A 113,755-nucleotide genomic window follows, 5' to 3' on the forward strand; every position below is an offset into this window, starting at 1 on the left:
GGGGGAGGGCAGTGGAAGAGGAAAAGAGGAAAACCGAGGGGAGGGCGGGACGCCCCCCCCCCCCCCCCCCCCCCCCCCCCCCCCCCCCCCGACGCAGGTCTCCAGGTGGTCGTCCACCAGCCCGCACGCCTGCATCAGCGCGTACGCCGTGGTCGGGCCGACGAAGCGCAGGCCCCGCTTCTTCAGCGCCTTCGACAGGGCCGTCGACTCGGGGGTGACCGCCGGGACGTCGGCGAGGGTCCGGGGCGCGGCGCGGTCGGCCGCGTCGGGGGCGTGGGACCAGATCAGCTCGTCCAGCTCGCCGGGCGTCCACCCGGCCAGTACGCGCGCGTTGGCGAGCGTGGCGTCGATCTTGGCGCGGTTGCGGATGATGCCGGCGTCGGCGAGGAGCCGTACCCGGTCCTCGTCGGTGAATTCGGCGACCGTGGCGATCTTGAAGTCGGCGAAGGCGGCGCGGAAGCCGGGGCGGCGGCGCAGGATCGTGATCCAGGACAGGCCGGACTGGAAGGCCTCCAGGCTGAGGCGTTCGAAGAGGGCGTCGTCGCCGTGGACGGGGCGGCCCCACTCCTCGTCGTGGTAGCTCACGTAGTCCGGTGTGGACAGGGCCCAGGGGCAGCGCAGCGCGCCGTCGGGGCCGGCGAGGGCCGTGCCGTCGCTCACTGCTGGTCCCCCTGGGCGGGCTTGTCCATGGAGACGTGCGGCTCGGGCATGCGGGCCACGGACAGCGCGGACTCCAGTTCGGCGATGCGCGCGTCGCGTTCGGCCAGTTCGGCCGCGACGCGGTTGAGGGCGTCGTCGACGTCGGCCATGCGGTAGCCGCGGGCGGCGAGCGGGAAGCGCAGGTCGTCGATGTCGGCCCGGTTCAGGGGGCGGTCCGGTGGCAGCGGGTCGTGCAGGCGCTGGGGGGTCACCTCCGGCAGCGGTCCGGTGCCCTCGCCGCCGCCCACCACGGCGAGTGTCACCGCGGCGACCACGACGGCGAGCGCGACGACCAGGAACAAGAACATAACCATCGGGGGTCCCCACGCTCGCTGTGCTCGGTGTCGGATGTGTCAGGCTCCGATCGTGCCATGCGGCGGTGACCGTTAGGGTCGCAGACGGCGGTTGTCCAGGTCGTACCGGGAGAGGTCTCAGGGAATGCTCAGGCTCGGCAGGCGTGAATTCGGCACCCACGAGCCGGTGATCATGGCGATCGTCAACCGGACCCCCGACTCCTTCTACGACCAGGGCGCCACCTTCCTCGACGAGCCGGCGCTCGCGCGGGTGGCGGAGGCCGTGGCGCAGGGTGCCGCGATCATCGACATCGGCGGCGTCAAGGCCGGTCCGGGCGAGGAGGTCACCGCCGAGGAGGAGGCGCGGCGCACGGTCGGTTTCGTGGCCGAGGTGCGGCGGCGCTTCCCGGACGTCGTCATCAGCGTGGACACCTGGCGGGCCGAGGTCGGCGAGGCCGTGTGCGAGGCGGGCGCGGACCTGCTCAACGACGCGTGGGGCGGTGTCGACCCCCGGCTGGCGGTGGTCGCCGCCCGGTACGGGGTGGGGCTGGTGTGCACGCACGCCGGGGGCGCGGAGCCGCGCACCCGCCCGCACCGGGTGACGTACGACGACGTCATGGCCGACATCCTGCGGGTGACCGTGGGGCTGGCGGAGCGGGCGGTGGCGCTGGGTGTGCCGAGGGAGTCGATCCTGATCGACCCCGGGCACGACTTCGGCAAGAACACCCGGCACAGCCTGGAGGCGACCCGCCGGCTCCCCGAGATGACCGCCACCGGGTGGCCGGTACTGGTGTCGCTGTCCAACAAGGACTTCGTCGGGGAGACGCTGGACCGGCCGGTGAGGGAACGGCTGGTCGGGACGCTGGCGACGACGGCCGTGTCGGCGTGGCTGGGTGCCCGGGTGTACCGGGTGCACGAGGTCGCGGAGACGCGTCAGGTCCTGGACATGGTGACGTCGATCGCCGGTCACCGGGCGCCGGCGGTGGCCAGGCGGGGGCTGGCCTGACCGTCCCGGGCACGGCCCCCGCCCCGGTGCGAGCGGCCGGCGGCTAGCGGCCGGCCTCCTTCGACACCAGCGCCACCGCCTCCTCCACGTCGTCCGTGACGTGGAAGAGGAGGAGGTCCTTCTCGGACGCCTTGCCCTGGGCGACCAGGGTGTTCTGCAGCCAGTCGACCAGGCCGCCCCAGTACTCCGTGCCGAAGAGGACGATGGGGAAGCGGGTGACCTTCTGGGTCTGGACGAGGGTGAGGGCCTCGAAGAGCTCGTCCAGGGTGCCGAGGCCGCCGGGCAGGACCACGAATCCCTGCGCGTACTTCACGAACATCATCTTGCGGACGAAGAAGTAGCGGAAGTTCAGGCCGATGTCGACGTAGGGGTTGAGGCCCTGCTCGAAGGGGAGCTCGATGCCGAGCCCCACCGAGATGCCGCCCGCCTCGCAGGCGCCCTTGTTGGCCGCCTCCATCGCGCCCGGACCGCCGCCCGTGATGACCGCCCAGCCGGCCTGGACCAGGGCGCGGCCCAGCCGTACGCCCGCCTCGTACTCCGGAGTGCCCTCCGGTGTCCGGGCCGAGCCGAACACGCTGATCGCGGGGGGCAGTTCGGCGAGGGTGCCGAAGCCCTCGATGAACTCCGACTGGATGCGCAGCACCCGCCAGGGGTCGGTGTGCACCCAGTCGGAGGGGGCACGCTCGTCCAGCAGCCGCTGGTCCGTGGTGCTCGCCTGGACCTGGTCGCGCCTCCGGAGGACCGGTCCCAGGCGCTGTTCCTCCGGTGGCTGCTTCTTGCCCTCGGGGTTGCCGGTAGCCATATGAGCTCCCTCCGCTTGCAGATGTTCCACCTCAGCGTAGATCTACGCGGGTTACGTACGGGGGACGTCGGCGTGTCCGCCGTGCAGCGCCCACCCGCCCGGGCGGGCTCACGCCGTGAGCCAGGCCCGCAGCCGCTCCTCCCCCGCCAGGATCTTCGCGGTCTCCACGCGCTCGTCCCGCTTGTGCGCCAGGTGCGGGTTGCCGGGGCCGTAGTTGACCGCGGGCACGCCGAGCGCCGAGAAGCGGGAGACGTCCGTCCAGCCGTACTTGGGCAGCGGGGTGCCGCCGACCGCCTCGATGAACGCCGCGGCGGCCGGGTGGGAGAGGCCGGGCAGGGCGCCGGGGCTGTGGTCGTCCACCACGAACTCGGCCACCCCGCAGTCCGCGAAGACCTCCTCGACGTGGGCGATCGCCTCCTCCGCCGTACGGTCCGGGGCGTACCGGAAGTTGACCGTCACCACGCACTCGTCGGGGATCACGTTCCCGGCGACCCCGCCGCTGATGCCCACCGCGTTCAGGCCCTCGCGGTACTGGAGTCCGTCGATCACCGGCCACCGCGGCTCGTACGCGGCGAGGCGGGCGAGGATCGGGGCGGCGGCGTGGATCGCGTTGGAGCCCATCCAGCCGCGCGCCGAGTGGGCCCGCTCGCCCTTGGTCCTCAGCAGGACCCGCAGGGTCCCCTGGCAGCCGCCCTCCACCTGGCCGTCGGAGGGCTCGAGGAGGACCGCGAAGTCGCCCTCCAGCCACTCGGGGCGCAGCTCGGCGACGTGCTTGAGGCCGTTGAGGTCGGCGGCGACCTCCTCGTTGTCGTAGAAGACGAAGGTGAGGTCGCGGTTGGGGGCCGGGACGGTCGCCGCGATGCGCAGCTGGACCGCGACGCCCGACTTCATGTCGCAGGTGCCGCAGCCCCACAGCACGCCGTCCTCGTCCAGCCGCGAGGGGACGTTGTCGGCGATCGGGACGGTGTCGATGTGACCGGCGAGGATCACCCGCTCGGGGCGGCCCAGGGTGGTGCGGGCGACCACGTTGTTGCCGTGGCGGTCCACCGTCAGGTGCGGCAGCGCGCGCAGGGCGGCCTCGATCGCGTCGGCGAGAGGCTTCTCGGTGCCGCTCTCGGAGGGGAAGTCGACGAGCCGCGCGGTCAGTGAAGCGGCGTCCAGCGTGAGGTCAAGCGGGGTCTCGGCCATGCCGTCGACCCTAACGCGCCCGGCGTGCGGTGTGCCGGGCCCCGGGTGTCGCACGGGCCTCCCCCGTATCCCTACTCTCCAGTACCTTGTACGCGTGCCAGAGCCGACACCTCCCTCCAAGCGTCGCGGCCGTCTCCTTCGTTTCGGAGCGGCCTGCGGGGTCCTGTCCGCCGTCGCGGGTTACGTGGTGGTCCAGTACGTCACGGGCGGTGCGGGGGACCCCGGGTGCAGAGTCGCCGCGAGCTCGGGGCAGGGGTCCGGGTACGAGTTCACGCCGGAGCAGGCGGTCAACGCGGCCACGATCGCGGCGGTCGGCACCAACCGCGGTCTGCCCGAGCGGGCCGTGACGATAGCGCTCGCGACGGCCCTGCAGGAGTCGGCGCTGCGCAACCTCGACCATGGCGACCGGGACTCGCTCGGCCTGTTCCAGCAGCGGCCCTCGCAGGGCTGGGGCACCCCGGAGGAGGTCCGGGACCCCGCTTACGCGGCGAACATCTTCTACGAGCACCTCGCCAAGGTGCGCGACTACACCGAGCTGCCCCTGACCGTCGCCGCGCAGCGCGTGCAGCGCAGCGGCTACCCGGAGGCGTACGCCAAGCACGAGCCGGACGCGACGCTGCTGGCCGCCGCCCTGACCGGGTCCTCGGCGGCCACGCTGACCTGCGAGGGACGGCCGGGCACCACGACGACCCGGGGGCCGGAGGCGGTCCGCGCGGCCCTGGTGCGTGACTTCGGGCGTGAGGCGCTCCGCCGGGCGGGGGACGAGGACGACGCCCGGCGGGACCCGGCGCCCGCCGCGGACGTGCCGGCCGCCGAGACCAGCGGACGGACGGTGACGCTGCCGGTGTCCGCCGGCGCGAGCGCCGGGCGCGGGGTCGGCGAACGGGGCTGGCAGCTCGCCCACTGGGCGGTGGCCAACGCCTCGGCGCTGCACATCGAGCGTGTCTCGTACGCCGACCGCGAGTGGGTCGCCGGCAACACCGACAGCCGGTGGCGGGCGACCGCCTCGGGCGGCACGGAGGCGGCCGGCGCTCCGGGCACGGCGTCCGGCGCCGGTCCCGGTGCCGACGCGGTGCGGATCGTCACCGCGCCCCGGTAGGGCCGCGCAGCCGTGCGGGGCGTCACCCGTGCGGGTCATGTGCGGGGGACGCGGACCGTCGGGTGGTCAGGTTTTCGCGCCGTCACCCCCGTGTCCGTCGAAACCCTTGGGAACACAGGCTTCCGAGGGTTTGACGGACTTTCACATCGGGTGGCTTTTGCCCGTTTTCATCCGCAGCCGATAATGCGACGCATTGCCAACTCTTTACGTCGGCGGTCCGCAACCTTCGCGCGCTTCGAGCGGTAGTCACTGCGTCCGGGCCCGGACGATCGACAGTCAGCGTCACTCACCGTTCTCTCCGTCGAAGGAGCATCATGTCCCTCCCCCTGACCCGCAGGATCGCCCGTGCCGCACTGCTCGTCGCTGCGGGAGCGGCCGCCGGGGTCGGTGCGGCCGGTTCCGCCGTCGCTGCCCCCGGTCTTCCGGCCGCCCCGGACCTCGGCGGCGTGACCGCCCTGGACGGTGCGAACGTCGGCGACACCGTCGACGGCGCGGCGCAGAACGTGACCGGGACCGCGGGTGCGACCGGCGGCAAGGCCGTCGAGCAGGCGGTGCCCGTCGCGGGCGCCACCGGCGGCAAGGCCGTGCAGCAGGCGACGCCGGCGGCGCAGAAGGCGGCCGGCGAGGCGGCGGGCTCGGCCGGGGACGTCATCGGCGGCACCGCGTCGACGGCCACGAAGGGCGGGCTGCCGACGGACTCCCTGACCCAGGGCGGTCTGCCGGGCGCGGGAACGCTGCCGGTCGGCTGAGCGCCGGTCCCGCACGGTGACGGGGCCCGGGGTCTTCCCCGGGCCCCGTCGCCGTGTGCGCCGCCTACAGGCGCGCCGCCGCGGCCCGGATCCGCTCGTCCGTCGCCGTCAGGGCCACGCGGACGAAGTGCTCGCCCGCCTCGCCGTAGAAGTCGCCGGGGGCGACCAGGATGCCCCGTTCGGCGAGGTGGGCGACCGTGTCCCAGCAGGACTCGTCCCTCGTCGCCCAGAGGTAGAGGCTGGCCTCGCTGTGCTCGATGCGGAAGCCGTGCCTCAGGAGGGCGTCGCGAAGCAGGGCGCGGCGGGCGGCATAGCGCTCGCGCTGGACGCGCACGTGCTCGTCGTCGCCCAGTGCGGCGACCACCGCCGCCTGCGTGGGGGCGGAGGTCATCATGCCGCCGTGCTTGCGGATCTCCAGCAGGGGCCCGAGGACCGCCGGGTCGCCGGCCAGGAAGGCGGCGCGGTAGCCGGCGAGGTTCGAGCGCTTGGAGAGGGAGTGGACCGAGACGATCCCGTCGTAGGAGCCACCGTTGACGTCCGGGTGCAGCACCGAGACCGGCTCGGCCTCCCAGCCCAGCTCGAGGTAGCACTCGTCGGAGAACAGCAGGACGCCGTGCTCGCGGGCCCAGGCCACGATCCGGGTCAGCTCCTGGCGGGAGAGGACCTTGCCCGTCGGGTTGGACGGGGAGTTCAGCCAGAGCAGCTTCAGGTTCGCCGGGTCGAGCGCGGTCGGGTCGTCGTAGACCTCGTGGTCGGCGCGTGCCAGCCGGGCGCCGACCTCGTACGTCGGGTAGGCCAGGCGCGGGTACGCCACCCGGTCGCCGGGGCCGAGGCCCAGCTGGGTCGGGAGCCAGGCGACGAGTTCCTTGGAGCCGACGATCGGCAGGACGTGGTGGTGGGTGACGTCCCGGGCGCCGAGCCGCCGCCGCACCCAGCCGGTGATCGCGTCGCGCAGTTCGGGCGTGCCCCACACCGTCGGGTAGCCCGGGGAGTCGGCCGCGGCGACCAGCGCCTTCTGGATCAGGTCGGGGACCGGGTCGACCGGGGTGCCGACGGAGAGGTCGACGATGCCGTCCGGGTGGGCGGCGGCCGTGGCCTTGTACGGCGTCAGCTTGTCCCAGGGGAAGGTGGGCAGACGGTCGGAGACGGGGGAGGTCACGGTTGTTGCTCGCTCTCTGACGGGTACGGCAAACGCCTCGGTCCCGTACGGCCGTGATCGCGGAATCAGGCCGTACGGGACCGAGGCGGCGCGAAGTGCGGGCCGCTGGTGCGGGTTACTCGGCCTGCGGCGGCAGTGCGGCGATGAACGGGTGGTCCCGCTCGATCAGCCCCAGCTTGCTGGCGCCGCCGGGCGAACCGAGCTCGTCGAAGAACTCGACGTTCGCCTTGTAGTAGTCCTTCCACTCCTCCGGAGTGTCGTCCTCGTAGAAGATCGCCTCGACCGGGCAGACCGGCTCACAGGCACCACAGTCGACGCATTCGTCCGGGTGGATGTACAAGGACCGCTGGCCCTCGTAGATGCAGTCGACCGGGCACTCCTCGATGCACGCCTTGTCCTTGACGTCGACACAAGGCTGCGCGATGACGTAGGTCACGCTGTCGTTCCTCCTCGATAGGGCGCTGGCGGGCCTCCCACAGGCTCCGCCGCCTGGCGCGCGGGAGCGCGGCGTCGTCGATGCCCGCCCCTAGTATCTCCGTTTCTGGGCATGATCCGAACAGGAGGGGTGAACCGACCTGTGGAATTCTCGGCCGCCGGACGACTCGAGGTCCGTATCACCGCTGCTGACGTGGGCAAACGCGTCTCCGTGCGGCGCTTGAGCAGCGCTGGAGTCACGGAGGGCACATTCACCGACACGGTGGGTGTTCTCACATCATGGGATGCGGGTGTGCTGGGCATCACACGGAAGAACGGGGAGGTCGTCCGGATTGCCGAGGGCTCCCTGGTGGCCGGAAAGGTGGTGCCGGCGGCCCCGGCCCGCCGCCGGGGACCGGCCGCCTCCTACGAGGAGCTGGCCCGGGTCTCCGCGCGGGCCTGGCGGCCGGTGGAGAGCGAGCGGCTCGGCGCGTGGGAGCTGCGGGCGGCCGCCGGGTTCACCCGCCGCGCCAACTCGGTCCTCCCGCTCGGCGACCCCGGCGTCCCGCTCGACGAGGCGCTGGACACCGTACGGCGCTGGTACGGCGGGCGCGGGCTGCCCGCGTACGTGCAGACGGCGACCGGGGCCGAGGGGACCCAGGAGCTGCTCTGCGCGGAGCTGGAGCGACGCGGGTGGGTGCGGGAGGTGACCGCCGAACTGTGGGTCGGGGGGCTCGCGGCCCTGGCCGACCGGGTGGACGCGGGCAGGCCGGAGGTGACGCTCGCGCGGCGGGCCGACGAGGCGTGGCTGGCCCGCTACCAGCGCAAGGGGGTCGGCGAGGTGGCCCTGAAGGTGCTGGGCAGCGGCCCCTCGGTGTGGTTCGCGTCCGTGCCGGGCGCCGAGGGCACGGTTCCGGCCGCAATCGGGCGGTGCGTCGTGGACGGGCGGTGGGCCGGCTTCGCGGCCGTCGAGGTCGATCCGGGGCAGCGCCGGCGGGGACTGGCGACGGTCGTGATGGCCGCCCTGGCGCGGCGCGCGCTGGAGGAGGGCGCCTCGGCCGCCTGGCTGCAGGTGGAGGAGGACAACGCGGGCGCGCGGGCGCTGTACGCGGGGTTGGGGTTCGCCGCGCACCACGCCTACCACCATTACCGCCGGCCGGAGGCGGGAGCGCCGTGAGCGGGATCGAGGGCGCCGAGCTGCGGCGGCGGTTCGCCGAGGAGGCGCGGGCCGAGCGGCCCGACCTGTCCGTGCTGTGCCTGCTGGTGGGGGCGGCCGGGGACGCCGCGCTCGACGAGGCCGGCCTGGACGCGGCGCAGGTCGAGCTGGACCGGCTGGCCGGACAGGTGCCGTACCGGCCCGGCGGGCCCCGCTCGTGGGCGCGGGCGCTGCGGGAGCTGCTGGGTGAGCGGTACGGCTTCCACGGCTCGGCCGCGGACTACGAGCGGCTGGAGTCCTCGCTGCTGCACGAGGTGCTGCGGCGGCGGCGCGGGCTGCCGATCCTGTTGTCCGTGGTGTGGATCGAGGTCGCGCGCAGGGCGGGGGCGCCGGTGTACGGGGTCGCCCTGCCGGGTCACTTCGTCGTGGGGTTCGGTCCGCGGGAGGAGCAGGTGCTCGTCGATCCCTTCGATGGGGGCCGGGTGCTGACCGGGCGGGACGCGGAGGTGCTGGTGGCGGGGGCGACAGGGGTTCCGCTGGAGGACTCGATGCTGGTGCCTGCGGAGACGCTGGACGTGGTGCAGCGGATCCTGAACAACATCCGGGCCTGGGCCTCGGCGCGTCCGGAGCGGTCGGACGTGGCGTTGTGGGCGGTGGAGCTGTCGTTGCTGGTGCCCCACCATCCGGCCCGGCTGCGCTACGAGCGGGGCCGGTTGATGGTCGGGCGGGGGGACTTCCTGGGCGGCGCGGCCGAGTTGGAGGAGTACGCGGGGCTGGTGGAGGTCGTCGACGCGGAACTGGCCGAGCGGGTGCGGGAGGAGGCCCGTTCGGCGCGGGCCATGCTGAACTGACGGTGCCGCACAGCGCCGGCGGCCGGCCCTTCTGCCCCGCACGAGTTGGCCTCCGCCCGGCCGCGGACCGCGCGTTTCCGAGCGGGCGTCGCGAGGTGGTGGCGCACGGTCCGCCCGGGACAGGTGGAGGGCCGCCGCGGGTTCCCGGTCGGTGGAGCCGTCGGCCCGCACGCGGGACGTCCCGCTCCCGCTCGGTCGGCGGGTTCGCGCCCCGGCCAGGGCCGTCGTGGCGGGGGCGGGGACGCGTTCGCCGGCCGGCACCCCGCGGATCGCCCCGGCGTGGGCGGGCGACGTCCCGTCGTGGGCCCGCCCCGCCGCCAGGACTTCGTCACCGCGTGGCACCGGGGCGGGCCGGGGCGGCGGTGCCGGCCGTCCTCGGGGCCGTATGACAGGCCGCGGGGGCCGGTGTCGCGGGGAAACGCGAGGAGGGCACCCGGTGGGTGCCCTCCTCGGTGCGGTCGACGGGTCAGCTGGGGTCGGTCTCGATGACCCCGACGCGGTCCGTCGTGCTCTTCAGGGCCGGCCGCAGGGCGCTGATCACGTCCTGGACGGTGACCGGCGTCTTCTGGCCGGTGCCGCGGGTGATGAGGACGCCGTCGAAGGCGCGGCCGTACAGCTCCTTCAGCGCCGTCTCGTCGTACGTCTCCACGAGCTTGCCGTCGACAGCCTTGACGCCGAGGAACTTCCACAGGGAGTTCTGCGGGCTCAGGGGCACCGAGTGCGCCGCGTCGGTCTGGACCGTGACCTTGCCGGACATCGCCGGTTCGGCGAACTCCCTCATCATCCGGTCGACCTCGGCGTTGGACACGGTCGGCTGCCTGGTGGTCGTGGGCACCTGCACCGGGGCGACCGAACCGGTCTCCACCAGGCTGCGGTACGCCGCGACGACGGCCGTCTCGGCCTTGGCCGCGTCGATGCCCTTGCCCGCCTTGCCGTAGACGGCGACGGCCTTGCCGGGCTCGAACTTGATCGTGCCGTCGCTGGCCGAGCCGGAGGCGCCGGCGGCGGCCTCCAGAGCGGCCTGGAGCTTCTCCTCGTCGACCGGCATGACGGGGTCGACCTCGCGGTGCTCGCCGAACAGCGAGGCGATCACGGAGACGGGGTTGTAGTCGCTCTTGGCGGCCGAGTCGACCGTGGCCTGCATGTCGAACTGCAACCCCGACTGGTCGGGCTTGAGGGTGAGCGTCTTGCCGTCGACGGCCAGCTTCAGAGCCTGGTTCACCCGGCCGTCGAAGGCGTCGTCGAGCTTCTTGACGGCGTCGTCGCGGGTGCCGCCGCCGATGTCCACGCCCAGCACGGTGGTGCCCTTGGGCACGTCGGAGTGGTTCATCAGCAGTCCGGCCCCGTAGGCACCGGCCGCGCCGACGACGAGCAGTCCGCCGAGCAGGACCAGCTTGCTGCGGCCCTTCTTCTTCGCCTTCTTCGCGGCGGCGGGCGGCGTGCTCCGCGGGGCGGGCTCGGTCCGCTGCGGCGCGGTGTGCGGCACCGGCCCGTCGGCGGTCGCGCCGGAGGCGAACGGACCACCCTGCCCGGTGTTCTGACCGGGTGTCGGCACGACCGGGATGCCGCTGGTGACGGTCTGTCCGGAGACGTTGTCGTGACGGCCGTAGCCGCCTCCCGGGCCGGGCTCGGGAACCGGCTTCTGCGGGGTGAGGATCGCGGTGTCGTCGCTGAGACCACCGCCGGGCAGCCGCCCGGTGCCGGGGCCGCCCTGGGGGCCGGGGCCGCCCGGGGCGCCGGGCGCGTACGGGGCGTTCGCCGTGCCGCCGACGGCGGCTGCTCCGGGAGCGCCGCCGTTGACCGGGGGCACGATCGGGCCGTCGCCGGTGACGGGACCGCCGGTGGGGCCCGCGGGGCCCTGCGGGCGGCCGGGGGCGGCCGGTGCGGTGAAGTCGTGGGGGCCGCCGAGGGCGCCGGGGCCGGCGGGCCGTCCCGCGCCGTTCGGACCGGCGAAGCCGTTCGGGTCGGCGAAGCCGTTCCGGCCGCCGGGGCCGTCGCCGTCGCCGTTCTGGACGGGACCGGTCCGGCCGTCGGGGGCGGCGCCGGGGCCGTCCTGGCCGTTGCCGGTGAAGTACGGCAGCTCGTCGCGGCGCGGCTCGGCGGTGCCGCCCTGCGGCGGGCGGGGGGCGGCGGTGCCGAGCGGGCCCGCGGCGAGCGCCTCGGTGACGTCGAAGGAGCCGGTGCCGCCGCCGTGCCCCGGAGCCACGGGACCGCCGGTGGCGCCGCCGGGCAGTCCGGCGCCGTTGGTCCCGCCGGAGCGGGGGCCGCCGGGCGCGCTCATGGTGCCGACGACGGAGCCGGGCCGGCCGGCCGACGGCCGCGCGCCGCCGGGGGCGCCGGAACCACCGGGACGGGGACCGCCCGCTCCGGCCGCCGGGCCCGCGGGGGCGCCCGGGCCGGCCGGCGAACCGGCCGCCGGTGCGGCGCCGTTGGCCGGGCCGCCGCCCTGAGTGCCCTTGGCCGGCGCGGACTTGCGGGGCGCGAACCAGTCGCTCGTCTTGTCCTCTCCCGCCGGTGCCTGTTCGGCGGGGGAGTCGACAGCGGGGGCGGAGGCGGTGGCCGGTGCGGAACTCGTGCCGCGGGCCGCACCGGGCGCGCTCGGCGTGTTCGCCGGGGCGGGACCCGTGGTCCGCGTGTCGGCGCCGCCGTCGCCCGTGGTCTCCCCGTCCGTGACGGGCTTGCGCATCACGACCGGCGGAATGGGCCGCGAGCCGGGGATGTTGATCCGGATCCGGGTCGTCAGCGTGGTCTCGGTCTTGCGTTCCTCCGGCCGCGCGGCCGAACGGTCCGCGTCCGCTGCGCCGTCGGACACCATCGGGGTGCCGTAGGGCGGCGTGCCCGAGGGGTATGCGGCTCCGCCGCGCCCGTTGGGCCCGGAGGACGGACTGTCAGTTTCACGACTCAAGGCAGGTTCTCCAGGTTGGCTCCGCCGCCCGCCACGACCTCACGGGCAGCTCGGCGGCGCGCACCACCATACTGGCCACTTCTGGCCCGTATCCCACGACCGCCGGGGAAACCCACACGGGACTCGCACGGGCGCCCCACGCAGAAGTGGTACGTCATTTCCCAAGTCGGGGTTCATCGCCGACCGGTTGCCGTCCCGGTGCAAGGGTGGCGCAGATCACAGCGAGGGCCATACCGCCGAGGAGGAAGAGGTAGGAGCCGCCTCCCGCGCCGAACAGGAAGTCGCCCTCGGGGCGGCCCGCGGTGAGCAGGACGACGGCGATCATCCAGCCGGCGGCCGGCGCGAGGGCCCCGCCGCGGCTGCCGAGGGCGCGTGCCCCGCCGAGGAAGAGCCCGGCGGCGCCGGCGAGCGCGAGGAGCAGTCCGCCGGGGAACCAGCCGGCCTGGACGAGGGCTCCGGCGAGGGCGGTGACCGCGCCGAGCACGAGCAGTCCGAGGCAGGCGGCGGCCCGGGCGAGGGAGGGCATCCGCAGGGGCTGGGCGAGCATCGAGCCGCGCTGGTCCGTCATCAGGCCACCTCTTCCACGCCGGCGAACAGGTCGCTCTCCCGTGCGCCCACCGCCCGCGGCCCGCGCACCAGCTCGTAGTACTCGGTGGTGAACAGGGGCTGGGCGAGTTCGTTGGACAGGGCGAAGGAGCGGCCGTCGGGGGCGACCTCGATCTGGGTGGCGTGGGCGCGCAGGGCGGCGGCCTTGGCGGCGGCGTGCGCGGTGCCGTCGATCTCGGTGGTGACGCGCTCGTCGTCGACGACACCAGGGACGTCGGTGAGGTCGGCGCTCCGGTCGAAGGGCAGGCCGGGCAGCTCCTCGCGGAGCCGGGCGAAGGCGGCTTCGGCGACGGAGCGCGGGACGCGGTTCCAGTACACCTTGGGGACGCTCCAGCCGGCGTCCGCGGCGAGTTCCACGGCCCGCATGGCGACGCGGTGGGCCTGGATGTGGTCGGGGTGGCCGTAGCCGCCGTGGTCGTCGTAGGTGACGAGGACCTGGGGGCGCAGGGCGAGGATCGTCTCGACGAGGGGTGCGGCGGCGGTGTCGACGTCGGCCTGCCAGAAGCAGGCGGGGTCGTCGTTGTCGGGGAGGCCCATCATCCCGGAGTCGGTGTGGCGGCCCGCGCCGCCGAGCAGCCGGAAGTCCGTGACGCCGAGTTCCGCCATGGCGGCCGTGAGTTCGCGCAGGCGGTGCTCGCCCAGGGCGGCGCCGCCGAGGTGCCGCAGCTCCGGCGGGATGACCTCGCCGCGTTCGCCGAGGGTGCAGGTGACCAGGGCCACATGGGCACCTTCGGCCGCGTACCTGGCCATGGTCGCGCCGTTGTTGATCGACTCGTCGTCCGGGTGCGCGTGCACCAGCAGCAGACGCCGGGCGGGCAGTTCCGTCATGGGGTCAACCCTACGAGGCGCCCCCTGCTGCCCGGCGCCCACCCGGCCGAGGCCCACTCGTCGCGACGGCGACGTCGGCGGATGCGGGAGTCCACGAGGCGGTTTCGTCGTTCGGTGCGGTCTTCAGACGGCCGCCGCGGCCGACCGTGCCCGGCAGTCGCGGCAGCGTCCCGGTTCCGGCCCCCGGAAGCCTCGGTCGCAGCCGTCGCAGTTCCGCAGCGGGTGCCGGACGGCCGGCGGCGGGGCGGCGGGCGCGGCACGGAACGGGGCCGCGGGTGGCAGCAGGGCGGTGAGGCGGTGGGCCAGGAGGGCGGCGGGACGGCGAAGTCCTTCGGGCGGGAGGTCGGCGGTGAGGGCTCGGCGCACGGCGGCGGGGCTGACGTCGCGCTCCAGCCAGGCGGCGACGCCGGGGGCGAGATGCGTGACGTCGCAGGCGGAGAGGAGGAGGCGGGGGTCGTGGCGGCGCAGGTCGGCGAGGAGGTCGGTGGCGGCCTGGAGGAGCTTGGAGTAGAGGTGCGACGGGCGCGGGACGGCGGGCAGGGGCTTGCGGGGTGCGCGCGGCTTCGGCCTGGCCGGGGCCTCGGGGGTGTGCGCGGTGGCCTCCACGGCCGCAGGGCGGTGATGGCCGGGCTGGTTGCAGGAAACCGTGCGGGTGATGATGCGGCCGCCCGGGACGCGTTCGCGCTCGCGGCGGAGGTAGCCGTGGGTCTCCAGTTCGCGCAGGGCGGCGGCGATACGTGTCGCACCCTCGGGGAATCGGGCGGCGAGGGTCTTGATGTCGACGGGGCGCCCTTGGGCAGCGACTGGATGTGCACGCCCAGGCCGATCGCCAGGAGGGACAGCTCCCGGTGCTGGGCGAGGTGGTTGCCGATCACGGTGAAGCGGGTGGTGTGACGGGCGTTGTCGTGAACGAGACCGCCGAAGTGCCGCCGGTTCGGGTGCTTGTCGGCGGCAGGGCGGGACCGGGCGTGCGCGTGCACGCTAGGGTTCTGCGTATCCATCAGGAAGGGGCTTTCTTCCTCGGTGGTCAGGCCCTCGCCCTGGGATTGCCGTCCCGGCGGGGGCCGTCGCATTTCTGCGGGTGTGTGGTGTCGTTGCGCTGAGAGTAGGGCAGGCAACGTCGCCCGATTCCAGCCCGGTTGGCGATGTTCACTCGCGCGGGTGAAGGCCCGTCCCGGGCGGGAGGGGTGGGGCTTGGTGAGGTTCTTTCACCGTCGGATTCCCTTTGGAAAGAGCGCCCCTCCCACCGGAGCACGGGTGGGCGAGTGCCGGTGGGGGCACGGCTTCCCGGATCACCTCACGCGAGGTGGCGACTCCCGCCTACCGTGAAAGTGACGACGCGATCACGCATGGTGACGACCCGGTGCATTGTCCAGTGCTGTCCGGGCCACGGGAGCGGCCTGTACGGGTAGGGCGTCGTTGCCAAGTCGCACGACGGGAGGGCGCGGAGTGAGCGTGGACAGTGACACGGGGCGGCTCAACGGCGGTACGGACGAGCCGGGTTGGGAGGTCGACCCGGACGATGAGTGGGGCGTCGCGGTCGTCACCACGGTGGGGCGGCAGTTGAAGCTGCGGCGAGAGGCGGTGGGGATGCGGGCGGGCCAGTTCGCGGAGGCCGTCGGGTACGGCGAGGACATGATCTACAAGATCGAGAGCGGAAAGCGGATCCCCCGGCCGGAGTTCCTGGACAGGGCGGACGAGGTGTTGGGGGCGGGTGGGCTGCTGTCCGCGATGAAGGAGGACGTGGAGAAGGTCCGGTACCCGAAGAAGGTGCGGGACCTTGCCCAGATGGAGGCCAGAGCGGTCGAGCTCGGGGTGTACGTGTGCCACAGCATCAGCGGGCTGCTGCAGACCGCGGCACACGCCAGAGTCGCCTTCGAATCACGCCAACCTCCTTACTCCGAAGACGAGGTGGATCGGATGGTGGCTGCCCGCATGGCCCGGCAGTCGATCTTTGAGAGAGTGCCCGCACCCTCCCTCAGCTTCGTCCTGGAAGAGGCGCCGCTGCGGCGGCCGCTGGGCGGCACAATGGTCTGGCGAGAGCAGCTCGAACACCTGATGGAGGTGGCGCGGTTGCGCCACGTGACGCTCCAGGTGATGCCGACGCACTGTGAGGTCCACCCGGGCCTGGACGGCAAGATCGAGTTGCTGAAGTTCGAGGACGGTTCAGCGGTGGGGCGGGCCGAGGGGGCATTCAACGGGCGGCCGACGTCCGATCCGAGGCAGCTCCGCCTTCTCGACCTGCGGTATGGCACCATCCGGGCGCAGGCTCTCCCGCCTCGGGAGTCACTGGCCTTCATCGAGCACCTACTGGGAGACACATGAACTGCAAGGCATCCCTCGGGGACGCCTCCGAACTGGCGTGGTTCAAGAGCAGCTACAGCGACGGCAACGAAGGCGACTCGTGCCTCGAGATCGCCACCGCCCCGGACGCCATCCACGTCCGCGACTCCAAGCACACCGCCGGTCCCCGCCTCCAGCTCTCGCCGGTGGCCTGGGCTGACTTCGTGTCGTACGCGTCCGAAGGCTGACGATCCACTCGACCTCGCCGCCCACGCCCACAGCCTCGCCGGACCGGCCGCCGGCTTCCGCGGCCGGTCGTCAGCGCCGTGTCCGTTCACGCGCCCCCGCGCCGGCACCGCACTCGTCCCGGATCCGTGAGGCTTACGGATCCGGATGCGGGGAAGACGCGACAGATGACGGCGAAGGCGCGGGCTCCGGTCGACCGCCCACCGGAGCCCGCAGCGTGACACGCGTCAGAACTTGATACTGCCGATCATGCTCGCCACGCTCGTCGTCAGATCGCTGATCGTGGGCGCCACCGTCGAGGAGGCGAGGTAGAAGCCGAGCAGGATGCAGATGACCGCGTGACCACCCTTCAGCCCTGACTTCTTGATCAGCAAGAAGACGATGATCGCCAGCAGCACCACCGCCGAAATCGAGAGTGCCACGGCGGCTCACCTCCAAGAACCCGGGTACGTGGGGGACAGAGCGAGGGAACTTGTACATCCATACAACTGCCAGCAGGTTCATACCCACTCAGCGCTAGTGATCATAACTATGAGTGCGTGCGCATCTCTCGGCGCACAGCCGCACAAGGGGGCGCATGGCCAATATGGTCGGGGGATGACGACCGAGTCCGACTCCTTCCCCCGCAGGCACGCCCGTACCCAGCGGTTCACGCTCGGCGCGCCGCGTTCGTTCACGGTGGCACCCGACGGCTCCCGTGTCGTGTTCCTGCGCTCGTCCTCCGGTACGGACCGGGCGAACGCCCTGTGGGTGCTCGATCCGGCGGACGGCACGGAGCGCCCCGCCGCCGACCCGCGCGCCCTGCTGGGCGGGGCCGTGGAAGACCTCTCGCCCGAGGAACGGGCGCGCCGGGAACGCAGCCGCGAGGACGGGGCCGGCATCGTCTCCTACGCCACCGACGAGGCGGTCGAGCTGGCGTCTTTCGCCCTGTCAGGGCGGCTTTTCACGGCGGAGCTGAGGGCCGGTACGGCCCGTGAGCTGCCCGTCCCCGGGCCGGTGATCGACCCCCGCCCCTCGCCCGACGGGCGGCTCGTGGCGTACGTCGCGCAGGGCGCGCTGCGGGTGGTGGGTGCCGAGGGGGAGCACGACCGGGCGCTGGTGGAGCCGGAGTCGGAGTCGGTTTCCTATGGATTGGCCGAGTTCATCGCGGCCGAGGAGATGGGGCGCTCGCGGGGGTTCTGGTGGGCTCCGGAGTCGGACCGGCTGCTGGTGGCGCGAGTGGACGACACGCCGGTGGAGCGGTGGTGGATCTCGGATCCGGCCCAGCCGAAACGTGACCCACAACACGTGCCGTATCCAGCTGCCGGGACGGCCAACGCGGACGTGAGGCTGTTCGTGTTCGGCCTGGACGGGGTGCGCACGGAGGTCGTCTGGGACCGGAAACGCTATCCGTATCTGGCGCGAGTGCACTGGTCAGCGGCGGGTGCGCCGCTGTTGCTCGTACAGGCGCGCGACCAGCGAAGTCAGCTGTTCCTGGCGGTGGACACCGACTCCGGGGCGACCCGGATGGTGCACGCGGACGAAGATCTGATTTGGCTGGATCTTTTCCCTGGGGTGCCGTGCTGGAGCCCCGCCGGGCGGCTGGTGCGGATCGCCGACGAGGGCGGCTCCCGGGTCCTGGCGGTGGGCGACCGTCCGCTGACGGGAGCGCAGTTGCACGTGCGGGCGGTGCTGGACGTCACCTCCGATGACGTGCTGGTCGCGGCGTCGGCCGGACGGGAGGCGGAGCGGCCGGAGACCGGCGAGGTGCATGTGTACCGCGTCAGCGAACTGGGCGTCGAGCGCCTTTCGGAGGAACCGGGAGTGCATTCCGCGGTGCGCGCCGGGGGCGTGACCGTGCTGGTGTCGGCGGTGCCGGACCGGCCGGGGAGCCGGGTGCGGGTGCTACGGGAGGGGAGACAGACGGCGGTTGTCCGGTCGTACGCGGAAGACCCCGGTCTGTCCCCTCGACTGCTGCTCACCCAGGGGGGCGCACGGCGAATCCCGTGCGCCCTGCTTATGCCATCGGACTACCCCGGGGACGCCCCGCTCCCGGTCCTCCTCGACCCCTACGGCGGTCCGCACGGGCCCCGGGTGCTCGCCGCGCACAACGCCCACCTGACCTCGCAGTGGTTCGCCGACCAGGGCTTCGCGGTGGTCGTCGCGGACGGCCGGGGCACGCCGGGCCGCTCCCCCGCCTGGGAGAAGGCGATCCACCAGGACTTCACTGTCGCCCTGGACGACCAGGTCGACGCGCTCCGGGACCTCGCGCGCACCCACCCGCTGGACCTGTCCCGGGTGGCGATCCGCGGCTGGTCCTTCGGCGGCTACCTGGCGGCCCTCGCGGTGCTGCGCCGCCCGGACGTCTTCCACGCGGGGATCGCCGGCGCCCCGGTGACCGACTGGCGGCTCTACGACACCCACTACACCGAGCGCTACCTCGGCGACCCGAACACGGCTGCGGAAACCTACGCACGCAACTCGCTCGTCACCGACGAGGGCCTCTCCTCCCCCGCCGAGCCGCACCGGCCGCTGATGGTGGTGCACGGCCTGGCCGACGACAACGTGGTGGTCGCGCACGCCCTGCGCCTGTCCTCGGCCCTGCTGTCCGCCGGGCGCCCGCACGAGGTGCTGCCGCTGTCCGGCGTCACCCACATGACCCCGCAGGAACAGGTCGCGGAGAACCTGCTGCTGCTCCAGGTGGACTTCCTCAGACGGGCCCTGGGACTGGGCTGAGCCGCAGGAGGGGGCAACGGGCCGGGGCGACATGGCGCGCCCCGGCCCGTTTACGGCACCCGCACGGCCGTACGCTGTTCAGCCTGACGCGTCCGTATATCGGAATCGGGTCCGCCAAGTTGCCTGCGTGTTAACGCGGTTGCCGTACAAATGTGCTGTTATGCGATGCCGTCCACACGATCCTCCCGGGTCGCCTCGGGCGGCACGACGTGTTTCTCCTCCGCGAAGTGGCAGGCCGAGTCGTGCGCCGCCGGGCCGGCCGTGCGGCGGAACTCCGCGGGGACCGCGAGGGCCGGGACCTCCACGGCGCAGCGGTCGCGAACCTTCCAGCAGCGGGTGCGGAAGCGGCAGCCGGAGGGGACGCCGGTCGGGGAGGGCACGTCGCCGACGAGGATGATCCGCTCGCGGTGTTCGCGGGCCTCGGGGTCGGGGACGGGGACCGCGGACAGCAGGGCCTGGGTGTAGGGGTGCGTCGGGTGGTCGTAGATCTCGGTGTCGGTGCCGGTCTCCACGATCCGTCCGAGGTACATCACCGCGACCCGGTCCGAGATGTGCCGCACGATCGACAGGTCGTGCGCGATGAAGAGGTAGGAGAGGTCGAACTCGCTCTGGAGGCGGTCCAGGAGGTTGATCACCTGGGCCTGCACGGAGACGTCCAGGGCGGACACCGGCTCGTCGGCGACGATCACCTCGGGGCGCAGGGCGAGGCCGCGGGCGATGCCGATGCGCTGGCGCTGGCCGCCGGAGAACTGGTGCGGATAACGGTTGACGAACTCCGGGTTGAGGCCGACGACGTCCAGCAGTTCCCGGACCCTCCTGCGCCGGTCGCCCTTGGGCGCCGCCTCGGGGTGGATCTCGTACGGCTCCCCGACGATGTCGCCCACGGTCATCCGCGGGTTGAGGGAGGTGTACGGGTCCTGGAAGACCATCTGGATGTTGCGGCGGACGGCCCTCAGGGCCCGGCCCGACAGCCGGGTGATGTCCTCGCCCTTGTAGCGGATCCGGCCGGCCGTCGGCCGCTCCAGGTGGACCAGCATCCTGGCGACCGTGGACTTGCCGCAGCCCGACTCCCCGACGATGCCCAGGGTCTCGCCGCGGCGGAGCGTGAAGTCGACGCCGTCGACGGCCCGGACCGCGCCGACCTGTTTGCGGAAGAGGATGCCCCGGGTGAGCGGGTAGTGCTTGACGAGGCCGTCGACTTCCAGGATCGGCTCAGCGGTCGTGGCCATTCAGGCACTCCCTCCAGGCGTGGCAGGCGCTGCCCCGGTCCTCGTCCACCACGTACAGGGGCGGTACGTCCGTGCGGCACACGTTCCGGACCGTCGGGCAGCGCGGATGGAAGGGGCAGCCGGACGGGATGTCCATGAGGTGGGGCGGCAGTCCCCGGATGGCGTAGAGCTGCCGCCCCTTGTGGTCCAGGCGCGGGACGGAGTCCAGCAGGCCGCGGGTGTACGGGTGGGCTGGGGCCTTGTAGAGGTCGTGGACGGGGGCCGACTCCACGATCCGGCCGGCGTACATCACGGCGATGCGGTCGGCGACGTCGGCGACCACGCCGAGGTCGTGGGTGATGAGGATCAGGCCCATGCGGTACTCGCGGCGCAACTCGGCGAGCAGGTCCATGACCTGGGCCTGGACGGTGACGTCGAGGGCGGTGGTGGGCTCGTCGGCGATGATCAGCGCCGGTTCGAGGGCCAGCGCCATCGCGATCATGACGCGCTGGCGCATGCCGCCGGAGAACTGGTGCGGGTACTGCCCGACGCGCTCCTTCGCGGCCGGGATGCGCACCCGGTCCATCAGCTCGACCGCCCTGGCCCGCGCGTCCTTCTTCGACATGCCCCGGTGGACGACGAACATCTCGGCGAGCTGGTCGCCCACGGAGAGCACCGGGTTGAGGGAGGACAGCGCGTCCTGGAAGATCATCGCCATCCGCGCGCCGCGGACCCTCCGCCGCTCCTCCTCGCCGAGCTTCAACAGGTCCCGGCCCTGGAAGAGGATCTCCCCGGCGGTGATCCGGCCGGGCGGCATGTCGAGGATGCCCATGATCGCCTGGGCGGTGACGGACTTGCCGGAGCCGGACTCCCCGAGCACGGCGAGCGTCTCCCCCGCGTCCACCCCGTACGTCACCCCGTTGACGGCCTTGGCGACGCCGTCCCGGGTACGGAACTCCACCCTCAGATCGCGCACTTCCAGCAGCACGGTCCGTCACCTCAGCTTCGGGTCCAGGGCGTCGCGGACCGCGTCGCCGAGCATGATGAACGCCAGGACGGTGACCGCGAGCGCGCCGGAGGGCCACAGCAGGGCGTGCGGGGCGTTGCGGATGTACGGGGAGGCGGCGGAGATGTCGATGCCCCAGGAGACCGTCGGCGGCTTCAGGCCGACGCCGAGGTAGGACAGGGTCGCCTCCAGCGCGATGTACGTGCCCAGCGCGATGGTCGCCACGACGATCACCGGGGCGACGGCGTTGGGTGCGATGTGCCGCAGCAGCATGCGGGTGTGGGAGGCGCCCAGGGCGCGGGCGGCCTGGACGTAGTCGTTCTGTCTGGCGGTGATGACGGAGCCGCGCGCGATGCGGGAGATCTGCGGCCAGCCGAGCAGCACCATGAAGCCGATGACCGGCCAGACCGAGTTGCCGGTCACCACGGAGAGGAGGACCAGGCCGCCGAGGACGACCGGGATCGCGAAGAAGACGTCGGTGATCCGGGACAGGATCGCGTCCCCCGTGCCGCCGTAGAAGCCGGCGAGGCCGCCGAGGACCGAACCGAGGACCGCCACCCCGAGCGTGGCCAGCACGCCGACCGTGACGGACGTGCGGGCTCCGTAGACGGTGCGCGTGTACACGTTGCAGCCCTGGCCGTCGTAGCCGAAGGGGGCGCCCGGCTGGGAGCCCTCCTGGGCCTTGGCGAGATCGCACATGAGGGGGGAGCCGGAGGCGAGCGCCGAGGGCCACAGGGAGACGAAGACCAAGAAGACGATGACCAGGGCGGAGACGATGAAGACGGGGTTGCGGCGCAGGTCGCGCCAGGCGTCGGACCACAGGGAGCGTGGCTTGCCCGCCGGTCCGGTGGCGTCGGGGCCGCCGGGCGCCTTCTCCAGGGTCTCGCCCTCCGCCGTGGCGAGGTCCATGGCGCCGCCCATACCGGTCGAGGCGACGGCGCCCTCGGGTTCTCGGGGCTGCTCAGGCATAGCGGATCCTCGGGTCGAGTACGGCGTACAGGAGGTCGACGAGCAGGTTGGCCACCAGGAAGACCAGGACGAGTACGGTCACGAAGCCGACGACGGTCTGGGTGTTCTGGCGCAGGATCCCCTGGTAGAGCTGGAAGCCCACGCCGTGGATGTTGAAGATCCGCTCGGTGACGATGGCGCCGCCCATCAGGGCGCCGATGTCGGTGCCGATGAAGGTGACCACGGGGATGAGGGAGTTGCGCAGCAGGTGCCGGGTGACGACCCGGTGGCGGGGCAGTCCCTTCGCGATCGCGGTGCGGACGTAGTCGGAGCGCTTGTTCTCCGCGATCGAGGTGCGGGTCAGACGCGTGACGTAGGCGAGGGAGACCGACGCGAGGACCAGGCCCGGCACGATCAGTTCGTCGAAGCCCGCCTCGGCGGAGACCGACGGTTTGATCCAGCCCCACTCGACGCCTAGCAGCAGCTGGAGCAGCAGGCCGGTGACGAAGGTGGGCACGGAGATCACGACGAGGGTGACGAGGAGGACGCCGGTGTCGACGGGCCGGCCCCGGCGCAGTCCGGTGACGACACCGAGCGTGACGCCGATGACGATCTCGAAGAGGACCGCCACGACGGTCAGCCGGATGGTGACGGGGAACGCCGTCGACATCAGCTCGGTGACCGGCTGGCCGTTGAACGCCGTCCCGAAGTCGCCGGTGAAGACGTTCCCCATGTAGGTCAGGTACTGCTGCCAGACCGGCTCGTCGAGGCCGAACTCCGCCCTCAGCCGGGCGGCGGTGGCCGGATCGCACTCCCGGTCGCCGCACAGCCCGGCGACGGGGTCGCCCATCACGTTGACCATGAGGAAGATCAGCAGGGTGGCGCCGGCGAACACCGGGACCATCTGGAGCAGGCGCCGGATCACATACCGCCCCATGGCGGGTCAGCTGACCTTGATCTCGTCGTAGACCGGGACGGAGAACGGGTTGAGCCGGACGTTCGACAGGCGCTGCGAGTAGCCGGCACTGCCGTTCTGGTACCACAGGGGGATCGCGGCCATGTTGTCGCGGACGACCGCCTCGGCCCGCTGGAAGGTCTCGACGGCCCGGGCGGCGTCGGTCTCGGCGTTGGCCCGGTCGACGAGCTCGTCGAACTCCGGGTCGGACCACTTGCCGTCGTTGGAGGAGGCGTTGGTGTAGTAGAGCGGCTGGAGGAAGTTCTGGATGAGGGGGTAGTCCATCTGCCAGCCGGCGCGGAAGGGGCCTCTCATCTTCCGGTCGGTGATCTGGCTGCGGAAGTCGGCGAAGGTGCCGACCGGGTTGCCGACGCAGGCCCTCTCGTTGCCGAGGGCCTTGTTGATGGAGTTGCAGACGGCGTCGACCCACTGTTTGTGGGAGCCGGTGTCCGCGTTGTACGTGATCTTGACCTGGCCGCCGGGGAGGCCTCCGCCCTCCCGGATGAGCGCGCGGGCCGCCGCGGGGTCGTAGACGCAGGCCTCCCCGCACAGGCCGGCCTTGTTGCCGCCGTCCGCGCCGAGGACCGGGGAGGTCCAGTCGGTGGCGGGGGTGCGGGTGTTCTGGAAGATCGTCTCGGTGATCTGCTTGCGGTCGATGGCCCGCGACAGGCCGGTGCGGACCTTGTCCGAGCCGCTCTTGTTCCAGTTCTTGTCGTAGTAGGGGAAGGCGAGGGTCTGGATGATGCCGGCGGGGGTGTTGAGGTAGCGGTCGCCCAGGTCGTTCCTGACGTTCTTCAGCTGCGCGGCGGGCACGTCGTCGACCAGGTCGAGGTTGCCGGCCATCAGGTCGGTGTAGGCGGTGTTGTTGTCGGTGTAGACCTTCAGGGTCACCCCGGCGTTTCGTGCCTTGTCGGGACCGGGGTACTGCGCCCAGGTCCGCAGCTCCATCTGGGCGCCCCTGGTGTAGGACTCGATCGCGTACGGCCCGTTCCCGACGGGCTTCTTCAGCCAGCCGGCGTGGTCGGTGAAGAAGGCCCGGGGCAGCGGGGCGAAGGCGGGGTAGCCGAGGGTGTCGGGGAAGGTGGAGAACTTCTGCTTCAGCCGGACGGTGAAGGTCCGCTCGTTCACGACCCTCAGGCCGGAGAGGGTGTCGGCGCTCTGGGCGGTGCCGTCGGCCGGGTGGGTCTTGTCGTAGCCCTCGATGTACTCGAAGAAGTAGGCGTTGCGCTGGTTGTTCTTCAGGCTCGCCCCGTAGTTCCAGGCGTCGACGAAGGACCTGGCGGTCACCTTCTCGCCGTTGCTGAAGGTCCAGCCGTCCTTGACCGTGACGGTGAAGGTCCGCGAGTCCGCGGTCTCGATCTTCTCGGCGAGCATGTCCTGGGCCTCGCCGGTCCGAGGGTCGTACCTCTTCAGGCTCCGGAAGATCATGTCGAGGACCTTGCCGCCCTGGACCTCGTTGGTGTTGGCCGGTTCCAGCGGGTTCTGCGGGTCTCCCCAGGAGGAGCTGAGCACCTCGCCGGTGTCGCCGGCGCTGCCGCCCTCGCCCCCGCAGGCCGTCGCCACGAGCGCGACCGCCGTCGCGCATGCGGCCCACGTGGCGTGCGTGGCTCCACGCATGGATCCTCCTCTTGCCAGTTCTTTACCCGAGCGTTGTGCCGACCCGTCGGCTTACTGATCCGTTATCAGTCCATAGTGGGGCAAGTGGTGCATGACGCACCCTCAGCACGCACCCCCGGAGGCCGTTGGAGGGACGCGAACGAGTTACATCCCTCGCGGTTGCAACTTCCTGGTGGGGGGTCGAAAAGGATCTTCCGCACAGGTCACAATGGATCTTGGGTGCGGGGCGCAACGGATCACCGGCATCCGATGCCGAACTGTTGAATTCTGACCCCACGATGTACGCATTTCGACATCGAGGTATCCGGATAACGAACGCGTTGCCCGCTTTGCCCGATTGGCCCGATGTCAGACACGGAACGATTACGGCGCGCTACACGCGTAGCTACGGAACGGTAAAGGAGAGGCAAAGAAGGTAAAGAGAAGACCAAGGCGGACCAGAATTTATTGACCTTGAACGAATTGCGTTGAAAAAGTCCCGCGTAGCCCGTAGGGGAGTGCCCTGCGGAGTCATCAGACCCTCCCTTGGGCCAGGAGCACCATGACCCCCCCAACTCCATCAGCGGCTGCACCGCTTGAGGTGACCGACGAGAGCGTCGAGAAGTCGACCACTTCTGACGCGCCGAAGGTCAATGAGAGCCGCTCCCCCGGGCAGCTGGCCTGGCGCCGGTTCAAGCGCGACCGCACGGGTGTCACATCGGCGTACATCGTGATCTTCTTCTTCGTGGTCGCGCTGTGCGCGCCACTGATCGCGAAGCTGTACGGCAAGGACCCGTACACCACCTACGGCATCAACACGCCCGGCCTGCTCGGCGACAACGGCTTCCCCGTGGGGCCCAACGGCGGCATGAGCGGTGAGTTCTGGTTCGGCATCGACCCACAGCTCGGCCGCGACGTCTTCACCTTCCTGCTGTACGCGATGCGCAACTCGCTGCTGATCGCCACCGGCATCACCGTCCTCGTCGTCATCATCGGCGTCGTGATCGGCGTGACCGCCGGCTACGTCGGCGGCAAGACGGACTGGTTCATCGGCCGGGTCATCGACATCCTGCTGGCCTTCCCGTCCCAGCTCTTCTTCGTGGCCTTCACGCCCGTGGTGATCGCGCTGTTCGTCGCCCCGGACGAGAACACGCCCGTCTGGCTCACGGTCACCTGCATGATCGGCCTGCTCACCGCCTTCGGCTGGGCCTCCATCGCCCGACTGCTGCGCGGCCAGGTCCTGGCCCTGCGCGAGCGGGAGTTCGTCGAGGCCGCCAAGGTCACCGGCGCCTCCCCGGCACGCATCATCTTCAAGGAGCTGCTGCCCAACCTGTGGACGCCGATCCTCATCCAGGCGACCCTCAACCTCCCGCTGATGGTCACCACGGAGGCGGGTCTCGCCTTCCTCGGCGTCGGCCTTCAGGACCCGACCCCCGACTGGGGCGCCATGATCGGGTACGCCGCCAAGTTCTACCAGGACGACATCACCTTCCTGCTCTTCCCGGGCCTGGCCATGGTGATCTTCGTACTGGCGTTCAACCTGCTCGGTGACTCGGTACGCGACGCGCTCGACCCGAAGACCAAGCGCTGACTCCGGCCCTTTTCAGGACCACGGCAAAGGCGCCGGGGTGCCGGAACCTCTCTCATCAACTCACTTCCCTAGGCAGGATGCGATGTCCTTTTCGCGTAGAAACTTCCTGATAGCCACCAGCGTGGCCGCCGCGGCGGGCTCGGTGCTCACCGCGTGCAGCAGCGGTGACTCCACCAGCAACACCGGCGGCGGTGGCAAGCAGGAAGCGGCCAAGGCCAACGCCACGACGGTCAAGATCGGCACCGCGGAGGACTCGAAGGGCCCGGCTCCGGAGGTTCCCGGCGCCAAGAAGGGCGGCAAGGTCTCCCTGCTCAACGACGACGACTTCTCGCACCTCGACCCGCAGCGCATCTACTACGCCTGGAACTCGCTGGCGGCGGTCGTCATCTCCCGCACCCTGACCGGCTACAAGGTCGCCGACGACGGCTCCATGACCCTGGTCGGCGACCTCGCCACCGACACGGGCACCATGAAGGACGGCGGCAAGACCTGGTCCTTCACCCTGAAGGACGGCGTCAAGTGGGAGGACGGCACCGAGGTCACCGTCGACGACGTCCGCCACGGCTTCGAGCGCGGCTTCGCCGACTTCATCACCGAGGGCGCCAACTACGTCCAGCAGTGGCTGGTGGGCAGCAGCGAGTACCGCAAGAGCTACCCGGGCCCGTACACCGGCAAGCACCTGAAGTCGATCGAGACCAGCGGCAAGACCATCACCTTCCGCCTGTCCGAGGCGCGCCCCGACTTCAACTACGTCGTCGCGATGCACTCCTACGCGCCGACCCCGGTGAAGAAGGACACCAAGCAGAACTACGACAAGAAGCCGGTCTCCAACGGCCCGTACAAGATCAAGAGCCACGTCACCGACAAGTCGATGGTCCTGGTCCGCAACGAGCACTGGGACCCGAACACGGACTCGATCCGCAACGCCTACCCGGACGAGTTCGACTTCACCTTCGGCATCGAGCAGCTCACCGCGATCGACCGTCTGATCGCCGACGCCGGCAACGACCAGTACGCCGTCTCGTGGCGCACCATCCCGCAGGAGCGCATCCAGAAGGCCACCACCGAGGCCAAGGACCGCACCTTCGAGGCGCTCGGCAACGGTGTGAGCGTCTACTGGATCAACACCAGCCGCGTCACCGACAAGTCCGTCCGCGAGGCCCTGATCAAGGCCTGGCCGACCGCCGCCATCCGTCAGCTGATGGGCGGCACCCACCGCGGTGACTACGCGACCGGCATCATGAGCCCGCTCGTCGCCGGCTACAAGTCGCAGGACGTCTGGGGCAAGCTGAAGAACCCGGCGGGCGACCCGGCGGCCGCGAAGAAGATCCTGGAGAAGGCCGGCAAGACCGGCGCCAAGATCGTCTACGCCTACCAGCAGGACGAGACCCAGGCGAAGATCAAGGTCGTCGTCGAGAACGCCCTCAAGGCGGCCGGCTTCGAGGTCGTCACCAAGGGTGTCGACTCCACCACCTGGTACGACCAGGTCGGCAAGCTGGATAACGGCTTCGACGTCTACTGGGGCGGCTGGTCCTCCGACTGGCCGACCGGCTACTCGGTCTTCGACCCGCTGTTCGCCAGCAAGAACGTCGTCGACCAGGGACAGAACTACTCGCACCTGAAGGACCCGGCGGTCGACGCGGCCATCAAGGCGGCCACCGCCGAGCCCGACCAGAACAAGGCCAACGAGATGTGGGCCGCCCTGGACAAGCAGGTCACGGAGACGGGTGCCTTCATCCCCGACGTGTACATGAAGCGCATCTACATGCACGGCTCCAAGCTCGGCAACGTGAAGATGGACCCGAACTTCGACGGTTGCATGCTCTACAAGATGTACGTCAAGGCCTGATCCATCCCTGAGCGGTGGGGGGCGGCCACCGGCCGCCCCCCATCCCTCGGCTCTCGTCCACCGGGCCTCCGGTCACCCCGGCCCGGCCCGCTCCGTACGACGGCCCTCCCAGGAAAGCCACCCCCATGCTTCGCTTCCTCGCCCGCCGGTTCCTCGGCGCCGTGATCACGCTGCTGATCATCAGCGCGGTCACGTTCATGCTCTTCTACGCGGTGCCGCGCGACCCGGCCCGGATGGCGTGCGGCAAGATCTGCACCCCGGAGACGCTCGCGCTCATCAGACACAACACGGGGATGGACGAATCGGTGCCGATGCAGTACTGGCACTGGCTCGGCGGCATCTTCCTGGGCCGTGAGTACCCGGGCTTCGGCAACTGCGACGCGCCCTGCCTGGGCTACTCGTTCATCAACCGCGAGCCCGTCATGGCCACCGTGCTGGACCGCTTCCCCACGACCTTCTCGCTGGCGCTCGGCGCGGCCGTGGTCTTCCTGATCTTCGGCATCGGGGCCGGCATGCTCGCCGCCGTGAAGCAGGGCAAGCCGCTCGACAAGATCGCCAGCGGTGCCTCGCTGGTCGCGTCCTCGATGCAGATCTACTTCGTCGGCACGCTGGCCATGTTCCTCTTCGTGTACCAGTGGAACATCATGTCCCAGCCGTCGTACACGCCCTTCTCCGAGAACCCCGGCGCCTGGTTCGGCGGACTGCTGCTGCCCTGGCTGGTGCTGGCGCTGATCTTCACCGCGAACTACACCCGTATGACGCGCTCCCAGATGGTCGAGACGCTCAACGAGGACTACGTCCGCACGGCCCGCGCCAAGGGCCTCTCCCGCCGTACCGTGTTCTTCCGCTTCGCCTGGCGCGGCGCGATGGGTCCGATCGTCACCATCTTCGGCATCGACCTGGGCGTGCTGCTCGGCGGCGCCATGATCACCGAGAAGACCTTCAGCATCCAGGGCATCGGCATGCTCGCCGTGAAGTCCGTGTACACCAACGACCTTCCGATGCTGCTCGGTGTCATGGTCCTCACCGCGTCCTTCGTGGTGGTCGCCAACATCGTCGTGGACGCCTGCTACGCGCTGATCGACCCGCGTATCCGGCTCGCCTGACCCCGCCCGCCCCTGCCAGCAACCCCCGCATCACCCCCTCTGGAGCGTCCCCGTGACGAGCACCGATCAGCAGCCCTTCCTGTCCATCAAGGACCTGAAGGTGCACTTCTCGACCGAGGACGGCGTCGTCAAGGCCGTCGACGGTCTCTCCTTCGACCTCGAACGCGGCAAGACGCTGGGCATCGTGGGTGAGTCGGGATCCGGCAAGTCGGTCACCAACCTGACCATCCTCGGCCTGCACAACCCGGACAGCACCGCCGTCGAGGGCTCCATCGTCCTCGACGGCGAGGAGCTGAACGGCGCTCCGGAGAAGACCCTGGAGAAGCTGCGCGGCAACAAGATGGCGATGATCTTCCAGGACGCGCTGACCTCCCTGTCGCCGTACCACACGGTGGGCGCGCAGATCGCGGAGACGTACCGCAAGCACACGGGCTGCTCCAAGAAGGACGCCCGGGCGCGTGCGATCGAGATGCTGACCCGCGTCGGCATCCCGCAGCCGGACGTGCGGGTGGACGACTACCCGCACCAGTTCTCCGGCGGTATGCGCCAGCGCGCGATGATCGCCATGGCGCTGGTGTGCGACCCGGAGCTGCTGATCGCCGACGAGCCGACCACGGCCCTGGACGTCACGGTGCAGGCCCAGATCATGGACCTGCTCAAGGACCTCCAGCGCGAGTTCGGCACGGCGATCATCTTCATCACGCACGACCTGGGTGTGATCGCGGACATCGCCGACGAGGTGCTGGTGATGTACGGCGGCCGGTGCGTGGAGCGCGGCACGAAGAAGGAGGTGCTGCGCGACCCGCAGCACCCCTACACCTGGGGTCTGCTGAGCTCGATGCCGAGCCTGGACCACCCGGTGGACGTGCCGCTCAACCCGATCCCGGGCTCGCCGCCGTCGCTGCTGAACCCGCCGTCCGGCTGCCGCTTCCACCCGCGGTGCACCTTCGCCGGGAAGGTCGAGGGGGGCCTGTGCTCCACGGAGCGTCCGCTCCTGGAGATCGTGGACGGACGCGGCAGCGCCTGCCACCTGACCGCCGACCAGCGCCGCGAGGTCTTCGGCGACCTCGCCGGCAGCGCGGCCAACTGACGTACAAGAGACGGGATTTCACCACCATGAGCAGCACCACTCCCCTCCTGGACGTCTCCGGGCTCACCAAGCACTTCCCGATCAAGGGCGGCTTCCCGATCCGGCGCACGGTCGGCGCCGTGCAGGCGGTCGACGGCCTCGACTTCCAGGTCGGCGAGGGCGAGAGCCTGGGCCTGGTCGGCGAGTCCGGCTGCGGCAAGTCCACCACCGGACGCCTGATCACGCGTCTGCTGGAGCCCACCGGCGGGACAATCACGTACCAGGGCAAGGACATCACCCACGCCAACCGCAAGCAGCTGGCGCCCGTCCGGTCCGAGATCCAGATGATCTTCCAGGACCCGTACGCCTCGCTGAACCCGCGCCAGACCGTCGGCAAGATCATCTCCGGGCCGATGGAGATCAACGACATCAACCCGGACGGCGGACGCGAGAAGCGGGTGCGGGAACTGCTCGAGATCGTCGGTCTCAACCCCGAGCACTACAACCGCTTCCCGCACGAGTTCTCCGGCGGCCAGCGCCAGCGCATCGGCGTCGCCCGCGCGCTCGCCCTGGAGCCCAAGCTGATCGTCGCCGACGAGCCGGTCTCCGCGCTCGACGTGTCGATCCAGGCGCAGGTCGTCAACCTGCTCCAGCAGGTGCAGAGGGACCTGGGCATCGCGTTCGTCTTCATCGCCCACGACCTGGCCGTCGTCCGGCACTTCTCGCACCGCGTGGCCGTCATGTACCTCGGCAAGATCGTGGAGATAGCCGACCGCGAGGACCTCTACGGCAACCCGCGCCACCCCTACACCCGGGCGCTGCTGTCCGCCGTGCCCGAGGCCACCGTGGAGGAGGAGGCCCCGGCCCGTGAGCGCATCCGCCTGACCGGCGACGTGCCCTCCCCGATCAACCCGCCCTCCGGCTGCCGGTTCCGGACGCGCTGCTGGAAGGCGACGGACAAGTGCGCGAGCGAGGCGCCGCCGCTGGTCCAGGCCGAGGGCAACAAGCCCGGGCACCTCACGGCCTGCCACTACCCCGAGACCGCGGACACCGTCCCGGCGCCGCGTCTCGCCAAGGACCCCGAGGCGGCGGTCTGACACACCCCTTTCCGTCAGCCGTCTCCTTTCGGAGCGGACTTTCTCGGCCCATTGACCCGAGCCCATGAACGTCCGGTCCCGGGGAACGAAGGCCCGCGCCCACCCGGCGCGGGCCTTCACCCGTCGTGCGGCTCGCGGTCAGACCGCCGGATCGCGGCGATGTGGAACTCCAGCGACACCTTCCCGCCGACCAGGCCCCTGCCCCCGCCGACGCCCCAGTCCGTGCGGCGTCGCATCCGCGCGGCGCGGCCTCCGGGGGCACCGACCGCCCGGCGCGCCGACCTCGTCCGGGCCTTCAGGCTCGCCTGGGAGGCGGGGGACATCGACGCCCTCATCGATCTGCTGGCCCCGGACGCCACGGCGACCGGTGACGGTGGCGGACTCGTGTCCGCCGCGCTGCACCCGGTCGAGGGCGCCGAGCGCATCGCGCGCTTCCCCACCGAACGGGCCATTGCGGTGTCCGGCGTGACGCTCCTGGAGCGCACGGTCAACGGCCAGCCCGGTCTGGTGGCCCGGGTGGACGGCGTCACCGTGTCGGTGCTCGCGTTCGACATCGCCGACGACCGGATCGAACGGATCTGGGCCGTCCTCAACCCCGAGAAGCTCCGCCCCTGGACCACGAACTGACCCGCGCGACACACGCCGACCTCACCGGTCCGCCGACCACCCGCCCCCGCCGACCGGTTCACCGCCCACCGGAGGGTGTGAGGGGCGGGGGTGCGGGGGCCGGGCGGGGAGGCCGTCCGGTCGGCGGGAGGCCGTCCCGTCGGGGGTGGTGGCGCGTCAGCGGGGGGGGACCCGACGGCGATGGGGGGCGCCCGCCCCGGGCGTGGCCGCGGGAGGGGGCGCTCCCCACTCCCCGTGCGGCGTCCCCGCCGCCGCCCCGGCGCTCCTACGATCCCGTCCGGCCGTCGAGGATCTCCCGGATGATGTCGAGGTGGCCGTTGTGGCGGGCGGTCTCCTCGATGAGGTGCAGCATGATCCAGCGGAGGTCGACGACGACCCCGTCGCGGACCTGTCCCACGGCGCGGGTGTCGAGGTCGTGGTCGGCGACCAGCTTCCGGTGACGGGCGGCCTCCTCGGCGTACTCGTCGAGGACGCGGGCGAGCGGGAAGTCGACCGCGATCCGCATCTCCCGGTCGGGGTCCTCGTCGGTCCAGGGGCCCTCGTCCGCCTCGCCGAGGAACACCACCCGGAACCAGTAGTACTCCACCCAGCGCAGGTGGTTGATCACGCCGCTCACGGTCATCAGCGGGGAGCCCGGCAGGGGTGCCCGGCGGGCGTCGGCTTCGGAGAGGCCCTCGCACTTGACGCGCGCGGTGTCGCGGACGTAGTCGAGGTAGGTGGTGAGCTGGCTGCGCTCGTCCCAGGCGGGAGGCGTGTCGTCGATTCTGGTGGTCGTCATCGCGGAGAGCATGTACGGCGTCCGGGGCGGTTGTCGAGCGAGATTCGAGGAGGCCGTGGATCTCGGCCCCGGCACCGCCGCGTGTGACGGACTGCCGCGGTGGCCGATCAGGCGTTCGCCCGTCTCACGCTCGCCGCGCCGTACGCCGGCATCCGCCCGTGGCGGCGGGGGCTGACGACGTCCACCCGGGCCGGGCATGAGGTCCGCCGACGCCGTCCTGGACGTCGGCTGCGGCCCGGCCGGCTGCTCGCCCGGACCGCCGGGGAAGGCCACCCGGACCGGACCGTGGGGCGGGACCCGAGCGGCCCTCGCACCCGCTTTCCCCGCCCCGTCCCCGTTCCCGCCCCGTCCCCGCGCCATCCCCGTTCCCGCCCCATCTCCGTTCCCGCCCCGTTGCGCGCCCCCGCCCCGTGGACGACGTCGGCCCCGCGAGGCCCCCGCAGGACGTCGGCTTCACCCCGCCCTGCGGACGACGTCAGCCTCGCCCCCCGTCCCGGCGCGCGGCCGGCCCCTGACCCTCCGTCGACTCCTCCAGCGCCGCCAGCGCCGGGTCCAGCACGATGTCCTCCCCGCGTCCCTCGATGGTCGGCTCCTCCGGGAAGTGGCAGGCGGTCAGGTGCCCCTCCTCGTTACCGGCGATGCGCACCAGCGCCGGTTCCTCCGCCGCGCACCGGTCCTGCGCCTTCCAGCACCGCGTGCGGAAGCGGCAGCCCGAGGGGGGCGAGATCGGGGAGGGCACGTCGCCGGCCAGGCGGATCCGCTCGCGGGGCGCCCCCGCCGCGTCGGTCACCCGGGCCTCGGGGACCGCCGAGAGCAGGGCGTGGGTGTAGGGGTGGCGGGGCCGCGTGTAGATGGACGCCCGGTCGCCGACCTCGATGATCTTGCCGAGGTACATGACGGCCACGCGGTGCGAGAAGTGCCGGACGACGGCCAGGTCGTGGGCGATGAAGACGAACGCGATGCCCAGGTCCCTCTGCACCTGCTGAAGCAGGTTGACGACCTGCGCCTGGATCGACACGTCGAGCGCGGAGACCGGCTCGTCGGCGACGATCAGCTTGGGCTCCAGGGCGAGCGCGCGGGCGACGCCGATGCGCTGGCGCTGGCCGCCGGAGAACTCGTGCGGGAAGCGGTTGTAGTGCTCGGGGTTGAGACCGACGATCTCGAGCAGTTCCCGCACCCGCTTCTCGCGTCCGCCGTCCGGGTTGATGCCGTTGATCTCCATCGGCCCGGAGATGATCTTGCCGACGGTCTGGCGCGGGTTCAGCGACGAGTACGGGTCCTGGAAGATCATCTGGATCTCGGACCGGATCGGGGCGAGCTGTTTGCGCGAGGCACGGCTGATGTCCCGGCCGCGGTAGGTGATCGTCCCGCTCGTCGGCTCCAGCAGACGCGTGATGAGGCGCCCGGTGGTGGACTTGCCGCAGCCCGACTCCCCCACCAGGCCGAAGCTCTCACCGACGCCGACACTCAGGTCGATGCCGTCCACTGCCTGCACCTGGCCGACCGTGCGCCGGATCGGGAAGCCGCCCTTGACCGGGAAGTGCTTGGTGAGCCCCTCCACGACCAGCAGGGGCTCCGCGGCACCGGCTTCCCGGGGGGCGGGGAGGACGAGGTTTTCTGTCATGACGTTGTCCTCCTGGCTAGCCCAGCCGGGGCTTGATCTCGTCGGCGAAGATGGTCCGCTTCTGCTCCGCCGTCAGATGGCAGGCGGAGGCCCGGTCCGGGGCGAGCAGCGGCCGTTCGGTGGCACACCGGTCGCCGCCCACCCGGCCCTGGAAGGTGCAGCGGGGGTGGAAGCGGCAGCCGGAGGGCGGGTTCAGCAGCGACGGCGGGGTGCCCGGGATCGGTGCGAGCGGCACGCCCAGGTCGGAGTCCAGCCGCGGCATGGAGTTCAGCAGCCCCCAGGTGTAGGGGTGCTGGGGGGCGCGCAGCACCTCGTCGACCGAACCGCGCTCGATCGCGCCGCCCGCGTACATCACCATGATGTCGTCGGCCATGTCGGCGATGACGCCCAGGTCGTGCGTGATGAAGATGATGGCCGAGCCGAACTCGTGCTGGAGGTCCTTCAGCAGGTCGAGGATCTGCGCCTGCACGGTGACGTCCAGGGCCGTGGTCGGCTCGTCGGCGATCAGCAGGTCGGGGTCGCACACCAGCGCCATGGCGATCATCGCGCGCTGGCGCATGCCGCCGGAGAACTGGTGCGGGTAGTCCTTCGCCCGCTCCCTCGGGTGCGGGATCCCGACCTTGCCGAGCATCTCCACCGCGCGCTCCCAGGCCTCCTTCTTGGAGGCGCCCCGGTGCTTCATGTACGGCTCGGCGATCTGGCGGCCCACGGTGTAGTAGGGGGAGAGCGCGGTGAGCGGGTCCTGGAAGATCATCGCGATCTTGTTGCCGCGCAGCCTCTCCAGCTCCGGTTCCCGGGCGGTGGTCAACTCCTGTCCCTCCAGCATGATCTCACCCTCGACGGTGGTGAACACCGGGTTGTGCAGCCCGAGGATCGTCAGGTTGGTGACGGACTTTCCGGAGCCCGACTCCCCGACGATGCCGAGGGTGCGTCCTCGCTCCAGGTCGAAGGAGAGCCCGTCGACGGCGCGGACGGCTCCGTCCTCGGTCCGGAAGGTGACGTGCAGGTCCCGTACGGAGAGGAACGCGCCCGCGCCGGCCGGGACGGGGGCGCCGGCCTCCTTGGTCACAGTGGTCACGACAGTGCTCCTAAAGACGGCCCGGGGACGGCTAGTTCAGCCGTACGCGCGGGTCGATCGCGGCGTACAGGGCGTCGACGACGATGTTGCACAGCAGGATCACGGCGGCGGCGAAGAGCATCACGCCCAGCAGCAGGGGCAGATCGCTGAACTGCACGGACTCCACGGCGAGGTGCCCGAGGCCGGGCAGGCCGAAGGTGTACTCGGTGATGATCGCGCCGCCGAGCATCGAGGAGAGGTCGATGCCGAGGATGGTGACGATCGGGATGAGCGAACCGCGCCAGGCGTACCGGAAGAAGACGTACCGCCGGCTCATGCCCTTGGCGCGGGCGGTGCGGACGTGTTCCTCCTGGAGCTGTTCGATCATCGACGACCGCGCCATACGGGTGTACTGCGCCGCGAAGATCGTGGACAGCACGACCCAGGGGATGATCAGCCCGGTGAACCAGGCCAGGGGGTCCGAGGTGAGCTCGGTGTAGCGGGGCTCGTCGAAGAGGTGGGTCTGGTAGACGAGGACGGCGAGCGCGAGCGGGCCGAGGAAGTAGATCTGCATCGAGCTGAGCACCATGGAACCGGCCGTGAACGACTTGTCGACGAACGTGCCGCGCCGCCAGGCGGCCAGCATGCCGGTGCCGAGTCCGACGAGGAGGAAGACGACCGTGGCACCGAACGCGAGCGAGACGGTGAGCGGCAGCCGGTCCAGCAGGGTCGTCCAGACCTGCTCGTTGGTGTGGTACGAGTAGCCGAAACACGGGGCGGGGCAGGGCCCCTGGGCGAAGTCGTCACGGCCCGCGACGAGCCCCTGCACGAAGATCCAGAACTGCTCGGGGATCGACTTGTCGATGCCGAGCGTGCGGTGGATGTTCTCCAGTGCCTCGGGCGTGCACGTCTTGCCGCACATCAGCAGCGCCGGGTCACGCGGCATGCCGAAGAAGAGCAGGAAGGCGACGACGGTCAGCAGAACCAGGATCACGAGCGAGCCGACGGTCCGGCGAAGGAGGAAGCGCAGCATCTCAGTGGCAGCTTTCGGGCTCGGAAGGCCGTGCGGGCGCGGTGCGCCCCACCCACCGGGGCGGGGCGCACCGGGCGGCCGCTCTCGGGAAGGGGTTACTTCACGAACAGCCGGCGCGGGTCGACGCCGCCGATGACGTCGTCGTACACGAGGCCGCCGATCCTGGACCCGGCGATCTGGGTCTGCTTGTAGTAGGCGGTCGGGATGTTGGAGACGACGTCCTTCACGATGTACTCGTTGATCGCGTTCCAGGCCTCCGCGGCCTTGATCGGGTCGGTGACGGTGGCGGCCTTGTCGATGTCGGCGTTCACCTTGGGGTCGTTGATGTGCGAGTAGTTGGAGGCGCCGTCCTGGATCTGACGGCCGTCGTACAGCGGCGGGACGACGGTCGAGGCGCTCGGCCAGTCGGCGCCCCACGCGGTGTGGAAGATGTCGTAGTTGTTCTTGACCTTGTTGACGTGGTCGTAGAACGACTCGGCGGGGATCTCCTGGCGCTGCACGTCGAAGCCGGCCTTCTCCAGGCCCGCCGCCATGGCGGTGGAGTACTGCTGGCCCTCGGGGGTGTTGATGTAGCCGAAGGTCAGCTTGAGGCCGACCTTTCCGGCCTTCTCCAGCAGTTCCCTGCCCTTGGCGGGGTCGCCGGCGGGCTTCTTCTTCTTGCCGAACGGGTCGAAGTCGGGGTTGTAACCGGAGACGGTCGGGCTGATCAGGCCGCCGGCGACCTCACGGGCAGCGGTGCCGCCGTAGGCGCGCACGAACGGGGTGATCGGCAGCGCGTAGGCGATGGCCTCGCGGACCGTCTTGTCCTGCATCTCCTTCTGCGACATGTTGATGTTGATCTGGCCCACGTACGGCTGGTAGCCGGAGACGGTGCGGGCCTTGAGCGCCGCGTCGGCGAGGATCTTGGACAGGTTGCCCGCGTCGACCTCGTTGGTGAGGCTGACGGCGGTGGCGTTGGCGCCCGAGTCGTCGAGGATGGCCTTGGTGGAGTCCTCGAACTGCTTGTTGAACTGGAAGTCGAACCGGTCGACGTACTGGTGGCGGAGCGGGTCGGTCTTCGCGTCCCAGTGGGTGTTCTTCACCAGCGTCATCGACTTGCCCGACTTGAAGTCCTGGATCCGGTACGGGCCGGCCGTCATCGGGGCCTTGTCGTACCGCTCCCTGGTGTCCTTCTTCTGCGAGACGACGGAGTAGCCGGCCATGGCCAGCGCGTACGGCAGGTCGGGCTTGGCCTCCTTGAATTTGAAGACGATCGTCTTGTCGTCCGGCGTCTCCAGCACGCTGTCCGGCAGGTGTTTGCCGCTGTAGGGGCCGTCCTTGAGCAGGCCGCGGTAGTCGGTGCCGGGGGTGTCGGCGAGCCACTGCTGGATGTAGGTCGGGCCGTTGGAGACGAACGGCGCGAAGAGGCGCTCGAAGGTGTGGCGCACGTCGGCGGAGGTGATCGCGGCCCCGTCGGCCCACTTGATCCCGTCCTTGAGCGTGTACTTCCAGGTCTTGCCGCCGTCGGTGCTGGTACCGCTGTCGGTGGCCAGGTCGCCGACGACCTGGTGCCTCTTTCCGTCGGTGCTGGTGGCCTTGTAACCGGTCAGGCCTCTGTGGATCAGTTGCGACAGGGCCATCTCGTCGGAGACGTAGATCTGCCCGGGATCCAGGTGCGCGAAGCTGTCGCGTTGCAGGACGGTGATCGCGCCGCCGGGCTTGGCACCGGCGACCTCGGCGGCCGGGCCGGCCGAGGCCCGGGCGTCGCCGAAGTCGATGGCGGACTGCTGGCGTTGGGCGTTGTCCTTGTCGTCCTTGGTGCTGTCCTTCTTGCTGCCTCCCTCACTGCAGCCGGTGAGCACGAGAGCCCCCGCCGCGAGCAGTGAGAGCGCGGCGTACGCGTGGCGTCCACCCTTGGTCATCACTCAATTCCCACCCATCTGTGTGTTCACCTGAGCTGATGCGGTGCAGTGCCGTGCGGGTCAGCGGGCCGTCTTGGGATCGAAGGCGTCCCGGACCGAGTCCCCGAGCAGGTTGAATGCCACGATGAAGATGATCATCGAGACTCCGGGGAAGAACATGTAGGTGATGTCGTTCTGCATCACGAGTTCGGTCGCCGCCTTGGAGAACATCTGGCCCCAGTCGGGGGTCGGTTCGACCAGGCCGACGCCGAGGAAGGACAGACCGGCCTCGGCGGTCACGAAGTTCGGCAGCATGTAGGTGGCCTGCACGAGGATCGGCGTGACCACGTTGGGCAGGATCTCCCGGCGGATGATCCGCCCGGGCGGCGCCCCGCTCACCTTGGCGGCCTCGATGAACTCCCGCTCCCGCAGGGCGATGGCCGTGCCGCGCAGGATGCGGGCGAGGCTCATCCAGCCGAGCACCCACATCACCGAGATGAGGGCGACGACCCGGACGTAGACGGGGGTCTCGTCGCGCGGGCTGACGAACAGGGAGACCACGACGGGCATGCTCGCGATGAAGAACAGCTGGGAGGGGATGGCGAGCAGGAAGTCGATGACCCGGCTGATCCAGTAGTCGGTCCGGCCGCCGAGGTAGCCGGCGGCGACGCCGAGGACGATGCCGGTCAGCACGGTCGCGACGGTGACCGCCAGGGAGATGCCCAGCGAGTTGCGGATCCCGTAGAGCAGTTTGGTGAAGACGTCGTAGCCGTTGCCCGGTTCGAGGCCGAACCAGAACTCGCCGCTGATGCCGCCGTTGGGCTGCACCGGCACACCCGCGCTGTCGAAGAGCTCGGGGCGCTCGTCCGCGTAGACGGTGTACGGGTTCTTGCCGTAGAGCTTCGAGACCAGCGGGGCGAGCAGGCCGATCAGGAAGAAGAACAGCACGACGTAGGCCGAGATCACGCCGGTGCGGTCGCGCTTGAAGCGCAGCCACATCAACTGGCTGGGAGACCGGCCCGTGAGCGCCTTCGCCTCGGGCCGGGGCCGCGTCTCCGGGTCGCCGTCGACGACCGACGTGCCGCCGCCCTCGATGTCGGTAGGACTTGTCACAGTTCGCCCTTTTCACGGATGTGGGTGTGCCGAACCGGCGCCCGCGCAGGGTGTGCGCGATCGCTGGACGGCGTATGAAGGGACGTCAGAACGCGTCGGCGCACGCGGGGATACCCGCAGCCGGACGCGCGTAGTCGAACGGCCGCGCGGGGCGGCCGGTCGGAACCTCAGCAGTCGCCGCGGGCAGGGAAGGGCTGACCGGCTTTGGACGACATGGGACTCCTCCTCGTGACTCCACGCGTTCACCAACAGGAGGGGGCGCTCGTCTGTCCTCCGACACCCCTGACGGAGGGTCAGACACCCCCTGGTGCTCGTGAGTCGGCGCTGTCCCCACAGCGCGAGACCCATTGACCCGAGCGCTACGCGGCTAACTATCTGCCATGTGCCAAGTGCCGACCACCGTCTTTAAATCTCAATTCAGTCACAGATCACCTCTACGTCTTCCAGAAAATGGACAAACCGTCTGGCACGAGAAGGCCGCGAAACGGACGTGTTACCTGGGTATCGGACATGAGTCTCCGAATTCCGGACACCGAGGGTGTGAGTCACCCGGAAAACGGGTTGCGAAAGGCCCGGGCACCCCCACGATGGGGGAACCCGGGCCCGAGGCCGTGAACCGGCTGTGGATCAGCCGTGCTTGGCGCGGCTCGCGGCGCGGGCGCGCTCGCGGGCGTCCAGGTTCACCTTGCGGATGCGAACGGCCTCCGGGGTCACCTCGACGCACTCGTCGTCACGGCAGAACTCCAGCGACTGCTCCAGCGACAGCTTGCGCGGCGGCACGATCGACTCCGCCACGTCGGCCGTCGAGGACCGCATGTTGGTGAGCTTCTTCTCCTTGGTGATGTTGACGTCCATGTCGTCGGCGCGGGAGTTCTCGCCGACGATCATGCCCTCGTACACCTCGGTACCGGGCTCCACGAAGAGCACGCCGCGCTCCTGAAGGTTCGTCATGGCGAACGCGGTGACGGAACCGGAGCGGTCGGCGACCAGGGAGCCGTTGTTGCGGGTCTGGAGCGTGCCGAACCACGGCTCGTGGCCCTCGTGGATGGAGTGGCCGATGCCGGTGCCGCGCGTCTGGGTCAGGAACTCGGTCCGGAAGCCGATCAGACCGCGGGAGGGGACGACGAACTCCATGCGCACCCAGCCGGAGCCGTGGTTGGACATGTTGTCCATCCGGCCCTTGCGGACGCCCATCAGCTGGGTGACGGCGCCCATGTGCTCCTCGGGCACGTCGATCGTCATGCGCTCGACCGGCTCGTAGACCTTGCCGTCGACGTCCTTGGTGACGACCTGGGGCTTGCCGATGGTCAGCTCGAAGCCCTCGCGGCGCATCTGCTCGACCAGGATGGCCAGCGCCAGCTCACCGCGGCCCTGCACCTCCCAGGCGTCCGGGCGTTCGGTGTCCAGGACCCGGAGGCTGACGTTGCCGATCAGCTCGCGGTCCAGGCGGTCCTTGACCTGGCGGGCGGTGACCTTGCGGTCCTTGACCGCCGACTTGGCGTCGGCGCCCTTGCCGGTGCCGCCACGGCCGACCAGCGGGGAGGTGTTGGTGCCGATGACCATGGAGATCGCCGGCTCGTCGACCGTGATCAGCGGCAGCGGGACCGGGTTCTCGGGGTCCGCGAGGGTCTCGCCGATCATGATGTCGGGGATGCCCGCGACGGCGCAGATGTCACCGGGGCCGGCCTTCTCGGCGGGCTTGCGGGTGAGCGCCTCGGTCATCATCAGCTCGGAGATGCGCACGTTGGCGACCGACCCGTCGCGCTTCATCCAGGCCACGGTCTGGCCCTTCTTCAGCTCGCCCTGGTGGACGCGCAGCAGCGCGATACGGCCGAGGAAGTTGTCGGCGTCCAGGTTGGTGACGTGCGCCTGGAGCGGGGCGTCCACGTCGTAGGTGGGGGCCGGGATGTGCTCCAGGATCGTGGAGAAGAAGGGCTCCAGGCTGGTGGAGTCCTCCGGCACGGTGCCGTCGGCGGGCTTGGTCAGCGAGGCGATGCCGTCACGGCCGCAGGCGTAGACGATCGGGAACTCGATCTGCTCCTCGTCCGCGTCCAGGTCGAGGAAGAGGTCGTAGGTCTCGTTGACGACCTCGTCGATCCGGGCGTCCGGACGGTCGGTCTTGTTGATGCACAGGATGATCGGCAGGCGGGCCTGGAGGGCCTTGCGCAGCACGAAGCGGGTCTGCGGCAGCGGACCCTCGGAGGCGTCCACGAGCAGCACGACACCGTCGACCATCGACAGACCGCGCTCGACCTCGCCGCCGAAGTCGGCGTGGCCGGGGGTGTCGATGATGTTGATCGTGATCGGGTCCCCGCCGTCCTTGGGGTGGTACTTCACCGCCGTGTTCTTGGCGAGGATCGTGATGCCCTTCTCACGCTCCAGGTCGTTCGAGTCCATCATGCGGTCGTCGACCGAGTCGAGCTGGTGGGCGGCGAAGGCCCCGGCCTGCTTGAGCATGCCGTCGACGATGGTCGTCTTGCCGTGGTCGACGTGGGCGACGATGGCGACGTTGCGAATGTCGTGACGTGTTGTGGACACGGCCATAAAGCGGCGTTCTCCCGGAGTGTGAGGGCGGCCCTGCTGCGTACGTCCGTGTTACGCGGGCCCTGCCGGGCTTGACACGCCACGGCCTCACCCCATGGTACGTGGCCCCGCGGGGGACGGCCTCCGCGGGGCCACGAGGCTCGCATCACGTCACTTCGCCACCGACGGGCTCGCGGCGGCCCGCGCGCCCTTGCGCAGGAAGCCCATGTCCTCGTACACGGGGGTCTGGAAGCCGAAGGCCCCCGCGTTGACCAGGTCCTTCCGTGCCGCGAAGAGCTGCGGCCGCTGGTAGAGGGGAATCGATCCGGCAGCGGCCCAGATCCGCGCGTCGGCCCTGCGGATCAGCGACCGCGCCTCCTCCGCGTCCAGGGTCGAGATCGCATGGTCGAACAGTTGGTCCACCTGGTCGGTGCCGACCCGGGTGTAGTTCTGCTCGACGCTCAGCGAACCGTCCGCGGCCGGCACCGGTTTGGCGTAGATCGGCCGGGCGTCGGTGGCGGGGAAGGCGGAGGCCGGCCAGGAGTACAGGGCCAGGTCGTACTGTCCGGAGGCGATGTGGTCCTTGAAGTAGCTGTCGTCGGAGACCTTGGTGATCTCGGTGCGGATCCCGACCTCGTCCAGCATCCGGGTGATCCGCCCGGCGACCGTGTGCAGCGGCTGGGCCCCCGGGCCCGACGGCAGCACGAAGCGCAGGGTGAGCGCCTTGCCGTCCTTGGCCAGCACGGGCACCGCGGCGCCTGCCGGGGCGGCGGTGCCCTGCGGGGCGTAGGCGCCGGGCGCGCCCTGCCGGGTGACGTGGTGCCTGCCGTCCTGGGCGAGGTCGTCGCGCTGCCCGCCCCGGCTCCCGTGCTCCGGGTGCTCCTTCTCGGTGCCGCCGGGCGCCTTGCCGTCCTGGCCGACGATGTAGCTGCCGTCCCTGCCGCCCGGGGAGTCGCCGGAACGGGCCTTCCCGCCGCCGTCGCGCCCGTCGCCCTCACCGGTCCGCTCGGCGCCGTTCTCGCCCTTCTCACCCTCCCCGGTCCGCTCGGCGCCCTTCTCGCCTTCCTGCGCCGCGGCGCCCTTCTCGCCCTCGGCGCCCGCCGCCTTCTCGCCCTTCTCCTGCTCCTTCACCGGGCCGCCGGACACCCATCCGGCGTCCGCGAGCAGCGCCTGCGCCTCGGCGGTGTCCTGCCCGCCGAGCGCCCCGCTGTTGTCGGCGTAGGCCTCCTGCCCGGACAGCGCGAGGTGGCTGCCGACCGGTACCGCGGGCAGCCCGAGGGGCCCCAGCACCGCCTTGGCGAGGTCCTCGCGGTCCAGCGCGCGGGCCACCGCCCGGCGCACCCGCTCGTCGGCGAGCGGACCTTCGGCGCCGTTGAGCGCGAGCTGTGTGTAGGCCGGCTCCAGCGACTTGCGCACCTCGTAGGCGCCGAGGGCGTTCGCGGCGGCGGGGGCGGAGCCGGGTCGGGGCCCTGCGGCGCCGCGGGCCGCGCCCTCGACGCTGCGGGCGGCGGCCGCGTCGATCTCGGCCAGGTCGACCTTGCCGGCGGCGAGCGCCGCGGCCCGCTGGTCGCGCGCGACGGCGGTCAGCACGATCTCGTCGAGCTTGGCGGGCCGGCCCCACCAGCGGGGATTGCGGGTGAGCCGGACCTGGGCCTTCGTCCGGTCGACCTGCTTCAGCGCGAACGGCCCGGCGGTGACCTTCAGGCGGCGCCGCGCCCCGTCGTTGAAGGCGTCGGGCGTGCCCATGACGTCCTTCGGGTACAGCGGCGAGAACAGCGAGCGCCAGTCGGCGTAGGGGCGGCTGAAGGTGACCCGGACCTCGAGGTCGTTCGCGCCGCGCTCGACCTTCTCGATGCGGTCGTAGCCGGCGTTGCGGGCGGTCCAGTAGGCGCTGTCCCGGCCGGACAGGGCGCGCCACTGGGCGGCGAAGTCGGCGGCGCCGATCTCGCGCCCGTCGCTCCACACCGCCTGCTGGTCGAGCTTGTAGAGGACCACCTGGCGGGGCTCGGTGTCGACGACCTCGGCGGACTCCAGGTAGTCGGTGTCGGCCACCGCCCGCCCGGTGGCGTCCATCCGGTACATCGACGGCAGGACGGCCTGGGCCACCCGGGTCGTCGTGGCGTCGGCGTCGGCCTGGAAGGCGTTGAAGGTCTCCGGCACGGCGTCCACCGCCCAGCGCAGGGTGCCGCCGTCGGCCATCCGGGCACGGGCGGCCGGGGCGATGTCCTGGGCGGCCAGCGGCCTGCCCGCCTGGTCCTCGTCGCCGCAGGCGGCCAGGGCCGGGACCGCGAGCACTCCCGCGGTGAGGAAGGCGACCGAGCGCATGACCGCGCGCGGGCCGACGCCGTCGTGGGACATCTCAGGTACCTCCGTGGAGCCGCGGGCGTTATGATCACTTTTGGCGGTATATGGAGCTGATCACATGTATGCGGCCACTGAAGAGGAAAGGGTTCAGCAACCCGGGGAGACACGACGGCCCGGGGCGGCAAGGTCACCCGTGCGGCCCAATGCGCCGGGCCCGCACCCCACCGCATCGGCCAATCGGTGCACATCCCTTCACACCGACAGGTGTGACGCGCAACACTCGCAGGCGCATGAACGTTGCCACCCACGGCCGCACGGCCGACGGAAGTGAGGTCACGTCATGTCCGTTGACGACGAACTGATGTCAGTCCAGCGCTGCCTCGACGACCTGCACCGGTCGGTCGGGCGCCTGGAGAAGCAGATCGGCGGTGGCGGTCTGGAGATCCGCCGCGTCCGCGCCGACGCCAACCACCTGCGCGAGAGCGTGGCGCTGCTGCGCGAGGCGGCCGCCACCAGTCCCGCGCTGAAGCGGCCCGACCTCGTCACCATCCCCGACACGCCGTACGACGACTCGCTGTGGACGGACTCCGACGACGAGGGACTCGGAGCCCGCGACCGGCACGCCCCCTGACCCGACCGGAGCTCTCCTTGGCCACTGGTACGGAACCCCGACGGGGCCGCGGCGTGCACACCGCCACGCGCGCCGCCATCACCGCGCCCCACCTGCGCACCGACCGGTGGTGGCTGGCCCCCGCGGCCACCGCCGCCGGCTTGCTCGCGTTCGTCGTGTACTCGACCTGGCGGGCCTTCGCGAACGCCGACTACTACGCGGCGCCGTACGTCTCGCCGTTCTACTCGCCTTGCCTCGCGGAGAACTGCGAGCCGATGCGCGCGGGCCCGAACTGGGAGATCTTCGGCAGCTGGTGGGGCATCTCCCCCGCGATCATCATCCTGATCTTCCCGCTCGGCTTCCGGCTGACCTGCTACTACTACCGCAAGGCCTACTACCGGGGCTTCTGGGCCTCGCCCCCGGCCTGCGCGGTGGCCGAGCCGCACCGGACGTACACCGGCGAGACCCGCTTCCCGCTGATCGTGCAGAACATCCACCGGTACTTCTTCTACGCGGCGATCCCGGTCGCCGGGATCCTCACCTACGACACCGTGCTCGCCTTCCGCGACGAGCACTACGCCTGGGGACACATGGGCCTGGGCACCCTGGTGTTCCTGGTCAACATCGTGCTGATCTGGGCGTACACCCTGTCCTGTCACTCCTGCCGGCACATCGTCGGCGGGAAGCTCAAGCACTTCTCCCGGCACCCGGTCCGCTACCGGATGTGGCAGTGGGTCGGCCGGCTCAACGCCCGCCACATGCAGCTGGCCTGGGCGTCCCTGGTGAGCGTCGCGCTCGCCGACTTCTACGTGTATCTCGTCGCGTCCGGTGCGTTCGACGATCCGCGCTTCTTCTAGACGAGTGGGGCCTTCGCATGTCCGTGGTCGACCGGCAGGAGTGGGACGTCGTCGTGGTCGGGGCCGGTGGCGCCGGTCTGCGGGCCGCCATCGAGGCACGTGAGCGGGGCGCCCGGACGGCCGTGATCTGCAAGTCGCTGTTCGGCAAGGCGCACACGGTGATGGCCGAGGGCGGCATCGCGGCGGCGATGGCCAACGCCAACGAGCACGACACCTGGCAGGTCCACTTCCGCGACACCCTGCGGGGCGGCAAGTTCCTCAACCAGTGGCGGATGGCCGAGCTGCACGCCCAGGAGGCCCCGGACCGGGTGTGGGAGCTGGAGACCTGGGGCGCCCTGTTCGACCGGACGAAGGACGGCCGGATCTCGCAGCGCAACTTCGGCGGCCACGAGTACCCGCGTCTCGCGCACGTCGGCGACCGCACCGGCCTGGAGCTGATCCGCACCCTCCAGCAGAAGATCGTCGCCCTCCAGCAGGAGGACCACCGGGAGACCGGCGACCACGAGTCACGGCTGAAGGTGTTCCAGGAGTGCACGGTCACGCGGGTGCTGAAGGACGGCGACCGGGTCTCCGGCGTCTTCGCCTACGCACGCGAGTCCGGCCGCTTCTTCGTCCTCGAGGCGCCGGCCGTCGTGATCGCGACCGGCGGCATCGGCAAGTCCTTCAAGGTGACGTCGAACTCCTGGGAGTACACCGGCGACGGCCACGCGCTCGCCCTGCTGGCCGGGGCGCCCCTGCTGAACATGGAGTTCGTGCAGTTCCACCCCACGGGCATGGTCTGGCCGCCGTCGGTGAAGGGCATCCTGGTCACCGAGTCGGTGCGCGGCGACGGCGGGGTGCTGCGCAACTCCGAGGGCAAGCGGTTCATGTTCGACTACGTCCCGGACGTCTTCAAGGACAAGTACGCCGAGTCCGAGGACGAGGCCGACCGCTGGTACGACGCACCCGACGACAACCGGCGGCCACCGGAGCTGCTGCCGCGCGACGAGGTGGCCCGCGCCATCAACGCCGAGGTGAAGGCGGGCCGCGGCTCCCCGCACGGCGGAGTCTTCCTCGACGTGTCCACGCGGATGCCGGCCGAGGTCATCAAGCGGCGGCTGCCGTCCATGTACCACCAGTTCAAGGAGCTGGCGGACGTCGACATCACCGCCGAGGCCATGGAGGTGGGACCGACCTGCCACTACGTGATGGGCGGCATCGCCGTCGACTCCGAGACGGCCGCCGCACGCGGGGTGCCGGGCCTGTACGCGGCCGGCGAGGTGGCCGGCGGCATGCACGGCTCCAACCGGCTCGGCGGGAACTCCCTCTCCGACCTGCTGGTGTTCGGCCGCCGCGCGGGCCTGCACGCGGCCGGGTACGCGGCGGCCCTGACCGGGACGCGCCCGCCGGTCGACGACGAGCAGATCGACGCGGCCGCCGCGGAGGCCCTGCGGCCCTTCTCCGCGGAGGGCCGGCCGGACCCGCAGGGGCGCCCGCCGGAGAACCCGTACACCCTGCACCAGGAACTCCAGCAGACCATGAACGACCTGGTCGGCATCATCCGCCGCCAGGGCGAGATGGAACAGGCCCTGGACAAGCTCGCCGAGCTGCGGGTACGGGCGCGGCGGGCCGGCGTCGAGGGCCACCGCCAGTTCAACCCGGGCTGGCACCTCGCCCTGGACCTGCGCAACATGTTGCTGGTGAGCGAGTGCGTGGCCCGGGCGGCCCTGGAGCGCACCGAGTCGCGCGGCGGACACACCCGCGAGGACCACCCGGACATGGAACGCGCCTGGCGCCGGATCAACCTCCTGTGCCGGCTGACCGACCCCACCGGCGGTCTGGCGGCCACCGACCCGGTGCGGGGCCAGATCACCCTCACCCGCGAGACCACCGACCCCGTCCGCCCCGACCTGCTCGCCCTCTTCCAGAAGGAGGAGCTGGTCAAGTACCTCGCCGAAGAGGAGCTGTACGAATGAGCGGCTACCAGGCCCGGTTCAAGGTGTGGCGGGGCGACGTGTCGGGCGGCGGCCTGGAGGACTTCGAGGTCGAGGTCAACGACGGCGAAGTGGTCCTCGACATCATCCACCGCCTCCAGGCCACGCAGGCGCCCGACCTCGCCGTCCGCTGGAACTGCAAGGCCGGCAAGTGCGGGTCCTGCTCGGCGGAGGTCAACGGGCGGCCGCGGCTGATGTGCATGACCCGGATGTCGGTGTTCGACCGCGCCGAGACGATCACCGTCACTCCGCTGCGCGCCTTCCCCGTCGTCCGCGACCTGGTCACGGACGTCGGTTACAACTACCGCAAGGCCAGGGAGGTCCCGGCATTTATGCCGCCCGCCGGCGTGGGGCCGGGCGAGTACCGGATGATGCAGGAGGACGTGGACCGGGCACAGGAGTTCCGCAAGTGCATCGAGTGCTTCCTGTGCCAGGACACCTGTCACGTGGTGCGCGACCACGAGGAGAACAAGACGGCGTTCGCCGGCCCGCGCTTCCTCATGCGGATCGCCGAGCTGGACATGCACCCGCTGGACGCCGCCGAGGAGAGCGGCCTGGACCGCAAACGCACCGCCCAGGACGACCACGGCCTCGGCTACTGCAACATCACCAAGTGCTGCACGGAGGTCTGCCCCGAAGGCATCAAGATCACGGACAACGCGCTGATCCCCCTGAAGGAGCGGGCCGTCGACCGCAAGTACGACCCCCTGGTGTGGCTGGGCTCGAAGATCAGGCGCCGGTCGCCCTGACGGGGCCCCGGCCGGAGCGGCTCACCTGCCGCGGCGCGGGTCCCCACAGCCACGACCTGCGCGGCTCACCTGCCGCGGCGCGGGTCCACGGCGACAACCTGCGTGATCAGGCCCACCAGGAACATGCCCAAGGCAGTCGTGCTCCCGAGGACGTGTGCGAAGGGGCCGGGGTGGAGCGGGCCGAGCAGCAGCCAGGCGGGCCCTGCGGTCGCGGCCACGAGCGTGCCCCGGCCCCACAGCGTGGGCCGCGTGACCCTGTGCCCGTCTCACAGCGGCAGCCGGCCCGTCGCCACGGCGACGACACCCGTGGCCAAGGCTCCGGCCAGGGCGACGCCCGTCACGGCGAGCGAGATCCCGTACGTGTCGGTCACCGCGCCACCAGTTCCAGGACGCGCCGCAGGTTGGACTCCGCGATGTCCCGCATCGCCCCGGGGCCGGGGAAGTCGCCGTCCAGCAGCCGCAGCGGACCCGCCACGAGGGAGAGGTGCATGGCCAGACGGTAGAAGACCATGCGGTCCTCGTCGAGGCCCGGGACGCGCAGGGCGTCGTACCGATGGCCGAAGCGCAGCGCGAGGAACACGTGCTCCTGCTCGACGTCTCCGTACCGGACGTCCTCGATGTCGATGAGGACCGGCTCGCCCCGCGGGCTCACCAGGACGTGGTCCGGGCCGAGTTCGCCGTGCAGGAGCCGATGGCCGCGGCGCGGCCGGACCGCGGCGGCGAGGGTCCGCACGAGGGGGGCCAGATCGGTCACGGTGCGGTGTCGACGGGGCGCGGTCACCGGACCCACCCCGCCCGGTACGCCACCCAGTCCTCCTCCGTCGCGGCGAAGTCCACGTACAGCGCGACGCCGAACGACGGACGGTCCGCGTCCGTGCGGGACAGGCCCAGGCGGACGCCCCGGACGGCGGCGGCGACGGTCTCGGCGTGCTCCCAGTGACCGAACCCCTTCTCGTGGTAGAAGGGCAGGCCCATGAGCAGGTCGGTGGTCTGCGGGGTGACCTCGAGAGCCAGCGAGGTCTGCTGGGCCACGTAACCGCCGTAGGTGCTCTCCAGCGGCTGCATGGTGTCGTACGACATGAGGGCGATCTGGTCGACGCGGCGGGCGACCTGTCCGAAGAACGCCTGCGACCACCACTTCGGGTGGCCGGTGAGGGCGCCCCGGACGGAGTGCAGGGCCGGCAGCGGGTCGATCTGGTGGGCGGCGACGGACAACTGGGCGCCCCGGTCCGCGGTGACGCGGCGCAGGGCGTCGAGAAGCGTGAGGTAGTTCCGGTCGTCCGAGTGCAGGGGTTCCAGGTCGAAGTGGGCGCCCTCGAAGCCGGCGGCGAGGATCTCCCGCGTCGACCGCACGACGGCCGCCCGGGTCTGCGCCCGCTCCAGCCGCATGCCGTGCGGGCTCTCGCCGGCGAGCACGTCACCCAGCCAGGCCTGGACCCGGACACCGGGCATCGCGCGGTGCACGGCGGCGAGGAACCACCCGGCGTTGGCGTACGCCGACGCGGGGAGCGTGCCGTCGTGCTCCAGCGGGCCGGCGTGGACGTACAGGTCCCGGATGCCGGTGCCCTTGAGCCGGTCGGCCAGCGCGGTGACGTCCGCGTCCTTCTTCCGCCCGTCGACCCAGGCGTGCCCGAGCCAGATCGCGTCCCGGCCCCGCGAGTACGTGCCCTCGGCCGGGTCGCCCAGGTAGTTCACCCGCAGCGCGGTGAGCGCACCGAGGAGGGGGAGCAGGAGCAGCAGGACGAGCGCGAGAACACTCCGCCGGACGAGCCGAAGCCGACGTCTGCGACGGGCGGCGGGGCGAGAGCGCTCGGCAGCACCCGCCGCCGGCGCGGGCGACCCGGCGTCACCCGCCTCCGGGGTGCCTGCCTCGGGGGCGGGCGGCTCGGAGGTGCCCGGCTGTGGGGCGGACGGCTCGGAGGTGCCCGGCTCCGGGGTGGACGACTCAGGGGCGCCTGCCTTCGGGGTGCCCGGCTCGGGGGTGCCCGGCTGTGGGGCGGGCGACTCGGAGGTGCCTGCCTTCGGGGTGGGCGACCCGGCGTCGCCTGGACCCGGGACGGTCGGCTCGGCAGCGCCCACCCCCTGGGTACGCGGTTCGGCGGCACCTTCCTGCACGGGGGCCCGTTCCGGGGTGACCGGCTTCGGGGCAGGCGTGTGCGGCAACTCCCCCGTCGGGGCCGTCGGCGCCCCTGGATCCCGCTCGCGTGCGGTGTCCGTGGCCGCCTCCTCGTCCTTGGCCGCCCCGTCCTGCGGTCGGTCCATGCCCGTCCCCCCTCGTGTCACTCCGCCCCACCGCTCCCTCTCGCCCTGCACCGCAACGCTCCCGGTCGCGCGCCCGCTTGCGCGGTCATACGCTCCCCCATGTGACGTCGTCCTTGTTCCGAGGCCGACCACGGCGTGCCGCATCGCACCTGACCGTGCGAGTGGCGCATGCCGTGGTGGGCGGTGCGGCCGGCGTCGTGTGGCTGCTGTTGCCAGGGATGACGACGGGAACGGACGCTCCGGTTGCGATCACCCGTTCGACCTCCGCCGTGGCAGCGCCACCGGAGGAGGGCACGTCAGCGGTCGATCTGGTGCTGCCGTTGGCGGCGCTGGGCACGGCGGGCGTACTCGCGGGGTACGGCTACCTGCGCCGCGTCCGGCGCACCCGGGAGCGGACCACCCCCGGCGGGACGGCCGTCCCCCCACCCACCGGCCCCCCGCCCGACCTCGCCCCCCTGGACGAACGGGCCCGCGCCGCGCTGGTCGAGGCCGACGACCGCATACGGTCCGCCCGGGAGGAGCTCGACTTCGCCCGGGCCCGGTTCGCCGAGGAGGCCGCGGCGCCCTTCGCCGCCGCGCTGCGGGAGGCCGAGGCGGAGACGGCGGCGGCGTTCCGGATGCGGCAGCGCTACGACGAGGGGGTGCCGCGGGAGGAGGCGGCCCGGCGGCACGCCCTCGCCGGGATCGTCGGACGCTGCGAGGAGGCAGGGCGGCGGCTGGACGCCGTGGCCGGGGACTTCGAACGGCTGCGGGGGCTGACGGCGGGGGTGGGCGAGGCGCTGGAGACGGCGCAGGCGCGGTTCCGTGAGCTGACGGGTCGTACGGCCGCCGCGGAGTCGCTGCTGGCCGAGGTGCACGCGCGGTACGCGCCCACCGCGAGTGCCGTCGTCGCCGGGAACGTCGAGCAGGCCAAGGACCGGCTGCTGTTCGCCACCGCCCGCCTCAACCGGGCCCATCAGGAGGACGCCGCGGGGCGCATCGGGGCGGCCGCCCGGCACCTGCGCGCCGCCGAGGGCGCCGTCGCCCAGGCCGCCGTCTTCGTCGAGGGCGTGGAACGCCTGGCCGCCGAACTGCGCGAGGCCGAGGCGCTGATGCCGGCGGCACTCACCGCGGCGGAGGCAGACCGGCCGGGGACGGACCGGCCGGAGGCTGACCAGCCGGGAGCAGACCGGCGGAAGGAAAACCGGTCAGAGGCCGACCAGCCAGGGAACCTCTCGGAAGCCAACCGGCCGGAGGCAGACCGGCCGAGAGCAGACCGGCCGAGAGCAGACCCCTCGGAGGCGAACCGGCCGGAGGCGGACCGCTCCGGGTCGGGCCCGGTGGGGACTCCCGCCGCTGGGGCGCACGCGGCGCACACCGGTTCCGTCCTCGCGTCCCTGCGCCGGGAACTCGCCGGCGACCGCCCTCACGACCCGCTAGGGATCCTGCGCCGCCTGGTCCGCGCGACGGCCCTCCCCCCGGGCGGCGACGTGGCCGCCGCCGCCCGTCTCGTCGCCCGCAGCAGCATCGCCGCGACGGCGGACTTCGTCGCCACCCACCGCGCCGCCGTCGACGTCCCGGCCCGCACCCGCCTCGCCGAGGCCCGGCGTCTGCTGCCCACCGACGCCCCGCGCGCCGACACGCTGGCGCTTCGGGCCCGGGAGCTGGCGGAAGCGGACGTACGGGTGAGGGGGAATCCGCTGGGCTGGGTGGAGAGGGCCGGCGGGACGGGCGCGGACGGCGCGCAGCGCGACCCGACCTCCACGGCCACCGGTACCGCCGGTGCCACCCGTATTGCCGGTGGCGACGGTACCGCCGGTGCCGTCCTCGGCGGCATCCTGCCGGCCGACGATCCCGACGGCGGCCGGCCGGGCGGCTTCGGCGGTGTCCCCGGGCGCCCGGGGTAACCCCACGGAGGGCCGCCCCGCGCCCCCGGAGGCGAAGCCGCCCGGCCCCTCAGAACAGGCTGAGCAGTGCCTCCGCCGGGTCCGCCAGGGTGGACCGGCCGTCCGGCAGGGGCAGTTCGAACCACACCGTCTTGCCCCGGGGGGTACGGCGGGAGCCCCACGCCGCCGAGAGCAGCCCCACCAGCTGGAGTCCGCGACCGCCCTCGTCCGTGTCTCGGGCACGGCGGCGGCGTGGTTGGACCAGTCCCGCGTCCCAGACCTCGCAGACCAGAGTGCGGTCGAGCAGCAGCCGGAGCCTGATCTCGCCCTCGCCGTACCGCAGGGCGTTCGTCACGAGCTCGCTGACCAGCAGTTCCGTCGTGTCGACGAGCGGCTCGAGGTCCCAGCTGAGGAGCCGGCCGCGGGCGTGCTCGCGGGCGCGGCCCACGCTGCGCGGCTCGCGCGGCAGCGTCCAGTCGCCGACGGACTCGTTGGGCAGTCCCTGTACACGTGCCATCAGCAACGCGATGTCGTCCTCGCCGTGATGGCTGTCGAGGGTGTTGAGGACGTGGTCGCAGACGTCCTCCAGGGGCCGGGTGGGGTCGGTGAGCGCCCCGACGAAGGCCTGGAGCCCCTCGTCCAAGGGGTGGTCGCGGGACTCCACGAGGCCGTCCGTGTACAGCGCGAGCAGCGCGCCCTCGGGGAGTTCGACCTCGACCTCCTCGAAGGGCTCCCCGCCGACGCCGAGCGGCATGCCCGGCGGCACGTCGAGCATGAGGGCGGACTCGCCGGGCTCGACCAGTACGGGCGGCAGATGACCGGCGTTGGCGAAGGTGCACCGGCGCGTCACGGAGTCGTACACCGCGTACACGCACGTCGCGAGGTACACCTCGCACAGGTCGGCCTCACGGGGCCGACGGGCGGCGCGGGTGGCCTGCTGGACACCACCGGGGGTGCCGAGGCCGCGGGCGATCTCGTCCAACGCCGCGAGCACTTCCGCCGGTTCCAGGTCGAGCAGCGCCAACGTGCGGACCGCCGTCCGCAGTTCGCCCATCGCCACCGCCGCCCGCAGTCCGCGGCCCATCACGTCGCCCACGACCAGCGCGGTGCGGTGGCCGGGCAGTTCGATGACGTCGAACCAGTCGCCTCCGACCTCGCTGGGACGGCCGGTGGAGGCGTTGCCGGGCAGGTAGCGGCAGGCGATGTCCAGCCCGGAGGCGACCGGGTCGCCCGGCGGGAGCAGCGACCGTTGCAGTATCAGCGCCCGCTCGTGCTCACGGCGGTAAAGGCGGGCGTTGTCGATACAGACGGCCGCCCGGGCGGCCAGCTCCACCGCCAGATCACGGTCGCGGTCCCCGAACGGCTCGCTGCCCTTCGTCCGCGAGAACTGCGCGAGCCCCACGACCGTGTCGTGGGCGACCATCGGGACGGCCAGCGTGGACTGCACGAGGCCGCCCTCCTCGCCGGGGATGGACTGCGGGCGGGCGGTGCGCAGGGCGTCCGCGCAGGGCGAGTTGAACGGGAAGTGGTGCACCGCGCCGACGGCGACGGGCGTGCCGCTGCCGGCGAACGGGGCGTCGGAGACGGCGGACGCGAACGCGACGCGACGCAACTCCGCGCTGCCGTCGGCCAGTCCGGGCGGGGTCTCGTCGCCGGCCAGGAGCCCCTGGTAGAGGTCGACGGTGGCGAGGTCGCAGAAGCCGGGCACGACGACGTCGAGGAGTTCGCGCGCGGTGGTCTCAAGGTCGAGGGAGTTCCCTATGCGGGCGCCCGCCTCGTTCAGCAGGGCGAGATTGCGCCGTGCGGCGGCGGCCTCGCGGGCGGCGGCGCGGCGGGCGGTGATGTCGGTGCCGAGCCAGGCGACGCCGATGGGGCGGCCGCTGCCGCTGTGCACGCGGTAGAGGTTGATCGACCAGTGGCGGCGGTCGTCGTCGCCGGGCACGAACCCCGTGATGTGCATGTCGGTGATGGCGTCACCGGTCTGGAGCACCCGTCGCAGGATGGCGGTGACCCGCTCGGCCTCGGGGCGGGGCAGGTAGTCGTGCACGCCCTTGCCGCGGTGGTCGTCGGGGGTGCCGCCGAAGAGCGAGGCGAACCGGTGGTTGGCGCGACGGACCCGCAGGTCGGTGTCGATCAGCAGGAACCCGAAGGGCGATTGACCGAAAATCGCCTGCGAGGCGGCGAGGTCGGTCTCGATGCTGCGCAGTGTGCGCACGTCGACGACGATGCAGACGGCGGCCTTCTCGCCGTCCTGGGTGCGCGTCGGCATGACGTACACCTCGGCGAGACCCTCCTCGCCGCGCCGGCCGTCCGCCGCGTCGGGCATCCGGAAGGGGACGACACCGGTCCACTCACGGCCGTCGAGGATCTCGGCCATCTTGCGCTGGCCGAGGTCGCGCAGGTCGGGGTCGACGAACGCGTCGATGGGGTCCATGCCGACGGCCCGCGGGGCCGGGATGCCGAAGATCTGTTCGGCCCGCAGGCTCCACTGGTCGACGCATCCGTCGGGGCCGATCGAGAACGACGCGACCTTGATGTAGTCGTAGATCGAGCCGGGCGGACTGCTCTGCCACAGGGCGTCACCGCCCGGCATCTCGCCGTCGGCGAGGATGCCCCCGGCGGCGGAACCGCGCTCGGCATCGGCTGCGCGCGCACCCGCGGCCTCAGTCCTCGCGCCGTCCGACGGGTCCTCGGACTCCGTGGCCTTCGCTGGTATCTCGCTCACGCGAACCGTCCCCTCCAGCTCACCGCGCCCGGTACCGGTCACCAGGGGCGGCTGCCCGCAGTATCCAGCACTACGGTGCCGCACGACACGGTGTTCACGATCACAGCACGGTCCAGGCATTTTTCGGACCGTGCCGCGACAACACTTCCAGTCTTCTAACCAGCGGACACGCCCTCGAACCACCCCGCCGGGCACGGGTCCCGGGAAGGCACGCGAACACCGCCGGGGGCCGGGCGACCGGGAGGCGGGGAAACGCCGTCGGGGCCGGGCGGCCGGGAGGCGTGGGAACACCGCCGGCACGGGTCCAGGGAAGGCACGCGAACATCGCCGGGGCCGGGCGACCGGGAGGCGGGGAAACGCCGTCGGGGCCGGGCGGCCGGAACGCAGCCGGTCCGACCGGGGCTGCGGGGAACCGCCATCGGGGACGCCCGCCGCCCCGCCGAAGGGGACGGGACCGGGCGGGACGGAGCGGGCGGGACGGAGCGGGGCGCGACGGGCCGGGGAGCGCGGCGAGGCGGGGGGAACGCCGTCGGGCGGGTGGGGCGTCTCGTCAGCCGGGCACGGTCAGTTCGAACCAGACGGTCTTCCCGGCCTCCCCGGGACGGCTCCCCCAGCGGCGCGAGGAGGACGCCACGAGTTGCAGTCCCCGTCCGCTCTCGTCCTCGGGCCGGGCGACGCGCTCGCGGGGCGGGTCCGGCAGCGGGTCGGAGACCTCGACGAGCAGGACGCCGTCCAGTCCGGCGGGGCGGACCAGCCGTACTCCGATGGGGCCGGTGGCGTGCCGCATCGCGTTCGTCACCAGCTCACTGACCAGCAGGGCCGCGACATCGCCGATGCTGTCGAGGCCCCAGCCGCGCAACTGCCCCCGTACCGCGCCACGGGCCGTGCGCACCGCCCCCGGGTCTGCGGGGAAGGTCCACTCGGCCCAGTCGCCTTCGGAGTCGATCACGCCGATCACTTCCCGGCCAGCGAGGTACCCCCCGGTTCGATTTCGTGGGGTTAATGGGCACATACCCGCTATGTCCGGGCGGGTATCACCGGAGGGGGCGCACTGTGGCACCAACGGCGTACGGGATGCCTGGCGGACTCCCACCCCCGACCACCCGGCGGGCCGGGTGAGCCCGCCCGGTCGGACCTACCGCCCTTCCGCCGCCACGGTCGGCCGGCCCGGCCAAACACGCCGCACGGCCGGCCCACCACGCTTCCGCCGCCACGGTCGGCCGGCCCGGCCAAACACGCCTCTCGGCCGACCCACCCTCGGCCCGCCCTCTCGGCCGGCCTCCGCCTGGGCCCGCCCTCCCGGTCGACCCGCCCTCGGCCGACCCGCCGTCAGCCCGCCCGGGTGCCGAGCCGGGCGATCACCTCGCGGACGGCCGGGATGTCCTGGTCGAGCCAGTCGACGTGCCAGACCTCGGCGGGCGCGAGCCAGCGGAGGGCGTCGTGATCCTCGAGGGGCGCGGGAGCGGGGGAGGCGGGGCGCAGCCGGACCGTCCACACCTGGAGGACGTACGGCGGCCGCAGCGGCCACTCCCCCGGGACGCGCCCGACGACCTCGGAGTCGACGCCGAGTTCCTCGCGCAGTTCGCGGACCAGGGCCTCCTCGGGCCGCTCGCCCGGTTCGACCTTGCCGCCGGGCAGCTCCCAGCGGCCGGCGAGGTCGGGGGGCGCGCTGCGGCGCGCGGCGAGCAGGCGGTCGCCGTCGAGCAGGGCGGCGGCCACCACGACCGGTGGGTGTTGCGTCATGCGCCGGAGCCTACGGGAGGCCGGCGCGGGTCTGTGCGGGTCAGTTCCGCAACCCGTCCCCGTTCTGTCCGATGCGCTCGACCGAGTAGAGCTGCTTGTGTCCGCGGCCGTCGAGACTGTCGGCGATCTTCTGGGCCTCGGCTCGGGTCGCGTACCGGCCGACGCGGTAGCGATTGCCGTTGTCGTCCTGCCGTATGACGAGCCAGGGCAGAGAGATCGTGCCGTCGTTCATCGAGCCCCTCCGCTTCCCGCCCGCGCCCCGCCCTCTGAGGAAACCGCATTCCGCATATGCCCGAGCGTACGCCTTACCTTTACGCAGCGAACACGCCTTTACACAAAGAGGTACGCAACCAGCCAGAACGCAGGGGGCGCACGGGACCGAACGCGCCGTGCGCGCGGCGCGCCGCCCACGGTCGGCGGCCTGTCGTCCATCTGCCGGGCGACCTGCGGGAACAGCGGGAAACGACCGGATTCCGACGGCGCACCGACGCCCGTGCGCCCGGCGGTTTCCACCGGCAACTGCCGCAAGGGTGTGCGCTCTTTCACCCCCCTCGCCCCCCATGGTGCGGGCGGCGCGCGGCGCGGGGGGGCGCCACTGTGTGACCGGCCCGCCGGACTGCCGCGGACGCCCCCGGAGAAAAGCCGCCCCATCGGTGCGAGCAGACCGACGGCCCGTGCGCCGCCCGCTACTTCACCGGCAGGTGGTACGCCACGCGGTAACGGTCCGCCGGGATCACCACGTCGGCCGTCTCGACGGGGCGGCCGGAGGCGTAGTACGTGCGCTGGACGACCAGCACGACGTGCCCCGGGACGCCGCCGAGGGCGATCAGTTCCTCGGCGAGACCGGGGCGGGCACCGACCTCCTCGGTGACGTTGTCGACGATGACGTCGATGGCGCGCATCCGCTCGACGACGCCCATGCCGCCGAGTGGCCCCTCCTCGGGCAGCATCACCGGCGTACGGCCGGTGACGGCCAGGGGCTCCCAGGAGGTGGAGAGCATCATCGCCTCGCCGGCCTCCCGGAAGACGTACCTGGTGCACATCACGCGGTCGCCGGGCTGGATCGCGAGCCGCTCGGCGACGGCACGACCCGCCGCCGTCTGCTCGCTGTTGGACTCCCAGGTGCCGCGCGTGTGCGCCTCGGCCTGCTCCTGACGGAACGGTGTCGCCCCGGTCGCCGGGCGGTACCCGGAGCGGGCGATGCGGCGCGGCACGGGCCGCTCGCGGACATAGGTGCCCGACCCGGAGCGGCCCTCGACCAACCCCTCGGCCATCAGCACCTTGCGCGCCTCCAGCGCGACGGTGTCGGAGACGCCGTACTCCTCACGGATTCTGGCCTGGGACGGGAGACGGGTGTGCGGGGGCAGCGAGCCGTCGACGATCTTCTTGCGGAGATCACCCGCGACGCGCAGGTACGCCGGCTGCTCACCGAATGTCACTGGCCGCTCCCATCAGCTTGTACAGACAGCAACAGCGTGGCAACCGTGGGTTGTGCCGTGCAAGCAAAGGCCAGAGAATCACTCGATGTGATGACTTATCCGTGGGAGAGGCTTTACGCAGGCACTTTCTCCCCGCTATGGGCGTGATCACACATCGAGGCCGCCCTCACTTCCACCGCCGCCGGTGCCCCCGCCACCGCTCTCGCGGTCCTCGTCGTAGGAGGGCGGCGTGGTGGCCAGGCCCAGAGCCTCGCGTGCGGTGACGATGGCGACGCCGTCGACGTACTCGTACGCGGTCTCGTAGTGGACGTAGAAGGTGTCCGCGTCGGCGGCGCCGGCCGCCCGACCCCACGCCTTGCTCGCCGCCTGAAGGTCCGTCACCAGCACGGCGAGGGCGCCGCCGTTGTCGGCCGACCAGGCGTGCGCGTCCAGGGCCTTCGCCTGCCGGGCGGTCACCTCTCCCACCTTGCCCGCCCAGGCCTGGTTGACCTCCAGGTCCTCCTCCACGTACTCCTCGGGCTCTTCGTAGAGCACCTCGTCGACCGCGGCCATCGCCTTCAGGAAGGCCAACTGGTCGGCGTCGAGGGTCGTCTCGTCGGCGCGCAGTGAACCGGTCAGGGTGGAACCCTCGTCGGCGTGGCCGAAGACGCAGGTGATCTCGCGGTCGCCCCACTTCCAGCTCTGGCGGGTGGGCGTGAGGTAGTACACGTCGACGTCGCCGCTCAGCAGCCACGGGTCCATCACGTAGACGTCCTTGAGGGTCCAGCACTTGTCCTCGGCGACGTCCGTGACGCGGGCGTCGCCCGGGTAGTCGTCGCCGGACAGCGGGACCGTGCCGAACACCTCGGCCTCGTGCTCACCGGAGCACGGCACCTCGTCGACGTCGTAGACGTCCTCGTCGAAGGCGGCACCCGGTACGTCGAAGCACTGGCCCTTGTCGAGCGAGAGGCTGGAGCCGCGGCTCGCGCCCTCCTTGAACCCCTCCCACACCGCGGAGACGCCCCCGATGGCCAGCGCCAGCACCCACAGCGCGAGCCCGACGGAGGACAGCGCCGCTCCCGCGACCGCCATCCCCTTGCCGCGCTCCCCGCGCTTCCTGATCTGCACCAGCGCGACGATCCCGAGGATCAGACCGACGGCCGGCAGGAAGCACATCACGCCCAGCACGAGGGCGGCGATGGCGACGCCGTTGGTGGGCACGGGCCGGACGGGCAGCGGATACCCCTGGCCCCAGGCCGGATAAGGACCGTAGGGAGGCCGAGCCTGCGGCCCACCGGGCCCACCGGGACCCTGCGGATACACCCCCTGCGGCTGCGGCTGGGGCTGGGGCTGCGGAGGCTGGTACGGGTCCTGCGGTCGGCCCTGGGGCTGGTCCTGCGGCTGGGACGGCCCGTTGGGCGAGGGTATGGACACAGGTACCGTGCTCCTGGATCGGATGGAGGGCTCAGCGGGCCGGGACCCGCGCGGCGGAACCGACGTTCGACTGGGCGCATGGTAAGCGCGGGGCGAGCCGAACAGGAACGCGGGACGCGAACGCGACGACGGGGCGGCGCACGGCCCCGCCGGCCGGCGGCCCGGCGGCGACCGGGACGGTGAGGGCGACACAGCGCCCCGACCGAGACGGCGAGGGCGACACAGCATCCCGGGCGGGACGACGAGGTCGCGACACGGCACCCCGACCCGGACTGCGGGCGCGACACAGCACACCGGACGAGACGGCGGGCGCGACTCAGCACCCCGACCGGGACGGCCGGAAGCGACACGGCACCCCGACCCGGACTGCGGGCGCCGACACAGCACCCCGACCGGGACGGCCGGAAGCGAACCGGGGTCAACCATCCGGGGTACGCGCCCCCCCGCCGGCCGGCCCCCTCGACGTCCGGCCGACACCTCACGCCGAGGTGATGCCGGCGGCCCTGGCCTCAGCCCTCGAACCCGGTGTCCCGCGCCCGCTTCTCCCAGGCGGCCACGTCGTCGCGGACCGCGTCCAGGTGGCCGAGAACCGCCGTCACCGCGTCGTCCCCGAGCGGCAGGCGCAACGGCGTCTCCTCGGCCTCCAGGGCGGCGAGGATGAGGGCGGCTGCCTTCGCCGGGTCACCGGGCTGCGTGCCGTCGCCGCCGGAGACGAAGCCGCGCGTCTCGTTGACCTTGGCGTACACGCCGCTGTCGGCGCTGGCCCCGGCACGGCCGGCCTCGAACAGCCCGGTGCGGAAGGCGCCCGGCTCCACGATCAGCACCTTGATCCCGAACTCCCGCACCTCGTCGGCGAGTCCCTCGCTCATGCCCTCCAACGCGAACTTCGTGCCGCTGTACGCGGAGAACCCCGCGAAGGACATCTGCCCGCCCATGCTGCTCATCTGCACGATCGCACCCGAGCGCCGCGCCCGCATGTGCGGCAGCGCCGCCCGCACCAGGGCCGCCGGCCCGAGGACGTGCACGTCGAACAGCGCCCGCAGTTCGGCGTCCGTGGTCTCCTCGAAGGCACCGACGTGCGTGCGGCCCGCGTTGTTGACGAGGACGTCGATCCGTCCGTGCCGTGCGACGACGTCGGCCACGGCGGCCTGTGCGGCGGCCGTGTCGGCGACGTCCAGAGTCAGCGCCTCCACCTGGTCGGGGCGGGCGGCCACCAGGTCCGCCAGCCCGTCGGTGCGCCGCGCCGCGCCCACCACCACGTCACCGGCCGCCAGCGCCGCCTCGGTGATCGCCCGCCCGAAACCGCTGCTCGCACCGGTCACCAGCCACACCTTGTTCATACGACTCCCTCCACCTCATCCGCTCTTCGACCGGCCCGTCGTGAACAAGCCTGTGGGAAAAGGCGGTTGCCGGTCCAAGACCCGCGCTGATAACCGATGGTCATGACCAGAACGGACGTGCACGTACGGGAGCTGCGTTACTTCACCGCCGTCGCCGAGGAACTGCACTTCACCCGCGCCGCCGAGCAGCTGTACGTGTCGCAGCCGGCGTTGAGCAAGCAGATCCGGGCGTTGGAGCGCCGGTTGGGTGTCGCGCTGTTCCGGCGCGACCGGCAGGGCGTGACGCTCACGGCGGCGGGCACGGCGCTGCTGCCGCACGCGCGCCGGGTACTGGCGGCGTGGGCCGGGGGCGCGGCGGCGGTGGAGGAGGCGCGGGCGACGGAACGCGGCACGCTGGTGGTCGGCATGAGCACCAGCCCCGGCCGCGGCGGTCTGCTGCCCGCGATCCGCTCCCGCTTCACCGCCGCGCACCCCGACAGCGTGGTCCGGCTGCGCCAGGTGCCCTGGGAGGACCCGAGCGCCGGTCTGGCCGACGGCGGGACGGACGTGGCCTTCGTGTGGCTGCCCCTGCCCGACGCCGAACGCTACGCCTGGACGGTGGTCGCCGAGGAGCCCCTCGTGGTGGCCCTCCCCGACAGCCACCCCCTCGCCGCCCGCACGGAGATCGACTTCACCGAACTGCTCGACGAACCGTTCCTCGCCCTGCCCATGAGCAGCGGCCCCTTACGCGACTTCTGGCTCGCCCTGGACGCCCGGGGCGGCCGCCCCCCGGTGATCGGCGCGGAGATCGCCGGCACGGAGGAGACCTACGAGGCCCTGGTGGCCGGCCTCGGCATCTGCCTGGTCGCCACCGGCAACGTCCCCCTGCTCACCCTCGGCGGCGTCACCACCCGTCCCGTCAACGGCGTCCCCCCGAGCCGCTACGTCCTGGCCTGGCGCAGGGAGGACGACACCCGCCCCCTGGTCCGCGCCTACGCCCAGGCGTGCGCGGCGGCCGCGGGGGCGTCCCGGCGGGCCGGAGGATGAGACCGCCGGCTGCCGACGCCCCCATGGCCTGTCCGCGGCACTCCGCCGGATCGCGCACGCCGGGATCCGATCTTCATGTCGGCCACGTCGTCGACGTGGTGTGGTGTTTCACCACGCGTCCTCGCGGGCGACCAAGACCGGCTCGTCGGACCGGTCAGGCCGTCCGGTCCTTCGACGACGGTGCCGTGAGCCTCTCCTCCGACATGCCGAGCCGCGCCTGCTCCTCTTCGACGATCCGGCGCGCCAGCTCGGTGTCCGACACGTCGACCGCGTCCGGAGAGGCTTCGGCCACGGCGCTGCGACGGGCGTAGGCATCGAACAGGCGGGTCTTGGCCTCCAGCATCTTCACCATGCGTTCGTCCACGCCTCCGGTGGCCAGGAGACGGTGCACGCGAACCGGCCTGACCTGGCCCATACGGTGGGCCCTGGCCACCGCCTGGTGTTCGATGGTCGGCTTGACCTGGGGTTCGCAGATGACGACGACGGAGGCTGCCTGCACACGATGAGCGGATCATGCCGGTGGCGAAGGAACGGCAGGCGGCCGCGAAGACGAAGGCGGCCAGACGGGCGGAGGCTCAACGCACGGGCCGCGGCACCGCGAGTATGGTGCCCGCGTTCAGGGTGCTGAAGATCTCGCGGCGCCGACGGGCTCCTGGCAGTGGCGGCCGGACGTGGCGCGGCGGCCGGCGTGGCATCTCGTGGTTTCTCATGGGCGCAGCGTCGGAGGGCCGGGTCTGTGGCCAGCGCTCGCGCAGACAATGCAGTCGACGGCGGAACCGGACGGCTGAGGCCGGCCCGTCCCACGGGGACGGACCGGCCTCGAGTGTCTACGGGGTCACGGTCAGCGCGGGCGCCATGTCGGCGGTCCCGTTGGTGAGCTTCCCGGAGCCGGTGGCGCCTTCGGAGCTGACGAAGCGCAGCTCGTGGTTGGCGCCCCCCGCGTTGCCGACGGCGAGCAGCAGCGTGGACTGCTTGGCCGCGTAGGCCTTCTGGACGAAGGAGGTGATGTCGACGGTGATGTCGCGGCCGTCGATGGCGTTGCCCTGGTGGGTCCCGCCGCCCTCGGGGACGACGGTCGAACCGAGGGTGAAGGTGGCCGACTTCGCGACGGAGGAGGTCGTGGCGGTGAAGCTCGGCCGGTTCTGCCAGGTCATGGTGTTGATCGGGCAGGACGTGACGCCGCCGGTGCACGTGGCGTCGCTGACGGGTTGCACGAGGAGCTGGTCGGTGTCGGTCGACGGAACCGACGAATAGCGGTGGCCGACGTAGGTGAGATGGAGTGTCGCCTGGCCCGGTGAGCTGGTGAGGCTGCTGATGGGGAACTGGATGTAGGAGAGCTTTCCGTCTCCGGATCCCGTGGTGTACTGCTCGCCCATCAGGCCCGCGCCGGTGTTGCGGGTGATGAGGGTCAGGTCCGAGGAGTTGTTCTTGGTCTGGTCGCCGGTCCACGCACCCACCCAGGTGTCACCGTTGGTGAGGGCGCCGGTCTTGACGTTCCGGGTCTGGCCGTTCGCGTCCGTGTAGGTGCTGGTCAGCGTGGCGACCCCGCTCGTCGTCAGCGGGAACTGGCTGGTGTATCTGACGAGCTGGCCCCCGACGCGAACGTTGTTCAGCGTCGCGTTCGTGATGCCGGTCAGCGAACTGGCCGTGTTCTGCTTCGAGAACCACACGTTGTCGAGTGTGAAGGTGCCGATCGGAGCCCTGGTGTACGAGTACGCGGTGCCCGACCCGTCGGGGTTGGGCGCGTACCCGTAGGTCGCCTGCTGCTCGGCGGTGATGGTCTGGGTGGATCCGTTGCCGCCGTTGATCCAGACCGGTCCCTTGGTGAAGCGGGAGGTGTCGATCGAGCTGTTCTTCACCACGATGCTCTGGATGCGCGGGTACGGGTTGGGGCTGTTGTGCGTGAAGATGCCGCCGGCCCACGGCGACACTGAGTTGAAGTTGTCGAACGTGTAGTTGGTGAGCCGGTGTCCGTACGACTGCCATCCGATGCGGATCGCGTTGCCCGCACCGACGGACCAGTTCAGCGTGTTGCTGACCGAGATGTTCTTCGTGTCCTCGGTGTCCCAGTGATAGGAGTCGAACCCGAGTTCGTCGGCGACGGTGTCGTGGGCGCCTACCGCGTTGACATAGCCCTGGACATCGGCGCTGGAGGTGCCGAGCTGGAAGTTGTTCCACACGCCGGTGGCCAGCGGGGCGAATCCGTCGCTGGGGTTGTAATGGCCGGAGGCGAACGCGTCGTCGTTGCCCAGGGTGAAGACGCCGTTGGCGGTGATGTCCTGCCCGCTCGCGAAGTCCGTCCCGTCGATCCACGGCTGGCGGTACGGGGTGAGGGCCTTGATGTTGTTGAACGTCACCCTCTTGGCGGTGTGGGTCTCGTAGTTCCACTGCTTCGCGTCGCGCACGTAGGTGTCGTTGAACGTGATGTCCGACGAGTGCATGACCATGACGCCGCCCTGGTGCTGGCTGCGGTAGGCGTCGTGCGAGTCACCGATGCTGCGGGCGTTGTAGTTGGCCACGCCGTTGCCGTCGAAGACGCCGCGTCCGCTGATCTCGATGTCGTTGGAGTTGATGATCCCGACCGCCGGCTCGAACGCCTCCATGTACGCCTGGACGCGGTTCTTCAGCAGGGCCCCTTCGGCGGTGTAGATCTTCAGCTTGCCGCCCTTGAGCTTGCTGCCGTCCAGACCGTTGACCAGGAGACCGGACGACACGTACGTGCCGTTGGGGAAGTAGAGCGTGTTGAGCGCCGTGGGGTTGGCTTTGATGGTGTCGATGGCGGCCTGCAGGGCGTAGGTGACGTCGTTGGCGGCCATCGCCCGCACATTCGGGTAGCGCACGTTGACGCTGCTCGCGCTCACCAGCGTCCCGGCCGAGGTTTTCTGACCGGCGGGGACGGCGGTGCCGTTGACGGTCTTGCCGGCCATGGAGCTCGTCGCCGCGGCGGGAGCCTTCTGAGCCGCGCTGTTCGGGTTCGCCGCGAGGTACTTCGCGGCGAACTGCTGGAAGTTGAGGACACCGGTCTGCAGGTTGACGCCGGAACCGTCCGGTGCGCTCGTGGTGTCCGGACGCTGCGCCGGGTCTTCCAGAGGGTCGTTGATGACCGCCAGATAGGGCTGTCCCGTGGCGTTGGTCGAGTCGCCGTTGACCATCACGATCGCTTGGTTCAACCCGGCGTCGGCTGACATCTGGAACGTCAGAGTGTGCTTGTCCGCGCTCACCGAGACGCTGCTGGACGGGTAGTGGCGGGCCGGATAGATGTTCACCGTGTTGATCGTGGTGCTGGGCAGCGTGACCGTGATCGTCGGTGTCCGGGAGTCCGACGCGAAGCGCGCGATGTCGAAGTTGTGGCCGTTCTGCGTGTACTGGACAGCCTGGACGGGCGTGCCGGCGACCTGCACCTGGTACTTCGTGGACGCCACGTCCGGGGACGACGTCGTACCGCCTCCCATTCCCGTCGGTGCGTACGCGTGGACGGTGGTGGCGGCCTGTGCGGGGGCGGCGCCGGTGAGCATGAGGCTCGCCACCGCGATGGTGGCGCCGGCAGCGGCCGCGATGAAGCGCTTCACGCGCGAACTGCGTCGCGCCGGGGCGGGGTTCGGGGCGGCGTCGTCGCCGGCCGGTCTGATCATGCCTGTCTCTCCTCAGGACGAGAACTTTCCAGGTCTGTTCAGGCGCTCGCCGTCTGCTGGAGACGGCGCGGAGCATTCGCGATGCCGCGGCCGGACCGCGGCCGCGAGGCCGTCGCGGTCGAGGGGACCACCACGACGCACCGAGCGGGGTGACGCGGGTGAGGTCGACTGTTGTTTCGCGCGGTGGGCCAGGTTGGCTCCACTGCATTGACCGATCCACGAGACCGGACGTGGCGGGGACGTTACTTCCGTATTTCCGGAACCGTCAATGCTCCGTGCACATCAAGTCGGGGAAACAGCGGTGACCCTTCTGCAACGCCCCCACCATGCTCCGTAACGGCTGGATCACGGCCGCCGCGCGAAGCCTTGCCCTGGTCCGACGGTCGCCCTACGCTGACGCCACTTTCGTGGATCGATAAACGTCTCAGGGGGCGTACGTGGTGACAATGGCGGAGGTGGCAGCTCGGGCGGGAGTCACCAAGCAGACCGTCTCCAACGTGGTGTCGGGCAAGAAGGTGCGGCCGGAGACCCTGGCGAAGGTGAACAAGGCGATCGCCGAACTCGGCTACAAGCCGAACCTGGTGGCGCGCTCACTGCGCACCGGCAGCACGTCGACGGTGGGGCTGTTCGTGCCGTCGGTGGCCAACCCGTTCTATTCGGAGGTGGTCGAGGAGGTGGAGAACCTCCTGGTCGGCCGCGGATACAACCTGCTGCTCGCCACGACGCGCAACGATCCCGACTACACCCGGGCCCACCTGGAGAACCTCGCCGCGCGCTCGGTGGACGCACTGCTGGCCGCCGGGGACAACGGCGTCGATCGGCAGCTGCCGATGCTCGCCGCGGCCGACTTCCCGGTCGCGCTGTTCGCCTGGGAGGGGGACCCGCCGACCACGCTCCCGGTGGTGTCCATCGACTACCAGCACGCCGGGTTCCTGGCCGGGTGCCACCTGCGGGATCTCGGCCACCGGAACGTCGCAGTGGTCGCCGACCTCCCCGCGCACACGCCGCGCGTCGTGGGGTTGCGCCGGGCGTTCGCCGCCGATGGGCTGGACGACCGCAAGGTCTTCGCCTGCACCAGCGACGACGCCGCCGGCGGGTTCGCCGCGGCCTGCGCGGCACTGGACGCGGATCCGGAGCTGACGGCGATCTTCGCCACCCACGACATCCTGGCCGTCGGTGCCGTCGAGGCGGTGGTCCGGTCCGGGCGGCGGGTCCCCGACGACGTCAGCGTCGTCGGCTTCGACGACATCGCCCAGGTCGGGCGGATCCGACCGGCGCTGACCACGGTCACCTTCCCCAAGCGCGAGATGGCCCAGCAGGCCGTGGAACTACTGCTGCGAGCCGTCGACTCCGGCCGGCCGCCGACCAACGTCGTATCGCTGCTGCGCCCGACCCTGACCGTGAGGGACAGCAGCGGCCCCGCCCGGGGCGACCGCTTGGCGCCCGGCGCCGCTTGACCTGCCACGGCACACCCCATGAGCCGTCGGCGCAGTCCTTCCCAGCCGTTCCCCGCCATTACGGGGGCATTCCGAGAGGAAACTCCTTTACTGATGAACGGCCTCGACCCCCACGCCTACGTCGAAGACCGGTCGCCGGGGACCGGACGGCTGCGGCCGCGCGCCGCGTTCGCTTCCGGCCTGCCCACGATCGCGCTCGACGGCGACTGGAGATTCCGACTGGCGTCAGGGCTGGACGACCTCACCGGGGACTTCGCCGCGCCGGACTTCGACGACACGGCCTGGGACCTGCTCGCCGTTCCGTCCTGCTGGCAGATGAACGGCCTGCCCGGCGAGCCGCGCTACGGTGCCCCGGCCTACACCAACGTCCTGTACCCGTTCCCGGTCGACCCGCCGCGGGTGCCCCGGCAGAACCCGACCGGCGAGTACCGCCGCGAGCTCGACGTTCCGGACGGGTTCCCGGCATCGGCTGCGGTGCTCCGGTTCGAGGGCGTCGACTCCGCGTTCGCGGTGTGGCTCAACGGGATCCGGCTCGGCGACGGCAAGGGCAGCCGGCTGACCACCGAGTTCGACGTCTCCGCCGTTCTGCGGCCCGGCCGGAACGTGCTCGCGGTCCGCGTGCACCAGTGGTCGTCCGGCAGCTACCTGGAAGACCAGGACATGTGGTGGCTGTCCGGGATCTTCCGGTCGGTGTCCGTGGCAGCCCGCGGTGTCGAGGACTTCTTCGTCCACGCCGCCTATGACCACACGACGGGGCAGGGCACCCTGGCCGTCGACGTCACCGCCCCCACCCGGGTGTCGCTGTCGGTGCCCGAACTCGGCCTGTCCGGCGTCGACCCGGCCGGCCCGTACGTGATCGACGGCGTCGAGCCCTGGTCGGACGAGCGGCCGCGCCTGTACGCGGGGGAACTGGTCTCCGAAGCAGGGGAGCGGATACCCCTGCGCATCGGCTTCCGCACCGTGGCCGTCGTGGACGGTGTCCTGACCGTGAACGGCAGGCCGATCTCCCTGCGGGGCGTCAACCGCCACGAATGGCATCCGCTGACGGGGCGGACCCTGACCGAGGACACCATGCTGACCGACGTGCTGCTCATGAAGCAGCACAACATCAACGCCGTGCGCACCAGCCACTACCCGCCCGACCACCGTTTCCTGGACCTGTGCGACGAGCACGGCCTGTGGGTGTTCTGCGAGGGCGACCTCGAGACGCACGGCTTCGAGCCGGGCGCCTGGCAGCGCAATCCCAGCGACGACCCCGCATGGCGCGAGGCGTACCTGGACCGGGCCGCCCGGCTGGTGGAACGCGACAAGAACCACCCTTCGGTCATCGTCTGGTCTCTGGGGAACGAGTCCGGCACCGGATCGAACCTGGCCGCCGCGGCCGCGTGGGTCCGGCACCGCGACGACAGTCGCCTGATCCACTACGAAGGCGACCACGAGAGCTGCGCCTACGTCGACCTGTACTCCCGCATGTACATCGGCGTGGACGAGCTGGCCGCGGTGGGGCGCGGCCAGGAACCTCCGACAGCTGATCCGATCGACGACGCCCACCGCCGGGCCCTTCCGGCCGTGCTGTGCGAGTACGGGCACGCCATGGGCACCGGTCCCGGCGGCTTGTCCGAGTACCAGCAGGTCATCGACGCGCACCCCCGCCTGGCCGGCGGATTCATCTGGGAGTGGATCGACCACGGGATCCTCCGGCGCACCGAACAGGACGCCCCCCACTCGTTCTACGCCTACGGCGGCGACTTCGGAGAGGAGATCCACGACGGCAACTTCGTCGCCGACGGGCTGCTCTTCCCGAACCGCACGCCGTCGCCGGGCCTGGTCGAGTACAAGAAGGTCATCGAACCGGTCCGGATCCACGTCGACCCGGCGGCGCGGCGGATCGCCGTGCACAACCTGCACCACGTCCGCGACACCGGCTACCTGGACTTCCAGTGGACCGTCGAGGACGGCGGCGAGCCGGCCGGCTCCGGCGGCCTGACCGTGCCCCCGACCGCACCGGGCGCGACGACAGCCGTCGAATGGCCCGCCGACCTCGCCGCCGCGTTCGATTCGGTGCGCAAGAACGGCTCCGGCGACGAGGTGTGGCTGACCGTGACCGCGGTGCTCGCCGCCGACGAGATCTGGGCCCCGGCCGGCCACGAGATCGCCTGGGCGCAGGGGCTGGTCATGGCCCCCGCCGCCTCGCCGGTCCCCTCCAGGCCGGCGCCGGCTATCGCCCACGACGCGGACATCACACTGGGTCCCGCGCGGTTCGACGCCCGCAGCGGGGTGCTGATCCGGCTCGGCGACCTGGAGCTCGACGGGCCCAGGCTGGACATCTGGCGTGCCCCGATCGACAACGACCTGCTCAACGCCTTCGGCGAGCCGCAGATCACCGCCTGGCTCGCCGCCGGACTGAACCGGATGCGCCATGAGGTCCTGAGCGTCGAGCCCGACGCACAAGGACTCACGGTCACCGCCCGGCTCGCCGCCGTCGGGTCCTCCTCCGGGCTCGGCGTGGTCTACCGCTGGACGGCCTGCGACGGACCCGATGCGGGCCAGACCCGGCTCCGGCTGGAATGCGCCGTCACCCCTGACGGCGCATGGTCGGTGCCGCTGCCCCGTCTGGGGATCGCGCTGTCACTGCCCGGCACCGACGCCGAGGTCGAGTGGTTCGGCCTCGGTCCCGGCGAGGCGTACCGCGACTCCCGTGCCGCGGCTCGCGTCGGCCGCTACCGGTCGACCGTCTCGGCGATGCAGACCCCCTATGTCCGCCCGCAGGAGAACGGCAACCGCCACCATGTCCGCCGCACCCGGATCACCACCGCGGACGGCTCCCTGCGCATCACGGGCGACCCGGTCATCGACCTGACCGTGCGTCCTTGGAGCACCGCAGCCCTGGCCGCCGCGGCCCACCAGCACGACCTGGTCGGCGACGGCAGACTCCATCTCCACCTCGACCACGCGCACCACGGCCTCGGCAGCGCGGCCTGCGGCCCGGGCCCGTCGGCATCGGACGTCCTCGCCGCGGTCCCGACGGTGTTCCGCGTGGAGTTCAGCACCGGCCGGTAGGCGGGCCTGGCCGCCCGCCCACCGACAGTCCAGCAGGTCAGTCCCCCGTCACGAAGGGTTTCCCTCACATGGACAGCACCACCATACGCACTCGCAGACTCCTGGCGCTCGCCACCGCGGTGGTCATCGCGTTCGGCGTCGGCGCGTGCAGCAGCGACAAGAACACCGACGCCGCGGAATCGGGCCAGAGCGGGCCGGTGAAGATGGAGTTCTGGGGCTGGGCCGACTACGAGAAGATCGTCGACCAGTGGAACGCCGCCCACCCGGACAGCAAGGTCACCTTCAAGAAGATCCCGTCGGGCCCCAAGGGCGGCTACACCCAGATCAGCAACGCGCTCACCGCCGGCGAGGGCCCGTGTCTGGCCCAGATCGAGTACCAGAACATCCCGTCGATGCTCGTGAGGAACTCGGTCATGGACATCACGCAGTACGCGAGCGACGGCATGGCCAAGTACGTCCCGTCGGCCGTCTCCTCCTCCAGCGTCGGCGGCAAGATCTACGGGGTTCCGGTGGACGTCGGCCCGATGGTCCTCTTCTACCGCAAGGACCTGTTCGCCAAGTACGGCATCACCAAGCCGCCGGCCACCTGGGCCGAGTACAAGGCCGACGCCGAGAAGGTCACCGCCGCCGACCCCGGTGTGAAGTTCGGCCCCATGCTCGGTGACGCCGGCGGTTTGGCGGCCCTCACCCTGCAGACCGGCCAGTCCTGGTACTCGGCCAAGGAGAACAGCTGGACCGTCAGCATCGACAACCCCGGCACCCGCAAGGTCGCCTCCTATTGGCAGGACCTGAAGGACCAGGGTCTGGTGGCGAAGCACGGCAGCGCCTGGGACCCGCAGTTCAACAAGGCCTCCGAAGCCGGCAAGGTGCTGACGTTCGTCGCCCCGGCCTGGGCCGCCGGCGGTCTGAAGTCGGACCTGAAGGCCCTGTCCGGCAAGTGGAGGGTCGCCCCGATGCCGACCTGGGAGGCCGGCGACGGCACGAGCGCCAGCGGCGGCGGCTCGGCCACCTCGGTGATGACCGGATGCAAGACGCCCCGCGAAGCAGTGCAGTTCGCCGATTTTCTGTCCAGTGACCCGCAGGCCGTGAAGACGGGCATCGAAGGCGGGCTGTACCCCGCGTCGAAGGCCGGACAGGACGACCCGTCACTCACGGGGGGTGACCCGTACTTCGGCGGCCAGAAGGTCGGTGACGTGTACAAGACCTCCGCCGCGCAGGTACCCAGCACCTGGACCAACGGCCCGACCTTCCAGCAGGTCGAGACGGACTTCACCGGCGCCATGGGCAAGGGCACCCTGCCGGACGCGGTCACCAAGGTCCAGGCCTCGACGGTCGCCGCGATCAAGAAGCTCGGACTGCCGGTAACCAACGGCTGAGGCAGCGGGACTCCAGCCGCCCTGAAGGGTTCCCGCGGCCGCCCGTACCAGGCGCCGCGGGAAACCCGCTCCCTGACGACGAACCGTCCAGCGAGGTTTCCATGAGCAGTCCCAGCAGCACCCGGACCGCGTCGCCGCCGCGGCCGGCGCCCGCGGTCACCCCCCGAGTCCCCCCCGCCGGTCGGCCTCGGCGCGCCGGCCGCCGTGCCGCGTTGACCGCGTCGGGTTTCCTGGCGCCGTTCGCGGTGCTCTTCCTGACCATGATGGTCGCGCCGATCGGCTACGCGATCTACCAGAGCTTCTTCACCGTCCGCCGCGCCGGGCTGTTCGGCGGTACGCAGTCCACCGAGTTCACGGGGCTGTCCAACTACGCCGCCGCCTTCGGCGACCACGACTTCACCGCGTCGATCATCCGGGTCGTGCTCCTTGGCTGCGTCCAGGTCCCGGTCATGCTCGGCCTGGCCCTCCTGCTCGCGCTCCTGCTCGACTCCCGCTCGGCCCGGCTGCGCAAGACCTACCGGCTGACGTTCTTCCTGCCCTACGCGCTGCCGGGTGCGATCGCCGCGCTGATGTGGTCCTTCCTCCTGGTGAAAGACCTCTCGCCGTTCACCGGACCACTGTCCCACCTCGGGATCGACACCGACTTCCTGTCGCCGTCGTGGGTTCCGGTCTCGATCGGGAACATGATCACGTGGGGCTGGACCGGCTACAACATGCTGATCATCTACTCCGCGCTGCAGACGATCCCGGCCGAGGTGATGGAGGCCGCCGCGCTCGACGGCTGCACCGGATGGCGCCTGGCATGGGCGGTGAAGATCCCGCTGGTGCGTCCCGCGCTGGTGCTGACCACGGTCTTCTCCATCATCGGCACGGCGCAGCTGTACACCGAGCCGGCGGTCCTTGTCGGCGCGCGCATCCCGGGCGTCGACCCGAAGTTCTCCCCGATCATGAACACGACCGTGGCCATGGACGTGGGCGGCCAGAACCTGGCCGCCGCCCAATCGGTCGTGCTCGCGGTGATCACCCTCGTGCTCTCGTTCGGCTTTCTCAAGTACAACCAGCGCAAGGGAGCGATGGCATGAGCGTGATTTCGGCCGGCCGACCGACCCGACCGGCCCGCCGCGGCACCGACATCGCGAGCAAGGTCGTCGTCAACGGCATGCTGGGCCTGATGGCCCTGTACACGCTGATCCCGCTGTGGTGGCTGTTCGTCTCCGCGACCAAAGCCTCGGGCTACCTCTATACCGGTACGCCGCTGTGGTTCTCCCACTTCGACCTGGCCACCAACATCCAGGACGTGTTCAGCTTCGAGGGCGGCATCTTCTCCACCTGGCTCGCCAACAGCGCGCTGTACAGCCTCGTCGGCGCCACCGTCGGCACCCTGCTGTCCGCGATGGCCGGCTACGCGCTGTCCAAGTTCAGCTTCCGCGGCCGGGAAAGCGTGTTCAACGTCATCCTCGCCTCGGTTCTCATCCCGGCGCCGATGTTCGCCCTGCCGTTGTTCCTGCTCATGGCCAAGCTCGACATCACCAACTCCTACTGGTCGGTGCTGCTGCCCAGCTGTGTCAGCCCGTTCGGCGTCTACCTGTGCCGGATCTTCGCCGCGGCCTCCGTCCCGGACGAACTCCTTGAGGCCGCACGGCTCGACGGAGCAGGCGAACAGCGCACCTTCTTCCGGATCGCCCTGCCGCTGATGGCTCCGGCACTGGTGACCGTCTTCCTGTTCCAGTTCGTCGGCATCTGGAACAACTACCTGCTGCCCTCGCTCATGCTCAACACCCCCTCACTGCAGCCCGTCACGGTGGGCCTGGTGCAGTGGCGCTCGGAGTTCGCCAGCGGAGTGCCGCCGTTGCTGCCGATCACCGGTGCGTTCCTGTCGCTGATCCCTCTGCTCGTCGCCTTCGTCAGCCTCCAGCGGTTCTGGCGCAAGGGCCTGACCGCAGGCTCCGTCAAGTAGCGCGTTCGCTGCCCCACGCCCGCCCTGAACTGCAAAGGACCACTGAATTGCCCCGGGCCCGCACAAGCTCGACAAGCAGGCCGTCATCGCTCCTGTCCGGCGCCGCACCTTCGGCTCGTTCGTCGAACACCTCGGCCGCTGCGTGTACACCGGGATCTACGAGCCGGAACAACCGAGCGCGAACGACGACGGGTTCCGTATGGAGGGTGGTGTACATATGGCACACTCGGTACGCTTGAGCACATGACGCAGCCGCTGCCCGTAAAGTCCATCCGCGACGTGCGCGCCCACCTGGCGGAAGTCGTGGAGCGTGCGGACCGCGACGACGTACCCACTGTCATCACGCGCCGGGGCAAGGAGGTCGCCGCCGTCGTCTCCATCGAGGTGCTGCGCAAGTACCAGGAGTGGGAAGAGCGCGAGATCAATCGGATCATCGACGAGCGCATGGCCAACCCGGCTCCCGGCATCCCGATCGAGGACATCATGAGGGAGACGCTGGCGCGCGGTGAGTGAGTACCGAACCGTCTTCCGACCCGAGGCGCAGGCCGAGCTTCGGAAGATCCCACGTGACATGGCGCTGCGCATCCTGGCCAAGCTGACCGAGCTGGAGAGCGATCCCCTCGGCTTCAACACCACCGCGCTCGTGTCGCAGCCGGAACGCCGTCGACTGCGAGTCGGCGACTACCGGGTCGTCTACACCATCGACAACGGAGAGCTCGTGGTGTGGGTCGTACACGTCGGGCGTCGCTCCACCATTTACGACACCTGATGCCGACCGATCCAGCGTCAGAACATCCAGCACCCATCCGGCACCGTAACGACGAAGGGGTCGCTCCCCAGAGGAGACGACCCCTTCTGACCTGCATGTTTGACCGATCAGCTAACGTGCAGTATGCGCATGGTCACACGTTGAAGCGGAACTCCACCACGTCCCCGTCCTGCATGACGTAGTCCTTGCCCTCCATGCGGGCCTTGCCCTTGGCGCGGGCCTCGGCGACCGAGCCGGTTTCGACCAGGTCGTCGAAGGAGATGACCTCCGCCTTGATGAAGCCCTTCTGGAAGTCGGTGTGGATGACGCCGGCGGCCTCCGGGGCGGTGGCGCCCTTCTTGATGGTCCAGGCGCGGGACTCCTTGGGGCCGGCCGTGAGGTAGGTCTGCAGGCCGAGGGTGTTGAAGCCGACGCGGGCGAGGGTGGCGAGGCCGGGCTCCTCGGCGCCGACCGACTCCAGCAGCTCCAGGGCGTCCTCCTCGTCCAGCTCGGCGAGGTCCGCCTCGAGCTTGGCGTTGAGGAAGATCGCCTCGGCGGGGGCGACCAGGGCGCGCTGCTCGTCCTTGAAGGCGTCGTCGACCAGCTCGTCCTCGTCGACGTTGAAGACGTAGAGGAACGGCTTGGTGGTGAGCAAGTGCAGGTCGTGCAGGAGTTCGTTGCGCTCGGTGCCCTGGACGATGCCGTGCGCGAAGAGGGTGTCGCCCTTCTCCAGGATCTCCTTGGCCTCCTCGACCGCCTTGACCTTGGGCGCGATGTCCTTCTTGATGCGCGACTCCTTCTGGAGGCGCGGCAGGACCTTCTCGATTGTCTGAAGGTCGGCGAGGATCAGCTCGGTGTTGATCGTCTCGATGTCGTCCTTGGGCGAGACCTTGCCGTCGACGTGGACGACGTTCTCGTCCTTGAAGGCACGGATGACCTGGCAGATCGCGTCGGACTCGCGGATGTTCGCGAGGAACTTGTTGCCGAGGCCCTCGCCCTCGCTCGCGCCCCGCACGATGCCCGCGATGTCGACGAAGTCCACCGTGGCCGGCAGGACCCGCTGCGAGGAGAAGATCTCCGCCAGCTTCGTCAGGCGGGCGTCGGGGACGCCGACCACGCCCACGTTGGGCTCGATCGTGGCGAACGGGTAGTTGGCCGCCAGCACGTCGTTCTTGGTCAGGGCGTTGAACAGGGTCGACTTGCCGACATTCGGCAGACCGACGATTCCGATCGTGAGCGACACGTTGCGACTTCCCGTACGTGAGAGGGCCAGGGGGCCGGTGGGCGGGCCAGGGGGCCAGGAGACCGGCCGATCCACCAGTTTACGGCGTGCCCGGCGCTGCCCCGGCGGGGCCGGCGAACAGGTGGCCGAGGTCTTTTCCCACGGCGTGTCCCGGGCCCCGCCCGCCCCGCGACCCCACCTAAGTTGGACCGGTGGAGCCACACAGGACGCGACCCCCGCGGTACAGGAACGGTTCGGTGCGTGTGCGGCCGCCGGGGCCGTCGAGGCAGTCCGGCAGAGCCCCCGCCGGGCCCGCACGCCCCTGCGCCGGCGCCGCGCGTCCCGTCCCGCCCGTGGTGGCCGCCCTGCGCCGGCTGCCCGACCCCCGGCTCACCGGCCTCGGCGCCGGACTGTTCAGCGGGGTGCTCATGCTCCTGTGCGGATGGCTCGACCGGCTGCTGCTCGGCGGCTCGCCGACGGCGTACGGCGTGCTGTTCGTGCCCGTGTGCCTGCTCACCGCGGCCTGGGTGCGCCACGGCGAGCTGCTGTCCGCGCCGGTCGTGCTGCCGATCGCCTTCGCCCTGGGCCTGCTGCCCCTGACCGACGTCGGCGACGGTTTCGGATCCCGGCTGATGGCCCTGGTCACCGCCCTGGCCACCCAGGTCGGCTGGCTGTACGGGGGGACGCTGGCCGCGGCGGTGCTCGTGCTGGTGCGCCGGGTGAGCCGGGTGAGCCGGGCCCGCCGCCGGGCCGGGGCGGTGCACGGGCCCCGGGCCGGGGCCGTGCGTCGGCCCCGGCCCGGCGGGCGGCCGCCCCTCACCGGCCGCTGGTAGTGCTTCGCCACGCCGGGGTGCCGACCCCGCCGTCCACGGCATGACGCGGACGACAGACAGGCCCCGGACCTCGAGGGAGGGGCAGCCGTCAGCTGTCCTTCGCCGCCCGCATCGCCGCCCCGACGATCCCGGCGTTGTTCTGCAGCTGCGCGGGGACGATCTCCGCCTTGATGCCCTCGATGTAGTGGAGGAACTTCTGCGCCTTGCGGCTGACCCCGCCGCCGATGATGAACAGCTCGGGCGAGAAGAGCATCTCGACATGGGCGAGGTACTTCTGGACGCGGTGCGCCCAGTGCTCCCACGTCAGGTCGCCGTCCTCCTTGGCCTTGCTGGAGGCGCGCTTCTCCGCGTCGTGGCCGTGCAGCTCGAGGTGGCCGAGCTCGGTGTTGGGGACGAGGACGCCGTCGACGAAGAGGGCGCTGCCGATGCCCGTGCCGAACGTCAGCAGGATGACCGTGCCGCTACGGTCGCGGCCGGCGCCGAAGGCGATCTCGGCGACGCCCGCCGCGTCGGCGTCGTTGACCACCGTCACCGGCAGGCCGCCGAGCCGTTCGCTGAACAGGGCCCGCGCGTCGGTGTCGATCCAGCTCTTGTCGACATTGGCCGCCGTGCGGATGTGGGAGCCGCCGGTGACCACGCCGGGAAAGGTGAGGCCGACCGGACCGGTCCAGCCGTAGTGCTCGACGACCTGCCGGACGCCGTCGGCCACCCCCTCGGGGTTCGCCGGGTGCGGGGTCAGCACCTTGAAGCGCTCCTGCGCCAGGTCGCCTCTGTCGAGGTCGACCGGAGCGCCCTTGATCCCGGATCCACCGATGTCCACGCCGAAGATCTGCATGGCTCCACGTTACGACGCCGGACGGACCGTCACGTCCTCACGCCGGGGAGGGACCGGACCCGCCGCGCTCGGCGACCAGGGCCGCCGCCTCCTCGCGCAGGTCACGGCGGAGTTCCTTGGGCAGCGAGAAGGTGATCGACTCCTCGGCGGCCTTGACCAGCTCGACGTCGCCGTAGCCGCGCTCGGTCAGCCAGGCCAGGACCTCCTCGACGAGGACCTCGGGGACGGAGGCGCCGGAGGTGACGCCGACCGTGGTCACGCCCTCCAGCCAGGCCTCGTCGATCTCGCTCGCGAAGTCCACGAGGTAGGCCTCGCGCGAGCCGGCGAGCTTGGCGACCTCGACGAGCCGCTTGGAGTTGGAGGAGTTGCGCGAGCCGACGACGATGACCAGCTCGGCCTCGGCGCCCATCTGCTTCACCGCGAGCTGACGGTTCTGCGTCGCGTAGCAGATGTCGTCGCTGGGCGGGGAGATGAGCTGCGGGAACTTCTCCTTCAGGGCGTCGACCGTCTCCATCGTCTCGTCGACGGAGAGGGTGGTCTGGGAGAGCCAGACCACCTTGGACGGGTCGCGCACCTCGACCTTGGCGACGTCCCCGGGGCCGTCGACGAGCTGGATGTGGTCGGGGGCCTCGCCGGAGGTGCCGATGACCTCCTCGTGACCCTCGTGACCGATCAGCAGGATGTCGTAGTCGTCGTTGGCGAACCGGACGGCTTCCTTGTGGACCTTGGTGACCAGCGGGCAGGTCGCGTCGATCGTGGCCAGCTGCCCGCGGGCGGCCTCCTCGTGGACGACGGGCGCGACACCGTGCGCCGAGAACATCACGATGTTGCCCGGCGGGACCTCCTCGGTCCGCTCGACGAAGACGGCACCCTTCTTCTCCAGGGTCTGCACGACGTACTTGTTGTGGACGATCTCGTGCCGGACGTAGACCGGTGCCCCGTACTGCTCCAGGGCCTTCTCGACGGCGATGACGGCGCGGTCGACGCCCGCGCAGTAGCCCCGGGGAGCGGCGAGCAGGACACGGCGGCGGCCAGGCGAAGCAGTCATGCGTCCCATCGTAAGGCCGCGTTCGGGGGGCCGGAGAACACCGGCGCGGCGGGACGCGACGGCCGCGGGACGGGGACGGAGAACACCGGCGCGGCGGGAGGCGACGGCCGCGGGACGGGACGCGCACGGCCTGGTTGTCGGTGGCGGCCACTACGCTCGCGGGCATGGCTCTGAACACGTCCGCCGAGACGCCGCTGCCCGTCGGTGAGGTCTCGCGGCTCATCGGGGGGTGGATCGACCGGCTCGGCGCGGTGTGGGTCGAGGGGCAGATCACCCAGTTGTCGCGGCGTCCGGGCGCGGGCGTCGTGTTCCTGACGCTGCGGGACCCCTCGCACGACATCTCGGTGAGCGTGACGTGCTACCGGCAGGTGTTCGACGCGGTCGCGGACGTCGTCGGCGAGGGCGCGCGGGTCGTCGTGCACGCCAAGCCGGAGTGGTACGCGCCGCGGGGGCAGTTGTCGTTGCGGGCGGCCGAGATCAGGCCGGTGGGCGTCGGGGAGCTGCTGGCGCGGCTGGAGATGCTCAAGAAGTCCCTCGCGGCGGAGGGGCTGTTCGCGGCGGAGCGGAAGAAGCCGCTGCCGTTCCTGCCGCAGCTCGTCGGGCTGGTGTGCGGCCGGGCGTCGGCCGCCGAGCGGGACGTGCTGGAGAACGCCCGGCACCGGTGGCCGGCCGTCCGCTTCGAGGTCCGCAACGTCGCGGTGCAGGGGGTGCACGCGGTGCCGCAGGTCGTCCAGGCGGTGAAGGAGCTGGACGGGCTGGACGAGGTGGACGTGATCATCGTGGCGCGCGGCGGCGGCAGCGTGGAGGACCTGCTGCCGTTCTCCGACGAGCAGCTGGTGCGGGCGGTCGCGGCCTGCCGTACGCCGGTGGTGTCGGCGATCGGACACGAGCCCGACAATCCGCTCCTGGACCATGTGGCCGACCTGCGGGCCTCGACGCCGACGGACGCGGCGAAGAAGGTCGTGCCGGACGTCGGGGAGGAGCTGGAGCGGGTGCGGATGCTGCGCGGGCGGGCACGGCGCTGCATGGAGGCGTTCGTGGACCGGGAGGAGCGCGGGCTCGCGCACGCGCTGGCCCGGCCGGTGATACAGGATCCGCACCGGATGCTCGACGAGCGGTCCGACCACGTGGAGTCGCTCGTCGGCCGCTCGCGGCGCACGCTCGGGCATCTCCTGGACCGCGCGGACTCCGAGCTGTCCCACACGCACGCGCGCGTGGTGGCGCTCTCCCCGGCCGCGACGCTGAAACGGGGGTACGCCGTGCTCCAGCGGTCCGACGGGCACGTGGTGCGGGACCCGGGCGAGGTGGCGGCGGACGAGACGCTGCGCGCGCGGGTGGCCGAGGGCGAGTTCACGGTGCGTGTCGAGCCGTGACGGGGCCGGGTCCGTGACCGGTGATCCGCGTTCCGTGACCCGTGTTCCGTGACCCGGTGTTCCGTGACCCGTGTTCCGTGACCCGGTGTTCCGTGACCCGTGTTCCGTGATCTGTGATGTACGAGTCGATCTTTAGGGTGAGTGGATGACCGACAAGGTGGAAGAGGCGCTCGGGTACGAGCAGGCGCGCGACGAGCTGGTCGAGGTCGTCCGCCGGCTGGAGGCGGGCGGGACGACTCTCGAGGAGTCCCTCGCCCTGTGGGAGCGCGGCGAGGAGCTGGCCAAGGTGTGCCGGCGCTGGCTGGAGGGGGCGCGGGCGCGGCTGGACGCGGCGCTGGCGGAGGAGGAGGCGGCCGAGGGCGAGTAGCGGGTGGTTCGGCTGTGAAGCGCGTCACCACCCATTTTGTTGAACATTGAACTTCTATCGCGTACCGTCGAGGACGTCAGCCGGTCCGGCCTTCCTTGGAAGCGGGCCGGGCGGACACGTACTTCGCATCCGTACTCCAGGAAGTTCACGCATGTCTCTCGCTCTCGACTCCGCCGCCCAGGACCTGCTGTTCCGTGAGGCCCGCACCGCGAACACCTTCACCGACGAGCCGGTGACCGAGGAGCAGGTCCAGGCGATCTACGACCTGGTCAAGTACGGCCCGACGGCCTTCAACCAGACGCCGCTGCGCATCACGCTGGTCCGCTCCCCCGAGGCCCGCGAGCGCCTGGTGCAGCACATGGCCGAGGGCAACCAGGCCAAGACGGCCTCCGCCCCGCTGGTCGCGATCCTGGCCGCGGACAACGAGTTCCACGAGGAGCTGCCGACCCTGTTCCCGGCCTTCCCGCAGGCCAAGGACGTCTTCTTCGCCGAGCGCGCCGCCCGTGAGAGCGCCGCGACGCTGAACGCCGCCCTCCAGGCCGCGTACTTCATCGTCGGTGTCCGCGCCGCCGGGCTCGCCGCCGGTCCGATGACGGGCTTCGACGCGGAGGGCATCCGCAAGGAGTTCCTGGACGACGACCACACCCCGCTGATGGTCGTCAACATCGGCAAGCCCGGCGAGAACGCCTCCTACCCGCGCTCCCCGCGCCTCGCCTACGAGCAGGTCGTGACGACGGTCTGACCCGGGCACCGGCACGACGGAGGCCCCCGGCGACGCGTTCACCACGCCGCCGGGGGCCTCCGTCGCGCCGTGCGGGTGCCCGCCGGCGCGGGCCGGGCTCACGACGTCAAGGCCTCAGGTGGGGGCCCGGCAGCGCCCGCGGGCGGGTCCCGCAGGGGGCCGCGGCCGGTCGGCCCGGAATCACCCGGTTTTCAGGGACTCCGCCATCTGGGCCAGCTTGGCCCAGGACGCCGTGCCGGCCACCACCGTCGTCGAGCCGTCCGCGCTCTCCAGGACGAGGGCGTCGTAGCGGCCGTCCGCGTAGCGGGTCCAGGTGCGGCCGGCGAGCTGTTCCGTGCGGTCCGTCCTGCGGGCGCCCTGGGTCGCCTCGTCGATGAACTCGGAGCGCTTCCGAGTGGACTGCTCGACCTGCACGTACTCCCCGTCGGGGGTGTGGAAGCCGAGATGCCAGGCGTCGAAGTCGTCCCCGCGGTACCGCACGGAGGTCGCCTTCCAGGCCGCCGGCAAGCCCTCGGGCGCCGCGACCGGGTAGGACGCCGCACGGCGTGCAGTGAGCAGCTCGACACGGTAGTCGACCCGCTTCACCTCGGGGGTGCTGTCGTCGTGCGGGATGAAGAGGTACATGACGACGCCCGCGACCATGATGAGGCCCAGGGAGAGCACCATGTCCCGGACCGTCTGCGCCTTGCCTTTCGAACCTGCCACGCCCCCCATCGTCGCAGGTGCCCGCTGCGCTCATCCGTGGGGTCCCCTGCTCATTTTGTCGGACGGACGATAGAGTCGGCCCTCGAACCCTCATCCGGCCGTCGTCGTATCAGAAAGGTGCGCTCCGATGACCGAGCATCATCACTTGCCGTCCGAACTCGATGTCCCCTCCGAGGCCCCCGACCGCAACCTCGCCCTGGAACTGGTCCGGGTGACCGAAGCGGCGGCGATGGCCGCGGGCCGCTGGGTGGGTCGCGGCGACAAGAACGGCGCCGACGGCGCCGCGGTGCGCGCGATGCGGACCCTCGTCTCCACCGTGTCGATGAACGGCGTGGTCGTCATCGGCGAGGGAGAGAAGGACGAGGCCCCGATGCTCTTCAACGGCGAGCGCGTCGGCGACGGCACCGGCCCCGAGGTCGACATCGCCGTGGACCCGATCGACGGCACCACGCTGACGGCCAAGGGCATGCCGAACGCGATCGCCGTCCTCGCGGCCACCGAGCGGGGCGCGATGTTCGACCCGTCCGCCGTGTTCTACATGGACAAGCTGGTCACCGGCCCCGAGGCCGCCGAGTTCGTCGACATCAACGCACCCGTCGAGGTCAACATCCGCCGGGTCGCCAAGGCCAAGCGGGGCACGCCGGAGGACGTCACCGTCGTCATCCTGGACCGGCCGCGGCACGAGGGCCTCATCAACGAGATCCGGGACACCGGGGCGCGCATCAAGCTGATCTCGGACGGCGATGTGGCCGGCTCGATCCTGGCGCTGCGCGAGGGCACCGGCGTCGACCTGCTGCTCGGCGTCGGCGGCACCCCCGAGGGCATCATCTCGGCCTGCGCCGTGAAGTGCCTGGGCGGCACCATCCAGGGCAAGCTGTGGCCCAAGGACGACGAGGAGCGGCAGCGGGCGATCGACGCGGGCCACGACCTGGACCGCGTCCTGACCACCGAGGACCTGGTGCAGGGCGAGAACGTGTTCTTCGTCGCGACCGGCATCACGGACGGAGAGCTGCTGCGCGGGGTGCGGTACCGGTCGGAGACCGCGACGACCGACTCGATCGTGATGCGGTCGAAGTCGGGGACGGTGCGGCGGATCGACTCCGAGCACCGGCTGAGCAAGCTGCGGGCCTACTCCGCCATCGACTTCGATCGCGCGAAGTAGGGAGAGAGCGCCGGGAGCACGGCGGCCGCGACCGTCGGCCGCCCTGTCCCGGCGTCGAAAGGGGCGCCCCGGTGCGGAGGGGCGCCCCTTTCGTCTGCCCGGTCGCGTTCGGCGCCAAGGCCTGTCGTTCGGATCGTGCCGCGGACGCCCTGAAACCTGGTCCGAGCGACACCCCCTAGCTCCTAGCCCGCTGCCGCGATCCTGTTCGTCGCCCGCGCCGTGTTCTTCAGTTCCATGTCGCGGCGACGGCGCCTCGCGAGGACCACGCGGCGTTCGGCGGCGGTCAGGCCGCCCCAGACGCCGTAGGGCTCGGGTTGCAGCAGCGCGTGCTCGCGGCACTCCACCATGACGGGACAGCGCGCGCAGACCCGCTTGGCGGCCTCCTCGCGCGAGAGCCGGGCGGCGGTGGGTTCCTTGGAGGGGGCGAAGAACAGGCCTGCCTCGTCGCGCCGGCACACGGCCTCGGTGTGCCAAGGAGCGTCTTGGTCCCTGTCGCGCGCTGGTACCCGCTGGGCCGGAACGGCGGCTACCTGCAGGGACGAATGCGGCGGTTGCAGCACGGTCTACTCCTGACGACGGCTTCGCGAGCGAGAGACGATGCAGCAAGGCCTACCCGCTGTGCGCGCGCCTATGCACTGAGTCCCCAACCGCCGCGTGCGCAGCGCTGGTTGGGGTCTCGTTCACAACCGTCAACGGTCCAGGTGCTTGCGCAAACTCCTGTCGACCTTGCGCTGGACACGGTCGAGGATGTCCGCGACGAGCTTGCCGCGCTTGGGCCGGCCCTCGATGCTCCCGAGGATCGCCCAGCCCTCGACGTGGACGACCGGGGCGTCCGGCTCCGGGGAGTCCAGGGTGTCCACCTCGAAGCTGCCGAGGACACCGCCGCCGGTGCCGCGCAGCGAGACGTTCTCCGGGACGCGGATCTCCACACTGCCGAAGACCGAGAACGCCTTGATGGCGACCTGCTGGTACTCGAACAGCGCTTCACTGAGGTCGATCTCGACACTGCCGAAGACCGCGTAGGCGTGGATGCGGCGGCCGGCCCGCCAGCGGCCCCTGCGGACGGCGCTGCTGAAGATCGCGACCAGGTTGTCGTCCGGGTCGGCGGGAATACCCGTGAGGGCGGGGCGGGGCGGGGCCGCCGTGTGCGGCGGGGCGTGCCGCCCGTGCGCGGCGGGCAGGTCCCGGATGAACACGTCCAGCGCGCCGACCGTCTTGGCGGACAGCACGCCCTCGACGCGCTCGGCGTGCTCCTCGGCGGTCAGCCGGCCCTCGGCCAGGGCCTCGCGCAGGATGTCGGCGATGCGGTCACGATCGGCGTCCGACGCGCGCAACTCGGTCACCGCCACGCGCGGTTCGGTCTGCTTCTGAAGGTCCACGCCAGCAGCGTACCGAAACACGATAGATCGCGATAGCCCCTCCCCCGGCCGAACTGAGCCTTACCTCACAGGCTCGCCCTTCCCGGCAGGTCCTACGCTGGTGGACGCTGCCAATGGAGGCCAGCCGCCGTCTCTGTCGAGTGAGGAATGGGCACCGATGCCTGAGTTCGAGTACACCGATCTGCTCCCCATGGGAGAGGACACCACCCCCTACCGGCTGGTGACCTCCGAGGGTGTCTCCACCTTCGAGGCCGACGGGCGGACGTTCCTCAAGGTGGAGCCGGAGGCGCTGCGCAAGCTGGCCGAGGAGGCGATCCACGACATCCAGCACTACCTGCGCCCGGCCCACCTGGCGCAGCTGCGGCGGATCGTCGACGACCCCGAGGCGTCGGGCAACGACAAGTTCGTCGCGCTGGACCTGCTGAAGAACGCGAACATCGCGGCGGCGGGTGTGCTGCCGATGTGCCAGGACACCGGCACGGCGATCGTCATGGGCAAGCGCGGGCAGAACGTCCTCACGCGCGGCGGCGACGAGGAGGCCCTCTCCCGGGGCATCTACGACGCCTACACGAAGCTGAACCTGCGCTACTCGCAGATGGCTCCGCTCACCATGTGGGAGGAGAAGAACACCGGCTCCAACCTCCCCGCGCAGATCGAGCTGTACGCGACCGACGGCGGCGCCTACAAGTTCCTCTTCATGGCGAAGGGCGGCGGCTCGGCCAACAAGTCGTTCCTCTACCAGGAGACGAAGGCCGTCCTGAACGAGGCCTCCATGATGAAGTTCCTGGAGGAGAAGATCCGTTCGCTCGGTACGGCGGCCTGCCCGCCGTACCACCTGGCGATCGTCGTCGGCGGTACCTCCGCCGAGTACGCGCTGAAGACCGCGAAGTACGCCTCCGCGCACTACCTGGACGAGATCCCGGCCGAGGGCTCGCCGCTCGGACACGGCTTCCGGGACAAGGAACTGGAGGAGAAGGTCTTCGAGCTGACGCAGCGGATCGGCATCGGCGCGCAGTTCGGCGGCAAGTACTTCTGCCACGACGTGCGCGTGGTGCGGCTGCCGCGGCACGGCGCCTCCTGCCCGGTGGCCATCGCCGTCTCCTGCTCGGCCGACCGCCAGGCCGTCGCGAAGATCACCGCCGAGGGCGTCTTCCTGGAGCAGTTGGAGACCGACCCGGCGCGGTTCCTGCCGGACACGACGGACGAGCACCTCGAGTCGGACGGCGACGTCGTCAGGATCGACCTGAACCAGCCGATGGACGCCATCCTCGCCGAGCTGACCAAGTACCCGGTCAAGACCCGGCTGTCGCTGTCCGGGCCGCTGGTCGTGGCGCGGGACATCGCGCACGCCAAGATCAAGGAGCGGCTGGACGCGGGCGAGGAGATGCCCCAGTACCTGAAGGACCACCCGGTGTACTACGCGGGTCCGGCGAAGACGCCGCAGGGCTACGCGTCGGGTTCGTTCGGTCCGACGACCGCCGGGCGCATGGACTCCTACGTCGAGCAGTTCCAGGCGGCGGGCGGTTCGAAGGTGATGCTGGCGAAGGGCAACCGGTCGCAGCAGGTCACCGACGCGTGCGGGACGCACGGCGGGTTCTACCTCGGCTCGATCGGCGGTCCGGCCGCGCGTCTCGCGCAGGACTGCATCAAGAAGGTCGAGGTCGTCGAGTACGAGGAGCTCGGCATGGAGGCCGTCTGGAAGATCGAGGTGGAGGACTTCCCGGCGTTCATCGTCGTCGACGACAAGGGCAACGACTTCTTCAAGGACCCGGCCCCGGCGCCGACGTTCACCTCGATCCCGGTGCGGGGACCGGGGCTGGCGTAGCACCGCGCACGGCGGGGGCGACGGGGTTTCCCTCGCCCCCGCCGTCCCGTTCCCGGGGGCCGGCGCCCCGGCGCCGGACGGGCCCCGTCCCGAAACGCCGGGCGGGCGGCCCGAGCCGGCGGACGGGCGGCCCCGAACCGGCGGGCGGTGCGTCGGCCTGCGAAACCCCCGGGACAACCCCGCCGGCGTGCGTCGGCCTCCGAACGGCCCAGCCCCGGAACAACCCCGCCCTCCCCCACGCTGTACCGGGTATGACCGACTACCGCATCGAGCACGATTCCATGGGCGAGGTCCGCGTCCCCGCGCACGCGAAGTGGCGGGCGCAGACGCAGCGCGCGGTGGAGAACTTCCCCGTCTCCGGGCAGCGCATCGAGCGCGCGCACATCGAGGCGCTCGCCCGCATCAAGGGCGCCGCCGCGAAGGTCAACGCCGAGTTGGGCGTGCTGGACAAGGAGATCGCCGAGGCGATCCAGGAGGCGGCGGCCGAGGTGGCCGAGGGCCGCTGGGACGAGCACTTCCCCGTGGACGTGTTCCAGACCGGTTCCGGCACCTCGTCCAACATGAACACCAACGAGGTCGTCGCGACACTGGCGAGCGAGCGGCTCGGGCGGGACGTGCACCCCAACGACCACGTCAACGCCTCGCAGTCCTCCAACGACGTCTTTCCCTCCTCCCTCCACATCGCCGCCACCGCCGCCGTCACCCGTGACCTGATCCCCGCCCTGGAGCACCTCGCCGCCGCGCTGGAGCGCAAGGCGGAGGAGTTCGCCGACGTGGTGAAGTCGGGGCGGACCCACCTCATGGACGCCACGCCCGTGACGCTGGGTCAGGAGTTCGGCGGGTACGCCGCCCAGGTGCGCTACGGCGTGGAACGGCTGACGGCGTCCCTGCCCCGGCTCGCGGAGCTGCCGCTGGGCGGCACGGCCGTCGGCACCGGCATCAACACCCCGCCCGGCTTCCCGGCCGCCGTGATCGAGGAGGTCGCCCGCGCCACCGGGCTGCCGCTCACCGAGGCACGCGACCACTTCGAGGCGCAGGGCGCGCGGGACGGCGTCGTCGAGACGAGCGGGCAGCTGCGGACCATCGCCGTCGGACTGACGAAGATCGCCAACGATCTGCGGTGGATGGCGTCGGGGCCGAGGACGGGCCTCGCGGAGATCACCCTGCCCGACCTCCAGCCGGGCTCGTCGATCATGCCGGGCAAGGTCAACCCGGTCATCCCCGAGGCGGTGCTGATGGTGGCCGCGCAGGTCGTCGGCAACGACGCCACGGTCGCCACGGCGGGAGCGGCCGGCAACTTCGAGCTCAACGTCATGCTCCCGGTCATCGCCAAGAACGTGCTGGAGTCGATCCGGCTGCTGGCCAACGTCTCGCGCCTGCTGGCCGACCGGACCGTCGACGGGATCGTCGCCCACCGCGAACGCGCCCGCGAGTACGCCGAGTCGTCGCCGTCGGTGGTCACCCCGCTGAACAAGTACATCGGGTACGAGGAGGCCGCGAAGGTCGCCAAGAAGGCGCTGGCCGAACGGAAGACGATCCGGGAGGCGGTCCTCGAAGGAGGGTACGTGGAGCGCGGCGACCTGACGCTCCGCCAGCTCGACGAGGCGCTGGATGTCCTGCGGATGACACGCCCGTGACGATTCGCGCCCGGCGCGCAGAACCGTGACACGCGCCGCAGCGTCGTATGGCCATGGCACCTAATATCTGTGCATGGCAGACGGTGGAGCGGTGAGACGCGTGGGAACGGGCGGTGCGGCGGCTTTCTGGGAGCCCGGGGAGCAGATCCTGTGGCGGTACCGGGAGAACGGCGGCACGGGCTTCCACATCGCCCGCCCCGTCACCGTGGTCCGGGACGACGAGGAACTGCTCGCGGTGTGGATGGCGCCGGGCACCCGGTGCGTCAGGCCGGTGCTCGCCGACGGCAGGCCGCTGCACCAGGAGCCGCTGCGCACGCGCTACACCAAGCCGCGCGCGGTGGCCCTGGGCCGCTGGTCGGGCACGGGCGTGCTGAAGCTGGCCCGGCCGGGCGAGCCCTGGTCGGTGTGGCTGTTCTGGGACCCGGGCTGGCAGTTCAAGAACTGGTACGTCAACCTGGAGGAACCGCTGGCCCGTTGGGACGGCGGTGTGGATTCCGAGGACCACTTCCTGGACATCTGCGTGTACCCGGACCGCACGTGGGACTGGCGTGACGAGGACGAGTTCGCACAGGCCCAGCAGGACGGTCTGATGGACGCGTCGGTGGCCGAACGGGTCCAGGAGGCGGGCCGTTCGGCGGTCGAGGTGATCCGCGCCTGGGGGTCTCCGTTCAGTGACGGCTGGCAGCACTGGCGCCCGAATCCGTCGTGGGACGTACCGTTGCTGCCGGAGGACTGGGACCGCACGCCCGCGCACCTGTCCACATGAGACCCTTGATGCGCCCCCGGGCAACAAACGTAGGATCGTCCTCCGCAAGAGCACTCAGGAGCAACTCCCGGAGCAGGCGCCGGGTCTGACCGAACGTCACCGAGGGGCGGCAGGACGTGAGCGAGGGGTACGAGGGCAACACCGGCGGGGCCGGCGGTTGCGGTCCCACGGGCCGCACCCGGTCCACCGGTGACACAGGAACAGCCTCTGACCACGCGGGAATTCCGTTCCGGGGACACGTATTCCGGGTATCGGCATTTCTGCGGGACCGACTGCACGCGCGGCGCGCAGCCCCCAACGGACGGATTCGACACGCGTGACGGAGCAGCCCACCTCCTACGACCGCCCTCAGGGCGTGGACCCCACGGACCCCCGCGGGGCGCTCCTGCGTACCCCGGCACCCGCGGCGCCGGGTTCCCCCGCCTTACCGTCCACGACCGCCCAGGCCCGCACCGACGGGACGTCCGCGACCGCCCAGGCCCGCACCGACGGGGCGCCGGGCACCACCGCGCCGGGATCCCCCGTCCCCAGTGGGAAGGGGAAGGATCCGGCCGGTTCCGACACCGAGCACTCCCAGCCCGAGGCCGCCGAGATGGACAGCCACCGCCCGCGCCCCGTGCCCGAGTCGATTCCGGTCCAGCCGGGTGCCGAGCCGCGACCCGAGCACGTTCCGAGCGGGCAGGAGCGCCGCAGCGGTCAGGGCGCGCAGCCCGGCCGGCCCACGCCGATGCGGCGGGACGGCGACCGGCTGCGCTTCGTCGGCGCCGCGACCCGGCGGATCGCCCGGGGCCTGGACCTCGACGAGATCGTGATGGGACTGTGCCGGGCCACCGTGCCGACCTTCTCCGACGCGATCCTGGTCTACCTGCGCGATCCGCTGCCGGTCGGTGACGAACGGCCGGTCGCGGACCGGGTCGTGCTGCGGCTGCGGCGCACCGACCGGATCCCGGAGGAACGGGACACCGAGAACGGGTTCGCCGCGCTGGCCGTGCCGCCGGAGGCGCCGGAGCTGTCCGAGCTGTCGGCGGCGATCGCGGAGCTGTGCGAGGTGCGGCCCGGCGGCGCGCTCACGGAGGTGCTGCGCGGGGTGCGCCCGGTGTTCGCCGACACCCCGGCCGCCCGCGCCGCCCTGCCCGAGCTTCTGGGCGAGGACAGCCAGTTGGAGATTCCGGACGGCCAGCGGGCGATCCTCGCGCCGCTGCGCGGCCGGCGCCGGGTGATCGGCGCGGCCGTCTTCATCCGCCGTCCGGAGCGCTTCCCCTTCGAGAACGACGACCTGCTGGTCGCCGCCCAGCTCGCCACGCACAGCGCCCTCGGCATCGACAAGGCGGTGCTGTACGACCGTGAGGCGTACATCGCCGACGAACTCCAGCGCACGATGCTGCCGGAGACCCTGCCGCGCCCGACCGGCGTCCGGCTGGCCTCCCGCTATCTGCCGGCCGCGGAGACCGCGCGGGTCGGCGGCGACTGGTACGACGCGATCCCGCTGCCGGGCAGCCGGGTGGCGCTGGTGGTGGGCGACGTCATGGGGCACTCCATGACCAGTGCGGCGATCATGGGGCAGCTGCGGACCACCGCGCAGACCCTCGCCGGGCTCGATCTGCCGCCGCAGGAGGTGCTGCACCACCTCGACGAGCAGGCCCAACGCCTGGGCACCGACCGCATGGCGACCTGCCTGTACGCCGTCTACGACCCGGTCTCGCACCGCATCACCATCGCCAACGCCGGCCATCCGCCGCCCGTCCTGCTGCACCTGGGCGGCCGGGCCGAGGTGCTGCGGGTGCCCCCGGGCGCCCCGATCGGTGTCGGCGGCGTCGACTTCGAGGCGGTGGAGCTGGACGCGCCCGCCGGGGCGACGCTGCTGCTGTACACCGACGGCCTGGTGGAGTCCCGGCTGCGGGACGTGGCGACCGGCATAGAACAACTGCGCGAGAAGCTCGCGGCGACCGCCCAGCTGACCGGTCCGGACCATCCGCCGCCCCTGGAAGCCCTGTGCGACGAGGTGCTGGACATGCTCGGGCCGGGCGACCGGGACGACGACATCGCGCTGCTCGCCGCCCGCTTCGACGGGATCGCGCCGAGCGACGTGGCGTACTGGTTCCTGGACCCGGAGGACGCGGCACCGGGGCGGGCCCGTCGGCTGGCCCGGCGGGCGCTGTCCCGCTGGGGGCTGGAGGAGCTGAGCGACTCGGTGGAGTTGCTGGTGAGCGAGGTCGTCACCAACGCGGTGCGCTACGCCACGCGGCCGGTGACCCTGCGGCTGCTGCGGACCGACGTGCTGCGCTGCGAGGTCGGGGACGACGTGCCGCAGCTGCCCCGGCTGCGGCAGGCGCGGGCCACCGACGAGGGAGGGCGGGGACTGTTCCTCGTCAACCGCCTGGCCCGGCGGTGGGGCGCGACCCGGCTGAGCACCGGGAAGGTCGTCTGGTTCGAGCTGAACCGCAGCTAGGGGGTGTCGTTCGGGCGCCGCCGCGGACGTGGCCGCGGGGTCGGCGGGCACACCGCCTCGGGTCGTCCGGCACGCGGGGGCCCGGCTCGGGCCCGCGCCCGGCACGTGAAGGGGGCGCCCGGTGTGCACCGGGCGCCCCCTTCACGTCCCTACTGGCCCAACTGCGGATCGAGCGGGTTCGCGGGCTCGTCCGTCGTCGGCTCGCCCGTCGTCGGCGACTCGGTGGGCTCCTCCGTCGTCGGCGACGCGGTGGGCTCCTCCGTCGTCGGAGAGGGGGACGGGCTCCGGGACGGCGAGGGCGCGCTGGACGTCGGCTCCCGGGTGGTCGGCGTCTCGGACGGCTCCCGTGACGGCGACGGCGACGGGCTCGCGGTGACGGTCGGCTGGACCGCGGCACCCTGGTCGGTCTCCAGGTCGAACTTGGTGACCTTGGTGGAGACGCCGAAGGTGTACGCCGCCCAGATCTGCGCCGGGAAGCCACCGCCGTTGACGCGGCCCTTGTCGGAGGTCAGGCCGTTCGTCGCGCCGGTCAGCGGAACCTGGGGGTGCGGGGCCTTGGCGGACTCGCCGAACAGACCGACCGAGGTGACCAGGTCGGGGGTGTAGGCGGTGAACCAGGCCGACTTGTTGTTGTCGGAGGTGCCCGTCTTGCCCGCGACCTTCTGGCCGTTGCGCAGCGGGTTGTCCCGCACGGACTTCCTGGCCGTACCGTCGTCGACCACGCCCGTGAGCACCGAGGTGACCGAGTCGGCGGCCTCGCGGTCGATGACCTGCTCGCCGATCGGGTCGGCCGCCTTCACCGTGTGAGCGCTGTTCTGCACGGACTTGATGAGGGTCGGGGTGACCTTCAGACCGTGGTTGTCGAGCGTGGCGTAGACGCCGGCCATCTGCAGCGGGCTCGCGCCCATGGTGCCGAGGGTCTGGGCGGGCACCGCCTTGAGGTCCTCGGTGTCCATGCCGAGGTCCTGCGCGGTCTTGAGCACCTTGTCCATGCCGACGTCGACGCCCATCTGCGCGAAGACGGAGTTGATGGACTTGTTCATCGCGGTCTGCACGGTGACGTCGCCGTAGTCGACGTCGTCCTCGTTCTCCGGGGCGAAGCCGATGTCGCTGCCGACGACCGGGCGCTTGCTGGTGCCGTCGTAGACGGTGTTCGCGGTGATCTCCTTGCCGTCCTGCGTCACCGCGCCCTGGTCCAGGGCCGCGGCGAGGATCACCGGCTTGAAGGTGGAGGCGGGCTGGTAGTCGGTGCGGGTGGCGTTGTTCGTGAAGTGCTTGACGTAGTCCACGCCGCCGTACATCGCCACGACCGCGCCGGTCTTCGGGTCCACGGAGACGGCACCGGCCTGGACGTCGCCGTCCACCGGCCGCTTCTTCGGGTCGAGCTTGCTGGTCAGCTGCTCCTTGACGGAGGCCTCCAGCGCCCGCTGCTTCTTCTTGTCGATGTTGAGCGTGATGTTCCAGCCGCCGGCGTTGACCATCGCCTCGGCTTCCGTCCTGCTCTGCGCGAGGCCCTGTGCGACGAGCTGCCTCTCCAGCTCGTTGTTGGCCGCGTTCATCAGGTAGCCGACCTGTCCCTCCTGACCGGGGGCGGCCTTGGGCTCCTGCGGCACCGGGAACGTCATGGCCTGCCGCTTCGCCTTGTCGAGCCAGCCCTCCTCGACCATGTTGTTCAGCACGTAGTTCCAGCGCCGCTGGACGAGCGTCTTGCCGGTCGGGCTGGCGGCGGCCCAGTCGTACTGGCTGGGGGCCTGGAGCAGCGCGGCGAGGTAGGCGCCCTGCTCGACGGTGAGCTTGGCGGCGTCGACGCGGTAGTAGGCCTGGGCGGCGGCCTGGATGCCGTAGGCGCCGCGGCCGTAGTAGCTGGTGTTGATGTAACCGGCCAGGATGTAGTCCTTGGACTCCTCCCGGTCCAGCTTCAGGGAGATGACCAGTTCCTTCAGCTTGCGCGTGACGGTCTGTTCCTGCGTCAGGTAGTAGTTCTTGACGTACTGCTGGGTGATCGTCGAGCCGCCCTGCGCGCCCTTGCCCATGAGGGTGTTGAGCATGCCGCGCGCGGTGCCCTTCAGGTCGACGCCGGCGTCGTTGTAGAAGCTCTTGTTCTCGGCGGCGACGAAGGTGCGCTGGACGTCCTTGGGTATCTCGGCGAGGTCGACGTTCTCCCGGTTGAGCTTGCCGTCGCGGGTCAGGAGCGTGCCGTCGGCGTACTTGTAGACGTTGCTCTGGAGGGTGGCGTCGGCGTTGGCCGGGGGGATCGGCGTCGTCATGTACAGCACGACGAAGGCGCCGATGACGAGGAGGCACAGGCCGAGGAAGGTGCCGAGGATCTTCTTCCAGGTGAAGAGCCTGCGTATCGGGCTGCGGTCGTCCTTGCCGCCCTTGGCCGCCCTGCCGCCCTTCCTGGCGCTCCTGCGGGCCGCCGCGCGGCCTCCGGCGGCGGCCGTCGTCGCTGTCGTCGTCGCGGTCGCGGTGGCCGCGCCCGTCGCGCTGTCGGCGGGCGTCGCCGACTCGGTGGACGACGGGGGAGCCGCCGCCCGCGACGAGCGGTTCTTCGGCGCCGCGCGGCGGCCACCACGCTGCCGCGCCCGTCTCTCTTCCGCTCGTCCCATGAGTCCGCTCGCTCCGCTTCCTACTCGGCCGTCACTCCGGTGCCCGGAGGCAGGTCAGCTCAGAAAGCTAACACCGCTCTCTATGACAAAGGGCGCCCTGGCGGGGCCCGGGCGGGCGTGAGAATCAGCACCCCGCCCCCTGGAACCGGCGCACCGCTCCACCGGAAGCGACGTACGAGAGGCGCTCAGGGTTGCCATCCCGCGATAAAGTGATATCACTTAGCTAGGAAGAAGCTAACGCACTCCGCCGGACGGCCGGCGGAGTGCCGGAAACGGGGGATCCCATGACCGGACACGACCTGTCGGCCACCGTCGACGCGCCCGAGATGCCCGCCCCGCGCGTCCACGAGTTCCCGGCCCGCAGCATGAGCGGCGGAATCGCCCTGCTGCTGGGGGCGCTCGGACTGCTGTGCGGCGTGGCGATGATCGTCCTGGGCGGCGCGGCGGTGGACGCCACCGGCGCCAGGGCCGTGCTGATCGCCGGCGGCGTCGTCCTCGCCCTCGCCGCGTTCCTGTCGCTGTGCGGGCTGAACACGGTCGCCCCGGGCGAGGCGCGGGTGGTGCAGCTCTTCGGGCGCTACCGCGGCACCATCCGCGAGGACGGGCTGCGCTGGGTCAACCCCTTCACCTCCCGCGAGAAGATCTCCACCCGCGTCCGCAACCACGAGACCGCGGTGCTGAAGGTCAACGACGCCTACGGCAACCCGATCGAACTGGCCGCGGTCGTCGTGTGGAAGGTGGACGACACCGCGCAGGCCATGTTCGAGGTGGACGACTACTTCGAGTTCGTCTCCACCCAGACCGAGGCGGCGGTCCGGCACATCGCCATCGAGTACCCCTACGACGCCCACGACGAGAACGCGCTCTCGCTGCGAGGCAACGCCGAGGAGATCACCGAGAAGCTCGCGGCCGAACTGCACGCGCGGGTGGAGGCGGCCGGGGTGCTGATCGTCGAGTCCCGCTTCACGCACCTCGCCTATGCTCCGGAGATCGCCTCCGCCATGCTCCAGCGGCAGCAGGCGGGCGCGGTGGTCGCGGCACGGCGGGAGATCGTCGACGGCGCGGTCGGCATGGTCGAGGCGGCGCTCAGCCGGATCGCCGAGCAGGACATCGTGGAACTCGACGAGGAACGGAAGGCGGCGATGGTGTCCAACCTGATGGTGGTGCTGTGCGGGGACCGCTCGCCCCAGCCGGTGCTCAACACCGGGACGCTCTACCAGTGACGGCTCCCTCCGGGGGTTCGGCCCCTCACGGCCGGCAGCAGCGCAAGCAGGTGCTGCTGCGGCTGGATCCCGCGGTGTACGAGGCGTTGGCCCGCTGGGCCGGGGACGAACTGCGGTCCGCCAACGCGCAGATCGAGTTCCTGCTGCGGAGGGCCCTGAAGGAGGCGGGGCGGCTGCCGGGCGACACCGGGCCGCTGCCCCGCCGGGGACGCCCCCCGGGGAGCTCCTCCCCCGGACCGCCGTCGGCCTGAACGGAACGCACCCTCGCCCGCCGCACGGTTCGTGAGCGCCGGAGCCCGCCTCGGCGGAGTCCGGCGCTGTAGCAGAACAGTGACAATCGACCGCCACCTGCGCACTCCCACACCCCGCCGCCACCTGCGCACCCCGCGTATACACCCCGCGTATACACCGGGTGTAGAGTCTCTGGCATGTCCATCGGTCACACCCTCCTGGGACTCCTGGAGTCCGGGCCCCGTCACGGTTACGACCTGAAGCGGGCCTTCGACGAGAAGTTCGGTCACGACCGGCCGCTGCACTACGGCCAGGTCTATTCGACGATGTCCCGGCTGCTGAAGAACGGGCTCGTCGAAGTCGACGGCATCGAGGCCGGCGGCGGCCCGGAGCGCAAGCGGTACGCCATCACCGACGCCGGCGTCACCGACGTCGCCCGCTGGCTCGCCACGCCCGAGAAGCCCGAGCCGTACCTGCAGTCGACGCTGTACACGAAGGTCGTCCTCGCCCTGCTCACCCACCGCGACGCGGCCTGCATCCTCGACACCCAGCGCTCCGAGCACCTGCGCAGCATGCGCATCCTGACCGACCGCAAGCGCCGGGGCGACCTCGCCGACCAGCTGGTCTGCGACCACGCCCTGTTCCACCTCGAGGCCGATCTGCGCTGGCTGGAGCTCACCGCCGCGCGCCTCGAGAAGCTGCGCGAGGCGGTGACCGCGTGAGCGCACCCGCGGGCTCGCTGCTCGCCGCCGAGGCACTGCGCAAGGCGTACGGGCCGACCATGGCGCTGGACGGCGCCGAGTTCTCCATCCACCCCGGCGAGGTCGTCGCCGTCATGGGCCCCTCCGGGTCCGGCAAGTCCACGCTCCTGCACTGCCTCGCCGGGATCGTCACGCCCGACTCGGGCTCGATCACCTACGACGGGCGGGAGCTGGCGACGATGAGCGACGCCGGGCGCAGCGCCCTGCGGCGCACCGAGTTCGGGTTCGTGTTCCAGTTCGGGCAGTTGGTGCCGGAGCTGACCTGCGTGGAGAACGTGGCCCTGCCGCTCCGGCTGAACGGCACCGCGCGCAGGCAGGCCGAGCGCACCGCCCTCGGCTGGATGGAGCGGCTGGAGGTCGACGACCTGGCGAAGAAGCGGCCCGGCGAGGTCTCCGGCGGGCAGGGGCAGCGGGTCGCCGTGGCCCGCTCGCTGGTCACCGGTCCCCGGGTGGTGTTCGCCGACGAGCCGACCGGCGCCCTGGACTCGCTCAACGGCGAGCGCGTGATGGAACTGCTCACCGAGGCCGCCCGCTCGGCCAACGCGGCCGTGGTGCTGGTCACGCACGAGGCGCGGGTGGCCGCCTACTCCGACCGCGAGATCGTCGTACGGGACGGCAGGTCGCGGGACATGGAGCGGGTCGTATGAGATCGAGCCAGTGGTTCCGGGATCTGGCCCTGGGGGTCCGGTTCGCCTTCGCCGGCGGACGGGAGGGGTGGATCCGGGCCGTGCTGACGGCGGTGGGCGTCGGTCTCGGCGTGGCGCTGCTGCTGCTGTCGACCGCGCTTCCGAACGCGCTCTCGGTGCGGCACGACCGGGAGCAGGCTCGCATGGACTACACGTTCACGGAGCACCCGCCGGCGAAGGGCGACGGCACCCTGCTGATCGCCAACGCCGACACGACGTTCCGGCACAGGGACGTACGCGGACGGCTGGTGGAGCCGGAGGGGCCGCGGGCCCCGCTGCCTCCCGGGGTGAGCGCGTACCCGGCGAAGGGCGAGATGCTGGTCTCCCCCGCGCTGAAGGAACTGCTCGCCTCGGACGGGGCGAAGCTGCTGCGCGAGCGCCTGCCGTACCGGATCGTCGGGACCATCGGGGAGAGCGGGCTGATCGGCTCGCAGGAGCTCTCCTTCTACGCGGGTGCCACCGGACTCGCCGGGCACCTCGACTCGGTCGCGCGTCGGCTGGACGCGTTCGGGCAGGTGGACCCGTCGCCCGAGAGGGCCGACCCGGTGCTGGTCCTGCTGAACCTCGTCGTGATCGTGATGCTGCTGATGCCGGTCGCGGTGTTCATCGCGGCGGCCGTACGGTTCGGCGGCGAGCGGCGCGACCGCAGGCTCGCCGCGCTCAGGCTGGTCGGCTCCGACGGCTGGATGACCCGGCGGATCGCGGCGGGCGAGGCGATGGCCGGCTCCCTGCTCGGCCTGGTCCTCGGCACGGGGTTCTTCCTGGCCGTCCGTCAGGTGGCGGGCTCGGTCGAGCTGATGGGCGTGAGCGTGTGGCCCAGCTACCTCAACCCCTCCCCGGCGCTGGCCGCGCTGGTCGCGGTCGCGGTCCCGACGGCCGCCGTGCTGGTCACCCTCTTCGCGCTGCGCGGTGTGGTGATCGAGCCGCTCGGCGTGGTCCGGGCGGCGAAGCCCTCGCGGCGCCGGCTGTGGTGGCGGCTGCTGCTGCCGCTGGCCGGCCTGGCGATGCTCTACCCGATGATCGGGCAGGGCCGCGGCAACGGCGACTTCAACCAGTACCTGGTGGCCGGTGGCGTCCTGCTGCTGCTCGTCGGCGTCACCGCACTGCTGCCGTGGCTGGTGGAGGCGGTCGTCGCCCGCCTCGGCCCCGGCGGAATCGCCTGGCAACTGGCCGTGCGACGGCTCCAGCTGAGCAGCGGTACGGCCGCCCGGATGGTCAACGGCATCTCGGTGGCGGTGGCCGGGGCGATCGCCCTGCAGATGCTGTTCGCGGGCGTCGACAGTGACTACACCGAGTCCACCGGCAGGGACGTGGAACGGGCGCAGATGTCGGTGTCGTTGCCCGACGGCGCCCCGATGGCCGCGACCGTCCGGAAGTTCGCCGACACCGAGGGCGTCAGCAAGGTCACCGCCCTGTGGGAGGGCTACTTCGGCGACACGTCCTGGCGCACCGAGAACGGCCCGGCGCAGTCCACCCAGCTGACCGTGGGCGACTGCGACGCGCTGCGCGAGGTCGCAGAGCTGCCCTCGTGCAAGGACGGCGACCTGTTCGTCCTCGACGGCAACGAGTACTCCGAGGACGGGCAGGCGATGAACGAGCCCGGCCGGAAGCTGTACATCGAGAAGTCCTCCGACGGCCCGGAGGTCGTCTGGACGGTTCCGGCCGGAATCGGCACGGTGCGCTCGATCAAGGACCCGACCGGGTACGAACGGGACGGTTTCCTGATGACTCCGAGCACGGTGCCCGCGGGGGTCGAGCAGTCGGTCAGCGGGGCCCTCTACCTCTCGATCGACCGGTCCGTGCCCGACGCCCTCGAGTACGCCCGCAACACCGCGGTCCAGGTGGACCCGCTGGCGAACCCGATGACCTGGTCGGCCACCGAGCAGTCCTCGAAGTACACCTCCATCCGCACCGGACTGCTCGTCGGCGCCACCGCCGTGCTGGCGCTCATCGGGGCGAGCCTGCTGGTGTCGCAGCTGGAGCAGCTGCGCGAGCGCCGCAAGCTGCTGTCGTCCCTGGTCGCCTTCGGCACCCGGCGCCGCACGCTGGGTCTGTCGGTGCTGTGGCAGACGGCGATCCCCATCGTGCTGGGACTGGTGCTGGCCTGTGTCGTGGGCATCACCCTGGGCGCGGTGCTGCTGCGGATGACCGACACTCCGGTGGGCGTGGACTGGGCGAGCGTGCTGTCGATGACCGGCATCGGGGCCGCGGTCGTGTTGATCGTCACCCTGCTGAGCCTGCCGCCGCTGGCCCGTCTGATGCGGGCGGACGGACTGCGCACGGAGTGAGCACACGGTGCACGAACGGTCCCTCCCCCACCGGGGAGGGACCGTTCGTGTTCACGGCCGGTACGGGAGCGGACGTTCCAGCGGCGGATGCGCGACCCGCTTCCGGCTGACGGAAGTTGCCCGCGCGCCGGCCTCGATGCTTCTCGTGGGGCGTCGGTGTGACCGCCGGCCCGTCCTCACCGGTCGACGACCCGGACCGGCAACGGCCGCAGCGCCCCCCGCAGCGCCCCCGCCAGCTCCTCGTACTCCGCGCCCCGTGCCGCCCCCGACCGCATCGCCAGGGCGATCCTGCGGGTGGGGGCCGGGTCGGCGAAGCGGGCGGTGAGGAGCTGGGTGCTGCGGCTGGTCTCGACGGTGACGGCGGTGCGCGGGAGCAGGGTGCAGCCGAGACCGCCGGCGACGAGCTGGACGAGGGTGGACAGGCCGGCGGCCGTGGTGGTGACCGGGGCGTCCTCGCGGCCGGCCTCACGGCAGATGTCGAGGGCCTGGTCGCGCAGACAGTGGCCCTCGTCCAAGAGCAGCAGGTTGAGCTCCTTCAGTGCCTCGCGCGGGACGCCCTCCCGGCCGCCCAGCCCGTGGTCGAGGGGCGTGACGAGCACGAAGTCCTCGTCGAACAGGGGCAGTTCGACCACACCGGGCACGCCGAGCGGGACGGCGAGCAGCAGCAGGTCGAGCCGGCCGGTGTTCAGGCCGTCGACGAGGGTGGCGGTCTGCTCCTCGTGGACCTGGAGGTCGAGGTGCGGGTAACGGTCGTGGACCAGGCGCAGAACGGTGGGCAGGAGGTAGGGGGCGACGGTCGGGATGACCCCGAGGCGGAGCACCCCGGTGAACGGTGCCCGCAGCGCCTCCGCCTCCTCCATCAGCGCACCGACCTCCGCCAGCACCGCCCGGGCGCGCGCGGCGAGCCGCTCGCCCGCCGGGGAGAGCAGCACCTTGCGCGTCGTACGCTCGAGGAGGGTCACGCCGAGTGTCTCCTCCAGCGCGGACACCGCGCCGGACAGGGCGGGCTGGCTCATGCCGATCGCGGCGGCCGCGTCCCGGAAGTGCAGGTGTTCGGCGACGGCGGCGAAGGCCCGCAACTGGGCCAGACTGGGCTGCCGCCTCTTGGCCCCGGCATTACCTACGGTCACTGATAACCTCCTCCGATCACCATGACCGAGTGTAGCGATTTCTCTAATCAATGCATGCTGTGCCAGCATCGGGGCAGTCCAACCCATGGGAAACGTCCGCGATCCGGACGGTTCCTCGCTGCAAGGAGAGCGTGTGCTCACTGTCGGTGACAAGTTCCCCGAGTTCGAACTGACCGCCTGCGTCTCGCTGGAGCAGGGCAAGGAGTTCGAGCAGATCCACCACAAGTCCTACGAGGGCAAGTGGCTCGTGGTCTTCGCGTGGCCCAAGGACTTCACTTTCGTGTGCCCCACCGAGATCGCCGCCTTCGGCAAGCTGAACGACGAGTTCGCCGACCGCGACGCGCAGGTCCTCGGCTTCTCCGGTGACTCCGAGTTCGTCCACCACGCCTGGCGCAAGGACCACCCGGACCTGACGGACCTGCCGTTCCCGATGATGGCCGACTCCAAGCACGAGCTGATGCGCGACCTCGGCATCGAGGGCGAGGACGGCTTCGCGCAGCGCGCCGTCTTCATCGTCGACCCGAACCGCGAGATCCAGTTCACGATGGTCACCGCGGGCTCCGTCGGCCGCAACCCCAAGGAGGTCCTGCGGGTGCTGGACGCCCTGCAGACCGATGAGCTGTGCCCGTGCAACTGGACCAAGGGCGAGGACACCCTCGACCCGGTCAAGCTGCTGGCCGGGGAGTGACCTGACATGCCCCTCGACTCCCTCAAGTCCCGCATACCGGACTACGCCAAGGACCTGAAGCTCAACCTGGGCTCGGTCATCGGCAACTCCGACCTGCCCGCGCAGCAGCTGTGGGGCACGGTCCTCGCGACCGCGATCGCCTCGCGCTCCCCGATCGTCCTGCGCGAGCTGGAGCCGGAGGCGAAGGCGAACCTCTCGCCCGAGGCGTACACCGCCGCGAAGGCCGCCGCCGCGGTCATGGCGATGAACAACGTCTTCTACCGCACCCGCCACCTGCTGTCGGACCACGAGTACGGCAACCTGCGGGCCGGTCTGCGGATGAACGTCATCGGCAACCCGGGTGTCGACAAGGTCGACTTCGAGCTGTGGTCGTTCGCGGTGTCCGCCGTCAACGGCTGCGGCATGTGCCTCGACTCGCACGAGCAGGTGCTGCGCAAGGCGGGCCTCGACCGCGAGGTGATCCAGGAGGCGTTCAAGATCGCCTCGGTGATCCAGGCGGTCGGCGTGACGCTCGACGCGGAGGCCGTTCTCTCCGAGTGAGCCGCTTCGTCAGGGCCCCGTCCACCTCGGTGGGCGGGGCCTTCGGCATGCCGCGTCGACGGACCCCGGGAACCGGCCGGCCGCACCGTCCGGCGCTCGGGGACGAACCGTTCAGGCGGAAGGGGGGTCCGGGGGCGCATCCCCGGGGGGTGGGCCCACCGGGGGTGGGCTCACCGGGGGTGGGCTCACCGGGGGCGGGCCCACCGGGGGCGGGCTCACCGGGGGCAGGCCCGCCGGGGGCGGGCTCACGGGGGCGACGTCCACCGCCGTGGCCCCACGGGGCGGCACCGCGTGCCGCAGAGCCGCCTCGCGGGAGTAGGCGTGCAGATAGCCCACCACGGTGTTGGTCACCGCCACCAGCGGTACGGCGACCACCGCGCCGCCGATGCCGGCGATCATGCCGCCGGCGGCCACCGTCAGGACCACCGCCAGCGGGTGGACGCGCACGGCGCGGCCGAGGATGAACGGCTGGAGGATGTGACCCTCGATCTGCTGCACGGCCAGCACGACGATCAGCGTCATCACGGCGGTGAACACGCCCTGCGTCACGAGCGCCACCACCACCGCCAGCGCCCCGGAGGCAACGGCGCCGACCAGCGGGATGAAGGAGAACAGGAAGATGAAGACGGCGAGCGGGACGGCCATGGGCACGTCGAGGAAGTAGATGCCCAGACCGATGAAGATCGCGTCGATCAGCGCCACCACCACCGTGCCGCGGACGTACGCGGTGAGGGTCGCCCAGGCCCGCGGACCCGCGCCCGCCACACCCGGACGGGCCGCCGCCGGCACCAGCTTGAGCGTCCACTCCCAGATGCGCTTGCCGTCGTAGAGCAGGAACAGCGTCGAGAAGAACGCCAGCAGGATGCCGGTGAGCGCCTCGACGACGACGGTGACGCCCTCCAGACCGGCCGAGGTGATCTGTTCGGTGTTGGCGCCGATCGCCTCCCGCAGGTTCTCGGCGATCCCGTTGATCTGCTTGTCGGTGACGTGGAAGGGGCTGTCGAGCAGCCACTGGCGCAGGTCGTCGATGCCGTCCTGGACCTGGTCGGAGAGGTTGTCGATGTTCTCCATGACCTGCCAGGTCACGAACCAGCCCATGAGGCCGATGACGACGAACCCGAGGATCGCGGTGAGCGCCGTCGCGGGCCCGCGGGGCACGCCGAGGCGCTTGAGGCGGCCCACGGTGGGCTCCAGCAGGGCGGTCAGCAGCAGCGCCACCACGAAGGCCAGCACGACGAGTTGGATCGCGCTGATGACCTTCATCAGGATCCAGACGGTTCCGGCGAGCACCAGCAGGCGCCAGCCGGCCTCGGCGGCGACGCGGACGCCCCACGGTACGACCTGTGCGGGGTCGGGGCGCGGTGCGGGCGGCGGCAGTTCCTCCACCGGGGTCTGGAGCGGCGCCGGTTCCGGTTCGCCGCCGTCCCGGCCCGCTCGCTCGGCCTCGGCGCGGCGCTCGTCGAGCCGCTCCCCCATCTCCGTCAGACCGGCGCCGAGCCGGCCGAGCCACCCTGGCACTCGCGACATGATCCGTCCTCTTCCCCCGTCTCGCCCCACCACTCCCCCCTGGAGCGGTCGGCATCAGAGCTCCGAACAAACGGGGAGGCCGATCAGCTCGGGGCGTCCGGTGCGCGCGATCGCAAGGCGCCGGAAGCTCCTCGTGGCCGAGCCACCAGGGGACCTTCGGCAACGCGGCGAGCGTGCGTGCCGGGCGTCGCGAGCCGGGCTCCCCTTTTGGTCGGAGCTCTTAGACCGTACAGGGCGACAGCCCCTCCCCCGGAGACGGGGAGGGGCTGTCGAGGTCGAGCGGGGTGTCGGCCCGGGCTCAGTACCAGTTGTTGGCCTGCCAGAACGCCCAGGCGTCACAGGGACTGCCGTAGCGGTCGTTCATGTAGTTGAGGCCCCACTTGATCTGGGTGGCCGGGTTGGTCCGCCAGTCGGCGCCCGCGGAGGAGTACTTGGAGGCGGGCAGGGCCTGGAAGAGGCCGTAGGCGCCGGAGGAGGGGTTCACCGCGTCGATCTTCCAGTCGGACTCGTGGTCCACGATGTTGCTGAAGCACTGGAACTGACCGCTGGGGACCATCTGCGCCGCGATCGCCTGGATCTGGGAGATGCTGTAGGAGCTCTGGATCGGGAAGTCGGCGCTGCTGCGGCTCGCCGCCGCCTTCAGCTCGGCCCGCTCCTCGGCTTCCTTGGCCGCCTTCTCGGCGGCCTTCTTCTTCGCGATGGCGGTTTCGGCGGCGGCCTTGCGGGCCGCTTCCTCGGCATCCTTCTTGGCGCTCTCGTCCGCGGCGATCGCCTGGATGCTCGCCTGCTGCGTCAGGGACGCGGTCTGCACCTGGGCCTGGTGGCCGACGGGTATGTCCGCGAGGAGCGTCGAGTCGCTTGCCGTCGTTTCTGCGTCGTTGGTCTGCGCGGTGCTGCCCGAGGCAACGCCGACGACGCTTCCGACAGCGGTGACCGCCGTGGCCGAGGCCACTGCGAATCCCCGGACCGAGATCCGGCTCACACGGTTTTCCTTCCAGCATCGCCCGCTTCGGTGACCCTGGCGGACGCAATCGTGCCCTTGACGCTGGCCTCCCAACTGCGGGGTCACGGGAGGCGCGGGCCCGGTGGGCGACTCCCGCGGGGAGCGCCGCGTGGTGCGCGGGCGGCATACGACGTCGGTATGGAGTTTGGGGTGCCGCTCTGCGTGGTGCCGTACCGCTGGCGATACAGGTGTGTCGTATGCGGGGCCTGACAGGAATGAGACTCTGCCGTAACCCGACGCCGGGTGGCAATTCCGAGTTGCGTGTGAAAGCTCACATCCGGTTTGCGTTGAGGGATTTCAGCGTTCGGTCACACGCGAAGGCGCCGCCCGGCTAGGCTCGCAGCCTTTGCCGGACGGCGCCAACTCCCGCAGGACGCCCGCATCCTGGGGCAGTGCGGTCAGACCTGCCCGTCCTCCAGCATTTCGGTCACAAGGGCCGCGATCTGGGACCTCTCGGACCGGTTCAGGGTGACGTGCGCGAAGAGCGGATGCCCCTTCAGCTTTTCCACGACGGCGACGACACCGTCGTAACGCCCGACGCGCAGATTGTCCCTCTGCGCCACGTCATGGGTGAGAACCACCCGCGAATTGGCGCCGATTCGGGACAGAACGGTCAGCAGTACGTTCCGTTCCAGCGACTGGGCCTCGTCCACGATCACGAACGCGTCGTGGAGCGAGCGGCCCCGGATGTGGGTGAGCGGGAGGACCTCCAGCATGCCGCGGGCGGTGACCTCCTCGATGACCTCGCGCGAGGTGACCGCCGACAGGGTGTCGAAGACCGCCTGCGCCCAGGGGCTCATCTTCTCGGCCTCGCTGCCCGGCAGATAGCCGAGCTCCTGCCCGCCCACGGCGTACAGCGGACGGAAGACCATCACCTTCTGGTGCTGGCGGCGCTCCAGGACCGCCTCCAGACCCGCGCACAGCGCGAGCGCCGACTTGCCGGTGCCGGCCCGGCCGCCCATGGACACGATCCCGACGTCCGGGTCGAGCAGCAGGTCGAGCGCGATGCGCTGCTCGGCGCTGCGCCCCTTGATGCCGAACGCCTCCCGGTCGCCGCGCACCAGACGGACGGTGCCCTCGGGCGTCACCCGGCCGAGCGCCTTTCCGCGCTCGGACTGGATGGTCAGACCGGTGTGCACGGGCAGTTCGGCGGCCTCCGGGACGTACACGTGGCCTTCCTCGAAGAGGACGTCCACCTGCTCGCCCGGGAGCGTCAGTTCGGACATCCCGGTCCAGCCGGAGGAGTCCGTGATGGCGAGTTCCGCCCGGTACTCCTCGGCCAGGAGCCCGACGGAGGACGCCTTGATCCTGAGCGGGAGGTCCTTCGACACGACGGTGACGTCGAACCCCTCGGCCTGCAGGTTGCGGGCGACCGCGAGGATGCGTGAGTCGTTGTCCCCCAGGCGGTAGCCGGTGGGCAGCACGCTGGGGTCCGAGTGGTTGAGCTCGACACGAACGGTTCCGCCCAGTTCCCCGATCGGGATGGGGGCGTCGAGGCGTCCGTACCTCACCCGGTAGTCGTCGAGCAGGCGCAGCGCCTGCCGGGCGAAGTAGCCGAGTTCGGGATGGTGCCGCTTGGCCTCCAACTCCGTCACCACGACGATGGGGAGCACGACCTCGTGCTCGTCGAAGCGGGTCAGGGCGTTCGGGTCGGCCAGCAGGACGCTGGTGTCGAGAACGTAGGTGCGCCGGTCGGGCTTGTGGCGCTTTGTGCTGGTCACCACGGAAGGACGTACCCCCTCGGATGAGGTCGGGGAGCGACGGAGTGGAGCTGGACCGGAAGTCGGCCGCCTGCACGGGCCGAGAACCGGCCCTCCGCTGCGTCCGTGCTGACCGCACGATCGGGCTGGTGCAAAGGGCCTCCCGGGCGGACGGCCCCGTGCCGTCCGCTGAGATCCGACACCCGTGGTTCGGGCGTCGACCTGCTTGGCTTATGCCCTCGAAGACGCGCCGCCATGCCACGGCATATGACGGCGCGCCGGTGAACTCCGTGTTACGTCCGCACCCGACAGGGGTACCCGGGATGTTTTCCGGGGTGCGGTGAGGTGCGGCCCGACGGGCGGGTCAGCCGCCGTAACGCCGGTGGCGGGCGGCGTAGTCGCGCAGGGCGCGCAGGAAGTCCACCTTGCGGAAGGCCGGCCAGAAGACGTCGCAGAAGTAGTACTCCGAGTGCGCCGTCTGCCACAGCATGAATCCGGACAGCCGCTGCTCGCCGCTGGTGCGGATGACGAGGTCGGGGTCGGGCTGGGCGCCGGTGTACAGGTGGCGGCCGATCATGTCGATGTCGACGGAGTCGGCGAGGTCCTCCATGGCGACGCCCTTGTCGTGGGCGTCGAGGATCATCGAGCGCACCGCGTCGGCGATCTCCTGACGGCCGCCGTAGCCGATGGCGACGTTGACCAGTATCCCGTCGACGGGGGCGGTGGCCTCCTCGGCCTCCTTCAGGGTGCGCTGCATCCCGGCGGGCAGGAGGTCGAGCGTGCCGACGTGGTGCACGCGCCAGCGGCCGTCCGCGGCGAGGGTGCGCACGACGTCCTCGATGATGCCGAGGAGCGGGACGAGCTCTTCCTTCGCGCGGTCGAAGTTGTCGGTGGAGAGCAGCCAGAGGGTGACGACCTCGACGTCCGTCTCCGAGCACCAGCCGAGGAACTCCTCGATCTTCTCGGCGCCCGCGCGGTGGCCGTGCACGGTGGTGGAGCCGGCGGCCTTCGCCCAGCGGCGGTTGCCGTCCATGATGACGCCGATGTGCTTGGGCACCTGAGCGTGGTCCAGGTGGCCTTCCACCCGGCGCGCGTACAGCCTCACCAACAGGCCGCGCAGCTTGTCGCGCAGGTTCACGTGAATGTCAGCCCCTCCGTTGCGGATACGGGTCCCCGCGAGGCGGAAGCCTACCCCCGCGGGGCGCGGGTCAGGACGCCGGGGTCGGTCGAAGCGTCGGTCCGCACGCGACGCACCCGGGAGCGGGCACAAAAAACGGGCCGGTCCGTGGGGGGGAGACGGACCGGCCCGAGGGGGGGTTTCCACCATAACCCTTCGTGAGGGATGACGGGGGCATCGGCGCACCACAATTACTCTCCGGATTCGCCCGACGACGCCGCGGTGGTCTCGGGAAGCGGTAATCATGGGTGATGCGTGGCCGAAAGGCAGCGGAATCCCAGGCAAAGGGGACCCTCCACCGGCGGAAGTGGAGGTTTTGGGGCCGCTTGAGCGGGGTCGGGCGGGAGGTGCGGCCGTCCCCCCGACGGGCTACCCGGGCACGGCCACCGCCTTGACGCGAACGTCACCGCGCAGCCCCCTCCACTGCGCGGTGACGCCCGCGCAGCTTTGCTCACGCGAATTGCCTGCGCTTGAACTTACGCGAGGCGGGGGCTTGATGCGTGTCGTTCGCGATAACGATGTGGAAACCGCGTGGAGGTTGCCGGTCGTTCTGTGGCACGTTGAGTGGAATGTCCTGTTCACCTGTCCGCGCGTCACCCGCGAAGAGGACAGGATCCGTCCTCTTCGCCCTCTAGCGTCGAACGCATGACACTGAGGATCGGTTGGCGAGAGGCGAACGCGCGGCGGCTCGGACGACAGTTCCTGGCCAATCCCGGTTCGCCGGGCCCCCGGGCGCCCGAGGACGTCGTCGCGGCGATGCGGGGTGCCCACGCGCAGGTTCCGTCGGCCTCGGAGGTGTCGGTCGGGGTGCGGGCCGAGGGGGTGACGCGGGCGGACGTGCGGGCGGCGCTGTACGAGGACCGCTCGCTGGTGCGCACGCACGGACCACGCGGCACCGTCCATCTCCTTCCCGCTCGCGAACTGGCGTTGTGGAGCGCGGCGCTGACGGCGGTACCGTCCGGCGCCGGCCCGTTCGCCCCCGACGTGCGGCTCGACGAGGACCGGGCCGCACGGGTGGTGGCGGCGATCGGGGACGCGCTCGACGGCACGTGCCTGACGGTGGACGAGCTGGACGCCGAGGTCGTCGCCCGCACCGGCCCGTGGGCCGGGGATCCGGTGGTGCCCGCCTTCCAGACGATGTGGCCGCGCTGGCGGCAGGTGCTGCACCGGGCCGGTCAGGCGGGCGTCCTGTGCTTCGGCCCGAACCGGGGCCGCAAGGTGACCTACACCCGGCCGCCGCACTTCACGCCGCTGCCGCCGCGGGAGGCACTGCGCACGGTCGTGCGCCTCCACCTCACCGCCTACGGCCCGGCCACGCCCCGGGACTTCGCGCAGTGGCTCGCCGCACCGCCGCGCTGGGCCGGCGGGCTGTTCGAGGAGCTGGCCGCGGAGGGGGAGATCGAGGAGGTCCTCTTCGAGGGCGCCCCGGCGTGGGTGGCGGCCGGTGACACGGACTTCCCGGACACGGCCGCGCGCGGCGTCGCGCTGCTGCCGTACTTCGACGCGTACGTCATCGCGTCCCAGCCCCGCGCGCTGCTGTTCCCGGGGGCCGCCTCACGGCGGGCCCTGGCGGGCGGACAGGCGGGCAACTTCCCGGTGCTGCTGGTCGACGGCGTCGTCGCCGGCGTGTGGCACCAGCGACGCCGGGGACGCCGTACGACGGTCACGGTGGAGCCGCTCGGACGGCTGACGCCACGGCAGGAACGCGAGCTGGGCGAGCGGGCGGAGCGGGTGGGGGACGTGCTGGAGGCGCGGGCCGAGCTGGTGATCGGCGAGGTGACGGCCGGGCCGCACGCCTGAGGTCCCGTCACCCCCGGGGCTTGCGGGCCTCCACCAGGTGCCGGGTGCTGTGGGCGACGAACGGGCCCTCCGACTCGATCCGCTCGTGCAGCGCACGCAACCGCGCCTCGTACGCCGGCGCGGTGAAGCCCGGCACCATCCACACCACCTTGCGCAGGAAGTGGACGACGGCGGCGATGTCGTGGAACTCCACCCGCAGCCGCTCCGCCCGCAGGTCGACGACCTCCAGGCCGGCCGCCTCGGCGTCGGCGCGCTCACGGTCGGGGTGACGCCCGTGACTCACCTCCTCCGGCTGCGGTCCGAGGAAGTACTCCACGAGTTCGAAGACGCTGCGCGGGCCGACGTGCTGCGCGAAGTAGGTGCCGCCCGGTTCGAGGACCCGCGCGACCTCCTCCCACGGGGGCCGTACCGGGTGCCGGCTGGAGACCAGGTCGAAGGTGCCGTCCGCGAAGGGCAGCGGCGCGTCCTCGGGCGACGCGACGACCGCGACGCCGCGCGGGCGCAGCAGGGCGGTGGCCTTGGCGACGTTGGCCGGCCAGCCCTCGGTCGCGACGGCGAGGACCGGGGCGGCGGGGGCGGCCCGGCCGAGGGCGAAGTCCAGTACCTCCCCTCCCCCGGTCTGCACGTCCAACGCGGCCCGAGCGGCCGCCAGGCGGCCGGCGAGGGCCACCGCGTAACCCCAGGACGGGCGTTCCTCGGTGGCCCGGCCCTCGAACCAGGAGAAGTCCCAGCCCTCGGTGGGGACGGCGGCGCCCTCGGCGACGAGGTCCTCGAAGGAGCGGGGGTGAGGGTTGTTCGGGGAACTCACGGGGACGCGCTCACTTCACGAGGGGGCGGACGTCGTCTCCGGCGAACCGGACGAAGCCTTCGGGGTCGGGATCGTCCGCCGTCGGCAGCAGGACGACCGTGTCGGCTCCGGCGTCGGCCAGGCGCCGGACGGCTTCGGCGACCTCGGCCGCGTCACCGGCGACGCCGAGACCGGGGGTGCCGGCCAGGCCGGTGGCGGTCAGCTCGCGCTCCAGGCGGGCGGTGGCGTCGGTTCCGGTGGCGGCGAAGAGATAGACGACGATCCTGTGCCCGGCCGTGGGACGGCCGGCCGCCGCCCGGCCCTCCTCGATGATCCGGCGGGCCTCGCGCACGCCCTCCGCCGAGAAGGACTCGTTGAGGACGGTGCCGTCGGCGACCTCGCCGGACAGTCGCAGGGTGCGCGGCCCGATCCCGCCGACCAGCACTTCGGCGCCTCCCTCAGGCGGCCAGTCCAGGGCGACGTCGTCGAGCGTCACGTACCGGCCCCCGGTCGTGATCCGCTCGCCGTTCAGCAGGCCGCGCAGGGCGAGGGTGTACTCGCGCAGCAGGGTCAGCGGGGACGCGGGGCGCGCGCCGACCTGGCCCATCCAGTCCTGGACGCCGTGGCCCACGCCGAGGGTGACCCGGCCCGGGAACATGCGGTGCAGGGTGGCGGCCTCCATCGCGGTGAGGGCGACGTTGCGCAGCGGGACGGGCAGCAGACCGACACCGATCCGCACCCGCTCGGTCCAGGCGAGCGCGGCGGCCGCCGACGAGATCCCGGCCTCGCGGAAGCAGTCCTCCCACAACCACAGCTCGTCGAGTCCGGTCCCGTCGGCGAGACGGGCGACGGCGCGCAGCCGTTCGGGGGGCAACTGGGGGCGGAAGACGGCACCGAGTTCGGTCATGGCCTCCTTCCTAGCGGTCGCCCCGGCTCGCGACAACCGGTTTAGAGCGCCGGACAAAAGGGGCGGCCGATCAGCTCGCGGCGTCCGGTGCGTGCGATCGCGAGGCGAGCGTGCGTGCCGGGCGTCACGAGCCGGGCTCCCTTCTGCAAGGACCCCTCATCGCTCGGCCGCGCCGACGCGGGCGTACCGGAGCAGCACCACCCCGTTGCCGAAGGCCCGGTGCTCGACGAGACGCAGGTCGGCCGGGACGGAGGTCTGCGGGAAGAGCGGGGTGCCGGCGCCGACGAGGACGGGATGGACGTAGATCCGGAACTCGTCGACGAGCCCCTGCCCCAGGAACGCCGCCGCGAGGTGCGCGCCGCTGAGGGCCAGATCGCCGTCGGCCTGCGCCTTGAGCGCCGCGACCTCCTCCGGGACGACGTCGCGGACGACGGTGGTGTTCCAGTCGGCGTGCCGCAGGGTCCGCGAGTACACGAACTTCGGCATGTCCCGCCAGATGCGGGCGAACTCGACGACGGTCTCGTTCGCCTCGGGGTCCTGGTCGGCGGTGGGCCAGTAGTCGGCCATCAGCTCGTGGGTGACCCGGCCGCTGAGCAGGGCGCCGTACCGGACGATCGTGTCGTTGAAGTGCCGGTGGAGTTCCTCGTCGACGCGGTGCCAGGAGATGTCGCGGCCGGGCGCCTCGGTGTAGCCGTCGAGGGAGACCGAGCTGAACAGGACGACGTTGCCCATCGCGCACCTCGCTGGTTCGGCGGATGCCGGCCAGGGTATGCCGGTGGGGACGCGAGGGGTGGGACGTGGGGGACGGAACGTGAGGCGTTGGCGTGACGGGCACGGCCGGCTGACCGTGCCGGGGGACCGCGGGACGGCGGTGAGCGTGCCGCTGGAGATCGCGGCCTCGTACCGCGCGCGGACGAGGGGCCTGCTGGGACGGGACGGGGTCGAGGGCGCGCTGCTGCTGACCCCCGCCGGGAGCGTCCACACCTTCGGCATGCGGATCCCCGTCGACGTCGCCTACCTGGACCGCCGCCTGACCGTGATCGCCGTCCGCACGATGCCGCCGGGCCGCCTGGGGCTGCCCCGCGTCCGGTCACGCCACGTGCTGGAGGCGGAGGCGGGAGCCATGGCCGGCTGGGGGGTCCGGGCGGGCGCACGGGTGGAGGTGGAGGTTTCGGGGGCCGGGCCGGGAGGGCCGGACGTCAGCTCGCCGTGCGCGGGAACGTGACCTCCACCCGGCGGTTCTTCTTGCGGCCGGCCTCCGTCGAGTTGTCGGCGATGGGGTACTGCTCGCCGTAGCCGCGCACCTCGAAGGTGATGCCGGGGTCGTTCAGATCGCCTGCGAGGGCGGCCTGGACGGCGTCGGCGCGCTGTTTCGACAGCACGTCGCCGTGGGCCGAGGAGCCGAGGTCGTCCGTGAAGCCGAAGACGCGGACCCGGGCGGTCCGCTGCTTCTTGATCTCCGCGGCGATCACGGCGATGCGCGCCCTCGCCTCGGCGCCGAGTTTCGCGCTGTCCTTGCCGAAGAGGACCTCCGCCTGGAGGGCGAACGTCACGTCGGCGTTGGTGTCCTCCCGTCGCTCGTCGCCGCTCTCGTCCTCGACGACCTGCTTGATGTCGAGGACCTTGGCCTCGGCGAGCGTCGCGCCCTCGGGCAGCTTCAGGTCCGGGTCGTTGGGATCGACCTCGACGGGGGCGGTGGCGGTGGGTTCGGTGCCGGGCGGGACGCTGGGACCGTCGGCGTGGGCGAAGGGGGCCGCACCGACGATCACGACCATGGCGGTGACGACCGCCGGCACGAGACGTGGTGTCATCGCCCGCCTCACCCCGAGATCCTCACGACCGCGCTGGGGAACAGCGGCAGCTGGAAGGTGACGTCGGCGGTGCCGGCGGGCGGGGCGGGGAACTGCAGGAAGACGTCGATCGCCTCGCCCGCCTTGAGGGTCGAGAAGCCGGTGGTCGTCAGGGGGCGGCCTTCGGTGTCGCGGAGGACGTAGTAGCGCTTCTTGCTCTTGGAGTCGACGAGGGTGGCTCCGCCGAGGGACAGTCCGTTGTTGATGATCTCCGTCTCGTTGCCGCTCAACGCGGAGGGGATCACGGCCTCCGTTCCGCTGTCGTTCTTCAGGGCGCCGTTCACCGTGACGAAGCCGCCCGCGTCCCGCACGGCCGAGGTGATCTGCAGAAGGAGCCCGCTGGGGCCCTTCAGTTCCGCCAACGGCTCGGCGGACTGTCCTTCCTGCGCGCTCGGCTGCGATCCACTGCCCCGGGAGGCGGAGGCCGAGTTCTGCGGCTTCTTGTCGTCGTCGCCGCCCCCGCTGCAGGCGGCCGCACCCAGGACCAGCCCGCTCACGGCGGCCAGCGCGACCATCCCCCTGCGGGCTTTCGCCGTGAACCGCATGCTCATCACTCTGCTTCCTTCTCCACTCGTCGTTCGCTCGTCAGCCGGTGACCAGGTGGACGTCGAAGAGGTCCTCGGGTCCGGGCAGGTCGGTGAGGTCCTCCGGATCAAGCTCCCAGTCCACGTCCCCACAGGTGAGCACCGGCAGTGCGTCGTCCCCGGCCTCCTCAACCGGCGCTGGTGTGTTTTCCTCGGTCCCTTCGCCCGGCGCTGGTGTGTTCTCCTCGGCCCCTTCACCCGGCGCTGGTGTGTTCTGGTCGCCGCCTTCACCCGGCGGCTCGAACGAACACAGCGACTCGACCACCGCGGTGGCGGAGGCGTGTGCCCTCGTGGTGCTGGTGACGGGGATGACGGAGTCACCGGCCGACGTGTTCGCCCGGACCCTGACCGTGGTGCGGAGGCCGTCCTTGCAGTCGTCCACACTCGCGTCGTTCTGCGCGGCGAGCTCGTAGGCGCGCCAGCACGACGGCTCCAGACCCACCTCACCTTCGAAGATGTCCGGCCACTGTGTGGGATCGAGAACGGCCTCGAGCCACTTGCCCGCGAGCTGGTCCCTGGTCTCCTGGGCCGCCGCCAACGCCGCCGCGTCGGCTGCGGTCTGGGCTCCGCTGCGGTTCACCGCGGCCTGCCCGACCGCGAAGTACGCGAACGCGAGAAAGAGCAGGCCCGCCACCACCGTGAGGTAGATGGGGAAGACCTGCCCTGCGTCGCCGTGCCCACGAGACTGTTGCGTCAGGGTGCGACCTTGGAGATCTGCGCCCTGAGTTTGTCCACGATCGTCTGCCCCAGGTTCGTGTTCGCGATCAACACCACGATCGCCACCACCACCGCGATGATCCCCAGATACTCCACCGCCGTCTGCCCCCGGTCCCCGCCCCGGCGACGGGCGGCCCGTACCGTCGTGTTCCTCCAGCCGCTCACCCGGACCCTGGCCGCGACGACGGTCTTCAGCATCAGGTCGCTCATGGCGTTCCTCTCCGTTGGGGGCGCTACCGGTGTCAGGAACGTAGAGCGGAACGCGCGGCTCGGCAGAGGGTCCCAGGGCCCAATTGCGGGCCCACTCGGGGGTGCGGCGGGGGCTCATGACGTCGCCGCCGTTCCCAGCCACTTGGCCGCCGCCTCGGAGCGGCTGGTGCTGTGCAGCTTGGCGAAGATGCGGTTGATGTGGTTCTTGACCGTCTTCTCGCTGATGAAGCACATGGCGGCGATCTGCTGGTTGTTCATCCCCGACGCGATGAGGTCCATGATCTCCGCCTCCCTCGCGCTGAGCCGGAACCCCCGACGTGACTGTCCCACAGGCGATTGCAGTTGCGAAAGCGCTTTGGGGGAAGTCCCTGGAAAATGGGCCCCTGAGGGTGATTCATC

General features: G+C 71.4%; 100 protein-coding genes and 4 pseudogenes (1 of these 104 running past the window's edge). 48 read left to right on the plus strand and 56 right to left on the minus strand.

Features of this window, described 5'->3' with window-relative positions:
* Window positions 1-660 (minus strand): DNA-3-methyladenine glycosylase I (locus tag ACZ4YY_RS21185; RefSeq protein WP_468292223.1); only part of this gene is annotated, 660 nt, incomplete at its 3' end.
* Window positions 657-1,007, minus strand: coding sequence for a DivIVA domain-containing protein (locus ACZ4YY_RS21190; protein WP_468292683.1), 351 nt, complete (start codon window positions 1,005-1,007; stop codon window positions 657-659). The genes ACZ4YY_RS21185 and ACZ4YY_RS21190, both read right to left, overlap by 4 nt.
* A 130-nt stretch (window positions 1,008-1,137) precedes the next feature.
* Between ACZ4YY_RS21190 and folP the strand changes: the two genes are divergently transcribed.
* A complete protein-coding gene (gene folP, locus ACZ4YY_RS21195; protein ID WP_468292226.1) occupies window positions 1,138-1,998 on the plus strand; it encodes a dihydropteroate synthase in 861 nt (286 codons plus the stop codon).
* A 43-nt stretch (window positions 1,999-2,041) separates the two neighbouring features.
* Here folP and ACZ4YY_RS21200 read toward each other — a convergent pair whose 3' ends face one another.
* Both ACZ4YY_RS21200 and dapE read right to left on the minus strand, forming a co-directional pair.
* Window positions 2,042-2,800 carry an LOG family protein gene (locus ACZ4YY_RS21200; protein ID WP_468292228.1) on the minus strand — a complete coding sequence of 253 codons (759 nt, stop codon included), beginning with the start codon at window positions 2,798-2,800 and terminating at the stop codon, window positions 2,042-2,044.
* Window positions 2,801-2,908: 108 nt separating this feature from the next.
* Complete coding sequence (dapE, locus tag ACZ4YY_RS21205) at window positions 2,909-3,988, minus strand: succinyl-diaminopimelate desuccinylase (RefSeq protein ID WP_468292231.1); 1,080 nt, start codon at window positions 3,986-3,988, stop codon at window positions 2,909-2,911.
* A gap of 94 nt (window positions 3,989-4,082) precedes the next feature.
* On the opposite strand from dapE, the gene ACZ4YY_RS21210 reads away from it, so the two are divergent.
* Window positions 4,083-5,087, plus strand: coding sequence for a heavy metal transporter (locus ACZ4YY_RS21210; protein ID WP_468292234.1), 1,005 nt, complete (start codon window positions 4,083-4,085; stop codon window positions 5,085-5,087).
* 314 nt (window positions 5,088-5,401) lie between these two features.
* Window positions 5,402-5,836, plus strand: a complete 435-nt coding sequence (locus ACZ4YY_RS21215; RefSeq protein WP_468292237.1) for an ATP-binding protein — start codon at window positions 5,402-5,404, stop codon at window positions 5,834-5,836.
* Between the two features lie 64 nt (window positions 5,837-5,900).
* On the opposite strand, the gene ACZ4YY_RS21220 is transcribed toward ACZ4YY_RS21215, so the two are convergent.
* Both ACZ4YY_RS21220 and fdxA read right to left on the minus strand, forming a co-directional pair.
* Window positions 5,901-6,995 (minus strand): bifunctional succinyldiaminopimelate transaminase/glutamate-prephenate aminotransferase, encoded by a 1,095-nt coding sequence (locus ACZ4YY_RS21220; protein ID WP_468292240.1) that lies wholly within the window; start codon window positions 6,993-6,995, stop codon window positions 5,901-5,903.
* Between the two features lie 115 nt (window positions 6,996-7,110).
* Window positions 7,111-7,431 carry a ferredoxin gene (gene fdxA / locus ACZ4YY_RS21225; protein ID WP_030929316.1) on the minus strand — a complete coding sequence of 107 codons (321 nt, stop codon included), beginning with the start codon at window positions 7,429-7,431 and terminating at the stop codon, window positions 7,111-7,113.
* A 141-nt stretch (window positions 7,432-7,572) separates the two neighbouring features.
* On the opposite strand from fdxA, the gene ACZ4YY_RS21230 reads away from it, so the two are divergent.
* Window positions 7,573-8,586, plus strand: coding sequence for a GNAT family N-acetyltransferase (locus ACZ4YY_RS21230; protein ID WP_468292243.1), 1,014 nt, complete (start codon window positions 7,573-7,575; stop codon window positions 8,584-8,586).
* Entirely contained in the window at window positions 8,583-9,416 is an 834-nt protein-coding gene (locus ACZ4YY_RS21235) for a transglutaminase family protein (protein ID WP_468292246.1), read from the plus strand. The genes ACZ4YY_RS21230 and ACZ4YY_RS21235 overlap by 4 nt, the downstream gene beginning before the upstream one ends.
* Before the next feature lie 466 nt (window positions 9,417-9,882).
* Here ACZ4YY_RS21235 and ACZ4YY_RS21240 read toward each other — a convergent pair whose 3' ends face one another.
* From ACZ4YY_RS21240 to ACZ4YY_RS21255, 4 genes and pseudogenes are all read right to left on the minus strand, one after another.
* Window positions 9,883-12,321, minus strand: a complete 2,439-nt coding sequence (locus ACZ4YY_RS21240; RefSeq protein WP_468292248.1) for a hypothetical protein — start codon at window positions 12,319-12,321, stop codon at window positions 9,883-9,885.
* A 154-nt stretch (window positions 12,322-12,475) separates the two neighbouring features.
* Window positions 12,476-12,889: a DUF6113 family protein gene (locus tag ACZ4YY_RS21245; RefSeq protein ID WP_468292251.1), complete on the minus strand. Its 414-nt coding sequence runs from the start codon at window positions 12,887-12,889 to the stop codon at window positions 12,476-12,478.
* Window positions 12,889-13,755, minus strand: coding sequence for an N-acetyl-1-D-myo-inositol-2-amino-2-deoxy-alpha-D-glucopyranoside deacetylase (gene mshB / locus ACZ4YY_RS21250; RefSeq protein ID WP_468292254.1), 867 nt, complete (start codon window positions 13,753-13,755; stop codon window positions 12,889-12,891). The genes ACZ4YY_RS21245 and mshB overlap by 1 nt, the downstream gene beginning before the upstream one ends.
* A gap of 123 nt (window positions 13,756-13,878) precedes the next feature.
* Window positions 13,879-14,630, minus strand: a pseudogene (locus tag ACZ4YY_RS21255) (helix-turn-helix domain-containing protein).
* Here ACZ4YY_RS21255 and ACZ4YY_RS21260 point away from each other — a divergent pair.
* The 3 genes from ACZ4YY_RS21260 (at window position 14,604) to ACZ4YY_RS21270 (ending at window position 16,286) form a co-directional block, all read left to right on the plus strand.
* Window positions 14,604-14,858 carry a hypothetical protein gene (locus ACZ4YY_RS21260; RefSeq protein ID WP_468292710.1) on the plus strand — a complete coding sequence of 85 codons (255 nt, stop codon included), beginning with the start codon at window positions 14,604-14,606 and terminating at the stop codon, window positions 14,856-14,858. The pseudogene ACZ4YY_RS21255 and the gene ACZ4YY_RS21260 sit on opposite strands and share 27 nt — an antisense overlap.
* Window positions 14,859-15,204: 346 nt before the next feature.
* On the plus strand, window positions 15,205-16,080 hold the full coding sequence (locus ACZ4YY_RS21265) for a helix-turn-helix domain-containing protein (protein ID WP_468292257.1): 876 nt from the start codon (window positions 15,205-15,207) through the stop codon (window positions 16,078-16,080).
* Complete coding sequence (locus ACZ4YY_RS21270; RefSeq protein ID WP_468292260.1) at window positions 16,077-16,286, plus strand: DUF397 domain-containing protein; 210 nt, start codon at window positions 16,077-16,079, stop codon at window positions 16,284-16,286. Before ACZ4YY_RS21265 ends, ACZ4YY_RS21270 begins: the two co-directional genes overlap by 4 nt.
* A 225-nt stretch (window positions 16,287-16,511) precedes the next feature.
* On the opposite strand, the gene ACZ4YY_RS21275 is transcribed toward ACZ4YY_RS21270, so the two are convergent.
* Window positions 16,512-16,706, minus strand: a complete 195-nt coding sequence (locus ACZ4YY_RS21275) for a hypothetical protein (protein ID WP_468292263.1) — start codon at window positions 16,704-16,706, stop codon at window positions 16,512-16,514.
* A gap of 175 nt (window positions 16,707-16,881) precedes the next feature.
* Here ACZ4YY_RS21275 and ACZ4YY_RS21280 point away from each other — a divergent pair, with 175 nt between their 5' ends.
* A complete protein-coding gene (locus tag ACZ4YY_RS21280) occupies window positions 16,882-18,999 on the plus strand; it encodes a S9 family peptidase (protein ID WP_468292266.1) in 2,118 nt (705 codons plus the stop codon).
* A 158-nt stretch (window positions 19,000-19,157) separates the two neighbouring features.
* Here the strand turns inward: ACZ4YY_RS21280 and ACZ4YY_RS21285 are convergent, their stop codons facing one another.
* The 5 genes from ACZ4YY_RS21285 to ACZ4YY_RS21305 are packed head-to-tail and all read right to left on the minus strand — an operon-like array spanning window position 19,158 to window position 24,733.
* Window positions 19,158-20,228, minus strand: coding sequence for an ABC transporter ATP-binding protein (locus ACZ4YY_RS21285; protein ID WP_468292269.1), 1,071 nt, complete (start codon window positions 20,226-20,228; stop codon window positions 19,158-19,160).
* The gene (locus tag ACZ4YY_RS21290; RefSeq protein WP_468292272.1) at window positions 20,212-21,195 is read right to left on the minus strand and encodes an ABC transporter ATP-binding protein; all 984 of its coding nucleotides are present in this window, start codon (window positions 21,193-21,195) and stop codon (window positions 20,212-20,214) included. Before ACZ4YY_RS21290 ends, ACZ4YY_RS21285 begins: the two co-directional genes overlap by 17 nt.
* 6 nt (window positions 21,196-21,201) lie before the next feature.
* Window positions 21,202-22,182: an ABC transporter permease gene (locus ACZ4YY_RS21295; protein ID WP_468292275.1), complete on the minus strand. Its 981-nt coding sequence runs from the start codon at window positions 22,180-22,182 to the stop codon at window positions 21,202-21,204.
* A complete protein-coding gene (locus ACZ4YY_RS21300) occupies window positions 22,175-23,098 on the minus strand; it encodes an ABC transporter permease (RefSeq protein ID WP_468292278.1) in 924 nt (307 codons plus the stop codon). The genes ACZ4YY_RS21295 and ACZ4YY_RS21300 overlap by 8 nt, the downstream gene beginning before the upstream one ends.
* Window positions 23,099-23,104: 6 nt before the next feature.
* Window positions 23,105-24,733, minus strand: coding sequence for a peptide ABC transporter substrate-binding protein (locus tag ACZ4YY_RS21305; protein WP_468292280.1), 1,629 nt, complete (start codon window positions 24,731-24,733; stop codon window positions 23,105-23,107).
* A 580-nt stretch (window positions 24,734-25,313) separates the two neighbouring features.
* On the opposite strand from ACZ4YY_RS21305, the gene ACZ4YY_RS21310 reads away from it, so the two are divergent.
* From ACZ4YY_RS21310 to ACZ4YY_RS21335, 6 genes are all read left to right on the plus strand, one after another.
* The gene (locus ACZ4YY_RS21310; RefSeq protein ID WP_468292283.1) at window positions 25,314-26,303 is read left to right on the plus strand and encodes an ABC transporter permease; all 990 of its coding nucleotides are present in this window, start codon (window positions 25,314-25,316) and stop codon (window positions 26,301-26,303) included.
* Between the two features lie 82 nt (window positions 26,304-26,385).
* The gene (locus ACZ4YY_RS21315) at window positions 26,386-28,152 is read left to right on the plus strand and encodes an ABC transporter substrate-binding protein (RefSeq protein ID WP_468292286.1); all 1,767 of its coding nucleotides are present in this window, start codon (window positions 26,386-26,388) and stop codon (window positions 28,150-28,152) included.
* 125 nt (window positions 28,153-28,277) lie between these two features.
* Window positions 28,278-29,258, plus strand: a complete 981-nt coding sequence (locus ACZ4YY_RS21320; RefSeq protein ID WP_468292289.1) for an ABC transporter permease — start codon at window positions 28,278-28,280, stop codon at window positions 29,256-29,258.
* Between the two features lie 52 nt (window positions 29,259-29,310).
* A complete protein-coding gene (locus ACZ4YY_RS21325; protein ID WP_468292292.1) occupies window positions 29,311-30,348 on the plus strand; it encodes an ABC transporter ATP-binding protein in 1,038 nt (345 codons plus the stop codon).
* A 26-nt stretch (window positions 30,349-30,374) separates the two neighbouring features.
* Window positions 30,375-31,424, plus strand: coding sequence for an ABC transporter ATP-binding protein (locus ACZ4YY_RS21330; RefSeq protein WP_468292295.1), 1,050 nt, complete (start codon window positions 30,375-30,377; stop codon window positions 31,422-31,424).
* Window positions 31,425-31,583: 159 nt separating this feature from the next.
* A complete protein-coding gene (locus tag ACZ4YY_RS21335) occupies window positions 31,584-32,051 on the plus strand; it encodes a sigma-70 family RNA polymerase sigma factor family protein (protein WP_468292298.1) in 468 nt (155 codons plus the stop codon).
* A gap of 265 nt (window positions 32,052-32,316) precedes the next feature.
* On the opposite strand, the gene ACZ4YY_RS21340 is transcribed toward ACZ4YY_RS21335, so the two are convergent.
* From ACZ4YY_RS21340 to ACZ4YY_RS21375, 8 genes are all read right to left on the minus strand, one after another.
* The gene (locus ACZ4YY_RS21340) at window positions 32,317-32,829 is read right to left on the minus strand and encodes a DinB family protein (RefSeq protein WP_468292301.1); all 513 of its coding nucleotides are present in this window, start codon (window positions 32,827-32,829) and stop codon (window positions 32,317-32,319) included.
* Window positions 32,830-33,304: 475 nt separating this feature from the next.
* The gene (locus ACZ4YY_RS21345; protein WP_468292304.1) at window positions 33,305-34,453 is read right to left on the minus strand and encodes an ABC transporter ATP-binding protein; all 1,149 of its coding nucleotides are present in this window, start codon (window positions 34,451-34,453) and stop codon (window positions 33,305-33,307) included.
* 16 nt (window positions 34,454-34,469) lie between these two features.
* The gene (locus tag ACZ4YY_RS21350) at window positions 34,470-35,531 is read right to left on the minus strand and encodes an ABC transporter ATP-binding protein (protein WP_468292307.1); all 1,062 of its coding nucleotides are present in this window, start codon (window positions 35,529-35,531) and stop codon (window positions 34,470-34,472) included.
* Between the two features lie 31 nt (window positions 35,532-35,562).
* Window positions 35,563-36,543 (minus strand): ABC transporter permease, encoded by a 981-nt coding sequence (locus tag ACZ4YY_RS21355; RefSeq protein WP_468292310.1) that lies wholly within the window; start codon window positions 36,541-36,543, stop codon window positions 35,563-35,565.
* Window positions 36,544-36,638: 95 nt separating this feature from the next.
* Window positions 36,639-38,444, minus strand: a complete 1,806-nt coding sequence (locus ACZ4YY_RS21360) for an ABC transporter substrate-binding protein (protein ID WP_468292313.1) — start codon at window positions 38,442-38,444, stop codon at window positions 36,639-36,641.
* Between the two features lie 60 nt (window positions 38,445-38,504).
* Window positions 38,505-39,536, minus strand: a complete 1,032-nt coding sequence (locus tag ACZ4YY_RS21365) for an ABC transporter permease (protein WP_468292315.1) — start codon at window positions 39,534-39,536, stop codon at window positions 38,505-38,507.
* Between the two features lie 627 nt (window positions 39,537-40,163).
* Entirely contained in the window at window positions 40,164-42,080 is a 1,917-nt protein-coding gene (typA, locus tag ACZ4YY_RS21370) for a translational GTPase TypA (RefSeq protein ID WP_468292318.1), read from the minus strand.
* A 150-nt stretch (window positions 42,081-42,230) separates the two neighbouring features.
* Entirely contained in the window at window positions 42,231-44,417 is a 2,187-nt protein-coding gene (locus ACZ4YY_RS21375) for an ABC transporter family substrate-binding protein (RefSeq protein WP_468292320.1), read from the minus strand.
* Window positions 44,418-44,703: 286 nt separating this feature from the next.
* Here ACZ4YY_RS21375 and ACZ4YY_RS21380 point away from each other — a divergent pair, with 286 nt between their 5' ends.
* From ACZ4YY_RS21380 to ACZ4YY_RS21395, 4 genes are read left to right on the plus strand one after another with little or no spacing between them, the layout of a single operon-like run.
* Window positions 44,704-44,994 (plus strand): hypothetical protein, encoded by a 291-nt coding sequence (locus tag ACZ4YY_RS21380; RefSeq protein ID WP_468292323.1) that lies wholly within the window; start codon window positions 44,704-44,706, stop codon window positions 44,992-44,994.
* Window positions 44,995-45,011: 17 nt separating this feature from the next.
* Window positions 45,012-45,830, plus strand: coding sequence for a hypothetical protein (locus tag ACZ4YY_RS21385; RefSeq protein WP_468292325.1), 819 nt, complete (start codon window positions 45,012-45,014; stop codon window positions 45,828-45,830).
* 17 nt (window positions 45,831-45,847) lie between these two features.
* Window positions 45,848-47,785, plus strand: coding sequence for a fumarate reductase/succinate dehydrogenase flavoprotein subunit (locus ACZ4YY_RS21390; protein WP_468292328.1), 1,938 nt, complete (start codon window positions 45,848-45,850; stop codon window positions 47,783-47,785).
* Window positions 47,782-48,552 (plus strand): succinate dehydrogenase/fumarate reductase iron-sulfur subunit, encoded by a 771-nt coding sequence (locus ACZ4YY_RS21395; RefSeq protein ID WP_468292331.1) that lies wholly within the window; start codon window positions 47,782-47,784, stop codon window positions 48,550-48,552. Before ACZ4YY_RS21390 ends, ACZ4YY_RS21395 begins: the two co-directional genes overlap by 4 nt.
* A 65-nt stretch (window positions 48,553-48,617) precedes the next feature.
* Here ACZ4YY_RS21395 and ACZ4YY_RS21400 read toward each other — a convergent pair whose 3' ends face one another.
* From ACZ4YY_RS21400 to ACZ4YY_RS21410, 3 genes and pseudogenes are all read right to left on the minus strand, one after another.
* Window positions 48,618-48,770: a hypothetical protein gene (locus ACZ4YY_RS21400; RefSeq protein WP_468292334.1), complete on the minus strand. Its 153-nt coding sequence runs from the start codon at window positions 48,768-48,770 to the stop codon at window positions 48,618-48,620.
* Window positions 48,771-48,919: 149 nt separating this feature from the next.
* Window positions 48,920-49,306 (minus strand): phosphotransferase, encoded by a 387-nt coding sequence (locus ACZ4YY_RS21405; protein ID WP_468292337.1) that lies wholly within the window; start codon window positions 49,304-49,306, stop codon window positions 48,920-48,922.
* 23 nt (window positions 49,307-49,329) lie between these two features.
* Window positions 49,330-50,343: pseudogene (locus ACZ4YY_RS21410) on the minus strand (glycoside hydrolase family 18 protein); the annotation flags it as partial.
* A gap of 108 nt (window positions 50,344-50,451) precedes the next feature.
* On the opposite strand from ACZ4YY_RS21410, the gene ACZ4YY_RS21415 reads away from it, so the two are divergent.
* Together ACZ4YY_RS21415 and ACZ4YY_RS21420 are read left to right on the plus strand one after the other, a co-directional pair.
* The gene (locus ACZ4YY_RS21415) at window positions 50,452-50,919 is read left to right on the plus strand and encodes a pentapeptide repeat-containing protein (protein ID WP_468292685.1); all 468 of its coding nucleotides are present in this window, start codon (window positions 50,452-50,454) and stop codon (window positions 50,917-50,919) included.
* 164 nt (window positions 50,920-51,083) lie between these two features.
* Window positions 51,084-52,700 (plus strand): hypothetical protein, encoded by a 1,617-nt coding sequence (locus tag ACZ4YY_RS21420; protein ID WP_468292340.1) that lies wholly within the window; start codon window positions 51,084-51,086, stop codon window positions 52,698-52,700.
* A gap of 49 nt (window positions 52,701-52,749) precedes the next feature.
* Here ACZ4YY_RS21420 and ACZ4YY_RS21425 read toward each other — a convergent pair whose 3' ends face one another.
* The 7 genes from ACZ4YY_RS21425 to ACZ4YY_RS21455 all read right to left on the minus strand — a co-directional run bounded on the left by ACZ4YY_RS21425 (window position 52,750) and on the right by ACZ4YY_RS21455 (window position 61,339).
* Window positions 52,750-55,404: a SpoIIE family protein phosphatase gene (locus ACZ4YY_RS21425; protein WP_468292343.1), complete on the minus strand. Its 2,655-nt coding sequence runs from the start codon at window positions 55,402-55,404 to the stop codon at window positions 52,750-52,752.
* Window positions 55,405-55,954: 550 nt separating this feature from the next.
* On the minus strand, window positions 55,955-56,416 hold the full coding sequence (locus ACZ4YY_RS21430) for an ATP-binding protein (RefSeq protein ID WP_468292346.1): 462 nt from the start codon (window positions 56,414-56,416) through the stop codon (window positions 55,955-55,957).
* Between the two features lie 317 nt (window positions 56,417-56,733).
* On the minus strand, window positions 56,734-57,147 hold the full coding sequence (locus ACZ4YY_RS21435) for a (deoxy)nucleoside triphosphate pyrophosphohydrolase (RefSeq protein ID WP_468292348.1): 414 nt from the start codon (window positions 57,145-57,147) through the stop codon (window positions 56,734-56,736).
* A 40-nt stretch (window positions 57,148-57,187) separates the two neighbouring features.
* Window positions 57,188-57,379, minus strand: coding sequence for an SPOR domain-containing protein (locus tag ACZ4YY_RS21440; protein WP_468292350.1), 192 nt, complete (start codon window positions 57,377-57,379; stop codon window positions 57,188-57,190).
* Window positions 57,380-57,833: 454 nt separating this feature from the next.
* Window positions 57,834-58,586, minus strand: coding sequence for a GntR family transcriptional regulator (locus ACZ4YY_RS21445; RefSeq protein WP_468292352.1), 753 nt, complete (start codon window positions 58,584-58,586; stop codon window positions 57,834-57,836).
* Window positions 58,587-58,733: 147 nt separating this feature from the next.
* Window positions 58,734-59,786 carry a DUF4190 domain-containing protein gene (locus ACZ4YY_RS21450; protein WP_468292355.1) on the minus strand — a complete coding sequence of 351 codons (1,053 nt, stop codon included), beginning with the start codon at window positions 59,784-59,786 and terminating at the stop codon, window positions 58,734-58,736.
* 722 nt (window positions 59,787-60,508) lie between these two features.
* On the minus strand, window positions 60,509-61,339 hold the full coding sequence (locus ACZ4YY_RS21455; RefSeq protein WP_468292358.1) for an SDR family NAD(P)-dependent oxidoreductase: 831 nt from the start codon (window positions 61,337-61,339) through the stop codon (window positions 60,509-60,511).
* A gap of 96 nt (window positions 61,340-61,435) precedes the next feature.
* Between ACZ4YY_RS21455 and ACZ4YY_RS21460 the strand changes: the two genes are divergently transcribed.
* Window positions 61,436-62,365 (plus strand): LysR family transcriptional regulator, encoded by a 930-nt coding sequence (locus ACZ4YY_RS21460; protein ID WP_468292361.1) that lies wholly within the window; start codon window positions 61,436-61,438, stop codon window positions 62,363-62,365.
* Window positions 62,366-62,519: 154 nt separating this feature from the next.
* On the opposite strand, the pseudogene ACZ4YY_RS21465 reads toward ACZ4YY_RS21460, so the two are convergent.
* Window positions 62,520-62,864, minus strand: a pseudogene (locus ACZ4YY_RS21465) (ATP-dependent helicase); the annotation flags it as partial.
* A 328-nt stretch (window positions 62,865-63,192) separates the two neighbouring features.
* Window positions 63,193-65,997 (minus strand): DNRLRE domain-containing protein, encoded by a 2,805-nt coding sequence (locus ACZ4YY_RS21470; RefSeq protein WP_468292364.1) that lies wholly within the window; start codon window positions 65,995-65,997, stop codon window positions 63,193-63,195.
* Between the two features lie 446 nt (window positions 65,998-66,443).
* On the opposite strand from ACZ4YY_RS21470, the gene ACZ4YY_RS21475 reads away from it, so the two are divergent.
* The 8 genes and pseudogenes from ACZ4YY_RS21475 (at window position 66,444) to ACZ4YY_RS21510 (ending at window position 74,616) form a co-directional block, all read left to right on the plus strand.
* A complete protein-coding gene (locus ACZ4YY_RS21475) occupies window positions 66,444-67,454 on the plus strand; it encodes a LacI family DNA-binding transcriptional regulator (protein ID WP_468292366.1) in 1,011 nt (336 codons plus the stop codon).
* A gap of 93 nt (window positions 67,455-67,547) precedes the next feature.
* On the plus strand, window positions 67,548-70,514 hold the full coding sequence (locus ACZ4YY_RS21480; RefSeq protein ID WP_468292369.1) for a glycoside hydrolase family 2 TIM barrel-domain containing protein: 2,967 nt from the start codon (window positions 67,548-67,550) through the stop codon (window positions 70,512-70,514).
* Between the two features lie 68 nt (window positions 70,515-70,582).
* Window positions 70,583-71,890: an ABC transporter substrate-binding protein gene (locus ACZ4YY_RS21485; RefSeq protein ID WP_468292372.1), complete on the plus strand. Its 1,308-nt coding sequence runs from the start codon at window positions 70,583-70,585 to the stop codon at window positions 71,888-71,890.
* 101 nt (window positions 71,891-71,991) lie between these two features.
* On the plus strand, window positions 71,992-72,972 hold the full coding sequence (locus tag ACZ4YY_RS21490) for a carbohydrate ABC transporter permease (protein ID WP_468292375.1): 981 nt from the start codon (window positions 71,992-71,994) through the stop codon (window positions 72,970-72,972).
* A complete protein-coding gene (locus ACZ4YY_RS21495) occupies window positions 72,969-73,847 on the plus strand; it encodes a carbohydrate ABC transporter permease (protein ID WP_468292378.1) in 879 nt (292 codons plus the stop codon). The genes ACZ4YY_RS21490 and ACZ4YY_RS21495 overlap by 4 nt, the downstream gene beginning before the upstream one ends.
* A 47-nt stretch (window positions 73,848-73,894) precedes the next feature.
* Window positions 73,895-74,052: pseudogene (locus ACZ4YY_RS21500) on the plus strand (alpha-L-arabinofuranosidase); the annotation flags it as partial.
* A gap of 38 nt (window positions 74,053-74,090) precedes the next feature.
* The gene (locus ACZ4YY_RS21505) at window positions 74,091-74,360 is read left to right on the plus strand and encodes a type II toxin-antitoxin system Phd/YefM family antitoxin (RefSeq protein WP_468292381.1); all 270 of its coding nucleotides are present in this window, start codon (window positions 74,091-74,093) and stop codon (window positions 74,358-74,360) included.
* Complete coding sequence (locus tag ACZ4YY_RS21510) at window positions 74,353-74,616, plus strand: type II toxin-antitoxin system RelE family toxin (RefSeq protein WP_468292385.1); 264 nt, start codon at window positions 74,353-74,355, stop codon at window positions 74,614-74,616. Before ACZ4YY_RS21505 ends, ACZ4YY_RS21510 begins: the two co-directional genes overlap by 8 nt.
* 133 nt (window positions 74,617-74,749) lie before the next feature.
* On the opposite strand, the gene ychF is transcribed toward ACZ4YY_RS21510, so the two are convergent.
* On the minus strand, window positions 74,750-75,838 hold the full coding sequence (gene ychF, locus ACZ4YY_RS21515) for a redox-regulated ATPase YchF (RefSeq protein WP_468292388.1): 1,089 nt from the start codon (window positions 75,836-75,838) through the stop codon (window positions 74,750-74,752).
* A gap of 332 nt (window positions 75,839-76,170) precedes the next feature.
* On the opposite strand from ychF, the gene ACZ4YY_RS21520 reads away from it, so the two are divergent.
* On the plus strand, window positions 76,171-76,650 hold the full coding sequence (locus ACZ4YY_RS21520; RefSeq protein WP_468292391.1) for a DUF6542 domain-containing protein: 480 nt from the start codon (window positions 76,171-76,173) through the stop codon (window positions 76,648-76,650).
* A gap of 88 nt (window positions 76,651-76,738) precedes the next feature.
* Here ACZ4YY_RS21520 and ppgK read toward each other — a convergent pair whose 3' ends face one another.
* On the minus strand, window positions 76,739-77,485 hold the full coding sequence (gene ppgK, locus ACZ4YY_RS21525) for a polyphosphate--glucose phosphotransferase (protein ID WP_468292394.1): 747 nt from the start codon (window positions 77,483-77,485) through the stop codon (window positions 76,739-76,741).
* Window positions 77,486-77,522: 37 nt separating this feature from the next.
* Window positions 77,523-78,542, minus strand: a complete 1,020-nt coding sequence (locus ACZ4YY_RS21530) for a 4-hydroxy-3-methylbut-2-enyl diphosphate reductase (RefSeq protein WP_468292397.1) — start codon at window positions 78,540-78,542, stop codon at window positions 77,523-77,525.
* A gap of 155 nt (window positions 78,543-78,697) precedes the next feature.
* Here ACZ4YY_RS21530 and xseA point away from each other — a divergent pair, with 155 nt between their 5' ends.
* From xseA to ACZ4YY_RS21545, 3 genes are all read left to right on the plus strand, one after another.
* Window positions 78,698-79,906 (plus strand): exodeoxyribonuclease VII large subunit, encoded by a 1,209-nt coding sequence (gene xseA, locus ACZ4YY_RS21535; protein WP_468292399.1) that lies wholly within the window; start codon window positions 78,698-78,700, stop codon window positions 79,904-79,906.
* A 145-nt stretch (window positions 79,907-80,051) separates the two neighbouring features.
* Entirely contained in the window at window positions 80,052-80,273 is a 222-nt protein-coding gene (locus ACZ4YY_RS21540) for an exodeoxyribonuclease VII small subunit (RefSeq protein WP_468292402.1), read from the plus strand.
* 151 nt (window positions 80,274-80,424) lie between these two features.
* On the plus strand, window positions 80,425-81,015 hold the full coding sequence (locus tag ACZ4YY_RS21545; protein WP_468292404.1) for a malonic semialdehyde reductase: 591 nt from the start codon (window positions 80,425-80,427) through the stop codon (window positions 81,013-81,015).
* 180 nt (window positions 81,016-81,195) lie between these two features.
* Here the strand turns inward: ACZ4YY_RS21545 and ACZ4YY_RS21550 are convergent, their stop codons facing one another.
* Window positions 81,196-81,720 carry a DUF4245 domain-containing protein gene (locus ACZ4YY_RS21550; protein ID WP_468292407.1) on the minus strand — a complete coding sequence of 175 codons (525 nt, stop codon included), beginning with the start codon at window positions 81,718-81,720 and terminating at the stop codon, window positions 81,196-81,198.
* A 127-nt stretch (window positions 81,721-81,847) separates the two neighbouring features.
* Between ACZ4YY_RS21550 and glpX the strand changes: the two genes are divergently transcribed.
* Window positions 81,848-82,882 (plus strand): class II fructose-bisphosphatase, encoded by a 1,035-nt coding sequence (glpX, locus tag ACZ4YY_RS21555; protein ID WP_468292410.1) that lies wholly within the window; start codon window positions 81,848-81,850, stop codon window positions 82,880-82,882.
* Window positions 82,883-83,064: 182 nt separating this feature from the next.
* Here glpX and ACZ4YY_RS21560 read toward each other — a convergent pair whose 3' ends face one another.
* Together ACZ4YY_RS21560 and ACZ4YY_RS21565 are read right to left on the minus strand one after the other, a co-directional pair.
* Window positions 83,065-83,442, minus strand: a complete 378-nt coding sequence (locus tag ACZ4YY_RS21560) for a WhiB family transcriptional regulator (protein ID WP_468292413.1) — start codon at window positions 83,440-83,442, stop codon at window positions 83,065-83,067.
* A 129-nt stretch (window positions 83,443-83,571) separates the two neighbouring features.
* Window positions 83,572-84,261 carry a DUF1707 SHOCT-like domain-containing protein gene (locus ACZ4YY_RS21565; protein ID WP_468292416.1) on the minus strand — a complete coding sequence of 230 codons (690 nt, stop codon included), beginning with the start codon at window positions 84,259-84,261 and terminating at the stop codon, window positions 83,572-83,574.
* Window positions 84,262-84,418: 157 nt separating this feature from the next.
* Here ACZ4YY_RS21565 and ACZ4YY_RS21570 point away from each other — a divergent pair, with 157 nt between their 5' ends.
* The 4 genes from ACZ4YY_RS21570 (at window position 84,419) to ACZ4YY_RS21585 (ending at window position 90,938) form a co-directional block, all read left to right on the plus strand.
* A complete protein-coding gene (locus ACZ4YY_RS21570) occupies window positions 84,419-86,086 on the plus strand; it encodes a fumarate hydratase (protein WP_468292419.1) in 1,668 nt (555 codons plus the stop codon).
* Window positions 86,087-86,337: 251 nt separating this feature from the next.
* Window positions 86,338-87,723: a class II fumarate hydratase gene (locus tag ACZ4YY_RS21575; protein ID WP_468292421.1), complete on the plus strand. Its 1,386-nt coding sequence runs from the start codon at window positions 86,338-86,340 to the stop codon at window positions 87,721-87,723.
* 73 nt (window positions 87,724-87,796) lie between these two features.
* Window positions 87,797-88,489, plus strand: a complete 693-nt coding sequence (fomD, locus tag ACZ4YY_RS21580) for a cytidylyl-2-hydroxypropylphosphonate hydrolase (RefSeq protein WP_468292424.1) — start codon at window positions 87,797-87,799, stop codon at window positions 88,487-88,489.
* Window positions 88,490-88,805: 316 nt separating this feature from the next.
* On the plus strand, window positions 88,806-90,938 hold the full coding sequence (locus ACZ4YY_RS21585) for a SpoIIE family protein phosphatase (protein WP_468292427.1): 2,133 nt from the start codon (window positions 88,806-88,808) through the stop codon (window positions 90,936-90,938).
* Between the two features lie 149 nt (window positions 90,939-91,087).
* Here ACZ4YY_RS21585 and ACZ4YY_RS21590 read toward each other — a convergent pair whose 3' ends face one another.
* Window positions 91,088-93,547 carry a transglycosylase domain-containing protein gene (locus ACZ4YY_RS21590; RefSeq protein ID WP_468292430.1) on the minus strand — a complete coding sequence of 820 codons (2,460 nt, stop codon included), beginning with the start codon at window positions 93,545-93,547 and terminating at the stop codon, window positions 91,088-91,090.
* A 284-nt stretch (window positions 93,548-93,831) separates the two neighbouring features.
* Here ACZ4YY_RS21590 and ACZ4YY_RS21595 point away from each other — a divergent pair, with 284 nt between their 5' ends.
* From ACZ4YY_RS21595 to ACZ4YY_RS21615, 5 genes are all read left to right on the plus strand, one after another.
* Window positions 93,832-94,770, plus strand: coding sequence for an SPFH domain-containing protein (locus tag ACZ4YY_RS21595; protein WP_468292433.1), 939 nt, complete (start codon window positions 93,832-93,834; stop codon window positions 94,768-94,770).
* A complete protein-coding gene (locus ACZ4YY_RS21600) occupies window positions 94,767-95,021 on the plus strand; it encodes a type II toxin-antitoxin system antitoxin (protein WP_468292435.1) in 255 nt (84 codons plus the stop codon). Before ACZ4YY_RS21595 ends, ACZ4YY_RS21600 begins: the two co-directional genes overlap by 4 nt.
* A 177-nt stretch (window positions 95,022-95,198) precedes the next feature.
* Window positions 95,199-95,723 carry a PadR family transcriptional regulator gene (locus tag ACZ4YY_RS21605; RefSeq protein ID WP_468292438.1) on the plus strand — a complete coding sequence of 175 codons (525 nt, stop codon included), beginning with the start codon at window positions 95,199-95,201 and terminating at the stop codon, window positions 95,721-95,723.
* A 59-nt stretch (window positions 95,724-95,782) separates the two neighbouring features.
* On the plus strand, window positions 95,783-96,409 hold the full coding sequence (locus ACZ4YY_RS21610) for an ABC transporter ATP-binding protein (RefSeq protein ID WP_468292688.1): 627 nt from the start codon (window positions 95,783-95,785) through the stop codon (window positions 96,407-96,409).
* Window positions 96,406-98,736: an ABC transporter permease gene (locus tag ACZ4YY_RS21615; RefSeq protein WP_468292440.1), complete on the plus strand. Its 2,331-nt coding sequence runs from the start codon at window positions 96,406-96,408 to the stop codon at window positions 98,734-98,736. The genes ACZ4YY_RS21610 and ACZ4YY_RS21615 overlap by 4 nt, the downstream gene beginning before the upstream one ends.
* 176 nt (window positions 98,737-98,912) lie before the next feature.
* Here the strand turns inward: ACZ4YY_RS21615 and ACZ4YY_RS21620 are convergent, their stop codons facing one another.
* Window positions 98,913-99,866: a hydrogen peroxide-inducible genes activator gene (locus ACZ4YY_RS21620; RefSeq protein WP_468292443.1), complete on the minus strand. Its 954-nt coding sequence runs from the start codon at window positions 99,864-99,866 to the stop codon at window positions 98,913-98,915.
* Between the two features lie 133 nt (window positions 99,867-99,999).
* Here ACZ4YY_RS21620 and ACZ4YY_RS21625 point away from each other — a divergent pair, with 133 nt between their 5' ends.
* A complete protein-coding gene (locus ACZ4YY_RS21625; RefSeq protein WP_468292446.1) occupies window positions 100,000-100,554 on the plus strand; it encodes a peroxiredoxin in 555 nt (184 codons plus the stop codon).
* A 6-nt stretch (window positions 100,555-100,560) separates the two neighbouring features.
* The gene (locus ACZ4YY_RS21630; protein ID WP_468292449.1) at window positions 100,561-101,094 is read left to right on the plus strand and encodes an alkyl hydroperoxide reductase; all 534 of its coding nucleotides are present in this window, start codon (window positions 100,561-100,563) and stop codon (window positions 101,092-101,094) included.
* Window positions 101,095-101,205: 111 nt separating this feature from the next.
* On the opposite strand, the gene ACZ4YY_RS21635 is transcribed toward ACZ4YY_RS21630, so the two are convergent.
* From ACZ4YY_RS21635 to ACZ4YY_RS21650, 4 genes are all read right to left on the minus strand, one after another.
* On the minus strand, window positions 101,206-102,621 hold the full coding sequence (locus ACZ4YY_RS21635) for an AI-2E family transporter (RefSeq protein WP_468292452.1): 1,416 nt from the start codon (window positions 102,619-102,621) through the stop codon (window positions 101,206-101,208).
* A gap of 298 nt (window positions 102,622-102,919) precedes the next feature.
* Complete coding sequence (locus tag ACZ4YY_RS21640; protein WP_468292454.1) at window positions 102,920-103,603, minus strand: aggregation-promoting factor C-terminal-like domain-containing protein; 684 nt, start codon at window positions 103,601-103,603, stop codon at window positions 102,920-102,922.
* A 419-nt stretch (window positions 103,604-104,022) separates the two neighbouring features.
* The gene (locus ACZ4YY_RS21645; protein WP_468292456.1) at window positions 104,023-105,348 is read right to left on the minus strand and encodes a PhoH family protein; all 1,326 of its coding nucleotides are present in this window, start codon (window positions 105,346-105,348) and stop codon (window positions 104,023-104,025) included.
* A 340-nt stretch (window positions 105,349-105,688) separates the two neighbouring features.
* Window positions 105,689-106,462, minus strand: coding sequence for an isoprenyl transferase (locus tag ACZ4YY_RS21650; protein WP_468292458.1), 774 nt, complete (start codon window positions 106,460-106,462; stop codon window positions 105,689-105,691).
* Window positions 106,463-107,146: 684 nt separating this feature from the next.
* Here ACZ4YY_RS21650 and ACZ4YY_RS21655 point away from each other — a divergent pair.
* Window positions 107,147-108,301, plus strand: a complete 1,155-nt coding sequence (locus tag ACZ4YY_RS21655; RefSeq protein ID WP_468292460.1) for a winged helix DNA-binding domain-containing protein — start codon at window positions 107,147-107,149, stop codon at window positions 108,299-108,301.
* Between the two features lie 7 nt (window positions 108,302-108,308).
* Here ACZ4YY_RS21655 and ACZ4YY_RS21660 read toward each other — a convergent pair whose 3' ends face one another.
* The 3 genes from ACZ4YY_RS21660 to ACZ4YY_RS21670 all read right to left on the minus strand — a co-directional run bounded on the left by ACZ4YY_RS21660 (window position 108,309) and on the right by ACZ4YY_RS21670 (window position 110,727).
* The gene (locus ACZ4YY_RS21660; protein ID WP_468292461.1) at window positions 108,309-109,109 is read right to left on the minus strand and encodes a methyltransferase domain-containing protein; all 801 of its coding nucleotides are present in this window, start codon (window positions 109,107-109,109) and stop codon (window positions 108,309-108,311) included.
* Between the two features lie 10 nt (window positions 109,110-109,119).
* The gene (locus tag ACZ4YY_RS21665) at window positions 109,120-109,995 is read right to left on the minus strand and encodes an LLM class flavin-dependent oxidoreductase (protein ID WP_468292464.1); all 876 of its coding nucleotides are present in this window, start codon (window positions 109,993-109,995) and stop codon (window positions 109,120-109,122) included.
* Between the two features lie 156 nt (window positions 109,996-110,151).
* Window positions 110,152-110,727 (minus strand): dihydrofolate reductase family protein, encoded by a 576-nt coding sequence (locus ACZ4YY_RS21670; RefSeq protein ID WP_468292466.1) that lies wholly within the window; start codon window positions 110,725-110,727, stop codon window positions 110,152-110,154.
* 37 nt (window positions 110,728-110,764) lie between these two features.
* Here ACZ4YY_RS21670 and ACZ4YY_RS21675 point away from each other — a divergent pair, with 37 nt between their 5' ends.
* Window positions 110,765-111,220 carry a DUF192 domain-containing protein gene (locus ACZ4YY_RS21675; protein ID WP_468292468.1) on the plus strand — a complete coding sequence of 152 codons (456 nt, stop codon included), beginning with the start codon at window positions 110,765-110,767 and terminating at the stop codon, window positions 111,218-111,220.
* Here ACZ4YY_RS21675 and ACZ4YY_RS21680 read toward each other — a convergent pair.
* The 5 genes from ACZ4YY_RS21680 to ACZ4YY_RS21700 form a co-directional block, all read right to left on the minus strand.
* Window positions 111,195-111,806, minus strand: a complete 612-nt coding sequence (locus ACZ4YY_RS21680) for an OmpA family protein (protein ID WP_468292471.1) — start codon at window positions 111,804-111,806, stop codon at window positions 111,195-111,197. The two genes, ACZ4YY_RS21675 and ACZ4YY_RS21680, sit on opposite strands and share 26 nt — an antisense overlap.
* An 8-nt stretch (window positions 111,807-111,814) precedes the next feature.
* Window positions 111,815-112,396 carry a hypothetical protein gene (locus ACZ4YY_RS21685; protein ID WP_468292474.1) on the minus strand — a complete coding sequence of 194 codons (582 nt, stop codon included), beginning with the start codon at window positions 112,394-112,396 and terminating at the stop codon, window positions 111,815-111,817.
* A gap of 34 nt (window positions 112,397-112,430) precedes the next feature.
* The gene (locus ACZ4YY_RS21690; RefSeq protein ID WP_468292691.1) at window positions 112,431-113,126 is read right to left on the minus strand and encodes a pilus assembly protein TadG-related protein; all 696 of its coding nucleotides are present in this window, start codon (window positions 113,124-113,126) and stop codon (window positions 112,431-112,433) included.
* Window positions 113,123-113,356: a hypothetical protein gene (locus tag ACZ4YY_RS21695; protein WP_468292693.1), complete on the minus strand. Its 234-nt coding sequence runs from the start codon at window positions 113,354-113,356 to the stop codon at window positions 113,123-113,125. Before ACZ4YY_RS21695 ends, ACZ4YY_RS21690 begins: the two co-directional genes overlap by 4 nt.
* A 114-nt stretch (window positions 113,357-113,470) precedes the next feature.
* Window positions 113,471-113,755, minus strand: partial view of a response regulator gene (locus ACZ4YY_RS21700; protein WP_468292476.1) — the final stretch only. It continues 474 nt past the right edge of the window; 285 of the gene's 759 nt are visible here — the last part of the coding sequence; its start codon lies off the right edge, out of view; it ends in the stop codon at window positions 113,471-113,473.

It is taken from the genome of Streptomyces sp. NPDC030143, assembly GCF_055573695.1.

Bases quoted from the DNA above. Each gene is read 5' to 3' on its own strand.
- ACZ4YY_RS21595 (WP_468292433.1), top strand. From the start codon at position 93,832: ATGACCGGACACGACCTGTCGGCCACCGTCGACGCGCCCGAGATGCCC.
- ACZ4YY_RS21685 (WP_468292474.1), bottom strand. From the start codon at position 112,396: ATGAGCATGCGGTTCACGGCGAAAGCCCGCAGGGGGATGGTCGCGCTG.
- ACZ4YY_RS21545 (WP_468292404.1), top strand. From the start codon at position 80,425: ATGTCTCTCGCTCTCGACTCCGCCGCCCAGGACCTGCTGTTCCGTGAG.
- ACZ4YY_RS21280 (WP_468292266.1), top strand. From the start codon at position 16,882: ATGACGACCGAGTCCGACTCCTTCCCCCGCAGGCACGCCCGTACCCAG.
- ACZ4YY_RS21330 (WP_468292295.1), top strand. From the start codon at position 30,375: ATGAGCAGCACCACTCCCCTCCTGGACGTCTCCGGGCTCACCAAGCAC.
- ACZ4YY_RS21495 (WP_468292378.1), top strand. From the start codon at position 72,969: ATGAGCGTGATTTCGGCCGGCCGACCGACCCGACCGGCCCGCCGCGGC.
- ACZ4YY_RS21615 (WP_468292440.1), top strand. From the start codon at position 96,406: ATGAGATCGAGCCAGTGGTTCCGGGATCTGGCCCTGGGGGTCCGGTTC.
- ACZ4YY_RS21475 (WP_468292366.1), top strand. From the start codon at position 66,444: ATGGCGGAGGTGGCAGCTCGGGCGGGAGTCACCAAGCAGACCGTCTCC.
- ACZ4YY_RS21435 (WP_468292348.1), bottom strand. From the start codon at position 57,147: ATGACGCAACACCCACCGGTCGTGGTGGCCGCCGCCCTGCTCGACGGC.
- ACZ4YY_RS21215 (WP_468292237.1), top strand. From the start codon at position 5,402: ATGTCCCTCCCCCTGACCCGCAGGATCGCCCGTGCCGCACTGCTCGTC.
- xseA (WP_468292399.1), top strand. From the start codon at position 78,698: ATGGCTCTGAACACGTCCGCCGAGACGCCGCTGCCCGTCGGTGAGGTC.
- ACZ4YY_RS21505 (WP_468292381.1), top strand. From the start codon at position 74,091: ATGACGCAGCCGCTGCCCGTAAAGTCCATCCGCGACGTGCGCGCCCAC.
- ppgK (WP_468292394.1), bottom strand. From the start codon at position 77,485: ATGCAGATCTTCGGCGTGGACATCGGTGGATCCGGGATCAAGGGCGCT.
- ACZ4YY_RS21610 (WP_468292688.1), top strand. From the start codon at position 95,783: ATGGCGCTGGACGGCGCCGAGTTCTCCATCCACCCCGGCGAGGTCGTC.
- ACZ4YY_RS21355 (WP_468292310.1), bottom strand. From the start codon at position 36,543: ATGCTGCGCTTCCTCCTTCGCCGGACCGTCGGCTCGCTCGTGATCCTG.
- ACZ4YY_RS21655 (WP_468292460.1), top strand. From the start codon at position 107,147: ATGACACTGAGGATCGGTTGGCGAGAGGCGAACGCGCGGCGGCTCGGA.
- ACZ4YY_RS21320 (WP_468292289.1), top strand. From the start codon at position 28,278: ATGCTTCGCTTCCTCGCCCGCCGGTTCCTCGGCGCCGTGATCACGCTG.
- ACZ4YY_RS21430 (WP_468292346.1), bottom strand. From the start codon at position 56,416: ATGTGCCCATTAACCCCACGAAATCGAACCGGGGGGTACCTCGCTGGC.
- fomD (WP_468292424.1), top strand. From the start codon at position 87,797: ATGGCAGACGGTGGAGCGGTGAGACGCGTGGGAACGGGCGGTGCGGCG.
- ACZ4YY_RS21245 (WP_468292251.1), bottom strand. From the start codon at position 12,889: ATGACGGACCAGCGCGGCTCGATGCTCGCCCAGCCCCTGCGGATGCCC.
- ACZ4YY_RS21630 (WP_468292449.1), top strand. From the start codon at position 100,561: ATGCCCCTCGACTCCCTCAAGTCCCGCATACCGGACTACGCCAAGGAC.
- ACZ4YY_RS21340 (WP_468292301.1), bottom strand. From the start codon at position 32,829: ATGACGACCACCAGAATCGACGACACGCCTCCCGCCTGGGACGAGCGC.
- ACZ4YY_RS21470 (WP_468292364.1), bottom strand. From the start codon at position 65,997: ATGATCAGACCGGCCGGCGACGACGCCGCCCCGAACCCCGCCCCGGCG.
- ACZ4YY_RS21380 (WP_468292323.1), top strand. From the start codon at position 44,704: ATGTCCGTTGACGACGAACTGATGTCAGTCCAGCGCTGCCTCGACGAC.
- ACZ4YY_RS21680 (WP_468292471.1), bottom strand. From the start codon at position 111,806: ATGACACCACGTCTCGTGCCGGCGGTCGTCACCGCCATGGTCGTGATC.
- ACZ4YY_RS21675 (WP_468292468.1), top strand. From the start codon at position 110,765: ATGCCGGTGGGGACGCGAGGGGTGGGACGTGGGGGACGGAACGTGAGG.
- ACZ4YY_RS21335 (WP_468292298.1), top strand. From the start codon at position 31,584: ATGTGGAACTCCAGCGACACCTTCCCGCCGACCAGGCCCCTGCCCCCG.
- glpX (WP_468292410.1), top strand. From the start codon at position 81,848: ATGACCGAGCATCATCACTTGCCGTCCGAACTCGATGTCCCCTCCGAG.
- ACZ4YY_RS21315 (WP_468292286.1), top strand. From the start codon at position 26,386: ATGTCCTTTTCGCGTAGAAACTTCCTGATAGCCACCAGCGTGGCCGCC.
- ACZ4YY_RS21455 (WP_468292358.1), bottom strand. From the start codon at position 61,339: ATGAACAAGGTGTGGCTGGTGACCGGTGCGAGCAGCGGTTTCGGGCGG.
- ACZ4YY_RS21590 (WP_468292430.1), bottom strand. From the start codon at position 93,547: ATGGGACGAGCGGAAGAGAGACGGGCGCGGCAGCGTGGTGGCCGCCGC.
- ACZ4YY_RS21540 (WP_468292402.1), top strand. From the start codon at position 80,052: ATGACCGACAAGGTGGAAGAGGCGCTCGGGTACGAGCAGGCGCGCGAC.
- folP (WP_468292226.1), top strand. From the start codon at position 1,138: ATGCTCAGGCTCGGCAGGCGTGAATTCGGCACCCACGAGCCGGTGATC.
- ACZ4YY_RS21200 (WP_468292228.1), bottom strand. From the start codon at position 2,800: ATGGCTACCGGCAACCCCGAGGGCAAGAAGCAGCCACCGGAGGAACAG.
- ACZ4YY_RS21665 (WP_468292464.1), bottom strand. From the start codon at position 109,995: ATGACCGAACTCGGTGCCGTCTTCCGCCCCCAGTTGCCCCCCGAACGG.
- ACZ4YY_RS21635 (WP_468292452.1), bottom strand. From the start codon at position 102,621: ATGTCGCGAGTGCCAGGGTGGCTCGGCCGGCTCGGCGCCGGTCTGACG.
- ACZ4YY_RS21300 (WP_468292278.1), bottom strand. From the start codon at position 23,098: ATGGGGCGGTATGTGATCCGGCGCCTGCTCCAGATGGTCCCGGTGTTC.
- ACZ4YY_RS21395 (WP_468292331.1), top strand. From the start codon at position 47,782: ATGAGCGGCTACCAGGCCCGGTTCAAGGTGTGGCGGGGCGACGTGTCG.
- ACZ4YY_RS21390 (WP_468292328.1), top strand. From the start codon at position 45,848: ATGTCCGTGGTCGACCGGCAGGAGTGGGACGTCGTCGTGGTCGGGGCC.
- ACZ4YY_RS21375 (WP_468292320.1), bottom strand. From the start codon at position 44,417: ATGTCCCACGACGGCGTCGGCCCGCGCGCGGTCATGCGCTCGGTCGCC.
- ACZ4YY_RS21285 (WP_468292269.1), bottom strand. From the start codon at position 20,228: ATGGCCACGACCGCTGAGCCGATCCTGGAAGTCGACGGCCTCGTCAAG.
- ACZ4YY_RS21440 (WP_468292350.1), bottom strand. From the start codon at position 57,379: ATGAACGACGGCACGATCTCTCTGCCCTGGCTCGTCATACGGCAGGAC.
- ACZ4YY_RS21305 (WP_468292280.1), bottom strand. From the start codon at position 24,733: ATGCGTGGAGCCACGCACGCCACGTGGGCCGCATGCGCGACGGCGGTC.
- ACZ4YY_RS21480 (WP_468292369.1), top strand. From the start codon at position 67,548: ATGAACGGCCTCGACCCCCACGCCTACGTCGAAGACCGGTCGCCGGGG.
- ACZ4YY_RS21485 (WP_468292372.1), top strand. From the start codon at position 70,583: ATGGACAGCACCACCATACGCACTCGCAGACTCCTGGCGCTCGCCACC.
- mshB (WP_468292254.1), bottom strand. From the start codon at position 13,755: ATGACGGAACTGCCCGCCCGGCGTCTGCTGCTGGTGCACGCGCACCCG.
- ACZ4YY_RS21360 (WP_468292313.1), bottom strand. From the start codon at position 38,444: ATGACCAAGGGTGGACGCCACGCGTACGCCGCGCTCTCACTGCTCGCG.
- ACZ4YY_RS21270 (WP_468292260.1), top strand. From the start codon at position 16,077: ATGAACTGCAAGGCATCCCTCGGGGACGCCTCCGAACTGGCGTGGTTC.
- ACZ4YY_RS21490 (WP_468292375.1), top strand. From the start codon at position 71,992: ATGAGCAGTCCCAGCAGCACCCGGACCGCGTCGCCGCCGCGGCCGGCG.
- dapE (WP_468292231.1), bottom strand. From the start codon at position 3,988: ATGGCCGAGACCCCGCTTGACCTCACGCTGGACGCCGCTTCACTGACC.
- ACZ4YY_RS21460 (WP_468292361.1), top strand. From the start codon at position 61,436: ATGGTCATGACCAGAACGGACGTGCACGTACGGGAGCTGCGTTACTTC.
- ACZ4YY_RS21575 (WP_468292421.1), top strand. From the start codon at position 86,338: ATGACCGACTACCGCATCGAGCACGATTCCATGGGCGAGGTCCGCGTC.
- ACZ4YY_RS21295 (WP_468292275.1), bottom strand. From the start codon at position 22,182: ATGCCTGAGCAGCCCCGAGAACCCGAGGGCGCCGTCGCCTCGACCGGT.
- ACZ4YY_RS21345 (WP_468292304.1), bottom strand. From the start codon at position 34,453: ATGACAGAAAACCTCGTCCTCCCCGCCCCCCGGGAAGCCGGTGCCGCG.
- ACZ4YY_RS21670 (WP_468292466.1), bottom strand. From the start codon at position 110,727: ATGGGCAACGTCGTCCTGTTCAGCTCGGTCTCCCTCGACGGCTACACC.
- ACZ4YY_RS21530 (WP_468292397.1), bottom strand. From the start codon at position 78,542: ATGGGACGCATGACTGCTTCGCCTGGCCGCCGCCGTGTCCTGCTCGCC.
- typA (WP_468292318.1), bottom strand. From the start codon at position 42,080: ATGGCCGTGTCCACAACACGTCACGACATTCGCAACGTCGCCATCGTC.
- ACZ4YY_RS21695 (WP_468292693.1), bottom strand. From the start codon at position 113,356: ATGAGCGACCTGATGCTGAAGACCGTCGTCGCGGCCAGGGTCCGGGTG.
- ACZ4YY_RS21605 (WP_468292438.1), top strand. From the start codon at position 95,199: ATGTCCATCGGTCACACCCTCCTGGGACTCCTGGAGTCCGGGCCCCGT.
- ACZ4YY_RS21190 (WP_468292683.1), bottom strand. From the start codon at position 1,007: ATGTTCTTGTTCCTGGTCGTCGCGCTCGCCGTCGTGGTCGCCGCGGTG.
- ACZ4YY_RS21570 (WP_468292419.1), top strand. From the start codon at position 84,419: ATGCCTGAGTTCGAGTACACCGATCTGCTCCCCATGGGAGAGGACACC.